The organism is Leucobacter faecis, from assembly GCF_054456635.2.
Genome location: NZ_JBTJEP020000003.1, coordinates 1 through 115,343, shown reverse-complemented (window position 1 = coordinate 115,343; position 115,343 = coordinate 1). Strand labels below are relative to the sequence as shown.

Below are 115,343 nucleotides of genomic sequence, written 5' to 3'. Positions count from 1 at the left end.
GCACGCAGGTGACCTGATCAACACCTCGAGCAACGAGACCGAGTGGACGAACTGGTTCGCTGGCATGGCAAACTCTGCAACGTCATCGAACGTGATGGCGGCCCCGGGTAACCACGAGTACACCGGTGACAAGCTGCTCTCCGCCTGGAAGGCGAACTTCGAGTACCCGCACAACAACCCCCGCCCGGGCACCGTGGGGGAGCTCGCAAACCTCGCACAGGGTGACACGGCCGAGGCGCAGCAGTACGCCGCCTACTTTGAGCACTGGAGTGAGTTTGCGGCCGAGACCGTCTACTACACCGACTACCAGGGCGTGCGATTCATCACGCTCAACGCGACGCGCGACACGACGTTCCTCACCCCCGACAACCTGCCCGGCTGCACCGGCGCCGAGTGCCCGCAGACCAAGGTGGCGAAGCTCTGGACCGAGTACCAGGCTGCTTGGCTTGACCACATTCTCGCCGAGAGCCCGTCGAAGTGGAACGTCGTCACGTTCCACCAGCCGGTCTACTCGACCTCGTCGGGCCGTGACGAGCCGGTGCTGCGCGACGCGTGGGTTCCCGTGTTTGAGAAGCACAACATCGACCTCGTGCTCATGGGCCACGACCACACCTACGCGCGCGGATTCAAGGATTCAAACGCGACAGACACTCCGGGCATCACGACGGGCCCCGTCTATGCCGTCTCGAACTCGGGGGCGAAGCACTACGACCTTGCATCCGAGAGTGACAACGTGTGGACCAAGAACGGCGCCACCCAGGTGCTGCGCGGCGAGGGCGTTACGACCTATCAGGTCGTCGATGTAACCGCCGATCAGCTCGTGTACCGCTCGTACCTTGCGGCGAAGACGAACGACGCTACCACCGACAAGGCAGTGGGCGACCTGTACGACGAGGTCACCGTCACCAAGTACGCGACGGGCGCGAAGTGGGTCACCGAGGCCGGAATCGAAGCACCCGCGGGCCCCGCGCTCTCGGTAGCGGCGGGCGAGATCACCGCTGGTGCAACCGTGCAGCTCACCGGCACGGGCTTCATCGCTGACTCGCAGGTCGAACTTGAACTGCGCTCGGCTCCGGTCAGCCTCGGCAGCCTGGCGGTCGACGCGAACGGAAGCTTCGATACCCAGGTCACGATCCCGGCCGCGACCCCCGCCGGCGAGCACACGATCGTCGCCATGCTTGAGGGCGGTGCTGAGGTCAGCCTCCCCGTGACGGTGACCGCCGCAGGTGGTGCTGGTGCAGAAGGTGGTGCTGGTACCGCAGGCGGTGCTGGTACCGCAGGCGGCGCCGGTACCGCAGGTGGTGCCGGTACCGCAGGTGGTGCTGGTACCGCAGGTGGTGCTGGTACCGCAGGTGGTGCTGGTACCGCAGGTGGTGCTGGTGGCGATGCCGACGCGGGCGCAAAGCCCGAAACACCGGGCACCGGCGGCACCGGCGGCGCGAAGGGCGGCGCACTCGCCGCAACCGGCGCTGACTCCGTCGTGCCGCTCGCGGCAAGTGGCCTGGCGCTGCTGTTCGCGGGAGTGCTGCTCGTAGCGATGCGCCGCAAGCAGCGGGCCCGCGCGTAGCGCACAGATATATGTCACGGAGCTGACCCGGGTCACAACCCGAGAGTCAGTATCGAAATGACGAGTCGGCATGATAAAAACGCATTTATCATGCCGACTCGTCGTTTCGATGCCGTCTGTAAGCGCCGGCCGTAAGCGCCGGCCGTAAGCGCCGGCCGTAACCGCTGACCAGGACCAGCGATTGCGAAGCCCGGGGTCGGCTGCGCCATACTGGTACTTTGCCGTTTGCTAGGTCGCGCGGTCGGCCACAGCCGCCCACGCCACCATGAGGGTTGGGATATCAGTGGGAATTCGTAGCAGCCAGGCCCCCCGCACAGTGGCTCTCGTGTTGGTGGCGCTCGTGCTCGTTGCGCTCAACCTGCGCATCGCCGTCACTACGGCCGCTGCGCTGCTGGTACCTCTCACCGACGCGGGGGCGCTCTCTCCGGCCGCCGCGGTGATCGTCCCCTCGATCCCCACCGCTATCTTCGCGATCGCGGGCGTCGTGACACCGCGCCTCGCCTCGAAGTTGGGCATCGAACACACGATCAAGTGGGGCATGCTCACCCTCACGGTGGGCCTGGCGCTGCGCGTGATCGCAGAGCCGGTCGCGATCGTCGCGGGTACGATCATCGCGACCGGCGGGCTCGCGGTCGTCAACATTCTGTTGCCCGCCGTGGTGCGCTCGCGCTTCCCCGGTCACATCGGCCCCGTCACGACCACGTATTCGATGGCCATGTCGCTGGGCTCGGCAGCAGGGGCCGCGGTGGCGGTGCCTGTGGCCGAGTGGCTGGGATCACCCACGCTGGGGCTCGCGGCGTGGGCGATTCCCGCGGCGCTCGGTTTCGTGGCGTGGACGTTCGTCAGGCCCGTCAAAGCGCACACGCAGGCGACGCCCGGCACCGATCCGGAACCCCCGCTCGCTGCAGCTGCGCCGAAGCCGCCGCTGCCCGCAGGTACCTGGCTGCTCGCGGCCTACTTCGCGCTGCAGTCGCTCGTGAGCTACATCGTGATGGGGTACGTGCCGGCGATCGCGATCGACGCGGGCATCGCGGCGGCACGCGCAGGCCTGCTGCTCGGCATTGCGATGGCGGTGGGTATTCCTGGCACGTTTATCGTCGTGAGCTTCGTGCGCAGCGCGGCCTGGCTCAGGTTTGGGTTCGTGCTGGTGGCCGCCGCGAGCGCCGCGGGCATGCTCGGTCTGCTCGTCGCGCCCGCCCTCGCCCCCGAAGTGTGGGCGGCGCTTCTGGGGCTTGGGATGTGCGTGTTTCCGCTCGTGCTCGCGCTGATCGCGGGCATGGGCGCGAACGCCCGCGAGACCTCCAGGGTCTCGGGCCTCGCCCAGTCGCTCGGCTACACCGTCGCGACGCTCGGCCCGCTGGGGGCCGGGGCGCTGCGGCAGGTATCCGGATCATGGACCGCGGTGCTCATCGGCGTCACCGTGCTGATTGCCGTGCAGTGCGTAGTGGGGCTTGCGCTTACGCAGGTGCTGGCCCGCACAAAGTATGCGGCGCGCTAAGCGCCCTTCACGGTAAACACAAACGACTGAGCCCCAGATCGAGATCTGGGGCCCAGCCGTTTGTTGCAGTGGTGCCTTACTTGGCGACGCCCGGGTGGGTCATCGACAGCAGGTCGAGTGCCTTGTCAAGGTCGGCCTCGGTGACCTCGCCGCGCTCGACATAGCCGAGGTCGATCACGGCGTCGCGCACCGTGATGCCCTTGGCAACCGAGTGCTTCGCGATCTTCGCGGCGGCCTCGTAACCGATGAGACGGTTGAGCGGCGTCACAGTCGACGGACTCATGCCGGCGAGCTCGGCAGCGCGCTCGATGTTTGCCTCGAGACCCTTGATGGTCTTGTCGGCGAGCACGACCGACGCGTTCGACAGCAGGCGAATCGACTCGAGCAGCGCGGTGCCCATGACGGGAATCTGCACGTTCAGCTCGAGCGCACCCGATGCGCCAGCGAAGGCGATCGTCGCATCGTTACCGATGATGCGCGAGCACACCATCAGCACGGCCTCGGGCACCACGGGGTTCACCTTGCCGGGCATGATCGACGAACCGGGCTGCAGATCGGGGATGTGCAGCTCGCCGAGGCCAGTGTTGGGGCCCGAGCTCATCCAGCGCAGGTCGTTGTTGATCTTCGTGAGCGACACGGCGATGGTGCGCAGCGCGCCCGATGCCTCGACGAGACCGTCGCGGTTTGCCTGCGCCTCGAAGTGGTCACGCGCCTCGGTGATGGGCAGACCGGTCGACTGCGCGATCTCGGCAATGACCTTCTCGGGGAACCCAAGGGGCGTGTTGATGCCGGTGCCCACCGCGGTGCCACCCTGCGGCACCTCGGCAACGCGGGGAAGAGCGGCCTGCACGCGCTCAATGCCGTACCGGATCTGTGCGGCGTAGCCGCCGAAGACCTGACCGAAGGTGACGGGGGTCGCGTCCATCAGGTGGGTGCGGCCTGGCTTCACTGCGGTTTTCCACAGCTCAGCCTTTTCTTCGAGCGCCTCTGCGAGGTGCGCGAGTGAGGGGATGAGCTGCTCGATGAGCGCACCGGTTACGGCGATGTGCACCGAGGTGGGAAACACGTCGTTCGACGACTGCGAAGCGTTGACGTGGTCGTTCGGGTGCACGGGCGCGCCCAGGTGCTTCGTCGCGAGGGTTGCGAGCACCTCGTTCGTGTTCATGTTCGACGAGGTGCCAGAGCCTGTCTGGTACGTGTCGATGGGGAACTGATCGTGGTGATCGCCGCCGATGACCTCGTTGGCCGCTTCGACGATTGCGTCGGCGATAGCGCCGTCAAGAATTCCAAGATCCTTGTTAGCAAGGGCAGCCGCGCGCTTAATGCGAGCCAGTGCCACGATCTGGGCGGGCTCGAGGCCCTGCCCCGAGATCGGGAAGTTCTCAACGGCACGCTGCGTCTGCGCAGCGTACAGGGCGTTCTTGGGAACGCGCACCTCGCCCATAGTGTCGTGCTCAATGCGGTACTCGATGTCGCTCATGTCTTCCTTTGTTTGAGGGGATAAAGCTCGGGTTGAGTGAATGTAAGGCGGTAAAGACTAGTGGTTACGCGAACTCGGCCAACGCAATATCAAGATTGCCGAGGGCGGTGACGGGGGCCACCCGACCGTTGTCGAGCTGGTACTGGCAGCCGACGATGCCAAGCTTGCCCGCGGCCACGGCCTCGCTCAGTACGCGCGACGAGCGGATCAGCTGATTGATCGTCGTAACGAGGTGACGACGGCCGACCGCGTTGGCGTCGATCTGTGACGGGTCAACGTACGGCGTTGCGCGGTGCTCCTTAAACCAGACCTGCTGCACGGCGGGCTGAATGAGGGCGAGCTCATCGCGAATCGCTTCGGTGACCTCGGTGGGGTGCGCGCTCGTCTGATCGATGGCGGCGGCCACCGCACCGCACGAGTCGTGCGCCAGGACGACGATCACAGCAGAACCGAGAACCGCGACGGCGTACTCGAGCGTAGCCACCATGTTCATGTTGGCTACCTGGCCAATGTTGCGGGCAACGAATAGGTCGCCCAGGCCGCAGTCGAAGAGCATCTCAGCGGCAACTCGCGAGTCAGCACAACCGAGAAACGCGGCGTTGGGCGCCTGACCAGTCGCCAGCTCGTGGCGCCTGTCGGTGTCTTGGTTGTTGTGACGCAGGGTGTCGTTCATAAACCGCTCGTTACCGGCGGCCAGTGCGTCCCATGCTTCTTGCGGAGTTACGCGAGGTGCGTTCATCTGCTGCTCCCTTGTGTGTTGTGTGAATTGGGTCTGTGTGGGCTCCTGTTACTGGAGCGAGCGTGCCACCTCTGCCGCGAGCACGCGTATGTTGCCGGGAGTGTCGGTGCCGTAGACGAGCACCGTGTCGCCGTTAATCTCGCCCTCGAGCCCAAAGAGCATATTGCTCGAGTCGGGGTCGCGCTTCGGATAGTCATAGACCGTCCAGTTCACCCCGCCGAGTTCTTCTGCGCCCGTGGGTGGCTGGTTCTCGAGCTGTTCAAACGCCCACTCCTCGTCAACGGGGGAGCCGTCGGCGGTGAACCCCTGGGCTACGGCGGCGTACGCCTCGTCAGCGGTTGTGTAGTTGATCTGCCACCAGGTGACGTCGCCGCTGTGGCGCAGCTGCGCCAGCTTTGCGAGCCAGCCCTCGGGTACTACGGGGGCCGCGAACGCGCGCCCCGTGCCGGGGGCCGCCTGCTCGGCAAGCTGTGTGACGTCGACCGAGTAGTCCTTGTACGTGTCGGTGCCGCGCGGCACCCCCAGGTACATGATTGCGACGACGCCGAGTGACACGATAAGTGAGAACACAAGGTTATTGACCGTCTTGCGTTTCTTATACAGGTACGAGTCGGTCGCCTTACGGTGGGCCGTCTCTGCGGGCGTTTCGGGGCGCCCGAGCTCTGCTACGACGACGGGCGCCTTGTTCTTCTTCGCCATTCTTACGCGCCGGCCTCGCCGGTGTGCCCGGTAGCACCCTGCTCGCTCTGCGCGCCGCGGCGCGCGGCTTCGAGGCGCTGGCGTGCGCCGAGCAGCCACTCTTCGCAGCGTGCGGCGAGGGCTTCGCCCCGCTCCCACAGCGCGAGCGACTCTTCGAGCGAGATGCCGCCCTGCTCAAGTCGACCAACGACCTGAATAAGCTCGTCGCGTGCCGCTTCGTAGCTCAGGGACGCCTGATCCGGTGCCACAGTCTCTGCCATGACTACAAGCTTACCGCGCACCCCTGACAGCGGCGTGACGCCCCGGGCGCAGCCGCCCGGGCGCTGCGCTTACGGTGTTGCGGTCACGGCGTCACGGTCGCGCGCAGCTGGCCGCCCGCGACCGTGAGCCGCATCACGGTCGCGGCGGGGGCATCTGCGGGTGAGCGTACGACAGCCCCCGGCTCGCCGCCCGCCATGATGGTTTGTGCAATCGCGTAACCGCGCTCGAGCGTTGCCTGGGGTGAGAGCGCCGTGAGACGCGCCCGTGTCTGCTCGAGGGACTGCGCGCGGTCAGCCACGGCGCGGTCGGCGAGTTCGGCGCCGCGCGCGGCCCAGCGCACGAGTTCGTCTGCGCGCTCATCGATGCTGCGCTCGGGCTGCGCGAGCACGGGGCGTGCACGCAATTGCGAGATGCGGTCTGACTCGTGCGCGATGAGCTGGCTGAGCCGCGCGCTCATGCGGGCGCGGGCCTGATCGAGGCCCGCGAGCTCCTCGCCCACGTCGGGTACCACGCGCTTGGCTGCGTCGGTGGGGGTTGAGGCACGCAGATCGGCCACCTCGTCGAGCAACGGCCGGTCGGCCTCGTGTCCGATCGCGCTGACAATGGGGGTCGTGGCGGCGGCGGCGGCGCGCACGACCCGCTCGTCGCTAAACGGCAACAGGTTTTGAAAGTCGCCGCCGCCGCGCGCGACGATGATCACGTCGACGGCGGGGTCACGGTCGAGCGCTTCAATACCCGCCGAGACCTCTGTCGCGGCACGATCGCCCTGCACCGCGGCGTAGTGAATCTTGAATTGCACGCCGGGCCAGCGCAGGGTGGCGTTGCGCACGACATCTTTTTCGGCGTCTGAGTCGCGACCGGTGACGAGCCCGATGAGACCGGGAAGAAAGGGCAGCGCGCGTTTGCGCTCGGGTGCAAACAGCCCCTCGGACAGCAACTGGCGACGCAGTCGCTCGAGTCGCTCGAGGAGTTCGCCAAGCCCCACATGCGACAGGTCAAACACCTGCACGGTGAGGGAGCCGCCCTTGACCCAAAAGTTGGGTTTGACGAGGGCGATGACGCGGTCGCCCTGTGAGAACTCGCTCGTGAGTCGGCTCGCGACCGAGCGCCACACGGTGAAGCTGACGGTCGCGTCTTGGCTGAGGTCTTTGAGCTTGCCGTAGACGTGGCCCCCGCGTACCTGCCACTGGGTTACCTCGCCCTCGATCCATACCTGCCCGAGCCGGTCGACCCAAGCGGCGATCTTCTCGCTCATCAGCGCGACGGGCCACGGGGTGTCGCGGGTCGCGGGGGAGTTTGCTGCCTCAGCCATGCCCGTAAGCCTAGCTTCAGCCACCGACAGCCACCGACAGCCACCGCCAGCCACCACTGGCCAGCGTGCCCCCGGCGCAGAGCGCGTGCTCAGACCCAAAGCGTAGACTTACAGCCATGACCGTGACTGCCATGACCCCGAACCCGCGCACCCTGGGTGCGCCCGTTGTGAGCCTGGCGATGCCTCGCGTGCGTCGCCAGGAGGGCCGGCTCAAAAACAACCCCGTAGACGGCGCCAAGAAGATTCTGCTCGCGGCCCCCCGCGGCTACTGCGCTGGCGTAGACCGCGCGGTGGTGGCCGTCGAGAAAGCGCTCGAGCGCTACGGCGCTCCCGTGTACGTGCGCAAGCAAATCGTGCACAACGTGCACGTGGTGCGCACGCTCGAAGAAATGGGCGCGATCTTTGTTGAAGAGGTCGATGAAGTGCCCGAGGGCGCGAACGTCGTGTTCTCGGCGCACGGCGTGTCACCGGCGGTCGTGAACGAGGCTGAAGATCGCGGCCTGCACGCCATCGACGCGACATGCCCGCTGGTGACTAAGGTGCACCGCGAGGCCGTGCGATTTGCGCGCCAAGACATGGAGATCTTGCTTATCGGTCACGAGGGGCACGAAGAGGTCGAGGGCACGGCGGGCGAGGCGCCCGAGCACGTGACCATCGTCAATTCGCCCGAAGACGTCGACACCCTCGAGGTCAAGGACCCAGATAACCTGGTGTGGCTCTCGCAGACCACGCTCTCGGTGGACGAGACGATGGAGACCGTGCGCAGGTTGCGCGCCAAGTTTCCTAACCTGCAAGACCCGCCGAGCGAAGACATCTGCTACGCGACGCAGAACCGACAGGGCGTTATTAAAGAGATCGCGCCGCAGTCTGATCTGGTGCTCGTAATCGGTTCACGCAACTCGTCAAACTCGGTGCGTCTCGTCGAGGTTGCGCTCGAGTACGGCGCTAAGTCGGCGTACCTCGTTGATTACGCGAGCGAGGTGAAGCAGGAGTGGCTCGATGGCGTCAAGACGATCGGTGTATCGAGCGGCGCTTCGGCCCCCGAGGTGCTCGTGCAAGAGCTGATCGACGACCTCATCGACGCCGGGTATGCAGATATTCAGGCGGTCATGACGGCAGAAGAGGACCTCGTGTTCTCGCTGCCCAAGGAGCTGCGTCAAGACGCCTCGGGCAACACCGACGCGCGGGCCCTCGGCGGCCGCGTGCGCTAGCGGCCCGACACCTGCACGACTACGGCTCGCTCACGCGCGCGAGCAGCTCGGTGAGCAGCGCCTCGGCGACCGGCGCCGGGAGCTCCTCGACGAGCGCCATCAACGGCGCCATTTTGCGCGGCAGCTTCGTACCACCGGCACCAGCTGCGCGCAGGATCGCCCACGCCGCCGCGGGGCCCGGCACACGCTGGGTCCCGGCGCGCGCGGGCCGACCATACCCGAGCAGCCGCAAAGCCGCGAGCGCGAGCGCGGGGTTCGGGCGGGGCTTGCCTCGGACGGCGTCGGCTGCCGTGCGTACGGCAGCGATGAGGTCTGCAAGCGTGTGCTCGGTCACCGGGGTGACGGTGAGGTGCACACTGTGCGGCAGGCGCACACCGTTCGCCTGGGTGAAGCCGGGCTGGTGCTGAAGCCGGTAACCTAGCCGCGCCATCTCGTCAGCCAAGTGGTGCGGGTCGACCTGCGCGTGAGCCGGGAGCGAGGCATCTGCCACGAACGCGACCGCTGGGCCCGTAGGCGTGCCCCACACGCTCAGCCCAGGCACGCCATTCACCGCACGAATGATCGCTTCGACTGACCGCGCACACGACGCGGTGAGGTCTGCAAACCCGGTCTCACCGAGTCTGCGCGTGATCGCCCACGCTGCCGCGAGTGGCGAAGCAGAGCGCGAGCCCATCAGTGTCGGGTTCACCACCGGGTAGCCGGGCCAGCTGGTGGTGGCGAAGAACTGCGCGCGGTGGCGGGCTCGCCCGCGGTGCAGTAGCACCGAGACGCCCTTGGGGGCGTAGCCAAACTTGTGCAGGTCAGCAGATATGCTCGTGACGCCCCGCACGCGAAAGTCCCACGCCGGCATCTCGGGCCACCACGGCAGCACGAGGCCACCGAAGCAGGCGTCCACGTGGCACGAAACGCCAAGCCGGTCTGCGGCTGCCGCCACCTCGGCCACCGGATCGAGCGCGCCGCTCGGGTATGCGGGGGCCGAGACGACAACGAGCGCGACGTCTGCGCCTAGCCGCGCGATCACATCCTCCGCCACCACTGACCCGTCGGGTGCGCAGGGCACCCCATCGAACTCGAGATCGAAGGCGAGGGCCGCCTTACGAAATGCCGCGTGTGCCGTCTCTGGGGCGACAATGCGCGGACGCCGCACGCCCGCGTCGGCCGGCTGCGGGTGACGCCTGCGCCACAGGTCGCGCGCGGTCTTCACCGCGAGCAGGCAGCTCTCTGTGCCGCCGCTCGTGACACTGCCGACGACGCGGCCGCCGTCGAAGGGGCTGCGCCGCTCGCCGCCCAGCGCCTGTCGCATAAACCGTACGAGGTCGCGCTCCATCACTGCGATCGACGGAAATGTGGTGGGGTCTAGGCCGTTGAGCGGCCGGGCGATCTCTGCAGCGGCACCCGCGAGCGCATCGAGCGCGGCCTGGCCCGAGTCGTACACGTACGACAGTAGCCGGCCGCCGTGCGTCGGCGCGTCTTTGGCGCGCAGCGCTCGCAGCTCGGCGAGGATCGCCAGCCCCTCGTCGTCGGTACCGCCCTGAGCACAGGCGCCCTGAGCCCGGCTTTCGTCACCGCCGTTGTGCGGGCGTGCGCTCATGCGCGCGCACCCGTGTTCTGTGCGATGTCGGCTTCGCGTAGCCGGTACCGCGACAGCGTCGCGAGGCTCGCAAGCATCAAGAGCGCGGGCACCACGCTAAACGAGAGCGCGATACTGACGACAGCGGCGCCCGGTTGTGCGACCGCGGGGTCTCCCGCCACCGATTCAATGTATCCAGAGGTCGCGAGCATGATGGTGAGTATGGTCGCGCCCAGTGCCATGCCCGCGGTCTCGCCCGCCGTCCACACCCCACCAAACACCCCCGCGCGGGTGTCGCCGTCGTAGCTGATCACGTCGGGCAGCATCGCCATCGGCAGCGACTGCATGCCGGCGTAGGCGGCGCCAGCGACCGCGACGGGCGCGAGGATCCACCACCCGGGCACCCAGATCATCGGGGTCAGCGCGAGAGCCGCGACAAGAAATAGTGTGCTCGCGAGACGAAACGCACGCTCCTTGCCGGTGCGGTCGGCGAGTCTGCCCCACAGCGGTGCGACAAATAGTGCGGGGGCAATGAGGGCCAGAAATAGCGGGGTCACGGCGCCCTCGTTGCCCAGGATCCAGCGGGCGACAAACTGGGCGCTCGCGAGCATCATGCCCGTCGCGAGACCCTGCAGCACGAACGTCGCGAGCAGCGCACGAAACGGCTGGCTTTGCCGCAGCGCGGTGAATCCGTCACGATAGTGCGCAAGCGAAAAGACCCGCGATGCCCCGTGCGCACCGGCCACGAAACCGAATGAACCGCTCGCGGCCCGCGGCACGACGGTAGACGCCACGAAGAGCCCCGTTCCCAACACGACGGCCGCCACGACTCCCATCGTGAGGTAGCCAGCGTAGGGGCTTTCCGGAAACAGGCCGCGCAGCTCGGGCCCGCCCGCACCGAACAGCAAGATCGCAAACGTGAGCACGACCACCCGCCAAGTGAGTAGCCGAGTGCGCTCGTGATACCCGTCGGTGAGCTCGGCGGGCAGCGCAATGTAGGGCACCTGAAACAGGCTGAAGCAGGTGGCGGCAGCCACAAACGCGACGAGCACCCAGAGAGCCGAAAGCGGCGGCGCGAGGCCAGCTGGCACGGCGAAGGTGAGCGCAAACGCGATGGGCAGGCCCACGACGCCCACCAGCATGGGGCCGCGCCGTGATCCGGAGCTGCGCAGCGCGCGGTCGCTCAGTGCGCCGATCACCGGGTCGATGAGCACGTCCCAGATCTTGGCGACGGTGATGATCGCGCCAGCGGCCAGCGCCGTGATACCGAGCGAGTCCGTCATGTAGTAGACGAGCACGAGCCCGGGCAAGGTGGCGAAACCGCCGGTGCCGAGCGAGCCCGCGGCATAGCGAGAGATCACTCCGCGAGACAGCCTGGGCGCCGGGGAGTTCGTCGTTGAATCCATGCGCCCAGGCTACTCCGCGTAGGGGTGCAGCGTGGCAGCGGCGCGCGCTACATCTGCATGTCCTTGATGTACGCGAACATCTTGTCGAGCGATCCGTTGGGGTCGGCGTCAAGCTGCTGCATAATCTCGGGTGCGCCCGCAAACATGGCGACCGTGGGCACGATCAACACGATGAGCACCGCAATTGCGCCCGCCGTGAGCGGCACCCAGAACGCGAGCCTGCGCGCGCGCATGCGCTGAATCGAGTAAATCAGCGTCACCGCGAACAAAGCGAGCACCGCGATGCCCGTGCCGGTGCCGAGAGGCTTCACCCACTCGGCGAGCGTCGCGTGCTCGAGACCAATCATGGCCCCCACGAGGCGCAGCTGCGACTCGAGCGCAAACATCGAGCTCGCGATGCTCAGGGTGCTGTACGCGGCAAGCACGAGCAGACCGATCGTGATGACGCGGTCGGCGATGCGCGGCTTTGGCGCGCTGGGCTTCGCTGCCGCGCCCGGCACGCTGCCCTGCTGGGGAGCGACGCCAGAGGCCCCGGCCCCCGGCGCGCGGTATGGCGCCCCGGGGGTGCTGGGACCCTGCGCTTCGGGTGCCTGAGCTCCGGATCCCTGGGGGCCGGTGCTTTGCGCCCCGGGCCCGGCGGCGGGTGTACCGCTGGGGCCGGATCCGGCGCTAGCCCCGCCTTCGGCACGACCACCCGAGGCCGATTTGGCCCCGCGCTTAGGTAGCCCCGCGCCGAGGTTATGCGGCACACCGGGGAGCGACTGGGCCGCGCCACCGGGAGCGGCGGCGGGATGCGTCGCGCCGGAGTGAGTGGCGCTAGCGTCGTTGGTGTCGTCGCTCGCGCCCTCGGGCTTCCACTCCCAGCCCTCGGGGGCAAGCTCGCCATAGGCAGGCTTGGGCCTTGAGACCGGCGGGGGCGTGGGCTCCTCGGGAGCAGCCGAGTCTTGCGGGGTCGCGGGGCCGTCTGTCACTACGCGCTCACCGACTTGCCTGCCGAGCCGAGCTGCTCAGCAGCCAGCGCGATACGCGCCGCCATACCGGTCTCTGCTACCTTGCCGTAGGCGCGGGGGTCGTACTGCTTCTTGTTGCCGACCTCACCGTCAATCTTGAGCATGCCGTCGTAGTTCTTGAGGACATAATCAACGAGCGGGCGCGAGAATGCGTACTGCGTGTCGGTGTCGATGTTCATCTTGATGACGCCGTTGCGCACAGCCTCGGCGATCTCCTCAGCAGAGGAGCCCGAGCCGCCGTGGAACACGAGGTCGAGGGGCTTAGCCGCGGTGCCGTACTTCTCGGCAAGACCCGCCTGGATGTCAGCGAGCAGCTCGGGGCGCAGCTTCACACCGCCGGGCTTGTAGACGCCGTGCACGTTGCCGAAGGTGAGGGCCGTGAGGTAACGGCCCTGCTCGCCGAGGCCGAGCGCCTCGACCGTGGCGATGCCGTCTTCGAGCGTCGTGTAGAGGCTGTCGTTGATCTCGTGGGTGATGCCGTCTTCTTCGCCGCCCACGACGCCGATCTCGACCTCAAGAATGATGCCGGCAGCCGCCATGCGGGGCAGCAGACCCTTCGCGATCTCGAGGTTCTCGCCGAGGGGAACGGCCGAGCCGTCCCACATGTGCGACTGGAAGTAGGGCAGACCGTCGCCGTTCTTGACGCGCTCTTCGCTCGCGGCGAGCAGCGGCAGCACGAAGCTGTCGAGGTGCTGCTTGGGGCAGTGATCGGTGTGCAGGGCAACGGTGATGTCGTAGGCCTTGGCGACTTCTTCGGCGTACTTAGCAAACGCGAGTGCGCCGCCAGCACGGTTCTTGACGGTGTGACCCGCGAAGTAATCGGCGCCGCCAAAGCTGACCTGAAGAATACCGTCTGACCCGGCCTCTGCGAAGCCCTGCAGGGCAGCGTTCAGAGTCTGCGAGCTTGATACGTTGACCGCGGGGAACGCGAACGCTCCAGCCTTTGCGGTGTCGATCATTGCTGCGTATTGTTCCGGGGTTGCAACGGCCATGAGGGCTCCTTGAGGGGTGAGAGAGTGAGTTACTACTACGCCACTTGTTCCATACCACGCGGTTCGGCGCTGGACCGCGTTCGTACTCCAGTCTAGGCGGTAGACTTGAGGCCATGACTGAACCACGATCTCTCGGCGATTGGCAGCCTGACCGTAACCTCGCAATGGAACTGGTGCGCGCGACTGAAGCGGCGGCCATGCGGGCGACTCCCTGGATCGGGCGCGGCGACAAGAACGCAGCTGATGGTGCGGCGGTCGATGCGATGCGACGCTTCCTCTCCACCGTCAACATGAACGGCACCGTTGTGATCGGTGAAGGCGAGAAAGACGATGCGCCGTGGCTGTACAACGGCGAGCAGGTGGGCAACGGTGAGGGCGCCGAGTGTGACGTCGCGGTTGATCCGATCGATGGCACGCGCCTGGCCGCAGAGGGTCGCCCCGGTGCGCTCTCGGTGATCGCGGTGGCCGATCGCGGCAGCATGTACGACCCCTCGGCCGTGTTCTACATGGACAAGCTCGTGTGCGGCCCCGAGGGCGTGGGCGTGGTTGACATCAACCGTCCCATTGGCGAAAACATTCGCGCACTCGCTCGCGCTAAGAAGGTCGACGTGTCTGACATTCGTGTCGCCGTGCTCGACCGCCCCCGCCACGATCAGCTCATCACTGACATTCGCGAGGCGGGTGCTGGCACGCGGCTCATCATGGACGGCGACGTCGCGGGCGGAGTCAACGCGGCACGCTGGGACTCGCGCATTGACATGTGCGTAGGCATTGGTGGCACCCCCGAGGGCATCATCACCGCGTGCGCAGTGAAGGCGCTCGGCGGCGTGATTCAGGGTCGCCTGTGGCCGAAGGATGACGAAGAGCGCGAGCGCGCCCTGGGCGCCGGCCACGATCTCGACCGCGTGCTCGAGGCAAACGATCTCGTTGCGAGCGACAACTGCTACTTCGTGGCGACCGGCATCACGTCGGCCGACTTCGTTGACGGCGTGCAGCGCCACGGCCCGTTCGTGCGCGCAGAGAGCATCGTGATGCGTGCGCACTCGGGCACCATTCGCCACGTCATCAGCGACATGGACCCCACGCGCTGGAACTAGCGCACACGCCACAGGCTATTGACCTGCGGTAGAACTTCGCCCCCGATGCTCACTGAGCGCCGGGGGCGAAGTGTTTCAGCCGTCAGCTAGAGGGCCTCCACTTCTTCGAGCATGCTGGCGTCGTAGGTTTCGACGTCGCGCAGGCTCCGCTCGACCGCGCGGGTGCGCACGCCGACCTGCTGCACCGTGTTTTGGGCGGTCGCGAGCTGCTTCTCGAGTTTGTCCCACACCTGGCCGTACTTCTGAAACTCGGCCTTCGCGGCTCCCAGTACCTTCCATACCTCAGAGCTGCGCTGTTCGATCGCGAGGGTGCGAAACCCGAGCTGCAGGCTATTGAGTAGCGACATCAGCACGGTGGGACCTGCGACGGTCACGCGGTACTCGCGCTGAATCTTGCTCGCGAGCCCCGGCCGCCGAATAGCTTCAGCAAACAGCCCCTCGGTGGGCAGGTACATGATGGCGAAGTCGGTTGAGAACGGCGGGTGCACGTACTTGTCGTGAATCAGCTTCGCCTGCGTGAGGATCACCTTTTCGATGGTGCGGCCAGCGAGCTGCACCGCCTCGGTGTCTCCCGACTCTTGCGCCTCGAGCAGACGCTCGTAGTCTTCTTGCGGAAACTTCGAGTCGATCGGCAGCCACACGGGCACGTTACTGTCGTCGCGTCCGGGCAGCTTAATGGCAAACTCGACGCGCTCTGCCGTATCGGGGCGCACGGCCACGTTCTCTTGATACTGCTCGGGGGTGAGCATGTCTTCGAGCTGGCGGGCCAGCTGGACCTCGCCCCAGCTACCGCGGCTCTTCACGTTGGTGAGCACGCGCTTAAGCCCGCCCACGTCTGAGGCGAGCGTCTGCATTTCACCGAGGCCCTTTTGTACCTGCTCCAGGCGCTCGCTCACGAGACTAAACGATTCGCCGAGTCGCTTCTCGAGCGTGCCCTGCAACTTCTCGTCGACGGTCTCACGCATCTTTTCAAGCTTCGCTTCATTGCCCTGGCGCATTTTTTCGAGCTCGATACCGAGGCTGCGCCGCAGATCTTCGAACCGGCCCTCGACCGACTGCTGAAACTCAATCTGCGACTGCACGTGCGCCTGTGACGTCGTATGCATGCGGTCGTTCAAACCCACGAGTGATCGTTCGAGTAGGTCGCGCTGTTCGAGGGCTGCGCCCTGACGCGACTCTCGATCGCGCGCGAGCTCACTGGCCTGGGTTTGGCTCACCGCGAGCAGCCTGGCGTCGAGCTGCTGCTGCCCGGCCGCGATCGCCTGGTTGATTTCGCCGCGCAACAGCGCAAACTCTTGCCGTAGCTCAGGCCCCAGTGAGGCCGACCCGCCTCCGGGTGCTTGCCCCGGTTTGTAGCGCAGCAGCACCACGGCGAGCACCGCGATGAGCAGCAGTAGGTTCGCCGCGAGCAGCGTGATGACAAGGGCATCCATAGCGTCCCAGCCTTTCGAAATCGGTGTTGTGCCAACGCTACTGGCCACCACCGACACGGGCGCTTCGAGACACCGGCTGCGGGGAGCACAGGGCATGATCCGGAGCAAACAAGCCGCGCACGGCGGGCGCCCGAGGCTACAGCTTGAGCGGAATTGCCTTGAGCGTGTGCAGCTTCACGCCCGTGGCCTTCACGAGCTCGGCGATGCTGGCAGCGCCGTGGCGCCGAGCAGCGTCGATGACGATCGCGGCGCAGGCTTCGGCGTCGGCACTCGCGTTGTGGTGCGCGAAGTCGCCGTATCCTGCGGCCGCAGCCGCGAGTGGTAGCCGATGCGACGAGAGCTCGTAGGTCTTGCGTGAGACCTGCACACTACAGAGATAGCGCAGCCCCGGCACCGGGGTGACGGTCTCGGCGCAGGCCGTGCGAATCACGCTCATATCGAAGCTGGCGTTGTGCGCCACGGCCACGTCGTCGCCCAGAAAATCACGCAGGTCGCCGAGCTGCGCCGCCCAGTCTGGGGCGTGCGCGACCATCGCGGGGGTGATGCCGTGAATCTTGATGTTGAAGGGCTGAAATTCGGCGTGTGAGGCCGGTGGTTTGATGAGCCAATCGGCGCGCTCGACGACGAGCCCGTCGCGCACGCGCGCGAGCCCGACCGAGCACGCCGAAGAAGCGTGGCCATTTGCGGTCTCAAAATCGATGGCGGTGAAGTCTACGGGCACACGTAAAGCGTGCCACACACCTCTGACAGTTCTTACAGCGCTCGCGCCGGGTAGAATGGTCGATCGTGGCTCTAACTATCGGAATTGTCGGACTCCCTAACGTAGGCAAGTCGACCCTGTTCAACGCTCTTACGCACAACGACGCGCTCGCGGCGAATTACCCGTTCGCCACGATCGAGCCGAACGTTGGCGTCGTCAACCTGCCCGACCCCAGGCTGAACAAGCTCGCCGAAATCTTCGGCTCTGAGCGTCTGTTGCCCGCGCCCGTCAGCTTTGTTGATATCGCGGGCATCGTACGCGGCGCGAGCGAGGGTGAGGGGCTCGGCAACCAGTTCCTCGCCAACATTCGTGAGGCAGACGCCATTGCGCAGGTCGTGCGCGGGTTTCAGGACCCTGACGTCGTGCACGTTGACGGCGATGTGAACCCCGCCAGTGACATGGAGACGATCAACACCGAGCTGATCATCGCCGATATGCAGACCCTCGATAAGGCCCTCCTGCGCTTTGAGAAGGAGCTCAAGAACCGCAAGATCGAGGCCTCGGTCGTCGCGACGGCGAAGACCGCTCGCGCGGCGCTCGATGAGGGCAAGCTGCTTTCGCAGACCGACATCGACCTCGAAGACATTAGCGAGCTCGGGCTGCTCACCGCGAAGCCGTTCCTCTACGTCTTTAACGTCGACGAAGAGGTGCTGCAGGACTCGGCGCGTCTCGAAGAGCTCGCGGCGCTCGTGGCGCCCGCGAAGGCGATCTTCCTCGACGCCAAGATCGAGAGCGAGCTCATCGAGCTCGACGACGAAGACGCCGCCGAGATGCTCGCGTCGATCGGCCAAGAGGAGAGCGGCATTAGCCAGCTCGCGCGCGTCGGCTTCGACACCCTCGGCCTGCAGACCTACCTCACCGCGGGCCCCAAGGAGGCGCGTGCGTGGACGATCCGCAAGGGCGCGACCGCGCCGCAGGCAGCCGGCGTGATTCACGGCGACTTCGAAAAGGGCTTCATTAAGGGCGAAATTATCTCGTTCGAGGATCTCGTCGAAGCCGGATCGGTGGCCGAGGCACGCGCCAAGGGCAAGGCCCGCATGGAGGGCAAGGAATACGTGATGCAAGACGGCGACGTCTGCGAGTGGCGTTTTAACGTCTAGTCGCGTTCCGCTTTAACGTCTTGTGCAAGCGCCGGATCCCGCTGCGGGGTTTGGCGCTTTTCCTTTGGACTGGACCTTTCGTCGCTGGTTGGATCAAAAACCATTTGATTGTTAATACGTTCTTGCGTACTGTCATCTTTGTGGATGACAAAACGTTCCTGGATGAACTCAGGCAAGAGATTCAAGATCTCGCGACGAGGGTGGCTTCGTTGGAGAAAGCGGCCGCGGATGAGCGGCCTGAGCAGGCCAGTAAGGAATCGCCTGCGCTCAAGCCGGGAGATGAGTTCTGGGCACTGTCGGGGTTGAAGACCAGACTGGGGGAGCACCCATCAACGGAACAGGGCGCGGTGGCTCTGGTAGGTGCGGTGACGCTTCCGACCGGTGCGCCAGTTGCGTGGCAGCAGACAGCGGGAACCGCAGGACTCTTCGAGGTGGAGTGGGACGGGCACGCGGCAGCATTCGCCGCGTTAGGGCACCCGGTGCGTCTGGAACTCTTGCGTCATATTCTTTCTGGCGTTCATGCCACTGCAGAGCTCGCGTCGATTGAATCGCTAGGCACGACGGGGCAGCTGCATCATCACCTGCGGCAACTGCTGTCGAGCGGCTGGCTGAAGCAGAGTGGCAGAGGCAGTTATGAAGTTCCACCCGCCCGCATGGTGCCTTTGTTGGTCTGCCTTGTCGCTGCGGAGGGCTGATGCGTCTTCTCCTGCGGATTTATCGTGTGCGTGGAGTGATTCTTCTTATCGCAGTAGCGCTGTGCTTGCTGGGGGCGCTTCGTCGGTTCCTGCCAGAAGGCGAGGTGATTGAAGCGACCTTTCTAGTGCTGTCGTGGCTGGGAATTGCTGGCCTGCTGATTGCCGTGCTTGTGGCCATGCCTGCAGCGAGGTTACTACCAGAGTACGGATCAATCAGCGTCGTTTCCCCTGTGGCTGGTCGCTGGCTAGGTATGAATAGTCCGGTCGATAACGTCCCCAGCCACGGAGTCCGTACTTATGGCCAGGCTTACGCAATTGACTTGGTTTATGAGCCCGTAGGCAAGAAGCGCCCAGCGTTTGGGGCGGGCCCAGCTATGCGGTCTCCCGAAGAGTACCCCGCATTCGGCCAGCCCGTTCGTGCGATGGTTGACGGTGAAGTTGTAGCTGTGCTGGACACGCTGCGTGATCACCGCGCACGTTCACGTATGAGAGGCATCATGTACATGATGATCGAGGGTGCGATTCGTGAGCTAGCTGGACCGAAGTTCATCATTGGCAACCACGTGACGATCCGCAGCGATGATGGAGTTTTTGCAGTATTGGCGCATATCAAGAATGGGTCGGCGCTCGTGAACGTAGGAGATCGAGTCCGTGCTGGCCAAGAGGTTGCCGAATGTGGAAATTCGGGGCACAGCAGCGAACCACATGTGCACGCGCAGCTGATGGATCGGCGCTCAGCATGGACTGGGCAAGGTGTCCCATTTTCCTTCATAGATGTGCGGATCGGGGACACTGAGCAGCTGCAAAATGCCCTCCCCGGCAATCTCCAGCATGTGACTATTGATATGCCCACGTCTGTTCCGGCGCGACCGGCCAAAACCTCAAAGGAATAAGCAGTGGATCCTGTATCACTCATTTTCGGTGCGTCTATCGCGTCTGCTGTCTGGATATCCCTTCTGCCGCGAACTCGACGAAAATGTCCACAGTGTGAGTCGGCCGGCCTCGACTAAATGGACGTGAAAGTGATTGACTTGACTTAGCGCCCCATGCTTAACCTGGGTGGTTCCACTGCAAAGGTTGCTATCTGTGGGCACTGCTGCGAGTGGCGTTTTAACGTTTAGTCGCGTTTGGCTTTAACTTTTGGCGGAGGGAGCAGTGTTGCCGGCTGGCTTGCGCGGTGCCGTACAGCAGCCTCCATGCTACGGTTATTGACATCATGATCAGCTCGTTGCCGCAAGGCGCGGGCTGATTTTCTTGTCGCAGAGGGCGTGAACGTGGAGTACACGAAGGCGTGGCTGCCGCTCGATGAACAGCTCGAACGGCTCATTGCGCGTGGATTCTATGTCGAAGACCGCGCTCGTGCGGTCAGGGTACTTGAGGCGATTGGGTACTACCGTCTGACTGGCTACCTAATACCCCTATTTGGAGACGGAGCAGTACTCCGATGACGAAGGCCGCGTGGGTACGCGAGTGCTGAGCAAGTACCGGCCAGGTACGACGCTGCAACATGCTGAGGCAATCATCGACTTTGACCGGCAGCTGAGACTTCTAGTCTTGGAAGGAGTCGAACGCATTGAAATTGCTGTCCGTATGAGGACTGGCTACTTCCTCGGGCGCACCTCTGCATTCGCGCACGAGGACGCAGCTTGCTTCGACGACTTATTACTTGCTCAAACACTGACAGTCGCGAGCCTCAGGCGAGTAAGCATGTTCAGTGGCTGGAACGCGTTAAATCGCGCCGAGATAGTTCTGATGAGCAATTCGTTGCCCACTTTCGCGACAAGTATGACGACCGCATGCCGGTCTGGGCGCTCACCGAGCTCTTGGAACTGGGCCACCTCTCACCGCTCTACCGAGACATGCTGCAGAAGGATGCTGAGGAACTCGCGGCGGCGTTCGGCGTGCCGAGGACGAAGATAATGACCAGCTGGCTTGCCAGCATGAACTATGTGCGGAACGTCGCGGCTCACCACGCTCGGCTCTTCAACAGGAAACTCCAGCACGCACCCTCACATCCCAGAATGGGGACGCTACAGGCGCTCGATCATCTCAGCGCTCCTGGAACACCCAAAGCTGACTTCGGCACGTGTAACGCGCTCGCGATCATCGCATACCTCCTCCAAACAATCGACCTGGAATCGAGCTGGGCCCGAAATCTAGCGGGCCTCTTTCGCTCCCTCCCGACGTCGCACGCGTTGACGCTTCAATCGATGGGCGTACCCGAGGGCTGGGAGAGGCTGGAGCTTTGGCGAGCCTGAGCTGATCCAGGATGAGTGTGCTGCTCTAGCTCCTGGAGTTGGCTCACCAACGAGGTGCGGCTCGCACCATCCCCGACCTTCCGGCGTTTTCGTCAGGGTACATCACGAGACATTGGGGGTTCAGACCCGTCTCTTTTGGCTGAACGACCTGCTATGCGCCGTCGGGGTGGTTCCCAGTCGAACGAAGAAATGCTTGCGCAGCAAATCATCGGATGCGTATCCAACAGCGTGACTGACAGCAGACACGGACAGGTGCCCCTGCTCGAGGAGGCGTTGAGCTTCTCTGACGCGTAAATCATTGAGCCAAGCGTTGGGAGTGGTTCGCAGGTGCTCAGAGAACCAGCGGTAGAAGGTTCTCGAGGACATCGAGCAGATCTCGGCAAAATCCTTAGTCTGCCAGTGGCGGCCAAGATCGGCGGTCACTGCGCGGTGTAGTTGTTCAACGGTAGGTGATGAGCTGAGTGGTGTGCGCAATTTGGCGAACTGTGCTTGCGTACCTGGCCTGAACGCGGGAGTCACCATCGAGCGGGCTACCATTTCGGCCGCTGTTGCGCCCCATTGCTGGCGAAGGAGGTGAAGGAGTAGATCGATACCGGCAGTAACACCCGCAGAGGTCCAGATCTTGCCGTCTCCGTAGTACAGATCACGCGGGCGCACGTCAATCTCGGGGAACTGTGCAGCGAGTTCTTCTGCGAAGCGCCAGTGGGTAGTCGCTGTGCGACCTGCGAGCACGCCAGTGTGGGCCAACGTGAATGCGCCAGTGCATAGTGCCGCCACGATAACGCCTGACTGTTCGGCGTTCGCAACCGCTGTTACTTCCTGTGGCGAAGGTCTAGCAAGCGGCTCTTCGCTTCCCGGGACGACCAGGAGGTCTAGCTCCGTGACTGTGGTCAACGAATGTGTGCGACGAATTGAAGTGAAACGGTTGAGATCAGTAACTTCGCTGTCTGCAAGGAGCCGAAGCTCCGCACTGGGCACGCCACGATCTGATCGGTCATCGAACACCTCGCGCGCTACTTCGATGTCGAAAGCCCGGCGACCCGGCCCCAAAAGGATTCCCACGACAGTCATGGCGAAATTTTATCGAAGTATGACATTCGCGCCACTGTTCAGGTCAGTGTCGTTCTGCTGGACTGAACTCATGGCAGAAATTGAACAGGCGGCCCTGGTAGTCGTCGACATGCAGCAAGGATTCCTCGATGGTTCATGGGGCCAGACCGCTAACTACCCCCAGTGTGAACACAACGTCGAACGACTGATACAAACTTGGACAGAACTGAATCTGCCAGTGGTCATCGTGCGGCACGACAGCGTGAACCCTGCCTCATCTTTGTACGTCGACGGCCCCGGCAATGCGCTCATGCCTTTGGTCGCCCACGTTCGTCCGGATCTTGTGGTGTCGAAGACCGTAAATTCGTCTTTTTACGGAACCCCCGATCTTGAAGCGTGGCTGAGGTCTGCCGGCATCGCAAAAATTGTTGTGTGCGGAATCCAGACCAACCTGTGTGTGGAGACAACCGCGCGAATGGGCGGAAACCTCGGGTTTGAGGTCGTGGTACCGCTCGATGCCACTCGAACTTTTGACCTTGCAGGTCCAGATGGAACTGTCATCGATGCTGTCACCCTGGCGCGCGTTACTGCGACTAACCTGCATGGAGATGGATTTGCTCGCGTGGTCTCCACGGGTGACCTGCTCGCCGAAATGAACACGAGTGAGTCCTAGAGCTACTCGCGAAAATGCAGTGAACAATTGTGGTTGGCTCTCGCTATTCTCTTCGACAGGTTGGTATCTGTGGGCACTTTTGCGACTGGCGGTTCAACGTGTGATCGATTCTCGCCGTTGGACAAGCGCAGTGAGGCGAAATAACGCCTTGTAGGCTGGGCTGCATGAGAGGCGCTTCTCCAATTCGACGAAAGATTCGGCTTTTCCCCGACTATGGTCGTGACTGGCCACTCTGGGAGAACTCTACGCCTACGTGGGATGTGGGATACACGACTACCCCTGATCTGTATGGACTTTCAGACGAATTGACCCAAGATTTGGCTCAGTGGAACGCGTTATGGTCCGCAAATTTCGACCCGTTTGATGGCTGGAAGAGCGACGAGGCGCGGGAACAGTGGCGCAATGACGGTGTGGGTATTGTTAGGCGTCTCCGCGAGGAGGTCGCTGATTTTGCTGACGTGAAATACGAACCGTGGCCGCTCGGCAGTTGAGATGAGTAATAGCAAGGAAATATCGTCCACTCGTAGTGTCGTTGTTATTGAGCTGAGCTGACAGATATGAGACGGCAGTTTTTGTTTACGGGTGTAGCAATGAGCTTACTCTCCTGCATGGTATTGCCCTCGGAGTCATAGCACTGGGCGAGGACCCCCTAATTAGTTAGTCCATCGATCTAATCGGTATTTGGGGAGCTGGAGGTGTCCACGAACCGAGCCAGATTAGGTCTCGCTGTTGAGCAAGCCTCGCGTAAACCAATACCCCTGTGTCAAACCAGTTGTGTCAAGCAAAATTCAATTCGTCCAATAACGTTGATAACACGCGATTCTTGATGATGAAACATGCGCAAAACACCGAGTGGTGATTTAACGCCTGGCGTTATTAACGCATCACGGTATATACTGATTGTGTGATCAGATCCTTCGCCGACCGTGACACTGAGCGCGTGTGGCGTCGCGAACCAGCGAAGAGATTTGATCCGCGAATTCACAAGACCGGGAACCGGAAGTTGCATCTTCTAGATGCCGCTCCTTCGGTTGACGCATTGCGTGTTCCTCCGGGAAACCATTTGGAGGCTCTCAAGGGGGACAGGCTCGGGCAACACAGCATCCGGATCAATAATCAATGGCGGATTTGTTTCCGCTGGACCGACGCGGGACCCGAAGACGTCGAGATTGTGGATTACCACTGAGGAGGGATCATGTCAGAGAAGCTGTATCCGCCGATTCATCCAGGCGAGATCCTGATGGAGGATTTCATCAACGGATTCGGCATCACACAGAACAAGCTCGCTGTATCGATCGGAGTGCCGCCGCGTCGCATCAATGAGATCGTGCACGGCAAGCGATCGATCACGGCAGATACCGCGCTTCGATTGGGACGGTACTTCGGCGTGTCCGCCCAGTTCTGGCTCAACCTGCAGACGCGGTTTGAACTGGAGCTCGCTGAGGATCGAATGTCGGAGCAGGTCGCCGCAATCACGCCGCTGAAGGTCGCGTGACGAGAACCGGAGATGAAGCCCAGGCGGTGCACGAGGCATATGAGTCTCGCGCGACCGAGTACATCGAAGTCCTCGGATCTATCGAAGCCATGTCTCCGGTGGATCAAGTTGCGATTGAAGAGTGGTTCCGCGGTATCGACGGCCGCATTGTCGATGCTGGCTGCGGGCCGGGCCACTGGACCGCGCATCTGCGCGGACTCGGCGCTGACATCGAAGGCATCGACATGGTTCCAGCGTTCATCGACAGCGCTCGGAGACGATTCCCGGACGCAACGTTCCAACTCGGCGATCTGGAGACTCTCCCGGTCGAGTCGGCCAGCCTGGGTGGAATTCTTGCCTGGTATTCCGTGATCCATACGTCTCCAGAACGGCTTACTGGAATTCTCCGAGAATTCGCCCGATGTCTTGCGCCGAGTGGAAAGTTACTCCTCGGATTCTTCGAAGGGCAACAAGTCGAGCCGTTCGACCACGCGGTCACCACCGCCTATTTCTGGCCGGTGGGTGAGATGATGCGGATCTTCGCGGACGCTGGTTTTGAAGTCTTGGACGTGCAGACACGGACCGACCCCGGCAGTCGCCCGCACGCAGCAATGAGTGCTCGGCTTTCAGGCTGACCAGTTTCTTCGAAAGGTTGATTCGTGCGGGCACTCGTGCGAGTGGCGGTTTAACGTCTAGGTTTGTTGGACTTGCCGCGCACCCCTTCACAGTGAGTGGAGGGGTGCTCTGCATCTAGTGGGTAAGATGCTCGGTGCTTGGGCGTTCAGGAGCCGCTCCTAAAATTTATTTGTTAGAAGTTGTGGTTTACGGGCTGAAAAACCACAAGAAGCGACAAATAGATTATTGAGCCCCCTGGCGAAACGTCCTCACAGGCCCCAAAACAGGATCGAGAGAGTTATGACAGACAGCGTCGAAGAGGTGCTTCCGCCGTGCCCCGAGTGCGAGGCAGAGTACACCTACGAATCAGGTGCGCTGTTCAGCTGCCCCATGTGTGGGCACGAGTGGGCGCCTGCGTCAGCGAGCGCGCAGGCGAACGCGCAGCAAGCGCAAGAAGAAAACGTTGTACGCGACGCGGTAGGTAACCCGCTCGCTGACGGCGACGACGTCACCGTTGTGAAAACGGTAAAGATTGCGGGCGGGGGAGGCGGGGCGGTGAAAGCCGGCACCAAAGTGCGGGGCATTCGCCTCGTAACTGACCGCGGCGATGGCCACGACATCGACGCCAAGATCGCGGGCGTCGGCAAGATTCAACTCAAGTCGAGCATCGTCAAGAAGCTTTAGGTAATAGGCAGTCTCGCGCCAAGGCCATAACGGGCTCGAGTACCAAACCGGCAAGCCTCATCGAAAGTTTGAATATTACTTCTTGATTTCGCTACAAATGTTGCACTAGCTTGATCGTGTGCAAAAGAAATCAGTAGGTATTGCTCTCGCGCTCTCTGGGCTCCTGCTCGCCGGTTGCGCATCGCAGGCGCCCGCAAAGGCACCCGCAACGGAGCCCGAAGCGAACCCCAGCGCGAGCGCTGAAACCGACGCGAAGGCCGCAGCATCTGCGCCGAGCGAAGGCCAATTCTCAATCGAACACATCACCTCGTGCGACCAAATCGAGGCGGCGGTCGCTCCCTATATTCAAGGCCTCGTGCCGCTTGCCGACAACGTCGTCGATGAGTGGGGTGTGAGCTGCGGTTGGGACATGGCCGAGGACGAAACAAACGTCGCGAACGGTCGCAGCGTCTCGGTAGGAATGGCCACGGTTGAACAGGGCACGCCCAAACCCGACCCGAGCATGGTGCTCGAAATGGAGGGTGCTTCACTCGTCGAGGATCCCTGGCTGGCAGATAACGGCGGCATCGGTTACTCCCTGCAAACAGCAGTCGCTATCGCAGGGGCAAGCACCACGACCATCTGGGTGCCTGGCGTCGAAACGAGCATCACCGCATCGGCGGTGGGTGATATGCCCACGGTCGATGGCCCGGCGGGGCTGAAGATCGTGCAAGCGCTCCTCGCCAAGTGAAGCAACTGAAACCGCCAAGGCCGCCCCACCAACCACACATCTGACTGTCGACGAAATTCGATACTGTAGAAACCACCATTGACCCTGACCCACGAGAGAGACACCCGTGAGCCATCACAGCACCCACCCTGACCAGGAGGGTCGATCTTCGCGCCCCCTTATGATTCAAGGGGGTGACAAGAAATGGTAGAGGCTTGGCTCACACTGCTCGTGGGCGTTCTCATTACGCTCGCGATCATCGTGGCGTGCGGGTTCTTCGTGGCCCAAGAGTTTGCGTACATGTCGGTCGACCGCTCGCGCGTCTCGGCCCAGGCGGCGAAGGGCGACGCCAAAGCGCGGCAGGTGCTCGGTATCACTAAGCGCACGTCGTTTATGCTTTCGGGCGCGCAGCTCGGCATCACCGTCACCGGGCTGCTGATCGGTTACGTCGCTGAGCCGCTGATCGGCAAATCGATCGGCACGCTGCTGGGCGGCGCGGGGCTCGATCCCGTCACCTCGGTGCTCATCGGCACAGCGGGCGCGCTGATTCTCGCGACGCTCGTCACCATGATCTTCGGCGAGCTCTACCCCAAGAACCTCGCCATCGCGAGCCCCGAACCGCTGGCCCGGGCACTCGCGACGCCCACGCGCATCTACCTCGCGGTCTTTGGCTGGCTCATCAAGATCTTCGATATGGCATCTAACGCCCTACTGCGTTTGCTCCGGATCGAGCCGCTTGAAGACGTTGACGAGAGTGCCACGGCCCGTGATCTCGAGGCCATCGTAGACGCATCACGCGAGAGCGGCGACCTGCCGCAAGACCTTTCGGTCATCATTGATCGCATTCTTGACTTCCCAGAGCGCGACGTTGAACACGCGATGGTGCCACGCTCGCGCGTTGACGTGGTCACCCCGCAGACCACAGTCGGTGAAGCACGAACACTCATGGCGACCGGGCACACCCGTTACCCTGTTATCAGCGACGAGGATTCGCCCGTGGGTGTTGTCGAACTGATCGACCTGCTGCGCGGCAGCTACCCCGACGCGACGCTCGTCGCAGACGTGATGCGCGAAGCAGTTGTGCTGCCCACCACGATGCTTCTGCCCGTGGCGTTTGCGCGCATGCGCGAAACCCGCAACGAACTCGCATGTGTCGTTGATGAGTACGGCAGCTTCGACGGTATCTTGACCATCGAAGACCTGACCGAAGAGGTCATCGGCGAACTCGCCGACGAACACGACACCGATGTGGCCGACGCGACCAGCATTGGCGAGAACAGCTGGCGTATTCCGGGCGACGTGCACCTCGACGAGGTTGAACGCATCATCGGGTTTGACCTGCCAGAAGAAGACATCGAGACGATCGCCGGCCTCATGATCGATCGCTACGGCGACCTCGTGCCTGTGGGAGCGAAGGTGCGTGTAGACCTGCCCGAGCGTTCGGCGGAAACACTCCAGGGGATCCGGATCTCGCGCTGGCTCGAGATCGAAGCGACCGAGGTCGCACGCCACGTGCCGTCGCAGATTCTGGCGCGCCTGCACGAAGCCGATATGACGAACGACACTGAGGAGGCAGCGCGATGAGCTGGTGGCTAGTCACAATCATCACGATCGCACTGATCGTTGCGAGCGCCTTCTTCGTGATCGTCGAGTTTGCGCTCCTCGCGGCGCGCAGGCACCGGCTCGAAGAACAGGCCGACCACAGCGCGTCCGCCCGTGCGGCGCTGCGCAGTATGAACGAGCTGACCGTGATGCTCGCGTTCGCGCAGCTCGGTATCACCGTGTGCACGTTCTTGCTCGGTGCGATCACCAAGCCGGCGATCGACTACGCGCTGTCGCCGGTGTTTGAGGCGTGGGGCCTGCCCTACGTGCTCGCCGACATCATTGCGTTTATGCTCGCGCTGATCGTGGTCACGTTCTTGCACCTGGTGATCGGCGAGATGGCGCCTAAGTCGTGGGCGATCGCACACCCCGAAACGGCCGCCAAGTCGACCGCGTTTACTGCGCGGCTGCTCACGTGGCCGCTGCGGCCGCTACTCCTGTGGATCAACCGCATCGCCAACAAGCTCGTCAAGGCATCGGGCGTGGAGCCGGTCGAGAAGGCCGCCGCGGGCGGTCAAGACGTCGACACGATCAGGCAGCTCGTGGCGCACTCGCGCGCGGTAGGCACGCTCGAAGAGGAATACTCAGAGTCGATCTCGCAGGTGATCGAGCTCAGTTCGATGACGGTCGGCTCGATCGTGCGCACCGACAAGGCACCCTCATCGGTGCCGGTGCACGCGACCGCCGCCGATGTGCGAGCCGTCGCAGCAGAGTCGGGGCATCTGCGCCTGCTCGTCGGGTCAGACGCCGACTGCCGTGTCGCGCACGTGCGCGACACTCTCGCGGTCGCTGATGAGACGCCCGCGGCCGAGATTTCGCGCCCCGCGATGAGCCTCGCACCCGGCGACTCGGCATACGATGCGCTCGCGCGCATGCGCCGCGGGCGGGTGCAGCTCGCGATCGTGGTCGAAGCCGGCAGGCTGCTGGGCGTGATCACGCTCGACGATCTGCTGCGCGAGATCGTACCCGCGTAGCGAGCGCCGCCGCGAGACAGCATCGAAACGACGAGACGGCATCGAAACGACGAGTCGGTGCGATAATGACGTACTTATCGCACCGACTCGTCGTTTTGATACCTGCTCGTGCCGGCTCGCCACCACGGCTGCCGTCGTAGCCACGGCAGCCGTCGAAGCAGCGACCGCGCGGCGGTTAGGCTTAAGACCATGACTGCAACGCTCGTGGCCGAGGGAATTTCGGGCGGATACGCCCACCGCACCCTCTTTGACAACGTCAACCTCACCGTCGCCCCCGGCGACGTGATCGGGGTCGTCGGCGTGAACGGCGCGGGCAAGTCAACCCTCCTGCGCATTCTCGCGGGCGACCTCGCACCACAGACCGGCAAGATCCACCGCGCCCCCACCGACGCGTTCGTCGGCTGGCTGCCCCAGGAGCACGAGCGGGTCGCGGGCGAGACCGTCGCCGCGTACATCGCCCGCCGCACCGGCTGCGCAAAGGCCACGACCGTGATGGACGCGGCCGCGATCGCCCTGGGCGATCCGGGGGCGGTGCGGCCGGGGGATCCGGATCCAGCTGATGTGTACGCGGCCGCGCTCGATCGCTGGCTCGCGAGCGGGGCGGCCGACCTCGAGGAGCGGCTGCCCGCGGTGCTCGACGAGCTGGGGCTCGCGCAGATCGGCGCCGAGTCGCTCATGACCGGGCTGTCGGGCGGGCAGGCCGCGCGCGTGGGACTTGCGGCGTTGAAGCTGTCGCGGTTCGACATTGTGCTGCTCGATGAGCCGACGAACGACCTCGATTTTGCGGGCCTCGAACAACTCGAGAACTTCGTACAGGGGCTGCGCGGCGGCGTCGTGCTCGTGAGCCACGACCGAGAGTTTTTGGCGCGCTGTGTGACGAGCGTGTTCGAACTCGACCTCGCGCAGGGCCGCAGCACGCTGTTTGGGGGCGGCTACGACGCTTACCTGCAAGAGCGCGAGGTGGCGAGGCAGCACCGCCGCGACGAGTACGAGCAGTTCGCTGCGACGAAGGCCGACCTCGTCGCGCGCGCCCGCACGCAGCGGGAGTGGTCGAGCCAGGGCGTGCGCAACGCGATGAAGAAGAACCCCGACAATGACAAGATCAGGCGCCGCGCATCGACCGAATCGAGCGAAAAGCAGGCGCAAAAGGTGCGGCAGATGGAGAGCCGCATTAAGCGCCTCGACGAGGTCGAAGAGCCACGTAAGGAGTGGCAGCTCGAGTTCACGATTGGGGCGGCCCCGCGCTCGTCGAGCGTCGTGGCCACCCTCAACGAGGCCGTCATCGAACAGGGCGACTTCACGTTTGGCCCCGTGTCGCTGCAGCTCAACGCGGGGGAGCGGGTAGGCATCACGGGCCCGAACGGCGCGGGCAAGTCGACGCTCTTGCGGGCACTCCTGGGGCGGCAAGAGCTGATACGGGGCGCGGCATCGCTGGGCGCCTCGGTTGCGATCGGCGAGATCGACCAGGCGCGCGCCCAGTTTGCGGGCGAAGCTACGCTCGCCGACGTATTCGAAAACCTCGTGCCCGAGTATGCGAGTGGTGAAGTGCGCACGCTGCTCGCCAAATTCGGGTTGAAGGCCGATCACGTGAACCGTGCCGCTGGTGAGCTGTCGCCGGGTGAGCGCACGCGGGCCGGGCTCGCGCTCCTGCAGGCCCGCGGCGTCAACGTACTCGTGCTCGATGAGCCCACGAACCACCTCGACCTGCCCGCGATCGTGCAGCTCGAGCAGGCGCTCGAAAGCTTCGAGGGGGCGCTCTTGCTCGTCACGCACGACAGGCGCATGCTCGAATCGGTGAACCTCACCCGCCGCTGGCACGTGGAGGCCGGTCGTGTCCAAGAACGCTAACGTACACGCGGCGGTCGCGCGGCTGTCGCCCGGCTATTTTGCGCTCGTGATGGCGACGGGCATCGTCTCAATCGGGCTGCACGATGTCGGTGCACAGGCCCTGTCGCTCGCGCTCCTGTGGATCGCGGCGGTCGCCTACGCGGCCCTGTGGGTGCTGTTCATTTGGCGGGCGATCGCGTTTCCGCACCACGTCCGCCGCGACCTGCGCAACCCCGAGATCGCGTTCGCGTACTTCACCGTCGTCGCGGGCACTGACGTGCTCGGGGTGCGGCTCGCACAAGCGGGCGCGGTGACCGCCGCGACGACGCTGCTCTTCGTCGGGGCGGGCCTCTGGTTCGTCTTCGGGTACCTGCTGCCCTGGCAGGTGCTCATGACCCGCGACGGCCACCGTATCCTCGCGCGCACCAACGGCACCTGGTTCATTTGGGCGGTCGCGAGCCAATCGCTCGCCGTCGGCATGAGCCAGATCCAGGCGCACGCGGCACCCCAGGCACAAACCTGGATCGGTATGCTTGCGGTGCTGTCGTGGTCGGTGGGCGTCGCGCTCTACGCTGGCATCGCGCTCATCGTGCTGCTGCGCATCATTCACTACGGCATCACGCCCGGCGAGTTCGAACCGCCCTACTGGGTCGCGATGGGGGCGCTCGCGATCGCGGTCGTCGCGGGCTCGGGCATCGTCGACATGCAATCGACGCCCATGGTCGACGCGACGCGCGAGCTCATCTCGGGCACCGTCGTCGTGTTCTGGAGCTTCTGCGTCTGGCTGATTCCGATGCTGCTGGGTGCGGGCGTGTGGCGCCACCTCGTGCACCGAGTGCCGCTGCGTTACGTGCCGACACTGTGGTCGATGGTGTTTCCCATGGGCATGTTTGCGGTTGCCTCGGTCTCTTTGGGACGGGCAGACGCGCTGCCCGCGGTCGAAACAATCGGCCATATCGCGCTCGTGATCGCGGCCCTCGTTTGGTGCGCCGTGTTTCTGGCGATGCTGCTCCGGATCGCCCACGCGCTGTGGGCGCAGGCGCGGGGCGGGCGAGCTACATTGGAGGGGTGAGCGCCAAACTAACCCGTCCCATTCACTCTGTTTCGTCGGGTGACCCCGCAGCTCCACACCGGGTCGTGTTCTTACACGGCCTGTTTGGCCGCGGCAAGAACTTCACGCGTGTGGCAGCGGGGCTCGAGCCCGAAGCCGTCAGCCTGCTCGTCGACCTGCCCAACCACGGTCAGTCGGGGTGGACCGAGCACATCTCGTACGAGGAGCTCGCCGACCTCGTGGCAGAGCACCTTCGTGCGGGATTTGCGGCGGGCGGCCCGGTAGGCGTGATCGGGCACTCCATGGGCGGCAAAGTAGCGATGGTGCTGGCGCTTCGGCACCCCGATCTCGTGCGTAAGCTTGTGGTGCTCGACAACTCACCTACAACATCGGTGAGTGGGCGAGGGGAGTTTCAACACCTACTGGCGGCGCTCGCGAGCCTCGACACGTCGAAGCTCACCCGTCGTGCCCACGCCGCCGCGCTGCTTCGGGCAGAGATTCCCAGCGACGCGGTACGCGGGTTCTTGCTGCAAAATCTGCGCCGCGATACTGATGGTTTCTCGTGGGAGCCAAACCTTGCGCTGCTGCGCGCAGAACTCGAAACGATCATGGCGTTTCCAGAGGTTGCGCCGCTCACGTTTGATGGGCAGGTGCTGTGGGTGGGAGGCGAAGAATCGGGGTATGTTACCGACGAAGACGAACCCGCCATGCGCACCCTGTTTCCGAGAACCCGACGCCTGACGATGAAGGGTGCGGGGCACTGGGTGCACTCAGAGAAGCCAGCAGAGACGATCGCGGTGCTGCGCGCGTTCCTCTTGCAGTGATCTTCGAGAGAGCGGGCGTCTAGAGTCACAGGCAGACCTGACCGATGAGGGATACGCTCGAGACATGAGCACCACGGAAACAACAGTGCCAGCCCCCATCATTGCAGCTGAGGTGGGCGACGAAATTACGATCTCGGCGCGGGCACTGAAAGCACTCGGTGAACGCATGCAGCGCTTCTTGCTCGAATATCGCTTTGGTATGCAAGAGGTCGAAACCAAGCTGTCGATTTTGCGCGAGGAGTTTGTGCACACGCACGAATACAACCCGATCGAACACGTTTCGAGTCGCGTGAAGTCGGTGGAGAGCCTCGTCGGCAAGCTTGAACGGCGCGGTATTGGGGCCGACTTCGAAGAGATTCGCGCCAACATTCACGACATCGCGGGGGTGCGCGTCACATGCTCGTTTAGGCGTGACGTGTATCGACTCTTCGATCTCCTCACACAGCAAGATGACATCACCGTGCTCGAAGTCGAAGACTTCATTGCTGAACCCAAACCCAACGGGTACCAGAGCCTGCACACGATCATCTCGGTGCCCGTGTTTCTCTCGAAGGGACGCGTGGACGTGCCCGTCGAAGTGCAGTTTCGAACCATCGCGATGGATTTTTGGGCGAGCCTCGAACACAAGATTTACTACAAGTACGAGCGGCAAGTACCCGACTCGCTCATCAGCGATCTGAAGGATGCCGCCGACCTCGCAGCAGAACTCGACGCACACATGGAACGCCTGCACGTTGAAGTCCACGGGCTACCGAGCGACCCCACCCCGCCCGGCCCGCGCGTGTTCCCTGCGTAACAGCGTGCCCGAATCCTCTACAGTCGAAGAGTGGAAAGCGAACATTTAGCGGGTGGCTCGGGCGGCGTGTGGCGTATACGCGCAAACGGCGTCACCCGTGTACACCGGCCCACGGGGCCGTGGACGCCAGCAGTGCACGCGCTACTCGAGCACCTACACGAGCGCGGCCTCCCCGGGATCCCACGTGTGCACGGCATTGATGCTGAGGGGCGCGAGGTGCTCGACTACCTACCCGGTGACACGCTCGACCCCGAAACTACGCAGCCGGGTGACGCGGCGCTCGCCGCTGCGGCCGCGTGGCTGCGCAAGTATCACGATGCCGTGCGTGACTTTCGGCCGGGGGCGCTCGCATGGCGGCAGGGGGTGCAAGCCCTCGAAGCCGATGAGATTATCTGCCACAACGATCCGGGGCTGTATAACTGGGTCGTTCAGGAGGGCGAGTTTGCGGGCATGATCGACTGGGATCGCGCGGGCCCGGGTCGCCCGCTTGACGATCTCGCGTTTCTCGTATGGTCGGGGGTGCCGCTCTTGCGACCGGCCCCGGTTGCAGACGTCGTGCGCAGGCTGCAGCTTGTAGCGGTGGCGTACGGTGGCGTCACCGCGACAGCCGTGCTCGACGCCGTTGATGCACGCATGGCTCTGATCGCGGCAAGATGGCAGGCCGGTATCGAACGCGGGGACCCCGGCACGCTTGCACTGCGTGATTCGGGAGCGATGGAGCGCCACCTTTTGCGCGTACGCGAGTTTGGGCAGCGGGAGGTCGCGATCCGGCACGAACTGGCCGCCTCCAGAGAAAACCCGGGGAAAGAGCAGTTAGGGTGGTCAGGTGAGTAGAGACCCCTTTGAGGAGCTGTTTGGCCCGCTGAATGACGACGCGAACGAAGCGTCGGGCACAGACGCGGGTCGCAGCGAGACCCCTACAGCGCCGCTGCCGACTTCTCGCCCAGCTGCACGTCAGCCCGTACTCCCTCAGCCCGTGGCCCCTCAGCCCGCTGCCGCTCAGAGCGCCGAACCGGTGCCGGGCGTGCGTCGTGGGCAGCAGCCCGCAGCGGAGCCGGTGACAGCAGCCGCTCCCATGCCAGCGCGGCAGCGGCTGGCGCATGAACAGGCTGAGCGTGTGCACACGAATCAGGGACCTACGGCGAAGAAGAAGGCTCCCATGCCGTGGATCATCGTGGGCGCGGTGGCCGTGGTCGCGATCATCCTGTCGATCGTGGTGGTGAACGTCGTGCGCGGCGCAGAGTCTGCGCCACAGGCGACCCCGCCCAGCTCGAACACCACGGAGACGACACCGCAGACGCCTGAGGCGACGCCCGACACTGAGCAACCCGAGACCCCAGTAAAGCCTGAACCCGAGCCCGAGAAGAAGGACGAGGCGCCCCAGGTTGATGTGGGCGAAGTGACCCCTATGCCGATCGGCCCGTGGAACTCGGCGTCACAGATTTCGACCCGCTTTGGCATGGTGTACTACGCGATTCCAGACAACGTAAACCTTGAGCTCACGTCTGAACTGCTGAGTTCATTCCCCGAGGAGTGCGCGGCCATGCGCACCGCGTGGGGTGCGACGCGGCTGGACGACGGCACGATTCAGATTCGCAAGCCTGCCGAAAGCTGCGCCGCCGCACCAGAGCTCTACAACGAGGTGTGGGGGCTCGTCGCCGCCTGGATCGGTACGATTCAGCCGCAGTAAGCTCGTGCTCGTGCTCGTGCTCGTGCTCGTGCTACGCTCCGGGCGCCGCAAACAGGGTGGGCCACAGGGCGAGCGCGAGCGGGTACCCCGCGAAGCTCACGATGTCTAGGATCCAGTGGGCGATGACCAGCGGCAGTGCGCGGCCGTAGCGCTGGTAGCACCAGCCAAATACGAGCCCCATCACCACGTTGCCTAAGAAACCGCCGAAGCCCTGGTAGAGGTGGTAGCTGCCACGCAGCAGTGCGCTCGTCACAACAGTGGTGACCGGGCCCGCGCCGAGTTTGCGCAGACGATCGAAGAAGTAAGCGACGACGATCAGTTCTTCACCGAGCGCGGCCTTGAGCGCTTGCAGAATCAGAATCGGAACCGTCCACCAGTACGCATCGAGCACGGTCGGCACGACGGTGACATTGATGCCGATGGCTTTCGTGACCAGGTAGAACCCGATGCCGGGGACGCCGATGAGGGCAGCGAGCCCCACCCCGTACCAAATTTCGCGCGGCCACCAGCGGCGCCTGGGGTTGCGATACCCGCCGAGCGGTGTGCCTAAACCGAGTGCGCCGAGCCTCGGTGGTGTGCTGCGCCACACCAGAAAGATGACAAGCGCCACGGGGGCGAGACCAAACGTAAAGCTCAGCAACTGGTAGACGAGGTCGAGCACGGCCTGCTCAGACAGCGGCCGGTTGATCGTGGCGGTCTGCTGTGACAGCGGCTGCTCGCGCGTGAGACGCTCGATGATGGCCACAATCGCGTACACCCCTGACGCACCAAACGAGAGGGCGAGCACGATGCCGAGCTCCCACGCGGTGCGGGTGCGCGGGGAGTGAGGAAGGGTCACGTCGGTGGTATTCACTGTTCGAGGGTACCGATGAGCGTCACAATCACTGTGAAATGAGACAGCCAGCAACGCGTGTCGCAGTGGATTTCTCGTTGGGAGCCACAGTAGGCGGTTACAAAGTAGTTACGACGATGCATTTTTGAGGTTCAAGCACGGCCAAGTCGATATGGTGACTCTGTTAGAAATCTAGGCTCAACGAACTCCTCTCAACAGGTGAGAGGAGTTCGTCAGGGCGAAGTTCAAGGAGGAAACTAGTGAAGCGTTCTCGGATCGGGTTTGGGTTCATCGCCCTGGCCGCCGCAGCTGCCCTCACACTGACGAGCTGCTCGTCGGGTGGCGGTACTGAGGCCGGCGGCGATAAGTCAGGCTCAAGTATCATCACGATCAACAGCACAGAACCGCAGAAGGGCTTGATCCCCGCAGACACCACCGAGGTAGGTGGCGGCAAGGTCGTCGACGTGCTCTGGGAAGGCCTGGTCTATTACGATGCCGACGGCGTAACCCAGATGGGCGTTGCCGAGTCGATCGAGTCTGACAACGGCACGCTGTGGACCGTGAAGCTGCGTGATGATGCGGTCTTTTCAGACGGCACGCCAGTGACGGCACAGAGTTTTGTTGACACGTGGAACTACAACGCGAACATCGACAACGCGATGGGCAACCAGTATTTCTTCAGCTCAATCAAGGGCTTCAACGAAACTGAACCCGTCGAAGCGCTCGAAGGTCTGAAAGTAATCGACGATCAGACGTTTACTGTAGATGCATCGCCCGACTTCCCTGACCGCCTCGGCTACTCGGCGTTCTACCCACTGCCCGAGGTTGCATTCGAGGATATGGAGGCGTTTGGCCAGAACCCGATTGGCAACGGCCTCTACAAGCTGGACGGCGACGGGGCTTGGAAGCACAACGAATCAATCAAGGTCGTCAAGAACGATACCTACGTCGGCCCCCGCGAAGCCAAGAACGACGGCATCGACTTCAAGGTGTACGCCTCGCTCGACGCAGCGTACGTTGACCTGCTCGCAAACAACCTCGACGTGCTCGACCAGATCCCCGACACCTCGTTTGCAGTGTTCGAGGAGGAGCTTGGCGACCGCGCGATCAACCAGGCCGGGGCGCTCACCACGACGGTGACGATCTCTGAGAACCTTGATCATTTTGCGGGTGAAGAGGGCAAGCTGCGCCGCGCGGCGTTGTCGATGGCGCTCGATCGTGAAGAGATTATCGATGTGATCTTTGAAGGCACCAATATCCCGGCTGAAGACTTCACATCGCCCGTCGTTGATGGTTACGCTGAGGGGCTGAAGGGCTCTGAAAAGCTTGACTTCAACCTCGATGAAGCGAAGAAACTCTGGGCTGAGGCCGACGCCATAAGCCCATTCGAAGGCACGCTTGAGGTTGCCACGAACTCTGATGGTCCGCACCAGGTGTGGATCGAAGCGGTCGCGAACCAGTGGGCAGCGAACCTCGGCATCACGGCAGCACCGAAGCTCTACCCGACCTTTGCGGCATTCCTCGACGATCGTGAAAACGATGTCGTGGGCGGTCCGTTCCGTTCAGGTTGGCAGGGCGACTACCCGGGTGCTTACAACTACCTGCAGCCGCTGTACTACACGGGCGCAAGCTCGAACCACGGTTTCTACGCAAACCCGAAGTTCGATGCGCTGCTTGATGAAGCAGTCGCCCAAAGCGACCGTGAGGAACGCAATAAGAAGCTCGACCAGGCCCAGGAAATCCTGCTTGAAGACCTGCCGTCAATTCCGCTGTGGTACCAGGGCACCACGGGTGGCTTCGGTGAAAACGTCGACAATGTAGCCTTCGGCTGGAACTCAGTCCCGATCTTGAACGAGATCACGAAGAACTAGTTCTTCTGCGGGGTCCCGGACACATCCGGGGCCCCGCCACATTTCTGCACCAAAGCAGCAGAAATGATACTTAATCTTCGCGCCGTCAGACACCGCAGTCGGGCGGCGAGAATTCGCGCCACACATGCGAAAGTAGTCAACGTGCAACAACCAAATACTGGGGGGAGAGCTGCAACATGCTGAGATATATTCTCTTGCGCCTCCTACAGGTAATTCCGGTGCTCCTTGGCACCACCTTCTTAATCTATTTCATGGTGTTTGCCATGCCAGGCGACCCCGTAGCCGCAATGTTCGGCGACAAAGTCCCAAGCGAGGCCGTGCTCGAACGCGTGCGCGCACAGTACAACCTCGATCAGCCCTTCTTCATTCAATACCTGCTGTATCTCAAGGGCATTTTGGTGGGAGACTTTGGGGTGAGCTTTTCGGGCGAACCCGTAAGCCAGATCCTGGCGCGCACTTTCCCCGTCACGATCAAGCTGGCTGCGATGGCGATCGCCATTGAGCTCGTGCTCGCCATTGTGATTGGGCTTTTCTCGGGTCTGCGCAAGGGGAAGATCTTCGACAACGTCAACCTGATTATCGGCCTTCTATTTATGAGTGTGCCGATCTTCGTCGTTGCCTTCATCGCGCAGTTCGGTCTGGGGTTGAAACTCGGGTGGTTTAGCCCCACCGTCGGGTCAGGTGCCCCAATCCAAGACTTGATCTTGCCTGCACTGGTCTTGGGAGTAAGCCTGTACGCGACGAGCATGCGACTCACGCGCAGTTCGGTCATCGACACCCTTAACCAAGACTTCGTGCGAACGGCGTACGCCAAGGGCCTGAGCCGGGGCCGTGTCGTACCGGTGCACGTGCTGCGCAATTCGCTCATCCCAACCATTACCAACACCGCTACCGATTTCGGAATCCTCATGGTCGGCGCGACAGTGACAGAGGGCATCTTTAACGTGCCCGGTGTGGGTAACGTGCTGTTTCAGGCCATCTTGAAGGGCGAGAATGCGACCGTCGTCTCGTTCGTCACAGTGATGGTACTCATCTACCTCGGCGTCAACCTGGTCGTTGACCTGCTCTACGCCGTGCTCGACCCGAGGATTCGATATGCCTGAGCAAAATCTCAACACAGCGCGGAGCCAACGCCCGCCAATGGTTCACTTCGTCGCGGCCACGGAAGAAACCCCCGTCGCTGCTATCGACGCGGTGCAGATCAAAGCAAAGAAGTCGAACCTCTGGCTTGATGCTTGGCGTGACATGCGCACCCGGCCCATGTTTTGGATCGCTGCGATCATCATCTTGTTCGTAGCGCTAGTGTCACTGTTTCCGACGCTATTTACTCAGGTGAATCCGCGCGATTGCATTCTCGCGAACTCGAACGGAGCGCCAACCGCGCAAAATCCCCTTGGGTTCAATAAACAAGGGTGCGATGTGTATTCGCGCATGATCTATGGTGCCCCAACCTCGGTCACTGTGGGGCTCATCGTGATTGCGATCACTTTTGTATTTGGCACCCTCATGGGCGCCATCTCGGGATTCTTCGGCGGATCGATCGACACAGTTCTGTCACGTATTGGCGATATTTTCTTCTCCATTCCGTACATCCTCGCTGCCGTCGTGGTGATGAGCGTGCTGAGCGCGCACCGAAACCCGTTCGTTATCGCGCTCGCCATTGGTGGCTTCTCGTGGCCAATTACGGCTCGCATTGTGCGCAGCGAAATTCTTAGGGTAAAAAACGCTGACTTCGTTATGGCCGCTGAGTCGTTGGGGCTTTCGCGCACGATGACGCTTGTACGACACGTGCTGCCCAATGCGCTCGCACCCGCGATTGTTGTCACGACGCTGTCGCTGTCGTCGGCGATTGTCGCCGAAGCGACGCTGTCATTTCTTGGTGTCGGGTTGCCACCTGGCAACTTCATTAGTTGGGGCAACGACATCAGCTCTGCGCAGTTGTCGCTTCGCACAGACCCCATGCCACTGATCTACCCGTCGCTTGCGCTCACGGTCACTGTACTTGGGTTCATCTTGCTCGGTGAAGTCGTGCGTGACGCACTTGACCCGAAGGCGAGGGCTCGTCGATGAGTACACCAACACATACAGAATTACCAGTCATGGCGCCGCTGTTGAGCGTGAAAGACCTGCGAGTTGCGTTTGGGTCAAAGAAACAGCCGAACGAAGTCGTGCACGGGGTCTCTTTTGACGTATACCCGGGTGAAACTGTCGCGATCGTGGGTGAGTCAGGCTCAGGCAAATCCACGACGATGCACGCGGTCATTAATCTGCTACCAGGCACCGGTCAGATCACCGGTGGCTCGGTGCAATGGAATGGGCGAGAGCTCGTGGGTATGCACCGGCGTGATATGGAGCGTCTGCGTGGGCGCGAAATTGGCTTGGTGCCTCAAGATCCAATGTCGAACCTCAACCCGGTGTGGTCTGTGGGATTTCAAGTCGAAGAAGCGGTGCGTGCAAACGGCGTAGCCAAGGGCCGCAAGGCCGTGCGTGAGCGCGCCATCGAGGTGCTCGAACAAGCCGGCCTGCAGAACGCTGAACAACGCATGAAGCAGTACCCGCACCAGTTCTCTGGGGGCATGAAACAGCGAGCGCTGATCGGCATCGGCCTGGCAGCTGAACCACAGCTGCTCATTGCAGACGAGCCTACGAGCGCGCTTGACGTGACCGTGCAGCGGGTCGTGCTCGATCACCTCGAGGGGCTCGCGAGCGAGCTCGGCACGGCCGTCGTGTTCATCACCCACGATCTTGGTCTCGCCGCAGAGCGCGCAGAGAAACTGATCGTGATGTACAAGGGCAACATTGTCGAGTCGGGCCCGAGCCGCGAGATTTTGCAGCGACCGCAGCACCCGTACACGAAGCGACTTGTCGCGGCAGCTCCGAGCCTCGCGTCACGGCGCATCGGCCCAGACCCGGCAATTCCGACCGCCCCCACCTCAACCTTTGATGTGGCGGCGCTCGCAGATCAGCCTTACAAGGCGATCGCACACGGTGAACCGATGATTGAAGTGGAGGGGCTCGGCAAGACCTACAAACTGCGCAAGGGAAGCTTCGGCAGCGAAGATTTCCACGCGGTCCAGGGTGCCACGTTCACCGTGAACAAGGGCGAAACAATGGCGCTCGTGGGTGAGTCTGGCTCGGGTAAATCCACGATCGCCAAGATGATCCTGCAGCTCGAGAAACCCAGTTCGGGCACGATCCGGGTAGCGGGTGAAGACCTGAGCGGCATTTCGGGCCGCAGGCTTTTTGACCTGCGCCGCACACTGCAGCCCGTGTTTCAAGACCCGTACGGTTCGCTCGACCCGCTGCACAACATTGGCAATACGATCATGGAGCCGCTCAAGATTCATGGCGTGGGCGACGCGGCGTCGAGGCGCGCGCGCATGCTCGAGCTGCTTGACCAGGTGGCGTTGCCGCGTGAGCTCGCCACCAGATACCCGAACGAGCTTTCGGGCGGGCAGCGCCAGCGCGTTGCAGTTGCACGCGGGCTCGCGCTGAAACCCGACATTTTGGTGCTTGACGAGGCGGTTTCGGCGCTCGACGTGCTGGTGCAGGCGCAGATTCTTGACCTGCTCGCCGAGCTGCAGCGTGAGCTGGGGCTCACCTACCTCTTCATCACCCACGATCTCGCCGTCGTGCGCTTGATCGCAGATCGCGTGTGCGTGATGCAGCAGGGCCGCATCGTGGAACAGGCGACCACCGAGGAGGTGTTTGAACAGCCGCGCGAGGAGTACACACGCAAACTGCTCGAAGCGATTCCCGGGGCCCGCATCGAGCTGGGGGTCGAATAGTCAGCTCATTCGTATAGCCCTCTTAAGGGATGCAGTGAAGTTCTGCTTACTCTTTGCTGAAACATTCTAAGAATGGTGCCTTCCCGCCGAATTTTTTGACGGGAAGGCACCGTTATTTGTCACAAGAGTGTCACAGCGCGGCGAAACGCCCGAGGTGCGCGCCGCGCGTGAGTAGGCTCTTGAATGTTCTAGTTATCTCTCTGCGTGAGGCGAAGCGGCCCGCGCGTTTCAATGGAGGAAGAGATTGAAGAAGACACTCATGACAACGGCGGTCATCGCCGCGGGCGCCCTGCTCTTCACCGGCTGCGCAACGAGCAGCACGGGCGGCGGAGGCGACAATGGCGGCGACGCAGGGTCGAACCTCGTTGTCGGTACGACCGATAAAGTCACCGCGCTCGACCCGGCAGGCTCGTACGACAACGGCTCGTTTGTCGTAATGAACCAGGTATACCCGTTCCTGATGAACAGCGCATACGGCACTGCCGATGTGACCCCCGACATCGCAGAGTCGGCCGAGTTCACCTCGCCCACCGAATACACGGTGAAGCTTAAGAAGGGGCTCACGTTCGCCAACGGCAATGAACTCACCTCGAGTGACGTGAAGTTCTCGTTTGACCGCATGGTCGCAATCAACGACCCCAACGGCCCGGCCTCGCTGCTGAGCAACCTCGACAGCGTTGAAGCGCCCGACGAGCTCACCGTCGTCTTCAAACTGAAGAACGGCGATGATCAGATTTGGCCACAGATTCTGTCGAGCCCCGCTGGCCCCATCATCGATGAAGAGGTCTTCGCTGCCGACGCGATTACGAGCGACGACGACATCGTGAAGGGTAAGGCGTTCGCTGGCCAGTACTCGATCGACACCTACAAGCTCAACGAGCTCATCTCGTACACGCCGTTCGACGGCTACCAGGGCAACCTCGGCGCGGCAGAAAACTCGGGTATCAGCGCGAAGTACTACGCAGACGCTTCAAACCTCAAGCTTGCGATCGGCAACGGCGACATCGACGTGGCGTTCCGTAGCCTTTCTGCGACCGACACCGAAGACCTCGCGAAGAACGACAAGGTCAAGATCGTTGACGGCCCCGGCGGCGAGATTCGCTACATCGTCTTCAACTTCGACACTATGCCCTATGGTGCGACGACGACAGAAGCAGACGCCGCGAAGGCGCTCGCGGTGCGCCAGGCTGCGGCCGACCTGATCGATCGCGACGCGCTCGCGAAAGACGTGTACAAGGACACCTTCTCGCCGCTGTTCTCGCCCGTCGCTGACGGTATGACCGGCGCGATCTCGCCGTTCAAGGAGCTGTACGGCAACGGTGAGGGTGGCCCCGACTCAGCAAAGGCAGCCGATCGTCTGGCTGCGGCGGGCGTTGAGACTCCCGTTGACCTGAAGCTGCAGTACAACGGTGACCACTACGGCCCCTCGTCGGGCGACGAATACGCGATGATCAAGTCGCAGCTCGAGAAGGACGGCCTGTTCAAGGTTGACCTGCAGCAGACCGAGTGGGTGCAGTACAACAAGGACCGTACGGCAGACGTGTACCCGGCATACCAGCTCGGCTGGTTCCCTGACTACTCAGACGCCGACAACTACCTGTCGCCCTTCTTCTTGAAGGACAACTTCTTGCTCAACCACTACGACAACGCAGAGGTCAACCAGCTCATCGTCGACGAGCAGACTGAGACCGACTCGGCGAAGCGCACCGAGATCATCGAGAAGATTCAGCAGATCGAATCTGAAGACATCTCGACGCTGCCGCTCCTGCAGGGCAAGCAGGTCGCTTACGTGGGGGCAGATGTTGAGGGCACCACGCTCGACGCCTCGTTTAAGTTCCGTTACGCGCCGCTCACCAAGTAAGCGCGAGCTGGCATCGGGCCGGGGCACACCAGCCCCGGCCCGATGCCGTATCGATAGAGGTATTTCTCCATGGTCGTAGATACACCAACACCCGTCGCGACAGCGCGACCCAAGTCGGGCGGGGGTGGGTTGTGGCGGTATATTCTGATACGCCTCGTACTCATCATTCCGACCGTGTTCATTCTCGTCACCGTCGTGTTCTTCTTGATGCGGCTCACCGGCGACCCCATCACCGCCGCGCTCGGCGGTAGGCTTCCCCCAGATCAACTCGCTGAGCGCGTGCACGAGGCGGGCTTCGATCGCCCGATCCTCATTCAGTACTTCGACTATCTCGGTGGCATCTTGACCGGGGATTTTGGTACGACGATCACTGATCGCCGCCCGGTGACCGAGATTTTGCTGCAGTACGGTTCGGCCACGCTTGAGCTGGCCTTCTACGCCCTCATCGTGGCGTTCGTCGTGAGTATTCCGCTCGGCCTCATCGCAGCCTACAAGCGCGACAAATGGCAAGACGCGGTGCTGCGCATCATGGCGATCCTCGCCTACGCGACACCCATCTTCTTCGTCGGGCTGCTGCTCAAACTCGTGTTCTCGGTGTGGCTCGGCTGGCTCCCCGTGTCGGGGCGCGCGAGCACCCGCACGGAGCTCACCATGAGCGGCATCGACACCCCCACCGGCCTGTATCTGCTCGACGCGATCAGGCTTGGTGACAGCGCAGCGATCAGCGACGTGCTGTGGCACGCGATCCTGCCGGCTGTAGCACTCGGCATGCTCACCGCGGGCGTATTCTTGCGGCTCATTCGCACGAACGTGATCGGCACGCTCGGCCAGCAGTACGTCACGAGCGGCCGCTCCCGCGGCGTGAGCGAATACCGGCTCATCACGAAACACGCGTTTCGGCCCGCGCTCATTCCCATCATCACGGTGATGGGCATGCAGATCGCGCTGCTCTTGGCTGGCGCGGTGCTCACCGAGACCACGTTTGAGTGGAAGGGCCTCGGATTTATGCTCGCCGAATATCTCAAGGCCCGCGACTTTGTGGCGGTGCAGGGCATCGTCGTGATCATCGCCGTGATCGTAGCGGTCACCAACTTCATCGTCGACCTTGTTGCCGCGGCCATCGACCCGAGAGTGAGGTACTGATCATGGATCAGCAAGACCTCCCCACACCGTCCACGCAAACCCTTGCGCTCGAAGTACCGCGCAAGAAGAACTGGCGCGACACGGTGCCCGTCATCTCACATCTGCGCCAGAGCGTCGGGCTGCAGCGTGGCATGTTGATCGCGGGCCTCGTGATCACGGGTGGCTTCGTGCTGCTCGCGATCCTCGCCCCCTGGATCGCGCCCTACAGCTGGGCCCAGCAGGCCGTTGACGGTGTCAGCTTCGGCGCGCAGCAGCCACCCAATGCCACGAACCTGCTCGGCACGACCGTCTCGGGCTTCGACGTGTTCTCGCGCGTCATTTGGGGCGCGCAGACCGCGCTGTTTGTCATCGTCGCCGCGATCTTGTTCTCGATCTTTCTGGGCATTGCGCTCGGGCTCATCTCGGGCTATTTCGGTGGCATGCTCGACCGCGTACTCGTCGTGTTGTGCGACGCGATCTACGCGTTCCCGTCGCTGCTGCTCGCGATCGTGATGTCGATCGTGATCAGCCGCGGCCAGTCGACCCTTTTGGGTGGCATCCTCGCGACCTCCCTGTCAATTACGGTCGTGTTTGTGCCGCAGTACTTCAGGGTGATCCGGTCAGAGGTCGTGCGCGTGCGCGCAGAACCGTTTGTTGAAGCGGCCCGCGTGATCGGCGTGCCGACGCCGCGCATTCTGCTGAAGCACGTGCTGCGCAATTCGACCCGCTCGCTGCCCGTGATCGTCACGCTCAACGCCTCTGAAGCGCTACTCACGCTCGCGGGCCTCGGCTTCTTGGGTTTCGGCATCGAAGCGACGGCCGCCGCAGAGTGGGGCTACGACCTCAACCGCTCGGTCGCCGATGTCACGAGCGGCATCTGGTGGACGAGCGTGTTCCCCGGTGTCGCGATCGTGCTCGTGGTGCTGGGCGTCACCCTCGTGGGTGAGAGCCTCAACGACCTCGCTGACCCGCGCCTGCGCACGCGCAAGCGCCTGAAGGGCAAGAAATGACTCACGTCGCTAACATTCAAGATCTCAAGGTCACGTTCGCCACCGACGCCGCCCCGGTCGAGGCCGTGAAGGGCATCTCGATCGAGGTCGCTGCGGGCGAGGTGCTCGCGATCGTCGGTGAATCCGGATCAGGCAAGTCCGTGACCGCCAATGCGCTGCTTGGCCTGCTCCCCGAAACGGCCGCCATGTCGGGCGCCATTGTGATCCGGTCGCGTGCCGGTGACGAGACCGACGTCGTGCACGCCACTGGTGCGCAGCTGCGCGCGATGCGCGGGCGCGACGCGGCGATGGTGTTTCAGGAGCCGTCGACCGCGCTCAACCCGGTGTACACGGTGGGCTGGCAGATCATCGAGGGACTCAAAGCTCACGGCAAAATCGACAAAAAAGAGGCGCGCGCGCAGGCGATCGACATGATGCGCAAGGTCGGTATTCCCGAGCCCGAGACGCGCATCGACGATTTTCCGCACCAGTTCTCGGGCGGCCAGAAACAGCGCATCGTCATCGCGATGGCGCTCGTTATGAACGCCGGGCTGATCATCGCCGACGAGCCGACGACCGCGCTCGATGTGACCGTACAGGCCGAGATTCTTGACCTGCTGCGCGTGTGCCGCGATGAGTTTGGCGCGACGATTGTGCTGATCACCCACAACATGGGTGTCGTGGCCGACCTCGCCGACCGGGTTGTGGTGATGTACCGCGGCGACATCGTCGAGCAGGCGCCCGTGCGTGAGCTGTTCGCGAACCCATCGAAGCAGTACACGCGCGATTTGCTCGCCGCTGTGCCGCACGTGGGGCGCGGCAAATCGCGCATGCAGGCGCGTGAACGCGACGAGGCTTTGGCGCAGGGCCAGGCGCTGGCAGAGACTGCTCGCGATGCTGCGCGCGACACGACTGGCCACCTGATCATCGCCGAGAACGCCCAGATCGGGTATCCGGGCCGATTCGGTAAGGGCGCGACCGTGGTCGTGCACGGCGTCGACCTGTCGGTCGCCCCGGGCGAGGTCGTGGGCCTCGTGGGTGAGTCGGGGTCTGGCAAAACAACCATCGGCCGCGCCGTTGTGGGCCTCACGAAGGTCGTCGAAGGCTCGTTGAAGGTGCTCGGGCACGAAATGCGCGGCGTCAAGAACCGCGAGCTCGCGCCGCTGCGCCCCGAGATCGGGTTCGTGTTTCAAGACCCCGCGACGAGCTTCAACCCGCTCCTGTCGATCGCCGAGTGCATCGCCGAGCCGCTCATTGTGCACGGCAAGGCGGCGTCGCCGCAGGCGGCGCGCGCACGGGTCAACGAACTGCTCGACGCGGTGCGGCTGCCCACCAACTTCGGTGACAGGTTTCCGCACGAGCTGTCGGGCGGGCAGCGGCAGCGCGCGTCGCTTGCGCGCGCGCTTGCGCTCGACCCGAAGCTGCTGATCGCCGACGAGCCGACGAGTGCGCTCGATGTGTCTGTGCAGGCGACGGTGCTCGAGCTGTTTGTGCAGCTGCAGGCTGAGCTCGGTTTCGCGTCGCTGTTCATCAGCCACGACCTGGCCGTGATTGACGCGGTCTCTGACCGCATCATCGTGCTGCAGCAGGGCCGCATCCAAGAGCAGGGCACCACGGCTCAGGTCTTGGGGGCGCCCTCGAACGCGTACACGCGCGAGTTGCTCGCGGCTCTTCCCGTTCCGGATCCGGTCGAGCAGGCGGAGCGCCGCGCGCTCTGGCAGCGGGTGCGCCGCGGGGCGTAGGCTCGGCGTAATGCACTCTGAAGGAGGACGACCATGTTGAGCCAGACAGATGCGGTGATCGTAGCGGCGAAGCGCACGCCGCTCGGAGTGGGCAAACCGGGCCGCGGGGCGCTCGAAGGAGTGCACCCCGTCGACCTGTCGGCGCAGCTGCTCACCGCGGTCGTGGCGGCCGCGGGCATCGCGCCCGACACGATCGATGACGTGATGTGGGGCTGCGTCACCCAGGTGGGGGAGCAATCAAGCAACATCGGTCGTAACGCCGTGCTTGCGGCCGGGCTGCCAGAGCAGATCCCCGCCATGACCATCGACCGGCAGTGCGGCTCTTCACAGCAAGCAATCCACTCGGCCGCCGCCGCGATCATCTCGGGGCAGGCCGACGTGGTGATCGCGGGCGGCGTCGAAGTCATGAGCCGTGTGCCCATGTTCTCAAATGCGGCGGGAGGTGAAGGACCCTACGGGCCCGCCATGCGCGCCCGGTACCCGCACCTGGTGCCGCAGGGCGAGAGCGCCGAGCTGATCGCAGACAGGTGGCAGCTCAGCCGCTCACACCTCGACGAGCTCGCGGTGCGGTCGCACGAACGGGCCGCCGCTGCGGCCGCTGCCGGACTCTTCGACGATGAGCTCGTGGCGGTCACAACACCTGCGGGTGAGGTGAGTGCCGACCAGGGCGTCAGGCCGGGCACAAGCCTCGAAGTGCTGGCCGGTCTGAAAACGCCGTTTCGTGAGGGCGGGGTCGTGACCGCGGGTAACGCCTCACAAATTTCTGACGGCGCGGCGGCCCTCGTGATGATGTCGGGGGAGAAGGCAGGGCAGCTGGGGCTCACGCCGCTCGCCCGAGTACACACGGCGACCGTCGTGGGCTCTGACCCGATCTTGATGCTCACGGGGCCGATCGCCGCGACCGCGCGGGTCCTCGACCGGGCAGGGCTCACCCTCGATGACATCGATGCGTTCGAAGTGAACGAGGCTTTCGCCTCGGTGCTGGGAGCATGGCTACACGACACCGGGGCAAACCCGCAGCTCGTCAACCCGCGCGGCGGCGCAATCGCGCTCGGGCACCCGCTCGGCGCCTCGGGCGCGCGCCTCGCCACCACGCTCGTGCACCACCTGCGCCAGACGGGCGCTCGCTACGGCCTGCAAACAATGTGCGAGGGCGGCGGCATGGCGAACGCCACGATCTTCGAACGGCTCTAGCTGCTTCGTGCGCGGCGACGCAGGATCACGGCGCCGGCGACCGCGCAGGCACCCGAAGCGACCGATCCGGCGATGATCATGAGCGCCATCGGCAGTGCGGTCTGGTCACCCCAGGCACCCACGATGGGTGGGGCGATTGCCCCGCCCATGAACTGGATGGCACCGAGAAGGGCGGATCCGGAGCCGCGGGCAAAGTCAGCGAGGCCCAGCGCGAGCGCCGTGCCGTTCGAGCTGGTGAGCGCAACGCCGCCGCTCAGCACGAACGCGCACGCAATGTAGCCGGGAATCGACAGCGAGCCCGTGAGCGAGAGCACCGCGAACGCGGTGCCCGCGAGCACGACCGCGCCGCTGCCGATCGACAGCATCAGCGTAGCGGGCACGCGGCCAGCCAGCCGCGAGTTGAGGTAGTTGGTGAGCACCATCGCGAGCGCTCCGGTCGCGAAAGCGAACGAGAACTGCGACGGCGTCATGCCGAGCATCACCTGTCCGACGAACGGCGCGCCCGCGATGTACGACAGCAGCGCCGCGAAATTGCAGGCGACCACGAGCGTGAAGAGCACGAATGCACGGTCGCGGCCGAGCCTGGCGAAGTTGCCAAACGCGCGGCGGGCGCCCCCAATTTGGCGCTGCGAGACCGGCAGCGTCTCGGGCACGAGCAGCAGCGCGAGTACGAACATGAGCGCCGTGACACTCGCGAGCGTCGCGAGCACGCCGCGCCAGCCGAAGTGCTCGGTGAGAAACCCACCCGCGAGCGGAGCCACGAGCGGTGCGACCGCCACGATCATCGCCATCAGGCTAAACGCCCTGATCGCGGCCGTGCCCTTCGCGAGATCGGCGATGATCGCGCGCGCGAGCACCACGCCCGAAGCGCCCGCGAGGCCCTGCAGTAGTCGCAGCGCCGTGAATATTTCGACCGTGGGTGAGAACACCATCGCGATGCTCGCGGCCGTAAACGCGCCGAGCGCGACGAGCAGCACGCTGCGGCGGCCGAGCCGGTCAGACAGCGGGCCGAGATACAGCTGGCCAAGACCCAGACCGAGCATAAACGCGGTGAGTGTGAACTGCACCCCCGAGGGGGTCGTGCCCAGCTCGTCAGCGATGTCGGTGAACGCTGGCAGGTACAGATCGACGGCGAACGGCCCCACCGCAGAGAGGAATCCGAGGGTGACAAGCAGACCTCTGGTGAGGCGCTGCGAAGGTGATTTCATGCGGTGTACTGCTCACTTCCAGCCGGGCACGCCCGACATCCGTTAGAATAGCTCGTCGGCATCTTCTCGTGCCTGCGCGGGGTCGCTTTGGTGTGGCTCGCGCGACGCACTCGGCATCCCGCCGTGTCGACGTTCCGTTCGTCTCGTTAGGACACTACCTCTATGGCTCTCGCCACTCGCGAAGACCTCCGCAATGTCGCTATTGTCGCACACGTTGATCACGGCAAGACCACGCTCGTCAACGCGATGCTGACTCAGACCAACTCGTTCGATGCGCACGAAGAAGTTGGCGATCGAGTCATGGACTCGAACGACCTTGAGCGCGAAAAAGGCATCACGATTCTCGCCAAGAACACCGCTATCACCTACGAAGGTGAGCACGCGAAGAACGGCCCGATCACGATTAACGTGATCGACACGCCGGGTCACGCGGACTTCGGTGGCGAGGTCGAACGTGCACTGTCAATGGTCGACGGCGTCGTGCTGCTCGTTGACTCGTCTGAGGGCCCCATGCCCCAGACCCGCTTCGTGCTGCGTAAGGCGCTCGAGGCCAAGCACCCCGTGATTCTCGCGGTCAACAAGACCGACCGCCCCGATGCACGCATCGAAGAGGTTGAGAGCGACGCGCAGGATCTGCTGCTCGGTCTCGCGTCTGACCTCGCAGAAGACGTGCCCGATCTCGACGTCGACGCCGTGCTGAACGTGCCCGTCGTATACCTCTCGGGCCGTGACGGCGCAGCATCGCACAACCGCCCCGCCGACGGTGAGCTGCCCGACAACATGACCCTCGAGCCGCTGTTCGAGACGATTCTCGAGCGCGTGCCCGCCCCCACCTTCGACGATGCGCGTGCCCTGCAGGCTCACGTGACGAACCTTGACTCGTCGCCGTTCCTGGGCCGTATCGCCCTGCTGCGTATTCACAACGGCTGGATCAACAAGGGCGAGACCGTCGCCTGGGTGAAGTCAGACGGCACCGTGGCGAACGTGCGTATCTCTGAGCTGATGCTCACGAAGGCGCTCACGCGCTACCCCGCAGAGAAGGCTGGCCCCGGCGACATCGTGGCGATCGCCGGTATCGAAGACATCACCATTGGTGAGACCATCTGTGATGCGAACGACGTGCAGCCGCTGCCGATGATTCACATCGACGACCCCGCGATCTCGATGACGATCGGCGCGAACACGTCGCCGCTCGTGGGCAAGGTGAAGGGCCACAAGCTCACCGCGCGCATGATCAAGGAGCGCCTCGACCGCGAGCTGATCGGTAACGTGTCACTCAAGGTGGTCGACACTGGCCGCCCCGACGCGTGGGAGGTGCAGGGCCGCGGCGAGCTCGCGCTCGCAATTCTCGTGGAGAACATGCGCCGTGAGGGCTTCGAGCTGACCGTGGGCAAGCCCCAGGTTGTGGTGAAGGTCGTCGACGGAAAGAAGCAGGAGCCGTTCGAGCACCTCACAATTGATACCCCCGAAGAGCACCTCGGTGCGATCACCCAGCTGCTCGCTGCTCGTAAGGGCCGCATGGAGAACATGGTGAACAACGGCACCGGTTGGGTGCGCATGGAATTCATTATTCCGTCGCGTGGCCTCATCGGCTTCCGCTCGGAGTTCATGACCGAAACACGTGGCACCGGTATCGCGAACGCGATCGCTCAGGGCTACGGCGAGTGGGCCGGCGTCATCAACACGCGTAACAACGGCTCGATCGTCGCCGACCGTTCGGGCGTGGCTACACCGTTCTCGATCATCAACCTGCAGGAGCGCATGTCGTTCTTCGTGCAGCCCACCGAGGAGGTGTACGAGGGCATGGTCATCGGTGAGAACTCACGTTCAGAGGACATGGATGTGAACATCACCAAGGAGAAGAAGCTCACGAACATGCGCTCGGCCAACGCCGACAACTTCGAGTCGATGACGCCCCCGCGCAAGCTCACGCTCGAGGAATGCCTCGAGTTTGCTCGCGAGGACGAGTGTGTCGAGGTGACGCCCGAGATCGTGCGTATTCGCAAGGTTGAGCTCGACGCGAACTCGCGTGCGCGCGCTGCTTCGCGCATCAAGAACGCCAACAAGTAGGCTCTTGCGCACGGTCGGAGTCGTCCTGCGCCTTCGATCGTGTCGCCTTGCGGCTTCGATCGTGTCGCCTTGCGGCCTCGATCGTGTCATCCTGCGCGAGCGTAGCGAGTCGCAGGATCCATGCTCACCCCCGCCCGGCCTATGCCGGGCGGGGGTTTCGCGTTCACGCCCGGCTTTGTAGGATCAGGTCATGTCGATCATCTACGAGACAACGCTGTCACCGTCAAAGTACGAGCTGCTCGCAGCCTGGCTGCCCACACAACCCTGGTTTGCGGGCGATACGGGGCAGCTGGCGCCGGTGGGGGCCTATAGGCTCGTCGACCCCGAGGGAGAAGTGGGCTTCGAAGGGCACCTGTTCACCGCGGGCGACAGCGTGATCTACCACGCCCCACTGAGCTACCGCGGTGCACCGCTCGATGAGGGCGATGAATTCTTGGTGGGCACGATCGAACACGGCGTGCTCGGTAAGCGCTGGGTGAGCGACGCGATCGGCGACCCGGTGTTTCGCGCGGTGCTTGCGGCTGCTATCGCACAGGGCTCGGTCGGCAGCCAGGAGTATGTGGTCGGCGGTGCACCCGACGGCGGTACTTTGGAGCGCGCCACGAGCGTGCGGGTCGCTGGCACCGGATCGCCCGGCGCCTCCGTGCCTGAGCTGTGGGCGGCGCTCGTTGAGCAGCGCAGCGGCGCCACGGTGGCGCACACCGAGTTTGCCGCGCTCGAAGTGCGTCGGGTGCTGCGCGAGAGTGATCCACCCGTGGAGCCCCGCGAGCTGACGCTGCGCGCGTCGTGGGACGACGCGCACATCGGGGTGCTGCTCGCCGCACTGCAGGCGTGAGCTCGGCTGCGCGGCTATTCTTCGCTCGCTTCCTTCCCTGTCCTTCTGTGCTCGCTCCCTTCCTCGTCATTCTGCGTGACTTTGCCGCTCGGTCATTCTGCGCTCGTTCCCTCCCTCGTCATTCTGCGCTCGTTCCCTCCCTCGTCATTCTGCGCGAGCTTGCGAGTCGCTGAATCCAGGCCCCGAACAACGCATAACCCGGCGCTGACACGCGCGCGATTCGTTGATTTCAACTATTGACCTGTTGTTCGCTAGAGTAGTGCTTGCGTGAAAACGCAATCGGGATGTGGCGCAGTTTGGTAGCGTACGTCGTTCGGGACGACGGGGTCGCAGGTTCAAATCCTGTCATCCCGACGAAGTGCCCCGGTCAGAACAAGTTTCTGGCCGGGGCAATTTTCGTTTAGGGGCCGCGGACACGTTTCGGACACGATGACATTCTGTGTGGCGGCGTGAGGCTCCCGGCCACCCTGCGCGAGCTCGCACTATGGTCACCCTGCGCGCGCTCGCACTATGGTCACCCTGCGCGAGCGCAGCGAGTCGCAGGGGCCAGGCTTTCGAGAATGTCGTAGGTGTGCGAGACAATGTGCAGTGTGACTGGGGTGACGACAGACGGGAGCATCGGTGCGAACGGGATTGCGTGCCGTTGGCGGTCTGTCGATCTGTAGAATCTCAACGGGGTGACCATGGACCGGCTGCTGCAAGACGTCGATCTCATTGCTGAGGTGGAACAGATCGAAGACTTCCGCACTATCTGCGAAGAAGCGGAGAAGATCTCACCGCATCAAAAAAGCTCTCCGCAGTGAAGCGCACCGGTGGTGGGGCGAAAGAGTAACGTCCACACAAAAAGCGATCGCTGACAAGCGAAAGGATCTCCGGAAGAAACTTAAGAAGGTTTCCGCGAAGGTGCTGATCTTCATGTACCTCACCTACTTCCGCGAAGAACGCCTGGCGCACGTGATCGAGTCACTCGACACCGAGCAGTTCTTGCGCTCCACCGACCTCTCGCTCGGCTCCTACGGTAAGCTGACCGAGACTGGCGTGATCGACGTGGGTAACATGACCGACGCGATCCAGGAGGTCCGCTACTTCGAGAAGAAGAGCATCGAAGGGTTGGTGGAGGGGTAACCGTGAACGATCATCCCGTTGCGCTGACTGACCCGCCTGAGGGGTACGGTGAGTGGCTCACCGATCTCAAACAGCGCATCTACGCCGCGCAGCAGCGCGCTGTCCTGGCAGTCAACACCGAAATGGTCGCTCTGTACTGGCGAATTGGTCAGGACATCATGGAGCGCCAGTCTCGGCAGGGTTGGGGCGCAAAAGTGATCGATCGACTTGCGCATGACCTGCGGGTGGCGTTCCCTGAAATGCGTGGCATGTCGGCGAGGAATCTTCGATATATGCGGGATTTCGCGAAGGCGTGGCCAGACATCGAGATTTGGCAGCAGGCTGCTGCCAAATTGCCGTGGGGTCACAATATGGTCCTCATCGACCGGGTCAAAGACCCCGAGCGGCGACTGCTGTACGCTGCTGCCGCTGTCCAACACGGCTGGTCTCGGAATGCGCTCGACATGCACATCGATATGCAATCCGTGGAACGCGCGGGAAAAGCGATCACAAACTTCGATCGAACGCTACCGCCGTCAACCTCTGACCTTGCCCGTCAGTCACTCAAGGACCCCTACAAACTTGACTTTCTCGGCCTCGGGGAAAATGCCGCAGAGCGAGCGATTGAGCAGGCCATTGTTGATCACCTCACCGATTTTCTCATCGAACTCGGTGTCGGCTTCGCCTACGTTGGGCGCCAAGTCCACCTCGAAATTGGTGACGATGATTTCTATATCGACTTGCTGTTTTACCACCTGCAGCTGCGTTGCTATGTCGTCATCGAAATCAAGGGTGGGAAACTTAAACCTGAGCACCTCGGCCAACTGGGTTTTTACATGACAGCGGTGGATGAGACGCTTCGACATGAGAGCGATGGCCCAACCATCGGCCTATTGCTCTGCCGCTCGAAGAACGAAATAGTGGCAGAGTATGCCTTGAAGGACAGCAAGCACGCCCTCGGGATCGCGGAGTATGAACTCCTGAAGGCGCTGCCCGAGCCACTACACACTTCGTTGCCGACCATCGAGCAGATCGAACGTGAACTCGGCGAAACGAGCGAATGACACACAATCACCGAATACCCACCTCAATCAACCAAAATCGACCGTGACGAACCGTCAATGAGCCGGTAGATTAGCCACAGAAGAATCGCCCGATTCGTCAATTGACCAGGGAAAACAAGAGTTTCTCGCAGGTTTCAGATGGTAGCAATAACCCGAGACGGGGTCGCAGGTTCAAATCCTGTCATCCCGACGAATTGCCCCGGTCAGAACAAGTTTCTGGCCGGGGCGATTTTCGTTCTAAGGGCCGCTATTTGTGCGGCCTCGTTTCGGTCGCAGCCACTAGTTCTCGTGGAGACGCATGTGCCGCATTCATGATGGCAGCCATGCTTGCGCCCAGCACCGAGTCGGCTCGACCGGCTGACCAGCCAGTGCGGTCGTTGTTACGGTACTCAATCACGGTAAGGGCTTCGCTGTCGTTGCCGTGCCCGGTGCTGGTTTGGTGAAGTTCTAATACCTCGACGTGGATGCCTTGCGTAGCAAGTGCCGTGGTCAACGCTTCTACCGGTCCGACGCCGTCATGGCTGGTAGCAAATTCTTGGTCTCGGGTTCGAAGAACGATCCGGGTACTGTTTCCTCCAGATGACTCAGAGGCCTCATATCGCGCTAGCACGATGGCTGCACCGGTTGGCTCGCTGTGCAGATATGACTGCTGAAAGATATCCCAAATCTCTGCGGCGGTAATTTCACGGCCCGAGCAATCAGTATGCCGCTGCACTTGCTGCGCGAAATCAATCTGTAATCGCCGTGGCAGTTCGATGCCGTAGGCGCTCTCAAGCAGGTAAGCGATGCCGCCCTTTCCTGACTGTGAATTCACGCGAATGACCGCGTCGTAACTTCGGCCAATATCTGCCGGATCAATTGGCAGGTACGGTACTTGCCAGCAGGCTTCACTCTCCGTGAGTCCTGACGCTTCGGCTCGCGCGCGATGTTCAGCGAAACCCTTCTTGATAGCGTCTTGGTGGGTTCCGCTAAATGCAGTGTGCACGAGGTCGCCAACATACGGGTGCCTGGGGTGCACTTCGATCCGATTGCAGTACTCGACCGTGCGGCGAATCTCGTCAATATCGCTGAAATCGATCATCGGGTCGATACCCTGTGCATGCAAATTCAGAGCAAGTGTTGCGATGTCCACATTTCCGGTGCGCTCACCGTTGCCGAAGAGGCAGCCTTCGACTCGTTGGGCTCCAGCGAGCACTGCCAGTTCGGCGCAGGCGATCCCAGTGCCGCGGTCATTATGCGGATGCACGGAGAGGATCACGCTATCGCGCCGAGCGAGGTTTTTATGCATGTATTCGATCTGGTCCGCGTATACGTTTGGGGTTGCAATTTCCACAGTTGCAGGCAAGTTCAGGATCACCGGGCGTTCTGGCGTCGCCTGCCAGAGCTGGGTCATCGAATCGCAAACATCGAGCACGTAGTCGGGCTCTGTCAGGTTGAACACTTCCGGGCTGAATTGAAACCGAACATTTGGCAGGTCTCCAGCGAATTCAAGTACATCGCGGCCACCGGCCAGAATGAGTTCTTTCAGAGCAGTGCGGTCATGTCCAAGGACCATACTTCGCCACGTCGGTGCTGTTGCGGTGTACATGTGGATCACGACTTCATTGCGGATGCCACGGATGGAGTCGACAGTCCGCTTGATCAGATCGCGTCTTGCCGGGGTGAAAACGACGATCGTCACATCTTCGGGGGCAATCTTTGTATCGGAAATGAGGCGCACGAAATCGTAGTCAGTCTGTGAAGCAGAAGGATACCCAACCTCGATCTCCTTGTACCCCATGGCGACCATCAATTCAAAGAAACGTCGTTTGCGTTCGGGATCCATCGGCTCGGCGAGCGCCTGGTTACCGTCGCGCAAGTCAACCGGCACCCAGAGCGGGGCTTCAGTTAGTTCGTGGGTGGGCCATGTGCGTTCGGTGATAGGGATACCAACACGTGAGTACACGTCAGTGTAGCGATGGAACGGCATTTGGGAGTGACGCTGCCTGTTCCAGGGCGCGGATTGCAGCGGTACCGGGCCAACGGGAGTCGAGATGTGGGGGAAAGGGGTTGCGGTCATTGCGGAAGTCCTTTTGTTTCGTATTGAGAGACCGGCACATCAAAGGACTCCACGTCGGGAGAGCCGGTCTTGGCTAAACCCCGCCGTGGCGGCGAAGGAGAAGTTTGCAAATGAACACGTCAACACAGTAACACAACTCCTCAGACAAGTAGAGGAGCTATGCTTGATCCATGGCACAGGTAAAACGAACTCCGCTCGCGGAGCAGGCTGCCGAACTACTGATGGAGCGCATCAAGGGTGGCGAGTGGGGTCTTGGTGCGAAGCTGCCCGGCGAAACCACACTCGCCCCACAGCTTGGTGTGGGGCGTTCAACTGTGAGGGAAGCCATACGGCAACTCGCGGGGCTCGGTGTCCTCGCAACGAGGCAGGGGGCAGGTGTGTTCGTCACTGCACTTGACGTGCCGGAGGACTGGGGAACCATGCTCAGACGCGCTGACATCGTTGCCGTGCTCGAAGCCCGTATCGCCATTGAAAGTGAGGCTGCAGCGCTAGCTGCGGAGCGACGAACCACTCAAGATTTGCGTACTATGCGAAGCGCACTAGCGCAGCGAGACGTGAACAGAACAGAACCTAACGAACTGGTGGACGCGGATACAGCATTTCATCGCGCGATTGTTGCTGCGGCGCACAGCCCGATACTCCTGGAACTCTTCGACAGCTTTGTTCCCCGATTGCGGCAGGCAATGGTTGACTTGCTCAGTATCCAGCAGGATCACGCGACGGACACCGACCAGGATGCCCATGCCAACCTTTTACAAGCAATCAACGACCAGGACTCAATAAGGGCGCTGACTCAAAGTCGTGCGCATCTGCAGGCTCTCAAAATCACCCTTGGATAGACCTACTGATGAGGCATATAAAACTTTGGAACAGCTTGTTAGTAATGCTTTCCAACACAACGGGCTTCAGTAGACCCCGCAGGGCGCGTATTGAGTATGAACGCACTGAGGTGGTGTAGACCTGAGCCCAATAGCTCCTTAGGCAAGGCATACTGCCCGGTACGCTTAGGCCCCTCCTGACCGTAATAGAAGAATGCGAGGATGTGTTAGGTGGCTGCTCAACTGGATGACCTGACGGTGCTCGCGCGCTTCGTGACTCGTGCGCGCCGCATAGAAGCTCATTCTCTCGTGCAAAACGAAGGAACCTTAATAGCCTATGCAAAAGGTACCTTTAAGGTCACGCTTGGTTTTGATGGGGTGGCGACTATCAGGCGACCCCTCCCGGAGAACGAAGAAGAGTTTGAATCCCTAGTTGCGAGGATCAGGCCATTGACGTTGAAATCTGAGCCAATATATTACGCGAAAGTGCTAGGAGCGCTAGAGCGAGCATTGGAGCAGATCACCCCAGATGCGGAAGTTGCATTTGAATTCCAGGCATTGAAAGTTTCTTGGGAGTCCGCCGAACTTCAGGGGACTCAGGTGCAGGGCTATTCCGTGCAACGCTCGCGTATTGATGGTTCGGAATCAACTAAAAATGTCTCCGATACTCAGCTAGCTGCCGCGTGGGTATATGCGGACCTTGTTCATGCTGATGCTCAGGGCCCTAAAGCTGAGGCGCTTGCTTTCGACCTTGAAGAACGGTATGCAGCCGCAGTGCTTGTGTTCTGTGGGGCAGCCGTGCGGGTGGTGAGGACGCTTCGCCTGATCGAGCATCTGAAAGCCGCGGAGATACTCGACCTTGCTGATGAACTCTGGTCTCAAAAGGTCACAGTCGACACCACCGAGATCGTCGAGGAAGCGGAGGTGTTCATGGCGCCTGTAGGCGCACCGATGCCAAATCTCATGACCTCGGTCGAAATGGGAGAAGACTGGAAATCAGTCTCGGTGACTGAGATGCTCAGGCTTGAGATAGCAAACCGGGTGACAGTGCTCCTGCGAGACGGCGATCGCATTGTGGATACCAGCGACGCGGCGGTTATGAGGCGAGAGAATGACGAAGACTCGATGACTTGGGAAGCCCTCATCGCCGGGAGCGCCCTCTGTCGTTTGGTTTTTGACGCTGAATCAGGCAGAATTCGGTCGATTCGGTCGATTCGGTCGATGGAACTTCAATTCCTGGATCACACTCATGCGCTCAAGCTCTCCTCCTATGAATTCAAGCTGAAGATGTTCCAAGCCCAGAAGTTGACGCTTCAGGTCGGGGGCCAAAACTGGGTGTCTCTGCAAATCCCTGCAGCCTCAGAGGAAGAGCTGCTCCAGCAGCAAATTCTCTTGGAAACGACAAGGGACATTGTTTTGATTGAGCAAATCGCTAAAAGAAAGCTCAAAATAGGCCGCGAGCCCTTCACGAACGACGATCGCATGGCGTTGAGAGTTGCACGGCTGACCTGGGAAGGCAAGATCACCTATTGGAGTCAAGGACCGATACAGGTCACTACCGAAAATGGGCTACCTCCCTCTCAGATTCAGTTACCTGCCCAGACTCTTTCAATCGGCGGTGTGGAGATCCCTACCCCTGAAATACGGTTGCGCCACCCAGGCATGGTTGTCACCGAACTGAAGCCTGAGCCGCCACTTGAACCAGGAGTGAAACTGTATGAGCTCCGGCCTCCTGGTCAAGCATTCTTCCGGGTTTGGGCACCAGAGCAGGTGCAGGTTTCGAGTGACGCTGATCTCGCTTCGCTTGTTCCCTGGGGCCTGTCGGGGATACAGGAGGCCGAACCTCTGAAGACGGATACCGCGTTGATTAAGTTTGACCAGCAGGAACCATGAACTGCGCGCAAAGCGAGGTTGCCCAGTTCTTTGGTTCTAGGAGAGCTACCGAGTTAGAGTTGCGTTGAATCCGCTTGGTTTCGTGGAATCTCGCTCTGGCGAGTATCGTCAGGCTGGTCGGACGCGACACGTGGACCTTGGTTGCGTTCCAGATGCAAAGCATGAACACGAGATACAGCCATTCGGGAGCACCCATCTCTATCAGGGCGAGAGCGCCGGGTGCGATCAACAAGTAGGGGATAGAGAGCAGCATCGCCGGTACGCCGTAGCGAAGATTCTCGCGGCGGCGCAGGAATCAGATCGGCCGGTTCTTCGAAGCGTACCGCTGCAACAGATCGCTCGCGGAGCTACTGAGAATCCAGATGAGGGTGAGCATGACCGAGTCCAGGTTGTCACGCATTGCGACTCCTGAGTCCATGAATCCGGTACGCACTCTGTCCGTCGAGAACCAGTATTTTGTGCCGACAGGGGCAAGTCGTTGTCGCCTCGGTATTCTAGTGTCATGTTGATGATTGGTGCCTTCGTTAATGTGGCCGGGTATTCGGTCGGAGGTGACTCACGCGCTATCTTTGACGACCAGAGTTCGGGTGTCGGTATTGTGGCCATGCGAGAAACTACCCAATCGTGCACCTCCGGCTCTTCTGGGATGTTGCGTCACCAGGCGGAGAAGTGACGATGCTCCAGAGCTTCACCAGTGATGTGGCCTTTCGTGGCCTGAGCAAGACCCCATTCGACGGGACTTCACCCTGCAAGCTAGGTAAGCGAACGGTGATCTACGGCCGAAACGGCACGGGAAAGACGAGCCTGTCAGAAGCGCTCAGGCTCGCTGAGGGTTCCGGACGCGCAGACAGTGCCACTCTTCAAGCGCGAATCATTACGAATGGTTCTTCTTCGGGAATCCGCCTAGAGCCCGGTAGTTTCCCGTTTCGGCTGTTTGTCTATAATCGCTTTTACGTTCAAGAGTCTTTGCGACTCTTCCTTAGTGGCGATGGTCACGCATCACCGATTGTGCAGCTCGGCATTGACAACATTAAGGCCGAAGTCGAACTGGAAAGCCATCAGGCATATTTAGCAGTGCTTGAAGCACGAGAGGCCTCGATTCGTGAAGCAATGAAGCGTATCGAACTTGATCGCGAGACGCTTGAGAAAGAAACCAAAGCTGAGATCATTTCAGTTCTCGCGCCAGCGGACGCAGCGTACTACAATCCGACCAGGTTCCAAGTCACTCAGGTGAGGAAACTGCTCGATGATCAGAACGCAACTGCACTCTCGGATGAGGAATTCGCTGCAGAATTGAACGCGGCTACAGCCGCTCTGTTGGGTCAGGTAGACCTACCCCTTGCGCCCGAAAAAATGGCTGCGAATCTGCATCTAACGGTCAACGATGAACTTCTCAGTGCGTCCGTGGACTCGGTGCCCCTATCCCGGCTGACCGAGAATGCTGATCTCTCGGCTTGGGTTGAAAATGGATTGACATTTCATAGCGAAGGTGATCTTTGCACGTTTTGCCAAGTCGGCATTGTCACCTCCGACGTTCTCGCGGCATACCGGCGGCATTTCAGTTCGGCTCTCGACTCCCTACGAGAACGGCTTGGAAAAGCAATCGCATATTTTGAGCGTCAGCGTGATGCTTTGGATTCTTGGCTTCAAAGTATGCCCAGTGAGAGCGAGTTTCTGCCGGACTTCCAGGGGTGCGCCAAGAATGTGATGTCTGATGTGAGGAAGGATGTCGAGGCTCTCCAGATTGAAATTGGTAAAGCGATTGCCGCCATTCAGAGAAGGCAAGCAGATCCTCTTCGCGCAAGGCCTGACGCAGATCTCCTCACAGAGCCATTCGCTGTTGTGGATGTTGCTGGGTTCAATCAAGTGCTGTCTGAGAATAATGCCGCCTGTGGGTCGCAAACCGCACGCATTAAACGGGCGCGAGCATCCGTTGAGCTGCATTTCGGCGCTCAGAACGGTGCCGAATACCGATTTGCTGCGCGGCGTCTGGAGCTGGCCCAAAGGGCGCTGTCGACACTTCGGCAGCGAACTGTTGAAGTGGATACAAAACGGCTTGCGGCTCAACAAGAACTGCAAGACGTCGGGCAGATGGCGAACCTTATCGACGTGGATCTTCGAGAACATTTCGGTCATGCACACCTGAGGGTCTCGGTCACGCCGGACGGAACTGGCTATGTAGTGACGCGCTCCGGGGCCATTGCTACTCATCTGAGTGAAGGGGAGCGAAATGCTATCGCCTTTACGTACTTCTTGCGCTCGCTTGAGGAAGAAGGCGTCGATCCCGAGCAGACCATCGTGGTGATTGACGACCCAGTAACGAGCCTCGACAAAGAGTCGCTATTTGCTACATTCGCATTCGCCCGCGAGCGTACAGAACAGTTTGCTCAAGCTATATTTCTTACTCATGACTACGAATACTTCAGGTTGAACCTCATCGACTTAAAGAACCGTTGGGGGAGCTCTCAAAAACGCATTCGCATGAACGACGCCGCTGAGAAGCAGATGCCTGAGGTCTCATTCCTGGAGGTTCGCGCAGTCTCGCAGGCTGCGAATTCGCGACATGGAGAGGTGCGAGAACTTCCTCGAAGCCTGGTGCAGCACCCAAGCGAATACCACTTCTTATTTTTTCACGTGGCAGAAACATCTGTGGGAACTTCGCAAGAGTATCTACCGTTGGTCGGAAACGCAGCTCGGCGACTTCTTGAGGGCTTCCTCTCGTTTCGAGCCCCGGACAAAATCAATTTCCAAGAGAAGGTAAACGCAGTCGCAGCGAACGCGTTTATTGATGGAGCGTTGAAGGAGCGGGTCGTGAAGTTCCTCCATAGTCAATCCCATCGAGAAGAACCTCGACCTTCGTCAGCGCTAGACTTTCCTTCGATTGAGACGGAACTAGCAGCTACGTTGAGGTTCATTCATGCAGCAGATGGCCCACATTTCGAAGCGATGTGTAGGTCAGTGGATCTCGACCCGGTCGTGATCCTTCAGAATCTAGCCATGCAGCAGATTGTGTAGTTGCGGAGAAACGTGCCTCGGTTCAGGAGATGCGGGTCACGGTAAACCCATGCCAATTAACCGTGACCAGGCCGAGCTGACCGACTACACTCGGGGTAGGCGTTACGCCTTATCCCTAACCAACACCAGGGAACCGTAGCTAATCACGTGGCATAGAAACCATTCGTGATCAGGGGTTTTGACTGACGGGGTCGCAGGTTCAAATCCTGTCATCCCGACCAGAAAGCCGCGGAAACTCAATGGTTTCCGCGGCTTTTAAGGTTGAGAGATTTGACTATCCCGACGAAAACCCGACGAAAACTCCTTCCTGCGAGGGCTTTCCGCTTATCATCGACCGGTCGTTTTGGGTCGCATCCGGTTGATGCTGGGCCTGGTGCACCTGTTCACTATGAACACGCAGCACACACCCTCACAGCATCCGGCACAGCTCGAACCGCTCCTCGACATCGAGGAACTGGCGAACTATCTCGGCATCCCCGTCGCAACGATCTACGATTGGCGCGTACGCGGACACGGCCCGCGAGCGCATCGCTTGGGCAAGCATCTGAAATTCGCGCTCTCCGACATTCAAACCTGGATGGCCGAGCAACGAGAACCTGGTCCAGTGTCCCAGGCTTCAGACGCGAGCCCGGAGCGGAAGTGACATCATGAGCAGGCCACGCCTCACTATTGGCACCCACGGTGAGATCGGGTACCTGCCAGCAGCGTCTGGCCGGATCACCGCCTATGCACGCTATCGAGACTGGGATGGTGTGACCCGTGTGGTGCAGGCGACCGCGCCCTCGCAAAAGCTGCTGAACGGGCATTGAAAGCGAAGCTCGCTGAACGCACGGTCAGTGCTATAGCCCTTTCAGATGATGCATGCAGGTCTCAAATCTCGACTACCCACGTTGTTCGAGAACTGCGACGATATGGTCGGCGGCAACTTCTGCACCGTTCGGTGCGGCGCGGAGCCGTCTACCGACCGCCATAGCACGGGTGCGAAGCGCATCGTCGTCCAGGATTGTGTGGATCTCTGCGCGGATTCTTGATGAGCTCGCGGATTTCGGCAGCTGCCTACCTGCTCCGATCGACTCGACCGTCCAACCGACGATTCGCTGGTCGGAGGTTGGGTTGATCGGCATGATTAGCAGCGGGATGCCGTGAGCGAGGGTCTTCATCGTGGTGGAGTGCCCACCGTGGCCGACGACGAGGTCGACGGTGGGGAGCACTTCGGCGTGGTCTACCCAGGCGCGCACGTCCACATTCGTGGTGCCGACGAGTCGCCCGGTGAGGTTGACGTCGCCTGTGGTGACTACGGCGTCTACCTCGAGCCCCGATATCGCGTTGATGATGCGCTGATACACAGCAAGCATACCCGGCCAGTCGGAAGAACTGAGCGCCACCAGGATTCGGGGGCGACCGGCTCGGCCGAGCGGTTCCACACCCGCTTCGGTCGTCCCGGTCCAGTCGTAGCAGGTGAGGGCTGGGTCATCACGCCCTGGGTCGAGGTCGTGGTCGGTGAGGAGCAGTCGTGCTGCGGTGCGTTTCCACAACTTGTCTGGGCGGAGTCCGAGGATTCCGAAGACCTTCCCGATTGGTCCTCGGTCGAACGACCGTACCCAAAAGCTCCCGAAGGTATGGAATAGCGAAATGACTGGCACGCTGCTGTTGAGCGCCCCGCGCAAGGGTGCGGGAAGCATGCAATCGACTACCACTGCATCAGCTCGACGCTCGACGATCAGTGCGAGCACCGCTTTGGAGGTGCTCTTGCCTGTTGTGAGTTGCAGGAGCGCACCGAACTCGCGAACCCCCTGCTTGTGCCCTTCTGGTTTTATTGCCAGTGCGGGCGCAAACGGTATATGTGTGAGAGAAGTGTGATCTGCGGGCAGGCCCGCGATCTCAACGTTAACCCCACGGCGAGACAGTGCCTTTGCCACAGCAACTGTCGGTGGCACGTTGCCGCCAAGGTTGGCAGTTAGAAAGAGCACTCGCATGATGTTCCCCGTTTCAATCTCGTCACATCCCATTGCTGACGGTTCCCGAGCGCTTGATTCATGTGGTTGCTGCTTGACGTCACAGATATCCACGCAGCAGCTTTCGCGCCCATGGCACTCCAGTTCTTAACCATTCCGATCGGCCCCCGACAATATCGACGCATCCGCAGGATCAGCGCTCTCTGCTCAACTGGGTGTGACGGTCGGCGGCTGACTCTAGGTAGACGAGGATCGCCTGCACCCGCCGGTTTCCGTCGGGTGATTCTGGCAGGTCGAGTTTCGCGAAGATCGAGCCGATGTGGGTCTCCACGGTCCGCTCAGAGAGGAAGAGGCGTGCCCCGATGGCGTGATTCGACCACCCCTCAGCCATGAGCATGAGGACTTCGCGTTCCCGAGGGGTGACGGTGTCCACCCGCGACGGAGAGTGTGCGGCACCCAGCAGCCGCAACACCACGTCGGGATCGAGCGCCGTGCCGCCGGCCGCAACGCGGTCCAGCGCTGTGAGGAACTCATCGACGTCGAGCACCCGGTCTTTCAATAGGTAACCGATCGCGCCCTCAGCGACGAGCTCGACTGTGCGGCGGGTCTCGATGTGCTGCGAGAGCAGCATGATCGGTGTAGGCGGGTCCCAGTTGCGGATCTCGATCGCTGCGGTGATGCCTTCGTCATCTGCTGGCATACGTATGTCGAGCACGACCACATCTGGGGTGTGCGCCCGCGTCTGTGCGACGGCGTCAGCCGCCGTCGCAGCGCGGCCGACGATCTCATGCCCAGCGCTGGCAAGCAGCGCCGCGAGGCCTTCGCGAAACAGCGCTGAGTCTTCACCGATCACAATCCGCACGGCAGCACCGCCTCGATCGTTGTGCCGCCACCTACAGGTGAGACCATCCGCCAGGTTCCCCCCAACGCCGCGACCCGGTCGCCGAGGTTGGTCAGACCGCCCACACCACGTACGGTCGCGCCACCACAGCCGTCGTCAGCCACGCGCACCCGCAGGGTACCTTGCCTGTCGTGCACCGCGACCCGCACCTGGGAAGCCTCAGCATGTCGCAGCGCGTTCGCAACCGACTCGCTAACGACGTAATAGGCGGTCGTGGCTACCGCGTCGGGCAGATGGTCGGCGCGCACATCCAGTTCGACGGTCGTCCCCTCGGTGCGTGTGAGATGCGCGAGAGCCGCAGCCAGTCCGTCATCCAAGTCGCTGGGCCGCAGCCCGTGCGCGATCTGGCGCAACTCAGCCACCGCCGTCGACAGCTCCGCGACGGCGGCATCCAGCGCTGCGGTCAGTTCGGGATCGTGGCCGGACGTGCGCTGCAGCACCCGCAGGTGCATTCCGACGGCCACCAGCCGCTGCTGCGTACCATCGTGCAGGTCGCGCTCGATACGGCGGCGAACCTCGTACCCTGCACGGACGAGGCGTTCACGGGATGCCGCGATCTCGGCGTTCGCGCGCGCCAGATGCACTCGCGAACGAGCCGCGTACACGAGCGGTGCCGCAGCGCGCGCTACGGCCGCTGCGGGCCGTTTGATGCGGGTGGCCGACGGTACGATCGAACCGATCTCGTCGCCATGTGCGCGCACCGGCATCGCCGTCTCGCCCGGGGTCACCGCAGCACCGTCCAGCCCCGCCAGAGCCCCGTCACCGCCGCGGCGGAAGACCACCACCAGGCCAGGGTCACGCAGTGCTTCGCGCAGCACTCCCTCCACCTCTTCGGGTACTGCAGTTCCCGCCTCGACCTGTGCCGCGAGCCGGTGTAAACGCGCGACCGCACGTGCCCGCTCGGGGTAGAGCATCCGGTCGAAACCGCGTCGCGCAAAGGGAAAGGTGATCACGACAGTGATCGTCGCCGAGGCAGTCGCAGCTGCTATCCCAACTGGCGGCCAGGCATCCATCGGGCGGCCCGTGATGGAGCTGACAACCGTCAGCGCCGCAAGGGCAGCAGCGATGAGCACGAGCACGGTCACGGCTGCAACGATCGCACGGTCAATGTCGAACAGTTCGGGCCGAGTCACAGCGATAGTCGCGCCAACGGGGATCGCGATCATCATCACAGCCAGACCGAACACCACCAGGTCCGGGGAACCCAAGGCGATATAACTGGCCCAACACAACAGAAGTGTCAGTGGCAGTGAGAGCCCCGCCACAAGCACCCAGCGCAGTCGAAGACGATCCCGCTCATCCGCATATCGATAGCGCGCGAACGGGGCCACTGCGCAGGCCACCAGCACGACAAGAAATGCGAGTAGCAGAATAAGTGCCGCGATATTCTGGATCGCTGCGGGCAGGGGGACCAGCGCCGCAATGGCGACTCCCCCGATGAACACGGCCACAATCGCGCACAGCGCCCACGCGACCGCACGCCAGCGCGACGATGCAGGGTGACCCGACGGGGTGACGACCAGCACCAGGGCGAGCGGCAGATACAGGAGCATCCAGGTGCCGCCCAATACTCCGGCAGGGTCGATCTCGGCACTGTTGGTCACGGTCACCGCGAGCCCCTGCGCGGCCAGCAGCGGAGCGGTGATGTCACCCGGCGCGTATCGCGTGACGATCGCACACAGCACGAGCATGATCGCACTAATCCCGAACGCCGCCGCAACCTGTGCGGGCGGATTCAGCACGTTGCGACCCAGCGTCAGCAACAGGATGCTGCTGAGCACCGTTGTCGCGGCCAGCAGTGCCGCCACCACCGCCACTCCGGTACGTGTGCGCCTAAGCACAGGCATCACCCTTACTGCCTCCATAACAGCATTTTAGAACCGGCTCGCTTGTGGCGACACCCGTGCTAGCACTGACGCGGTTCGGGTGCCACCTCTGATGCTGTCGGGGACAGCGTGAGGGAAAGCTAGATGCAGTCGGGCGCATGAGATGCCCGGTATGCATCCGAGGAGGAGTTATGGCCACTGTCGAGAAGAATGACGACGCACGGCAACGGCAACAGCGGGGTGAGTCCGTGCTGGCCGACCCGACAGTGCCGTTCCGACGTCGCGCCGCTGCGGTCGCGCTACCTCTGGCCTTCGCCTGCCAGCTGGTGTGCAACAGCATCTACGCCTGGGTGTCTACCACGAGCGGAATGAGCGACACGGGAGGTGCCGCCGAGATGCTGGACCTGTACGCGACGTTCCCCACAGAGCTCATGGTGGCGACACTGTTCGCGTTGATCGGCTCCCTGCTGGCGGTGCTAGGTCTACCTGCCGCGCTGCGGGTGTTGCGGCCTGCCAAGCCCCGGCTAGCACTCTGGGCCGTCGGCCTGATGGTCATCGGTTACATTTGTTACTTTGGCATCGTGTTTGGCAACTTTGACCTGTCGGGCATCGCGATCTCACGCGTGGATGCTGCCGACGCATTGGACACCTCACCAGGCCAGGTCTGGGGCATGGCGTTCTTCCTGCTGTTCGTGATCGGCAACTTGGGTGGCAACCTGTTGCTCGGCCTCACAGTAATCTTGGGGGGCCGACGGGTGGGAGTGCCTTGGTGGGCAGGCCTGCTCGTACTGGGTTGGACGATCGGGCACATCGTCAACATCGCCGGCGGCGGCGAGTGGTTCGCCGTCGTCGGGGGCGTGTTCCAGATCGCTGGGTTCGTGATCCTCGCGGCGGCCACGCTGCGCCTGGCTGACACGGAATGGGTTGCACGGGGCTGAACGGTCCGGCAGGGATGGCTATCGCGCTACACCCGGATGGGCAGGAAGCTCGACACGGTCGACTGGGACTACGTAGGGGGTGCCAACTCGACCAACGTTACAAGATCTACGAGACGGGGAAGCCCACGGTGCTCGCGGTCGTCATCGCCGCACAGTATTGGTCCATAAGAGTACTTGCGCCAGGTGATTGCGTCGAGCGCGAAGCGGATAGATCTTCGGAGACTCGCGTACAAATCAATACAAATCAATACGAGGTGTACCACCTCTAGCATCTGATCGGAGAAACTCATGAACATATTGATGACCCCTGTTCTCGTGATCCTCATCGGCTTCTTCGTCCGGTCACGACTGATCGCGACGCTGCTCTATCTCGTCATCGAAGGGATCCTCTTCACCTTCCAGACACTCGCAGTCCTTATGGCCTGGATGGCGGGCGAGGGTGGGTTCGGTGGTGCCACCGATCAGGGAGCTTTCGGACCATCGCCCACAGGTTTTCCGCTGCAGTACGATGAGGGCGAAATCTGGGCTTACGGGCTCGTTAACCTGGGTATCATGGCCGTCGGTGTGATTCTTACCGTATTGATCGTCATTTTCCGCAACCGCGGCCGTGCGAAGAAGAGCGACGGCGCTGGGTAATCGCCCAGCACTCCGTGACCTGTGTCGGTCCGCTGGGCGTGCAAGAGGACGTGCCCAGCGAGCTGATGCAGGCCGTCGGAATCACGCACCGTACGTCGCGGGCGGGTGATCCGCACCGATACATTCCCATGCAAATCGGCACCCGCGTATTCGCAGAAGGAAAGTGGCAGGGTCTAATCACTGCCGCGCTGTTCAAGCAGCAGGGTGCGATCCGCGCCCTCGGCACTGCCGTGTTCGTCGCCAGCCCCGAGCTGGCCGAGGTGCTGGATCGGCACGACGTGGTGTGTCTAATTCGATGCTGAGAAGAGAAGAAGTCATGTCAAACGAACCGCCGCGGCGCGGGCGCGGGCGCCCGTCTGCTCCGCTCCTGTCGCGGGAGAAAATCGTCGAAGCCGCGTTTGTGGTGCTGGCGCAGCAGGGAGCCGCAGGCTTTAGCCTGGCGCGTGTGGCAGCTCACCTTGGGACGCAGCGCCCCGCGCTCTACAACCACATCGCCGACAAAGATGACCTCGTGGCGCTGATGCGCGATAGTGCGACAGCCGATATCGACTGGTCTGGCTTTGGCGTGCTGCCGTGGGACGAGGCGTTTGAGTCGATGGCGTGGTCGTACCGAGAGGTGTTCTCACGGGAGCCCGAGCTGACGACACTACTCGCCGTTACCCCGATTCGCGCGTCGGCTCGCTCGATTCAGAACCGCGAGCGGTGTACGAGCGCGCTCATTGACGAGGGCTGGCCCGACTACATGGTGACGTCGGTAATCGTGGCGGTCGAGTCATTCATTATCGGCTCAGGGCTAGACGCGCTGGCGGGGCCAGCAACTGATGCGCCCGTCGAGTCACCCGCGACCCTCGCTCGGTCCTTGAAAGCGGCCGAGGCGCACCGCGCGGGGAGCGACATGAGTGCCGCTGACTACGCATTCGGCTTGGGGCTCGACGCGATTCTCGCGGGCCTACGAGAGACGCTGGCGCGTCAGACTCTCTCGGGGTAGCCCTGCGCGAGCGACGACCGTAGCGTTCGCGTAGTCTGGCAACCACACAGCGGCAACAAAGGGGTGGTGTGGTGGGCGCGCAAAACACTGAACAGCAGCTCGCTGAGCTGCGAGCCGAGAACGCTCGGCTCGCGAGCGAGCTCGAGGCGGCACAAGCGGCACAGGCGGCGCAATCTGCGCAGCCTGCGCACGATCCGGCGCAGCAGCACCCGAAGCCGGATCAGCTCCCCGCGGCCTCAGCCCGCCGCCGCTTCGGGCGCGGGCTACTCTCGACCGTGCTCATCATTGTGGGTGCGCTGCTTTCGCCCGTCGCTGTCGTGTCGACCTGGGCGCACCACCAGCTCACCGACACGGCCTACTTCGTCGAGACGTTTGCGCCTCTCGCTGAGGACAGGGCGGTGCAAAACTTCGTCGCAGCAGAGGCTGTCGCCGCGATCGAAGCGCATGTCGACATCGACCAGATTGCAGACCAGCTCTTCGACGGGTTAGACGACCTGGGGCTCGAACCGCGCGCCCAGGCCGCGCTCACGCTGCTCAAAGCTCCCGCCGTGTCGGGGGTGAAGGGGCTCCTCGACAGCACCGTGCACGACTTCGTCGCCTCAGACGCGTTCGCGACGATCTGGCGCGAGGCGCTGCAGATCACGCACACCCAACTCGTCAATACCGCGACGGGCAGAGAGGGCGCCGCGATCACGGTCGCGCGCGGCCAGCAGCTGCAGCTCGAACTCAAACCCGTCATCGAGGCCGTAAAGACGCAGCTCGTGGCGCAAGGGTTTCCGCTCGCAGACAGCATTCCCGCCGTTTCGGGCTCGATCGTCATCGCCGAAGACGCATCGATCGGTGTGTACCTCGCGATCTACCAGACCGTCGTCGCGGTAGGAATCTGGCTGCCCTGGGTAACACTGATCGTGCTCGCCGTGGGGGTGCTCGTAGCGCGCAGGCGCGCCTTCGCACTCGCGGGCGCATCGGGCGCGGTGCTGCTGTCGATGGTGCTCGTGGGCAGCGGCATCAACATCGGGACGAACGTATTTGCGCTCGTCACCGCATCGACGATTCCGCACGACGCGGCGATTGCGCTCTACGGCGGGGCACTCAAATTCGTGACGAGCATGATCGTGTCGCTCGGCACGCTCGCGGCCGCCCTGCTCGTGGTCACGCTACTCGCGGGGCCCTGGTCGTGGGCACGCACGCTGCGCAGGCAAGCGCAGAAGCCCATTGCGGCAGTGCAGTCGATTGCCGAGCAGCACGGCATGACAACGGGCAAGTTCGGCGACTGGTTGTATCGCTGGCGCAGGCCCGCCCGGTATGCGGTCGGCATCGTGTGCGCCGCCCTGATCCTGCTCTTGCGGCCCCTCACCCCCGGCACGATCGTATGGATCGCGGTGCTCGGCGGCGCGCTCTTCGTCGCGATAGAAGCGCTCGCACGGCGACAGGCGTAAGCTCGAAGCGAGACCGGTGCTGGCACGGCACCCGCCACGATCAGGGAGGATGCAGTGGCCGACATTTCACCGCACACTGAAGACCCGCAGGGCCCGCTCGCGAGCGCGCTGCTGCGCGAGCACCACGAGATCGACGCTGGCATCGAAGCCTTCGCGGCGAGTGCTGCGAGTACTACTGCCCCGCCCGTCACACCCGAAGCGATGGCGGAATGGGCGCGGCCGCTCACCGACGCGATGACCGCTCTGCGCCGGCACATCTACCTCGAAGAGGTGATCGTGTTTCCCAAAATTCGGCAGGGTGCGCTCATGATGGCGGTGATGGTAATGATCCGCGAGCACGGCGAGCTGTGGCGCGCGATGGACGCGCTCGAGACACAACTTGCGAGCGTGTCTGCTGCCTCGGGCACATCTGGCGCGGTAAATTCAGTGCCGGATCCCGATGCGCTGGTGGCTGACTGCCGCGGCATGCTCGAACTGCTCGAACGCCACAATATGAAGGAGGAGCCGGTGATCTACCCGCACCTCGACACCGATCTAGACGGCCCCACCGAACGCCTGCTGAGTGCGTTTTTGGTGGAGGGCGAAATGCCTGAGGGGTGGGTGTGTGAAGCAGCCCGGTAACGAAAATATTCTGCAGCGTGCGGTGGCGGCGGCGCTCAGACACCGCATCGTGCGCTCGTTCTTGCTGTACAGCGAGAAGCGCGGCTCTGAGCTTGCCGACAGCATCACCTATCGGGCGCTGTTTAGCGTATTTGCTGGCGTGCTGCTCACGTTTTCGCTGGCCGCGCTGTGGCTCGGTAGCGACCACGATGCGCTCAAAGCGGTCGAACGTGCGCTCAACACCGTGATCCCGGGGCTCGCAGACATCGTCGACATGGAGCAGGCGACGGCTCCGATCGAGTTCACGATCGTGGGTATTATCTCGCTGCTCGGTCTCGTGGGCGCCGGTATCAGCGCAATTGCAAGCCTGCGCACCGCGCTCGGAGTGCTCGACGACCGCATCCATGACGAGGGCAACTTTGTGTGGGTGCTGCTGCGTAACCTGTTCGTGGGCATCGGGTTTGCGGGTCTTGTGGGCGCTGCCGCCGTGCTCAGCATCGGTGCCGACGAGATCGTGGCGTGGCTGCTGCCCGCAATGCAGATCGATGAGGGCTCGTTCATGGCACGGGCGATTACGCGCGTGGCCAGCGTGATCGTCGTACTCGTGATTGACGCGGTTGCGGTCGCGCTCGTGTTTCGAGTGCTGTCGGGTATTCGCCCGCGCCAGCGCGATCTGTGGAAGGGGGCGGTGCTGGGAGCGGTGGGACTGACGGTGCTGCAGCAACTGTCGAGCCTGTTTGTGAGCGGGGCCACTTCTAACCCGTTGCTTGCCTCGTTTGCGGCGTTAATCGCGCTGCTGCTGTGGCTCAACCTGTCGGCGCAGGTGATCTTGATCGCCAGCTGTTACATCTTTACCGCGACGACCGAGGCACACGACAAGACCGGCCTCGAGCAGGGCGCGCACACGCTCGCGCAGCGGCGCCTTAAACGCGCAGAAGACATGATGCGCGTGTCCATTGAAGAGCTCGAAGCTGCGCAGAAGGCCGAAGCCGACGAAGCTTCGCGTGCCGAGAAGAAAGCCGAACGAGCGGCTCAAAAGGCGGCCCGATAGACTGCCCCCAGAGCCCCTGGAGGTAAAGTGACCGCGAAGACGCTGCCTGTAGCCGAACATACCGAGCGCGAGCTCGTGATGGTTTCAAACCGACTGCCCGTCGACCGAGTAACGCTCGAAGACGGCACGACGAGCTGGCGTGCCTCGCCCGGCGGGCTTGTCACCGCCGTCGAACCCATCGTTGAGCAGCTCGGCTGCGTGTGGGTGGGTTGGGCGGGTGATGCGGGTGAGCAGATCGAGCCGTTTGATGTCGGGCGCATGCGGCTCGCCCCGGTGATGCTCAGCGAAGACGAGGTCGCCGAATACTATGAGGGGTTCTCGAACGGTACCCTCTGGCCGCTGTACCACGATGTAATCGCGAAACCCGAGTACCACCGCGAGTGGTGGGACCGGTACAGGATCGTCAACCAGAAATTTGCTGACCGGGTGGCACAAGAAGCAAGCCAGGGCGCGATTGTGTGGGTACACGACTACCAATTGCAGCTCGTGCCCGACATGCTGCGCGCCGCCCGCCCCGACCTGACGATCGCATTCTTTCTACACATCCCGTTTCCACCGCGGCGTATCTTCGCGCAGCTGCCCTGGCGCCGGCAGATCGTCGAGGGGCTCTTGGGCGCCGACGTGATCGGGTTTCAGCGCGTCGCCGACGCGATCAGTTTTCGCGCCGTCGCCGAACGGTACGCGAAGGCGCCCGCGATCGGCAACACCGTGGTGGCGCCCGCCCACAATGGCCACCCGAGTCACACCGCGCTGGCACAAGAATTTCCCATCTCGATCGATGCCGCGGCGTTCGCCGAGATCGCCTCACGCCCCGAGATTCAGGCGCGCGCACAAGAGATTCGCCACGACCTCGGTAACCCCAAGACGATCATGCTGGGGGTCGACCGGCTCGATTACACCAAGGGCATTCGGCACCGTCTTAAGGCGTTCGACGAGCTCATGGCTGATGGCGAACTTGACCCCACAGACGCCGTGCTCGTGCAGGTGGCGAGCCCCAGTCGTGAGCGCGTGGACGCGTACAGGCTGCTGCGCGACGAGGTCGAAGTGACCGTCGGGCGCATCAACGGCGAGCGCGGCACGATCGGCCGCTCGCCCGTCATCTACCTGCACCGCAGTTTCACGAAGGACGAGATGGTGGCGCTGTACCTGGCCGCCGATGTGCTGCTCGTGACACCGCTGCGCGACGGCATGAACCTCGTCGCAAAAGAGTACGTGGCCTGCCGCGATGACGAGCGCGGTGCGCTCGTGCTGAGTGAGTTCGCGGGCGCGGCCGATGAACTCAAAGACGCGCTACTCGTAAACCCGCACGACATCGAGGGGCTCAAGGCTGCGATCTTGCGCGCCGCGCACATGCCCGAGCGTGAGCAAGCCCGGCGCATGCGCGGTATGCGCCGGGCAGTGCACGACAACGACGTTGCGCACTGGGCGCAGAACTACCTGGGCGCGGTGCACGCGGCGGCCGACGCCCGCGCTGTTGCACGCCGAGGCGGCCGCACTGAACCCATTCAGGTGTCGGCGGCGTACGTGCCAAGGCCTGTGGACGACCGCATCAGGCGCCTCGCGGCATCGCCGACGCTCACCGTCGCGATTGACTTCGACGGCACGGTGTCTCCGATCGTGGCGCGGCCGCAAGACGCGCGCATTTTGCCGCGAGCGCAGCAGGCGCTCGACGTGTTGCACACCGCCCCGGGGGTACGGGTCGTACTGTTGACGGGGCGCTCTCTCGAGGGGCTCGCTGAGACACGGGTTTCGAGTGACGGCTGGTTGATCTCGGGCTCGCACGGCGCCGAACTTGAGGGGCTGCCAGAGCTGGCCGCCGAGCTGGGGCAGCCGCTCACCGATGCCGAGCGGGCGCAGCTGCACAAAGCGAAGCGGCGCGTGCAGCGTGCACTCGGGCAGGTGCCCGGTGTGCGGCTCGAAGATAAACCGTTTGGGTTCGCGGTGCACACGCGCGAGGTGGCTGATCCGGTCGAGGCTGACGAGCTGCTCACGGCGGCCGTCGAAATCGGTGAGGCGGCGGGCATGCACACACGGTCGGGCAAGTGCGTGCGCGAGATCGCGGTGCGCGAGAGCGACAAGGGGGCGGTGCTCGGCCGTATCCGCGCGCACCTGCCCGCGGCGCCCGTACTGTTCTTGGGCGACGATGTCACCGACGAAGACGTGTTCACGGTGCTCGGTCCCGACGATCTCGGCATCAAGGTGGGCGACGGCGAGACCGCCGCGAGTGAGCGCATCGCCGACCCCGAGAGCGCGGCCGCGGTGCTCGCGATGCTCGCCCAGCTGCGCACCGGCACCGTCATCGGCTCCTAATCAGCGCCGGATCAGGGCCGGGCAGGCTGACCGGGTAGGGTCGCCAGCGCCCAAGCGCCCAAGCGCCGACGAGACTGCATCGAAACGACGAGCCGGTATCGAAAATGCGTATTTATCGGGCCGGCTCGTTATTTCGATGCCGACTCGTGGTCGCGGCGCTCCGGACTCGTCGCAGCGAGGCTCGCGATGATGTCTTCGGTGTCTCCCTGCTCGACGATGCGGCCGTCACTCATGACGGCGGTACGGTCGGCCACGAGGCGCACCGCCGCAAGATCGTGCGAGATAAACACGATGGACAGGTTGCATCGCTCTTGGAGGTCAGCCAGCAACGACAGCACCCCCCGTTGGGTCGTGACGTCGAGGGCCGAGACGGCCTCGTCGCACACGAGCACATCTGGTCTGGCGGCGAGGGCGCGCGCGATCGCGACGCGCTGGCGCTGCCCGCCCGACAGCTGCGCGGGGTGGGCATCAAGCACGCTGGCGTCGAGTCCCACGAGTGCGAGTAGTTGGGCGGGGGATTCGGCGTCATTGCTTGTGGCGGGCGCGGCACTCGTCGCGACTGTCGCAGCCGTCGCGCCCGCCGCAGCCGTCGCGCCCGCCGCAGCCGTCGCGCCCGGCGCCGCAGCGCGCTGCGCACGGTGTAGCGAAGCTTCGAGGATCCGCTGCACGCGCCACCGGGGGTCAAAGCTTGCGAGCGGGTCCTGTGGAATCAGTCGCACGCGAGTGCCTGGAGCGAGGGTGCGGGTGCCACGCTCGGGGCTCTGGGCGCCAATGATGACGCGACCGAGTGTGGTCTTGCCTGCGCCCGATGCTCCGACAACGCCGAGCGTCTCGCCCCTGCGCAGGGTGAGATCGACGTCAAACATGCCGGCGCGGGTGCCCCCGGGCGCCACGAAACTGCGGCTGGCGCCCTGCAGCTGCAGCACGGGTTCAGCAGAAGGAGTGTGCTGGCGCGCGGGCTTGGGGCCCGTGGGTATCGCGGCGACAAGCGCGCGCGTGGCCGCGTGCTGCGGTGCTGAGAGTACCTGCGCGGTGCCACCCGTTTCGACGATGCGGCCGCGCTCAAGCACGGCGATGCGGTCGGCCACGTGCGCGACGCTGGGCAGATCGTGGCTGATAAGTAGCACGCCCCGGCCGCCCTGCACGATCTCACGCAGCTGCTGCTGCACACGCACCGAGGTGGCCGGATCGAGCGCGGTCGTCGGCTCGTCGGCGATGAGCACGGCGGGGGAGCCGATGAGTGCTGCGGCGATGAGGGCGCGCTGGCGCATACCGCCTGAAAGTTCGTGGGGCCGCTGCCTCAGGCGAGCACGACCGTCCGGTAAGCCTGCACGCTCGAGCGCCGAGACAACACTGGCCCGCAGTGCTGCACCGCGCATTCCGCGTATGGCGAGTGTTTCACCCACCTCCGCTTCGATGGTGCGCAGCGGGTCGAGCGACTGCAGCGCGTCTTGCATGACGAGGGCGATGCCGGTGCCGCGCACCCGACGCCACGCCCTCGGTGAGGCGTGTGTGAGGTCAACGTGTGCGAACTCATTGCTCGAAAGGCTGAGTGCGCTCGCCGACACCCGCCACGAGGGGTCACCCTGGGTGAGGCCGAGCAGCGTACGCGCGAGCACCGACTTGCCCGCGCCAGACTCACCCACGATCGCGAGGCACTCGCCCGGCGCGACCGTCAGTGCGACGTCTTCGAGCACCGGCACACCGTTCGACGTAGTGACGTGCAGCCCCGACACGTGTAACCCCGACACCTGCAGCCCCGGCACCTGCAGCCCCGGCACCTGCAGCCCCGGCACTTGCAGCCCTGCTGCTCCGGGCAGTGTCTGAGCGTACGCGGCAGCGGGCCGCGATCCGGTGCTGGCCAGACCCCGTGAGCGGGCCCTGCCCTGTGAGCGGGGTGCGCCAGCGGCGCGGCCCAGCACGGTGAGTGCGCTCGCGACGGCGACGATCGCGAGGCCGGGAAACAGGGTCATCCACCAGGCCGAGGTGAGGTAGACGCGGCCCGCGTTGAGCATCGCGCCCCATTCGGGGGCGGGCGGGGCGGTGCCGAGGCCGAGAAATCCGAGTGATGACACCCAGATGATCGACTGGCCGACGCCGAGCGTTGCGGCGGCGGCGAGCGGCCACAGTGAGTTTGGGGCGATGTGGCGGGCGAAGACGCTCGCACGCCCCGCCCCGTCGAGCCGCGCCCACTCGACGTAGGCACTGCTGCGCACGCCGCGCACGCGGGCGCGCAGCATGCGGGCGTACCCGGGAATGGTGGCGATGCCGATCGCGAGCACCGAGGAGGCAGTGCCGCCGCCCATCACCGAGATGAACAACAGCGCAAGCACGAGCGTGGGCAGCGCGAACAGCACCTCGAAAAGCCTTGCAAGGGCGCGGTCGGCAAGCCGCGGGCCGAGGCCGGCCGCGAACCCTCCCATAGCGCCGATGCCCGCGCCGATGAGTGTCGCCGCGACGCCAATACCAACCGACGCGCGGGCGCCGTGCACCACGCGGGTGAGCACGTCGCGCCCTGACTCGTCGGTGCCGAAGGGGTGCGCGAGCGAGGGCTGCGCGAACGCCTCTGCTGGGTTGATCGCGAGCGGGTCACCAGGCGCGATGAGCGCGGGCGCGGCCACGGCCGCGAGCGTCACGGCGACGACCGTGATGCTCGCGGCGACGGGCCACGTGATGCGCCGGGCCGTGAATCGTGTGGTCATGCGACGACCTCCTGGGGGCGAGCGGGGCGAGCGGGGCGAGCGGGGCGAGCACGGCGAGCACGGCGTGCACGGCGTGCGCGTCGGTCGGGGTGTGATCCGGAGAGCAGCCGCGGGTCTACCGCGACTTCGATCGCGTCAGTAACGAGCATGATCACCACGTACGACAGCGCGATGATTGCGACGCCGCCCACCACGACCGGCACGTCGCGGCCGGTCGCGGCCTCGAGCAGCAGCCGGCCGAGACCCGGCCGGGCAAAGAGTGCTTCAACGACGACGGCGCCGCTCAAGAGCGAGCCGTAGGCCCAGCCAGACAGCGCCAACGCCGGCAGGGCCGCGTGTCGGATAGTGTGGCGCAGCGCCACGCGCGCCTCAGACGCTCCGCGGGCGCGGGCCGAGAGCGCGAAGGGCGCGCTATCTGCCTCGGCGAGCGATGCGTGCATGACGTGCGCGAGGTACCCTGCTACGGGCACCGCGAGCGTGATGACGGGCAGCACGAGGCCAGATGCGCCCGTGCCGGTGACGGGCAGCAGCCCGAGTCCGCTCGCGAATACGAGAATGAGCAGCGCGCCGAGAAAGAACTGCGGCATCACCGAGGCGATCGTTTCGATGCTGTGCAGCGCCCCGCGCACGAGCCGTGCGGCCCGGCCACGAGTGGTTTGCGCGATCAGCACGCCCGCGAGAGCGAGTGCCCAGGCGAGGATCAGTGAGAGGGTGGCGAGCAGCATGGTCGGTGGAAAGCTCGCGGCGAGCAGCTCTACGACGGGTTGCTTGCGGGCGTACGAGTCGCCCAGCTGCAGTGTGGCGACCTGCCAGAGCTGGCGCAGGTACTGCAGTGCGAGTGGCTGGTCGAAGCCGTAGGCCTCGGCCGCCGCGGCCTGGGCCTCAGGGCTCGCCTGAGACCCGGGGCCGCCCATGACCGCCTCGAGGGGGTCACCCGTCGCGCGCAAAGCGACGAACACGATGGTGGCCGTCGCCCACACGACGAGCGCCGCCGAGCCGAGGCGCGCGAGAATGGCGCGGGCGCAGGTCACGTCTTCGCTTAGCCCTGGGTGAGCTGAGCGTTGATGAACGTGGGCGTGCCTACGGTGCCGAGCGTGGTGACTCCCCGAACGTTGTGTGTGAGAAAGTGGTTCTGCTGGTCGTAGAGCGGCAGCAGCGCGTATCCTGCGAGGATGCGCTCTTGTGCCCGGGCATAGATCGCGTCGCGCTCGGCGCCGGGGTTGGTGGCGGCAGCTTCGGTGAGCAGCGCGTCGACCTGATCGTCGCGCAGCTGCGCGAGATTCGCGAAGTAGCCCGACGGCGCGGGCTCGATGCTGTCGGAGTGGTAGATGATGCGCAGCACGTCGGGGCCCACCTTGGTGTACGGTGCGCTTACCGCCTCGTATTCGTGGGTCGCGAGCCGTTCGTACCAGGTCGACAGGTCGACGGGCTCGAGCTGCACGTCGAAGCCGACGGCGCGGGTGTTCGCCTGAATCTGCTCGAACAGCGACTGCTCTGCCGCCGTCGACTGGTTCGTGCTTACAGGAAAGCGCACCGTGAGGCGCTTGCCATCTTTCTCGCGCACGCCGTCTGCCGCGGGCTTCCATCCCGCTTCGTCGAGCAGCTTCTTTGCTGCTGCCGGATCGGTGGCGAACAGCGCTTCGTCGCCCACGGCGGTGGGCTCGGTGCTGGCGAGCGGCGAGAACGTTTGCGTCGCGGTGCCGTTAAACAGGGTGTCAATGCCGGGGCCGGGATCGGCCGACTTCACGAACGCTTCGCGCACGCGCTGGTCGTCAAAGGGAGCCTGGCTGCTGTTGAACTCGATGCGGGCGGCCGCTCCTGGCCGCGGCGCATTGATGTGCTCGATGCCGGCCTGCTGGGACTGCTGGGCCTGCTGTGCTTGCTCGGCCGCCGCGATATCGGTGGGAAGCGGGTTATCGATGACGTGCACCTCGCCCGAAGCGAGGGCGGCCTGGCGCGTGGCGGCATCGGGGATGAACCGCCACTCAATGCGCTCGATATGCGCCGGGCCCTCGTGGTCAGCCTCGGGGCCGCTCGTCGCGTAGTCATCGTTGCGTGTGAGGGTGACGCGCTGCTGCGGCTCCCATGTGTCAACGACGAAGGGGCCGGTGCCGATGGGTGCCTTGCAGTTGGCGTCCATGCCCCGCTCGATGCCCGCGGGCGACTGCATGGCCGTCCAGGGCTGGCTGAGCGACTCGAGCAGCGCCGAGTCAGGCGCTGAGAGCGTGAACCGCACGTGCGTCGGGTCTACGACCTCGATGCCCGCAATCTTGGCGGTGGCCAGGTACCCCGTTGAAGACTGCGTGTCGGGGTCCTGTAGGTGCTCGATGTTGGCCTTCACCGCGGCCGCATCGAAGGGGGTGCCATCGGTGAACGTGACGTCGCTTGCGAGCGTAAGGTCCCAGGTGAGGCCGTCGTCACTTACCTGCCACGCCTCGGCCAACCAGGGCTGAATGCTGCCGTTTGCGTCACGACCCACGAGTGGCTCGAGGTATTGCGTCGAAAGGAGCGCCTGCGGGTAGTTGCCGCCCACGTGCGGGTCGAGGCAGGTGGGCTCTGCGTCACCGGTCGCGTACACGAGGGTGCCGCCGTGCCCGGGCTCAGCCTGTGCGCCGTCTGCTTGGGGTGCGCATGAGGTGAGCGCGAGGGTGGCGATCACGCAGGCCGAGGTGATGGCGGCCGTGAGTGTCGAGGTGGGGCGAGACTGCATGTGTGTGGCTCTCTTCTGCGAAAACTTGCCAAATACGGCTTTGTTAGCTCGGGTATAACAAATGCGAGTGTAGCGGATGCGCCGATACAGTGGTGGCATGAGCACTCCCTCACGCGGCCGTCCGCCCGCCTCATCCCGCGAGGTGCTCGCCGACGCCGCGCTCGAACTCTTTCTTGAGTGCGGTTATGAGGCCACCTCGATTACCGAGATCACCCGCCGTGTTGGGGTGAGCCGCGCAAGCTTCTTCAACTACTTCACGAGCAAGCCAGAGACCCTGTGGTTTGTGCTCGATGAGCGCCTTGATGCGCTTGAGGTGGCCCTCGACGCACGGGACCTCACGTTCGAGGCTGCGCTCGCCGCCGCGGCGTCGGGTAATAGGCCCGATACACTCGCACTCGCGATCGTCGACGCACGCACGATGGGAGCAGAGGTAGAGCTTGCTAGGGGCCGCGCCGACCGTCAACTGCGCGTGGCGCACGCGATCGCCGCGCGGCTTGAACGAAGCGGTGTGGGCAGCCTTGACGCTCAGATTGCGGGCGGCGGGTACGCGGCGGCGTTATTTGCGGCGGTGTGGTCGTGGGCCGTGCGCGGTGCGGGCCGCCACAGTCTCAACGACGAGATCGCGGCGGCATTCGCCGGGGCGCACCGCCTTATGCCGGGCGGCGATCTTGAAACGCGGTCTTCGGCACTATGAACAACAGTGCGGCCGCCGCCACGAGCGCAGACAACCCACACACGAGCCACACGGTGACATAGCCTGCGAATGATCCGGCGGTCGCGTCTGTTCCGGCCGCAGCACCGGTCGCACCGTGCATGAGCGCGATCCCAAAGATCGCCGAAGCAACCGCGCCGCCCACGGTCTTCGTCGAGTTCGTGAGCCCGGTCGCGACGGCCGTCTGCGAATCGGGCGCGCCAGCAGCGGCCGCGGCGGGCAGCGCCGCGACGAGCGCGCCCGAGCCAATACCGGCGATAAACATGTTCGTGACGACCTGGCTAAACGAGCCGTGAAACGGCACAAACATCAGGTAGCCCACCCCCACGAGCACCGCCGCGAAGGTGAGCGCGAGCCGCGGTGTCACAGCGCGCGCGATACGCGGAAACAGCAGCGCGCCTGTGATCATGCCGATCAGGTACACCCCGATCGCGAGCGACGTGGTGAAGCCGCCCGCGCCGATCCCGTACCCGTAAACCGCAGGGTCGGTGCGCATGAACGTAGACAGCGGCGCCTGGGCCCCGAGCACGCTCATGCCAAACAGGCCGGCCGTGAGGAATACCGGAGCAAGCGCCGGCGAGCGAAACATGCGCACATCGATGACCGGGTCTTTGTGGCGCAGCTCCCACATCGTAAACGGCCACACAAGCACGAGCCCGAGCACGGTGACAATCCAGGCGAGGGGGCTCTCGACCCCGTTGAGGCGCATGAGGCTGAGCCCACCGGTGAACGCGAGAATCGCGAGCGACACGAGCACAATGCCTACCGTGTCGAGTGTGCCGCCGGTCTGATGCTCAGACTCTTGCACGCCAAACAAGATCACGCCAAAGCACACCACCACGAGCAGCCCCGGAATCAGCAGCACGGGTAACAGCGGCAGCGTGTCAATGAGCTGCCCGCCGATGAGCGCCCCGCTGATCGCGCCCGCTTCGAGCGCCGCGACGAGAATTCCGGCCGCCTTTGCCGTAAGCGCGCCGCGCCCTTCGCGGCCGCGACTGCGCGACCAAACCAGAGCGATCTCAAGCGGCAACCACACGACGTAGAAACCTTGAATCGTCCAGCACGCGAGAAACACGGCGAAGTTGGGTGCAAAGGGCAGCGCGAGCGAGGCGAGCCCCGTGATCGCGGTCGACCACAGCAGAATGCGCCGGTGACCCACCATGTCGCCGAGCTTTGCGAGCGCTGGCACGACGAGCGCTGACAGCATCAGCTGCGACCCCTCGAGCCAGTTCACGTCGGCATCGGGCACCCCCAGGTGGCGGGCGATGTCGGTGAGCATTGGCGTGTAATACCCCTGCAGAAACCCGCTCGTGTATTCGACGAACGCGAGAAATCCCACGACGCTCGCCAGCACGCCGAGGCGCGCCTTGCCGCCGGTTTTGCCTGCTGCTCCGGATCGGTGCCCTGCGGTCACTGGGCACCCCCTGGAATCGATTGGATAAGTGCGCGATGAAAAACCTCGCCGCGCACGAGTTCAGATATTTCGACGCGCTCGTCCACGCCGTGAATGGTGGCGCGCAGCTCGCCGGGCATCGCGAGCGGGGCGAACCGGTAGCAGGCCGGAGCAAAAGCGTGAAAGTAGCGGGAATCGGTGGCCGCCATCATCACGTACGGCACCGGCATCGCCTGCGGGTGCGACTCCGCCACGGCGGCAGACAGTAGGGCGAACTGCGCGTTCTCGGCGCTCGACTCGGGGGACGGCTCGCCCGCTTCGAGCACTTCGACCCGCACGTGCCGGTCACCGATGCGGCGGCGTAGCCGCCGCGCGGTGCCCGCGACGCTCTCGCCCAGGGCGATGCGCAGGTTGATGGTCGCAGACGCCTGCGCCGGCAGCACATTCTGGGCTGACCCGCCCGCGAGCATGGTGGGGGCGACGGTGGTGCGCACGAGGGCGGCGGGCTCGCTTCCGAGCCGCGTGAATAGCTTCGCGGTGAGCCACGGTGACGCTGCGAGGGCTCGGTAGAACCACCGGGCCGGGCCACGCGTGCGGGTCGCAAACTTTGTGAGCATCGTTGACACTGCCAGCGGCGTGCGCGCCGCGAACATGCCGGGTGTGAGCCGTGACACGGCCCGTGCGACGCGCCCCACCGCGGTGATGCTGGGCGGCGCCGAGGCGTGGCCGCCCGCACCGCTGGCCGACAAACGTACGGTGGTGGCGCCCTTTTCGCCGACCCCGATCATCGCGGCCTCGCCGCGCACAAAGGGGAGGGGAGCCGCTACGACCGCCCCGCCTTCGTCGAGCACGAGCCAAGGTGTGAGCCCGCGGTCTTGAAACGTTTGTGCAATCGCTCGTGCGGCGTCGCCGTAGGATTCCTCGTTACCTCCGAGCGAGATGTACACGTCGCGCTCGGGCGTAAATCCCGCCGCGAGTAGGTTCTCGACGGCCTCGAGCATGACGAGCAGAGGGCCTTTGTCATCGAGGGCGCCGCGCCCGTGTACGAAACCGTCCTGGATGACGCCGGCAAATGGCGGTACACGCCAGCCGTCTGCCTCTGCCGCGGGCACGACGTCGAAGTGCGCCATTAGCACGACCGGGTCCGCGCTCGTGTCGCGGCCCTGCCACCGGTACAGCGCCCCGAGGTCGGTGATGCGCTCGCGCTCCAGCCGCTCGTGAACGAGCGGATACTCAGCCTCGAGTAGCGCCAGAAACTGGGTGAACGGCGCGAACCCTGCGTCGCCGGGTCCTGAATCACCAAGCTCGGCCGAGACCGTGCGCAGTTGGATCATGCGCGAGAGCCGTTCGGCCGCGCCGGTTCGTGGGACGACAGTGTCTACCATGGCCCTAGGTTATAGCGTCGCGCCGAGTCTGGTGCCCTGCGCGATCGCGTGTTTTGCGTCGAGCTCGCCCGCCCGGTCGGCGCCGCCAATCAAGTGGGCCGAGACGCCGTCGGCCGCGAGCGCCGCGTGCAGCGTGCGATCCGAGTCCTGCCCAGTGCAGATCACGATCGTGTCGACCTCGAACGTGCGCAGTTTGCCGCCCACTCGTGCGGTGAGCCCGGCATCATCGATCGCTACATACTCGGCGCCGGGAATCATGAGCACATCACGGCGTGCGAGCTCGGCCCGGTGGATCCAACCGGTCGTCTTGCCAAGTCCTGCGCCCAGCTTGGTGTCTTTGCGCTGCAGCATGATCACTGAGCGGCGGGGCAGGCCGCGGGCAAGGCCGCCTGCGCCTTGCTGCTCGGCGAAGCCATCTGGCGACGCCGGATCAACGCCCCAGTGCGCGAGAAACGCGTCGATGTCGCGGGGGTCTGCGGGGTGCTCGTCGGTGAGAAACTCGGCGACGTCGAACCCGATGCCGCCCGCGCCCAAGATAGCGACGCGCTCGCCCACGGCGGCGCCGTGGCGCAGCACATCGATGTAGCTCACAACGCTCGCGTGATCGAGCCCGGGCACCGCGGGGAGGCGCGGTGTGACGCCTGTCGCGACAACGATCTCGTCGAAGCCTTGCAGATCTCCTGGGGTTGCGCGGTGGCCGAGTCGCACGGTGACGGCGCCCTCTGCCAGCTGCCCCGTAAAGTAGCGCAGTGTCTCGCGAAACTCGCTCTTGCCGGGCACCTTCAGGGCCATGTTCAGCTGTCCGCCCAGTTCGGTGGCAGCCTCGAACAGTGTGACGCGGTGCCCGCGGGCGGCGGCGGTGGCGGCACAGGCGAGCCCTGCGGGCCCCGCGCCCACAACCGCGATCGTTCTCGGGTGCGTGACCGGCTCGATCGTGAACTCGGTCTCGTGGCCAGCGCGCGGGTTGACGAGGCACGAGGCAGGTTTGCCCACGAACGCGTGATCGAGGCACGCCTGGTTGCAGGCAATGCAGGTGTTGATGCGCCAGGGGGTGCCCGCCCGTGCCTTCGCGACGAAATCGGGGTCGGCGAGAAACGGCCGTGCGAGTGATACCGCGTCGGCCGCGCCCTGTGCGAGCAAACTTTCTGCTTCGGCGGGCATATTAATGCGGTTTGCCGCGATGAGCGGCACACTCACCTCGCCCATGAGTCGCTTGGTCACCCACGCGAACGCACCGCGTGGCACAGGGCTCGCGATGGTCGGAACGCGGGCCTCATGCCAACCGATGCCAGTGTTGATGATGCTGGCGCCCGCGGCTTCAACGCGCTGAGCAAGCTCGATCACCTCGGGAAGTGTTGACCCGCCGGTTACCAGGTCGAGCATTGAAATGCGGGCCACGATAATGAAGGCGTCACCGCATGCCGCGCGCACGCGGCGCACGATTTCGGTGGGAAAACGTAACCGGTTCTCGAGGCTGCCGCCCCACCTGTCGGTGCGGTGGTTGGTGACCGGGGCGGTGAACTGATTGATCAGATACCCCTCGGAGCCCATGATCTCGACCCCGTCGTAGCCTGCGGCCTGCGCGCGAAGCGCGGCGCTCACATAGTCGTCGACGGTGCGGTCCACCTCGGCGTCGCTGAGTGCGCGCGGAACGAGGGGTGAAATGGGGGCCTGAATGGCACTGGGCGCGACGAGGTTTTCATGCGCCGCGTAGCGACCAGCGTGCAATAGTTGCAGGGCGATGCGGCCGCCCACCTCGTGCACCGCGCTGGTGACGAGACGGTGGCCCGCGATGCCTGCATCTGAGTCGAGTGCGCGTTCGCGCGGGCTGAGCCTGCCAGCAGCGTTGGGGGAGACACCGCCTGTGATGATCAAGGCGGGGCCCTGTGCGGCGCGCTCTCGATAGAACGCGGCGAGCTTTGCGTGCCCGCCCTCGGCGTCTTCAAAACCCAGGTGCATCGACCCCATGATGATGCGGTTGGGGAGCTTTGTGAACCCGAGATCGAGGGGTTCAAAGAGGCGGGGAAACTGCGGCCGCGGGGTGGGCGCGGCGAGAGGTGTCTTCGTTGACATAGGGTGTGCACCGTTCGTTCGGAATCTACTCGAACGTAGCGTGTGATGGGTGCCGGCGTCGAACACGATGTAGCGAGTGTACAAAACCTAAGGGGGGTGGGGCCGAAGCCCCACCCCCCTTAGGTGTCAATCACTCACGCTGCGGTGAGCGGAAAGAACTTAGATGGCGCGGATGTTGCTCGCCTGCAGACCCTTGGGGCCCTGCTCGATGTCGAACTCGACGCGCTGCTCTTCGAAGAGATCGCGACGGCCGTTGCCCTGGATGGCGCTGAAGTGTGCGAACACGTCAGACGAGCCCTCGTCGGGGGTGATGAAGCCGAAGCCCTTTTCAGAGTTGAACCATTTCACGGTGCCGGTGGCCATACTGTATTTCCTTTGTTATTGCTGGGCTTTGGAGCCCGTGGTGCCACGGCGACGGTGCCGACGTGGAGACTGGTGAAGCATTGCCACGCGAACGCGGCTTAAAACGTGCTGGAAGTTCCCTACGTTCGGCATTACTGGTCTTGCAGGTGAGCTTATCCTACGGTTCGTGTGCGGCGACAGTATCGTGACCCGTTTGTGTCTTTTCTTTTCACTTGTTGTGTGAATCCCGCGGTTTAGGGGCGGTATTTCGGCGTGTCGTGCGGTGGGCCGTGCGGGGTGTGGCAGGCGGCATTGCCGGGTGAAAGATTTTGACATCGCGAGATGCGGGCGTATTGTTGTTCACGTGACGAGCTTATGGTCAAGGTGACTTTAAGTGTGAGCGAGTGGAGGCCACGGTGGACTACGCGGCACTGAGTGCGAGTGAACGGCGGTTTTTGCCGCCCGCCGTTGCGGTCTCAACGATCGCGTTTGCACTCGCGCCGCCCGGGCACGCAGAGCCCCGGGGCGACGAACTCGGCTTGTGGCTGCCGCTCGTGCGGCGCACTCGCGCCCCATTTCTTGATCGGTGGGCGCTTCCTGGTGGCGCGACCCAGTGGGATGAGACCCTCTCGGACACCGCCCGACGAACGTTGACAGACGCTGTGGGCGGTGCCCCCGGATATTTGGAGCAGCTGTACTCGTTTGGGAGTGTCGAACGCTCGGCTGACGCACAGCGATTGGTGACGATTGCGTACTGGGCGCTCTACAACGGACCCGCGTTGGCACAGGCCGAGCGCCATGCCGCTGGGCGCAACGTGGCGTCGCCGAGTACGGCGCAGCGCTCAGCTCAGGAGAACCGTGCACGGCGGTGGGACGATCCGGAGCCGCTGGAAAGCGAGTCGCCGGGGCAGCGCGACACAGCGCCTGAGCCCGCAATAGATACGCTGCAGCTGAGCTCGCTGCCCGATGAAGCCGCGAGCAACGTGGCCTGGTTTTCGACGAACAGACTGCCCCAGCTGGCGTTTGATCACGCAGAGATTGTGGCTCACGCGCTCGAACGTCTGCGCAGCAAGACAGAGTACGCGCAGGTCGCGCACCGGTTCTTGGGCGAGTCGTTTACGCTCGCGCAGCTGCGACGCGTGCACGAGGCGGTTCAGGGCCGCACGGTGGATCCGGCGAACTTTCGAAGGCAGGCCCTCGCGCAGGGCACGCTCGAGGAGACGGGGGGCGTCGAATCGGGTACGAGGCATCGCCCAGCTAAGCTCTACCGCTTTGCGGGCGGGCCGCCGGGTTCTCCGTAAGCCCACGGCCTCACCCCAAACTTCACCCCAGACCTCACAACAGATTTTCGCATCAAGACTTCACATCAAGACTTCACATCAAGACTTCAACGAAGGAGTATGCAATGACGAGCGTGCACGACCTGATCCAAGGCGCGGTTCACCGTGAGAACCAGCGCGAGGGGCAGCGCGAGAGCGCGACCCGCCCTCCGGGGCGGCCGCAGGCCCCTGCGCATCGCAAGCCCATCAAACTGGCGTCGACGGGCGCATCGACCTGCGGCACCGAGCTTGCCGACGACCCCTGGAGCATCGATCAGGCGCCGGGCTACGGGCCGGGCGCTTCGGTGGGCGACGGGATCCCGGCTGACGCCCCCCGTCAGGGCCCGCTGCCGGGGCGCTACACCGATGCGAGCGACGCTGAACTGCACGAGTGGATCGTCGCGGCGAAAGAAACCCTGGGCGACCGGGTGAACATTCTCGGCCATTTCTACCAGCGCGACGAAGTCGTGCAGTACGCCGACTTTGTGGGCGACTCGTTTATGCTCGCGCAGGCCGCCAAGGGCAGCCCCGCCGCCGAAGCGTTTGTGTTCTGCGGCGTGCACTTCATGGCCGAAACCGCCGATATCCTCTCGCGCGACGACCAAGCCGTCATCTTGCCGAACCTGGCAGCGGGGTGCTCGATGGCCGACATGGCGACGATCGACCAGGTCGAAGACTGCTGGCGCGAGCTCGCGGCGGCCCTCGAGTTCGACCCAGGCGCCGAGTACGCCGCAGGCGAGTTGCAGCCCGTGATTCCCGTCACCTACATGAACTCCTCGGCCGCGATTAAGGCGTTCTGCGGCCGCAACGGCGGCATTGTGTGCACCTCGTCAAATGCGCACACGGTGCTCGAGTGGGCGTTTGCCCGCGGCCAGCGCGTCGTATTCTTCCCCGACCAGCACCTGGGCCGCAACACGGCCAAGGCCATGGGCGTTACCGAAGAGCAGATGCCGCTGTGGCGACCGCACCTCGCGCGCGGTGGCAACACCGTCGAGCAGCTGCAAGACGCCAGGGTGATCTTGTGGAACGGCTTCTGCTCGGTGCACAAGCGTTTCACCGTCGACCAGATCAATAAGGCTCGCGCCGACTACCCGGGTGTCCAGGTGATCGTGCACCCCGAGTGCCCCGCCCCGGTCGTCGATGCGGCCGACGGCGCAGGGTCGACCGAATACATTCGCAAGGCGGTCGAAGCGGCAAAGCCTGGTGAGGTGCTCGCGATCGGCACCGAGATCAACCTGGTGAACCGGTTGGCCGAGCAGCGCCCCGATCTCACGATCTTCTGCCTCGACCCGGTGATCTGCCCCTGCTCGACGATGTACCGCATTCACCCCGCCTACCTCGCGTGGACGCTCGAATCGCTCGTCGCGGGCGAGACGCCCAACCGCATCACCGTCGCAGACGATGTCTCGCGTGACGCGAGCGTTGCGCTTGAACGCATGCTCGCGGCCCGCCCGTGATTCTCGTCATCGGCGCGGGCGTCGCGGGTCTCACCGCGGCCCGGGCGGCACACGCCGCGGGCGCCGAGGTGACGCTCGTCACCGCGGGCACGCTCGCGCTCGGTGACGCCTGCAGCACGGCGATGGCGCAGGGCGGTGTCGCGGCGGCACTCGGCACGGGCGATAGTCCGGCAGATCACCTCGCCGACACCGTTGCGGCTGGCGCGGGGCTCGTCGACGCTGAAGCGGCGCGGGCGCTAGTTACCGACGGCGCGAGCGCGGTGCAGCGCATGATCGCGCGCGGTTTTGCGCCGGATCGTGCCCCCTCGGGCGATATCTCGCTCGGGCTCGAGGGTGCGCACGGTGCGCACAGGATCGTGCACGCGGGCGGTGACCGCACCGGCGCCGCCATGCAGGAACACCTCGTGGGGCAGCTGCCCAGCGACGTGCGTGTCGTCGAGCGTGCCGAGCTTGAGGGGCTGCTGGTCGCGTCGGGGGCCGTTGTGGGTGCCACCGTGCGATGCGAAGACGGCCGCGTTGAACATCTGGCTGCCTGCGCGGTCGTGCTCGCGACGGGCGGTTATGCCGCGCTGTACGATCGGACGTCGAACCACGCGGGCGCGCGCGGCACAGGGATCGCCGCGGCGGCCGTAGCAGGGGCGCTTGTCGCCGACCTCGAGTTTGTGCAGTTTCACCCCACCGTGCTCTCGGGCACCGGGCAGCTCATCTCTGAGGCCGTGCGCGGCGCGGGCGCGGTGCTGCTCGACGAATCAGGTGATCGCTTTATGGTCGGAAAACATCCCGCCGCAGAACTCGCGTCACGTGACGTCGTCTCGCGTGAGATTCACCGGGTGCAGCGCGACACAGGTGTAGACGGCGTATTTCTTGATGCACGCCCTATCGAGGCCCGACACGGCAGGGGCAGCCTTGGTCGGCTATTTCCGGGCATCGACCGGGCCATGCAGCAGCACGGCTATGACTGGGCCGTGCAGCCTGTTCCCGTCACCCCCGCCGCCCACTACACGATGGGCGGTGTCGCGACCGACCTCGATGGCCGCTCGAGCGTGCCCGGCTTGTTCGTGGCCGGAGAAGCCTCATCTACGGGCGTGCACGGGGCGAACCGGCTCGCCTCTAACTCGCTGCTGGAAGGTCTCGTGTTTGGGCAGCGGGCGGGCGCGGCAGCCGCAGCTTTCACCGCCGATCACGCGTGGCGATATGCCGGCGGTGCGATGCCGAAGCTCGTTCGCGGCGCCGAGGCCGCCCAACTCGGCGCGCAGGTGACGGTGCCTGCGGGGCACGCGCCCGTCGCGGGCACACGTGCGCGTGTCGGGCGACTGCTGAGCACGGAGCTCGGAATCGAGCGCTCAGGTGCGGGGATCACGGTGGCCCACCGCGAGCTCGCCAGCCTGCCTGGACCCGCGGCACTGGTTGCCACGCTAATCGCACATGCCGCCCTGGCCCGCACCGAGTCGCGCGGTGGGCACCAGCGCACAGACCACCCCAGCCAAGACCTCGCACAGGCCCAGCGCCGAGCGTTTCGGGTCGCCACGACACCAGCCATTCACCCAGAAGATTTTGCTCGAAGGAGCCTTGCACCTTGCTAACTCGCACCATCATCGAACAGGTTGTCACCCACGCGCTCGCCGAGGACGCCCCGTGGGGCGACCTCACCGTTGAACTGACGATCCCCGAATCCCTCACGATGACCACCAGGCTGCAAGCGCGTGAACCCGGAGTGTTTGCCGGCGGCGATCTGGTGCGAGAGGCGTTTCGGCAGACGGATGCGCGCATCGAGGTGCAGGGGCTAGTGCCCGACGGCACCCCGTTTGTGGCGGGCGATACGCTCGGCGTGATCAGCGGCCCGGCCCGCGGCATTCTGACGGGGGAGCGCATCGCGCTGAACCTGAGCCAGCGCATGAGCGGCATAGCGACGCTCACCGCGAGCTTTGTGGCGGAGGTGGCGCACACCCGCGCGCGCATCGCCGACACACGCAAAACGACCCCGGGCCTGCGCGCGCTTGAAAAGCACGCCGTGCGGGTGGGCGGCGGCTCGAGCCACCGCTTTGGGCTGTCTGACGCAATCATGGTGAAAGATAACCACCTCGCCGCGCTCGGCGCCGTCGACGACGCCAGCACGACGAAAGCACTGCAGGGGCTGCGAGACCGCGCGGGCCACACCACCTCGATCATCGTCGAGGTCGACCGGCTCGACCAGGTGCCCGCCGTGCTCGACGCGCGCGTCACCGGTGTTTTGCTCGACAACTTCTCGAACGAAGATCTCGTGCGCGCGGTTGAGGTTATCGACGGCCGTGCGATCGCCGAGGCGAGCGGTGGGGTATCGCTTGCAACCGTGCGTGGTATCGCCGAGACGGGCGTCGATGTGATCTCGGTGGGACTCTTGACGCACGGGGCCAGGTCCCTCGACATTGGGCTCGATGCGGCGTGAACGATCGGTACCTAGACGCTGCCGCCACGGCGCCGCTTCGGCCCGAGGCGCGCGCCGCCATGAACGCCGTGTTTGACACCCCCGCCGCGAATGCGTCGAGCGTGCACGCGGCGGGGCACGCGGCGGGCCTTACGGTCGCACAGGCGCGCGGCGACATCGCGGCGCACTTTGGGGCGCGACCCTCAGACGTCATTTTTACCTCGGGCGGCACCGAGGCCAATAACCTCGCCATCATCGGGCTGGCGCTCGCGTACCCGCGCGGCAGACACATCGTGACCACTGGTATCGAACATCCCTCGGTGCTCGAAACCTGCCGCTACCTGGAACGAGTGTTTGGCTACGAACTCACGACTGTGCCGGTTGACGAGCGCGGCCGTGTGAGCGCCGCGAACGTTGAGCGCGCGCTGCGACCCGAGACCACCCTCGTTACGATTGGGCTCGCAAATGCTGAGGTGGGCACGGTGCAGCCGCTGCCAGCTATCGCGGTCGCCGCGAAGGCGGCGGGTGCGCTCGTGCACACTGACGCGGTGCAGGCCGCGGCGGCACTGCCCGTGCACCTGGGGGAGGGGGGATGGCCGGGCGCACTCGTCGACGCCATCTCGGTCGCCTCGCACAAGTTCGGTGGACCGCAGGGTGTGGGCGCGCTCGTGGTGCGCGGCGGGCTCAAGCTCGAGCCCTTGTTGCACGGCGGTGGCCAAGAGCACGGGCGACGCTCGGGCACCTCGAACGTCGCTGGGGCAGCGGGTTTTGCCGCGGCGGTCACCGCGACCTCCGCCAGCCTCGGCACGCAGACCCTCGCAGTTATGGCGAGTCGTGACGAGCTGGTGCGGCGCGTGCTCACCGAGATACCGGGAGCGCGACTCACCGGCCACGACACCGAGCGGCTACCGGGGCACGCCTCATTCGTGTTTGCCGGCGTCAGCGGTGAGTCATTGCTCGTCGCACTCGATGCCGCCGGCTTTGCGGTGTCGTCGGGGTCTGCGTGTGCGGCGGGGCACGACGAACCCTCACCCGCGCTAATCGCCATGGGCTTCGACCCCGAGGTCGCGCACACGGCGCTGCGCTTCACCCTCGCACAGCCACTTAAACCCGCCCACGCCCAGCGCATCGTCACGACACTGCAGCGCGAGACTGGCCGGGCGTAACCATTTGCCGCGCCAACACGGGCACGGCGACGAGTCTGCGCACCATGCGCGCCACGTCGTGCCCCGGCGCGAGTTCAAGAGCAGCATCGACCTGGTTGTTTGCGGTCGTCTGATTGCCGCACAGCCACCACACCAGCGCGCTGAGCGCAAACACTCCGGGCCGGGCGACCGCCGGCAGATCTGCGAGGGCACGCGCCAACCTGGGGCGCAGCGGGGCGAGCCGGTCACGCTCGGTGAACTCGGGTCCCACCGACGCAAACAGACTGAGCATCGAGCAGTTCGGCGCAACGAGTACCCCCTCGCTGCGTGCGGTCGGTGGGTCGTCAATGGGTAGCCTCCCGTCGGTGAGTAGCCCAAATTCGTGCTCCAACTGCGCGGGAAATTCTGGCCGCGTAATGACACCCATTGACACGTGCCACCAGCTACCGGGCTCGGCCAGCACGTGGGCGAGCACACCCGTGTCTTCGGGAGAAAGCGGCGTGCTGGGGCTGCGCAGCGCACGGGTCGCGTCGGGTGCGAGGCTCACACGGGCGCGCTGCGCTGCGAGCGCACCGAGGGCCCGGCCGCGAGCCTCGGCCTCGTGATCCAGGCGAGCGAGCGTCGCGGCGGCGCGCTGCATACGATCCGGATCAGGGGGTGGAAGCGCGCCGAGCTCAGCGAGCGAGGGCACCCGTGCGTGCTCGGGGCAGGTCGCCGCAGCGACCGGGCTGCCAGTGATCTCTGTGAGGCTGCGCCCGCTGCGAGGCGCCGCGGGATCGAGGAAGCTGACCCAGCCGTCGGGCGCCTGCACACACAGCTCGCGCGGGTAGATGCGGTCGCGTTTGAGCCGGCGCTCGATGCGGCGGGCGAGGCGTTGCCAGGGCGGGCCGCTGCACTCGGCGAAGGTTTGGTCAGACATGATGGCGATGGCGGGCGCCGATGCGTGGCCGCTCGCAGTACCGAACGAGCGAATCGCGTAGCTCAAGAATTCGAGCAGGTCAGCGGTCTCGTGCGGGTCGTCGCCCGCCGGTAGATCGACCCGCATGGCCTCGCGGGTGCGAGCGCCGTCAAAGAACAGCACGAAGATGCTGTGGGAGGCGGTGAACCCAGCGAGCTGGGGGAGTGCCGCGAGAAAATCGGCGGTGCCCGAACATTTGAGTACCTGGGGCGAGGTAGCAGTGTGATTGGTCATACCCCGATCCTGCGCTCAAAAATGCGCCTGTGCGGGTTATGCACAGGCAATCGCAGAACTCACCAAAATTCGTGAAATTTGGTGCCTGTGGACGAAGCTAATCCAACAGTAAAGCCGCGCCGCCCAACAGTATGGGGGCGCGGCTTTCTGACGTATTGGGGCGCGGGCTAGCTCGCCTGCGCCTCGACCTGCGTGATGTCGGCCTCGAGTGCCACCCAGCCGAGCATGGCGCACTTGACGCGCATCACGTACTTTGCGACTCCCTGCAACGCAACAGCGTCGCCGAGCACCTCTTCGTCGGGCTCTTGTTCACCGCGCGTCTGAATCATCTCGCGAAACGCGGCGATCTTCTCGCGCGCAGCGTCCATCGTCAGTTCTTCGTCACGCACCAGCTGCGACAGGATCGACGCCGACGCCATCGAGATCGAACAGCCCTGGCCCTGCCAAGCGAGCTGCGAGATGCGCCCGGTGGCCGGGTCGACCGCGATGGACAGATCGATTTCGTCACCGCAGCTCGGATTGAACTCGTGGTGCGACGCCGTGCGAGCGCCGGGATGCTCAGCGAGCTCGCCCTTGCCGATGGGGCGCTTTGAATGGTCGAGAATAAGTTCTTGGTACAGACCGTCGAGCGCGCTCACGCCGACACCTCCACTCCGAAGTACCGCTGGGCGCCGCGGAGCGCGTCGAGGAACCGATCGACCTCGTCTTCTGTGGTGGTCAAGTGCACACTCGCACGGGTGCTCGAGGCGATGCCAAAGGTGCGGTGCAGCGGCTGCGCGCAGTGGTGCCCCACGCGCACCAGCACGCCCTGCTCGTCAAGATACTGTCCCACGTCGTGCGCGTGCAGGTTATCGACCGACACCGCGGCCAAAGCGACACGATCAGTGGTGCCCTGCGGGCCGAGCAGCCGCAGCCCGGGCGTCTCAAGGATGCCGGCCACGAGCCGTTCGACGAGCTCGTGCTCCCGCGCGGCCGCCCGCTCCATCCCAACGTCAGAGAGAAACGAGACTGCGGCGCCGAGACCCACGACCTGCGACACCGGCTGCGTGCCCGGCTCAAACCGCAACGGCGCGGGCATGAACTCTGCGCTCTCCATGGTGACGCGCGTGATCGCTGACCCACCCGTGCGGGCGGGCGGCAGCGCCGCCAGCATCTCGGGGCGGCCATAGAGCACACCAATACCGTTGGGCCCGAGCATCTTGTGCCCTGAGAACGCGGCAAAGTCGACACCGAGTGCCGCAAAATCGACGGGAATGTGCGGCACCGACTGGCACGCATCGAGCACGGTGACGGCGCCCACCGAGCGCGCGAGTTCGACGACGCCTGCGATGGGTGCCACAAAACCGGTCACGTTCGAAACGTGCGCGAACGCCACGATGCGGGTGCGCTCGTTGATAGCGGCGCGAGCGTCATCCAGGCTCCACGTGCCGTGCTCGTTCACGGCAATGTGGCGCAGCGTCGCACCCGTTTTCACAGCGAGTCGCTGCCACGGAATCAGGTTGGCATGGTGCTCAGCTTCGGTAACAAGAATCTCGTCACCGGCACCCAACGCATACCGCTCAGAACCCGCCACCCCGAGCCCGGCGTTCGCCTCACCGATTCCGAGCGCGACGATGTTGAGTGCGTCGGTGGCGTTCTCAGCCCACACGATCTGCTCGGGCGTCTCGGCCCCCACAAAACGTGCGACCGCCGCGCGCGCCCCCTCAAATGCGAGGGTCGCCTCGCCCACCGCTCCGCTCGTGCCGCGGTGTACTGCCGCGTTGTGGTGCTCCAAAAACTCGCGCTCGGCATCAAGCACCGCGGTGGGGCGCTGCGAGGTCGCTGCCGAGTCGAGGTATGCGGGGGTGAGCGCGCCCGAAGCGGGCTCAGAAGCGAAGTACGGGAATGCGGCGCGAAGGTCTACGACCTCAGCGGCGGTAAGGGCTGACATGTGTTCCATTCTTCCACTGACGGCTGACTCCTACTGTAACGAGGAGCAACATCAGACTATTCCGCCCGCTACAATCAACGTCGTGTTGGGCGTGATTGTGTATGAAGCACTGCAGCTAGTCGGAATCAGCGCGTTCGCAATCTCGGGCGCGCTCGTGGGCGTGCGCCGCGGGCTCGATCTGCTCGGCATTCTCGTCGTCGGTTCGGCCACTGGCATTGGCGGGGGCATCATCCGCGATCTGCTGCTCGGCGTGCACCCGCCCGTCTCGCTCACGCACTGGCCCTACCTCGCGACAGCGCTTGCTGCTTCACTCGCGGTGTTCTTCATTCACCCGGGCCTCGCTCGCATTCGCCGGTTTGAGATCGTGTTTGACGCGTTCGGGCTCGGGTTGTTCTCGGCTGGCAGCACGGTCGGTGCACTCACGACGGGCAGCGACCCGATCGTCGCCATCATGGTCGGCACGATCACCGCCGTGGGCGGCGGAGTCGTGCGCGATGTGCTTGTCAACACGGTGCCGGGCGTGCTCACCCGCGAACTCTACGCGGTATCGGCGATTCTGGGCGCCGCGATCGCCGCGGGCGCGCTGTCGCTCGGCGCCACCGCGAGCATCGCGACGATCGCAGGCGGCGCCTGCGCGATCGCGCTCCGACTGATCTCGGTCGCCCGCGGCTGGCACCTCCCCAAACCGAAGATGCGCGGTGAGCAGACGGGATGATCCGGCGCAACATCTTGCTGAGCAAGATCGGCGGCGAGAATACAGTGCCGGATCGGGGCCTGGCGCCCTAACCCGCGAGCGCGGGCTCGGGGCCCGCGGGCGTCAGAAACCAGTTGATGATACCCGCGCCGCAGGCGACGGCGGCCGAAACGAGTGGGAGTATCAGCGAGGCTTGCGTGCTGACCTGTTCGGCGACGACGCCGGTCGCGGCGGCCGAGAATGATTGGCCGACCATGATCCCGGTGCCGAGCATTGCCATCACGGTAGCGCCGCGGCCCGCCGGGGTACGGTGCGCGCCAAAGCTGTAGAGCGTCACGAGCAGCGGACCGATGCCAATGCCCATGACAGCGAGGGCTGCGATCATGCGGGGCAGATCGTGTGCGGTCTGCAAGAAGACAGCACCCCCAAGGATGAGCAGTGCGAATACGAGCCAGCGTGCACGCAGCGTGAATTTGGGCGACAGCCAAGCCACACCGATCGCAAAGATCGCAGATCCTATGCCCATGACACCATAGATCAGGCCGGCTTGCTCAGCGTCGCCCTGATCCTGCATAAACGACGTGAGCGAGGTGAGCATTGAGCCAAAAAACATGCCCACCCCAAAGATGCCGACGACGGTGACGAGCAGCGCAGGCCGCCACAGCTCGCTTACGGGCGAGACCTCTGGGGGTGCCGAGCCTGGCACCGGTTGAGCCTTGGCGCCGGTGGGGTGTAATGCGAACGCGGTCACGAAGATGAGGGTGAGCACACCCGCTCCAACGACGGGCGCCCACGCGCCGAGCGTCGTGGCGAGGAGTCCCACCGTCACAGGACCAAACACGAAGATGACCTCGTCGGCTGCCGACTCGTAGGCGAAGGTCGAAGTGAGGGTGCGTGACCGGTGCGCGACTGGAATGTCCTTCTGGATCACGCTCACGAGCCTGGCCCGCGACATTGGTGAGATCTGCGGCACAGTGGCGCCCACCAAGAACGACGACACAAACATGACCCATACGGGTAGGTCACTGAGCGCGACCCATGCGAGCAGCCCGAGCAGCAGCGAGTTCACCGCGGCTGTCGCGAGCAGCGTGGGCCGCTGCCCGAACCGGTCAGCAGCTGCCCCGATGAGCGGCCCGCAGCAGGCGACACCGAGGCCCACCACAGCCGAGTTGAAACCGCCGAGCTCGACAGAGTCGCGCGCCGACACGATCAGGGTGAGTACCCCAATAACCACCATCGCGAATGGCAGCCGCGCGACAAGCGCGATCGGAAAGTAGGCGAACCCCGTGCGCGAGATGACGGTGACGTTGGGCTGCGCGTTCGAATTCTCCATAGCCGAGCGAGTCTAACAGGCCGAGCCTACCCACAGGGCCTACGCGCTACCCGAGCGGCACTCCCTGCTGCTCGAGGAACTGAGTGAAGGCGCCGGGATCAGAGATGTCGCCGGTAAACGCGACCCCGTCCGCGAGCACGAGTGGTGTGCCCGCCACTCGCAGGTCGCTCGTCTCAGACCGCGGCACGGGGTTGGTGCTGATCCAATTGCTGAGGGCCTGCGCAAAGATGACGTGCTGTTCTTCAGTGATGCAGCGTCTGGCAGCACCGTTCAGCGCGCCGGCCGCGCCCTCGATACGGTCGATGACCGCGGCGTTATCGGGGCCTTCCGTGCCGCCCTCGGGTTGGAACTCGGGGCTCAATAGTGCGACGTGCGCGCTCCAGGCGGCCGTGGGCTGGTGCTCGGCGACGCACGCCATCGCGCCCGAGACGCGTGACGAATAGTAGGTGCCAGCCGATGCGCTGTCGAGGAAGGTCAGGGGTTGTAGTTCGACGACCGCGCCAGCCCTGGCAGCCCGCTCCAGGGTGTCACCGTTGGCCGACTCAAAGGTGAGGCAGGCTGGGCAGCGGTAGTCAAGGTAGACCTGAATGCGGTTGGGCGCTACGCCGTCGGGCCCGGCCGGCAGCTCAGACACGTCGGGGAATGAGTTATCGGGCAGCGGCTCGCTTTCGATGACGCGCATCTCGCCATCCTTGCCGCCGGTGAACATGATGCCGCCGGTCGCAAAGTTAGCGGGCCACTCGACATTGGCGCTGGCTGGGTCGTCGGTATTGGCGTCAGTCTTACCTCCCATGTTGCCCATGTTGCCCATGCTCGCCTGTGAGGCCAAGCCCATGAGCGCGTGAAGCCCGAGGGTGCCGGCACCAAAAGCCACTGTGCTCACCGCAAGTGCGAGGGCCAAGGCTCCCGCCGTAAGCCCCGTGATGCCCGGCGCCCGCGGGCCGCGCTTCGCGATCGCGATGCCGCCAAATACGACCGCGGCGATAGCGAGGCCAGCCCCAACGATGAGCATGAGCGGCAGATAGAACACCGCCACGAGCACGGTGACAAGGGCCGCGAGTCCCAGCGCCATCGCTGTGATAGCCGCGCCGCGCCCCGCAGCCGGTTTGAGGTGGGGGTGAATATCAGTTCCAACGGGGTCGCTCATGCTCTCAATTGTGGCAGGCGGGCGCTGCGCAAACGCTCACCGGGCAGCGCCTACGATGGAACCATGATCTTGCTCGCGGCCACCCCCATCGGCAACCTCGGCGACGCCTCTACGCGGCTGCGCGAAACCTTCGAGGCTGCGACGGTGATCGCGGCCGAAGACACCCGACATACGATTTCGCTGTTGCGCCTGCTCGGCATCGAGAACCGTCCAGAACTCGTGGCTCTCCACGACCACAACGAGCACGAACGCGCGGCAACGCTCGTCGAGCGCGCCCGCGACGAAGACATCGTGCTCGTGAGCGACGCGGGCATGCCCACCGTGTCAGACCCCGGCTTTCGAGTCGTGCAGCTCGCGGCAGAGGCGGGCGTCGACGTCACCTGCATTCCCGGCCCCAGCGCTGTCGTCACCGCGCTCGCCGTCTCGGGGCTGCCCACCGACCGCTTCGCGTTCGAGGGCTTCGTGCCGCGCAAAGCGGGGGAGCGCGCCCGGCTGCTCTCAGGCCTTAAGCACGAGCGCCGCACGCTCGTGTTCTTTGAATCACCCTCAAGGCTCGCCGCGACGCTCGCTGACTTTGCGACGCATCTGGGGCCGGATCGCCCCGCCGCCGTCTGCCGCGAGCTCACCAAGCTGCACGAAGAGGTCAAACGAGGTGGGCTCGAAGAGCTTGCAGGCTGGGCGGCAGCTGGTGTGAAGGGTGAGATTGTGATCGTCGTCGCTCCAGGGGAGGAGAAGGCCACCTCGCCCGAAGACGCCCTCGCCAGCGTGCAACAGCTCGTCGCTGCGGGAACTCGCCTAAAGGACGCTACCCGCGAAGTCGCCGAGGCCACGGGGCTCTCGGCACGCGACCTGTACGCCGCCGCGCTCGCCGCCAAGTAATTGCCGGCGTCGCAGAATCCACACCACCCCGAACTAACAGGAGCATTCATGCAAAAGAAGGCCGTAACCATCGAACTGTGGCGTCTTGTGCTGCCCGTTTTGTGGTTTGGCATGGTCGCCGCGATCTCGTTCATTGAAGCGCCGCTCAAGTTTCAAGCACCGGGCATCACCATTCCGCTGGGACTCGGAATTGGCAGACTCGTTTTCGCCGCGCTGAACGTGGCCGAGGGACTTGTGCTGTTTGCATTCACGGTGCTCTCATTCTGGCCCGCGGCCTACCGCATTGACGGCCGCAGACTCGCAGTGTGGGCTGGGCTTGCCGCAGTCTTTGTGGCAAAAGTCGTGTTTGTGCGCCCGCCGTTGAACGCTCGCACAGACCTCGTGCTCGCGGGAGCGAACCCAGGCGAATCGATGTGGCACTACGTATACATCGCGTGTGATGTGGCATCTCTCACGCTGCTCGTGGTCGCCGCCGTAATGGGCGCGCGTGCGCTGCTTGCTCAGATGACCAAACGCTGACCCTGCAGTGTTCGCTAAGCCGCCTCTCAGCATCAAGATAGGCGCGTGCGGAATACTCGAAACCACTGCGCCGGCGCGGCCGGCTCCCCTTCCATGAGTTAGGAATCCACTCACGTGAACATTACCCGCGCACTTCTGCCTGCGGCCCTCGCGGGCGCGCTGCTTGTCACCGGCTGCTCGGCGGGGGGTGGCACCGGAGGCGACGTTACGAAGGACGCTGCGGGCAAGGAATGCCTCGCCGCGGGCGATGCGAGCAAGGCGATCAAGATCTCGGGCGAAGTGGGCACCGATGCCAAGATCACGTCGAAGACACCGATCAAGGTGAAGGACATGCAGCGCACCGTGTTGAAGTCGGGCGAGGGTAAGGTCATCGAGAGTGGCCAGACGACTTCGGTGGCAATGTCGGTGCTGAACGGACGCGACGGGTCTGAGGTCGAGAAGGCTCCTGCCACCGATGCGGCGTACCAGACCGGGGCCTATTCGGGGTGGCTTGAAGAAGCCATGCGCTGCGCGGTCTCGGGCCAGCAGGTTGCCGTCGTTGCACCGTACGCCGAGGTGTTTGGGGAGACGAAGCCCGCAGATCTGCCCGTCAAGGGCGTGAAAGACTCTGACTCCTTCGTATTTTTGCTTCAGTTCGGTGAAATCTCTGACACCCCAGCGGCGACAAACGAACCCGGCACCCTCGAGATGGAAGACCTGCTGAAGAAGGCCGAGGGCAAAGCGAAGGCCGCCCCCGAGGGATTCCCGACCGTGAAACTGGCGAAGAACGGTGAACCTACGATCACCATCCCCGAGGGTGTGAATGCTCCCGAGAAGCTCGAGATCGCAACGATTATCGAAGGCGACGGCGAAACCGTCGAGCCCGGCGACCGCGTCTACGTCAACTACCGCGGTGTGATCTGGAGCACCGGCGAAGAGTTTGACTCAAGCTGGAGCCGTGGCGAGCCCGTGCCGTTTACTACGAACGGTGTGATCGGCGGGTTCCAGAAGGCACTTGAAGGCCAGAAGGTCGGCTCACAGATCATCTCGGTTGTGCCCGCAGAAGACGGTGGTTACGGTGCGGCCCAGCTCGAGAGCATGGGGCACAAGCCCGACGATGTGATGGTGTTTGTGCTCGATATCCTGGGCACCGTGCACGCAGAATAGCGCGCTTATCTTGTTACCGCCTCGCCCCTGGCTTCACTGCTGGGAGCGGGGCGGTTTTGCGTGGCCTAAGTGCGAGGCGGCCCGATCCGGCACAATAGGGGCATGAAGCGCGTCATTATTTTGGGGTCAACGGGTTCGATCGGTGAGCAGGCGCTCGACGTTATACGAGCGAATCCCGAGAAGTTTCAGATTGCGGGGCTCGTGGCGGGCACGAATGCTGCCCGCGTCGCCGAGCAGGCCGAAGAGTTCAATGTCGAGCACACGGGTCTCGGGGCGCGCGAGGCCGTGCAGCTGATCGAAGACGTCGACGCCGACCTGGTGCTCAATGGCATCACCGGCTCCGTGGGGCTGGCACCGACCATCGCCGCGCTCAAGGCCGGGCGCACCCTTGCGCTGGCAAACAAAGAGTCGCTCATCGTGGGCGGCGACCTCGTGAAAGACTTCGCGGCGCCCGGGCAGATCGTGCCCGTCGACTCAGAACACTCCGCCATCGCGCAGGCCCTGCGCTCTGGCACGGCGGGCGAAGTGCGCAGGCTCGTGCTCACCGCTTCGGGCGGTCCGTTTCGTGGCCGCACGCGGGCCGAACTCGAACAGGTAACCCCGGCACAGGCACTGGCGCACCCCACCTGGGACATGGGCCGCGTGGTTACGACCAATTCGGCCACGCTCGTCAACAAGGGGCTCGAAGTGATCGAGGCTCACCTGCTGTTTGACGTGTCGTACGGGGACATTGACGTCGTAGTGCACCCGCAGTCAATTGTGCACTCGATGGTCGAGTTCATCGACGGTTCAACGATCGCGCAGGCATCACCGCCCGACATGCGGCTGCCCATTGCCCTGGGGCTCACCTGGCCCGACCGCCTGGGCGGTGTCGGCACGCCCCTGGACTGGACGACCGCGCAGACCTGGGAGTTTGAGCCGCTCGACGAGGCCGCGTTCCCCGCGGTCAACGTAGCCAAAGAGGTCGGCCGCGCCCGCAAGACGTTCCCCGCCGTGTTCAACGCTGCAAACGAGGAGGCCGTCGACGCGTTTCACGAGGGGCGCATTCCGTTCACCGGCATCGTTGACACGGTGCGTGAGGTGCTCGAAGCGCACGAGGCACCCGCCACACTCACGCTCGACACGCTCGCCGAGGCGGAGCGCTGGGCGCGCGAGCGGGCCGAGAAAGTGATTGCGGGCCACGCGGCGTAGGGTCTCGCCTCTCAGCGGGCTCACTGTCGCGCCACAGCACGGGCCAGTACGCTAAACGCGTGATTGACGTGCTGCTGTATGTGCTGGGGATCCTGATCATCCTCGTGGGTCTTGCCGTATCCATCGGGCTGCACGAGATCGGGCATCTGGTGCCTGCCAAGCTGTTTGGCGTGAAAGTGACGCAGTACATGGTCGGCTTCGGCAAGACCCTGTGGTCGCGCAAGAAGGGCGAAACCGAGTACGGAGTCAAAGCGATTCCGCTGGGCGGGTACGTGGCGATGACCGGCATGTACCCGCCACAAAAGCCGGGGGAGAAGCCCCGCGCTTCAACGACGGGGTTCTTGAACTCGGTGGTTGAAGAGGGTGCGCCCGAGCGTCGCGGGCTCGCGGGCCTCGTGGACGACGCGCGGCTCGCGAGTGCTGAGACAATCGGCGAGGGCGAAGACCACCGCACGTTCTATCGGCTGCCGGTGTGGAAAAAGATCACCATCATGCTCGGTGGGCCGTTCATGAACCTTGTGCTCGCGTTTGTCTTCTTTGGCATCGTGCTCGTGGGATTTGGAGTGCCGCAGTACACGACGACGCTGGGGCATGTCAGTGAATGCCTGACCCCCGCTTCGAGCGATGCTACGACCTGTAGCTCGGCCGACCCCGCAGCGCCGGGCGCCGCGGCGGGTCTGCGCCCGGGCGACAAGATCCTCGAAGTTGACGGCACGCACATCGATAGCTGGGAACAGTTTCGGGCCATGGTCGGCAATGCCCCGGGTACTCCGCTCGCCGTCGTCATCGAGCGAGATGGCACTCAGGAGGCCGTGAGGCTCACGCCCCAGCCCAACGAGCGCGCGGTCGTCGATGCGAACGGGCAGGCGGTCACCGACGCGAGCGGCGCCTACGTCACCGAACAGGTCGGCATGATCGGAGCCACGCCCGCTACTGAGCAGGTGCGGCAGCCGATCACGGCGCTGCCGCAGTTCGTCGGGCAAAACGTCGAGCAGGTGGTGGGCATCGTCGTGCGGCTGCCACAGCGCATGGTCGACGTGTGGAACGCCGCCTTTGGCGCCGAAGAGCGCGACCCCAACGGCCCCATCAGCGTAGTGGGTGTGGGGCGTATTGCAGGCGAGGTCGCGAGCGCCAGCGAGATCGATGTGGCGGCGCGCGCGCAGACGCTCATCGGTCTGCTCGGATCGCTCAACGTCGCGCTCTTCGTCTTTAACCTCGTGCCGCTCATGCCGCTCGACGGCGGGCACGTTGCGGGTGCCCTCTACGAGGGTGCCAAGCGTCGCATTGCGAAGTGGCGCGGTAAGCCAGACCCCGGCCCGGTAGACACCGCCAAAATGGTGCCCGTCACCTTTGCCGTGGTGGTAGTGCTCGGCGCGATGAGCGTGCTCTTGATCTACGCCGATCTCGTGAAACCTGTGTCGCTGTTCGGGTAACACACCCCGGCCCGATCCGGCGCGTGAGCGATCAGAGCCAGCCAGCCTCGCGCGCCACTGGGCGCGTACGCAGGTGGCGACGCTAGAATCTCTTCTCGTGGCTGCAATTAATCTCGGAATGCCGAAGGTACCTGAAGTTCTCGCCCCCCGGCGCAAGACCCGCAAGATCAAGGTGGGCTCTGTCATGGTCGGCGGTGACGCACCCGTATCGGTACAGTCGATGACCACGACGCCGACCACCAACATCAACGCAACGCTGCAGCAGATTGCCGAGCTGACGGCTGCCGGCTGCGACATTGTGCGCGTCGCCTGCCCGAGCCGCGATGACGCCGAGGCATTGCCGATCATCGCGATGAAGAGCCAGATTCCGGTGATCGCCGACATTCACTTTCAGCCGAACTACGTGTACGCCGCGATCGACGCAGGCTGCGCCGCCGTACGCGTGAACCCTGGCAACATTCGTAAGTTCGACGACCAGGTCGGCGAGATCGCGCGCCGCGCGAAGGCGGCAGGTGTTTCGCTGCGCATCGGTGTCAACGCGGGGTCACTCGACCCGCGCCTGCTGCAAAAGTACGGCAAGGCCACCCCCGAGGCGCTCGTTGAGAGTGCTGTGTGGGAGGCGTCGCTGTTCGAAGAGCACGACTTTCACGACTTCAAGATTTCGGTGAAGCACAACGACCCGATCGTGATGGTAAAGGCGTACCGCATGCTCGCGGAGCGTGGCGACTGGCCGCTGCACCTCGGCGTGACCGAGGCGGGCCCCGCGTTCCAGGGCACCATTAAGAGCGCGACGGCGTTTGGTATTTTGCTGTCTGAGGGCATCGGCGACACGATTCGCGTCTCGCTCTCGGCTCCCCCCGTCGAAGAGGTCAAGGTGGGCCTGCAGATTCTGCAGTCGCTCAACCTGCGCGAGCGCAAGCTCGAGATCGTGTCGTGCCCGTCCTGTGGTCGCGCACAGGTCGACGTGTACACCCTTGCCGACGAGGTAACCAAGGGGCTCGAGGGCATGAGCGTGCCGCTGCGCGTGGCCGTGATGGGCTGCGTCGTGAACGGACCGGGCGAAGCGCGCGAGGCCGACCTTGGGGTTGCCTCGGGGAACGGTAAGGGGCAGATCTTTGTGAAGGGCGAGGTCATCAAGACCGTACCTGAGTCAGAGATCGTGGCGACGCTTATCGAAGAGGCGAACCGTATCGCCGACGAGATGGGTCATAACGCGCCGACGGGCACCCCCGAGGTTGTCACGGGCTAACGCCTAGACTGGGGGCGTGACACTGCCTCTAGAATCTCAGACCACCGCGACGACGCTGCGTGAAGAGCTCGACGCGATCATCACCGAGCACGGGGTCACGCACCAGCGTGCCCTCGTGCGCCGCATCCTCGAGTCGGGCGTCGGCCTGGGGCTCGACGAGACGAGCCGGCTCAACCTCAAGATCACGGCGGCCGCGGTCGAGGAGATGCGGGCCGCATTCAAACTGTTCGCCCCGTTTAACGGTGCCCCCAAGGTCACCGTGTTTGGGTCGGCGCGCACGCAGCCGCTCGATCCGCTGTGGCGGCTCACGGAGGACGTCGCCGAGCAGCTCGCCGCGCAGGGTTGGATGGTCGTGACCGGAGCGGGCCCCGGCATCATGGAGGCCGCGGCGACCGGCGCTGGCACGAAGAACTCGCTGGGCGTCTCGATTCGACTGCCGTTTGAAGAGGAGCTTGAGCTCGGCGCCGACTCAGTCGATGAGCAGCGCGTCGTGATGAAGTACTTCTTCACTCGTAAGCTGATGCTGGTCAAGGAGTCGCGCGGGTTCGTGTGCCTGCCCGGGGGCTTTGGCACCATGGACGAGGCGTTCGAACTGCTCACACTGCAGCAAACCGGCAAGATGGACCCGGTACCGATCGTGCTGCTCGACCGCCCCGGCGGGACGTACTGGACACGCTTTGCGAGCTTCATCACTGACGAGCTGGCCGGCGGGGGGTACATTGCCGAGGGGGACCTCGATCGCGTACTCGTCACCGACTCGGCCGAGGCTGCAACGAACGAGGTCACGGGCTTCTGGCACAACTACGACTCGCTGCGCTGGGTTGATCACCAGCTCGTGCTGCGGCTCAAGGCCACGCCCACCGACGACGAGATCGACGCGCTCAATGCTCAATTCTCTGGCCTGCTCGAAGAGGGCCGGATCAATGCAACCGGGCCACTCGCTCCCGAAGTGGCAGACAAAGACAAGCTCGATTTGCCGCGCATAGTGTTCACACCCAGGCGACGGGCGGTAGGTGATCTGCACCACCTGATCAGGGCGCTGAACGCCCTCGCGAGCGCTACGGCGTAACGTACGCCCGCAAATGCTGGCCGGTGAGCGTCTTGGCGCTGGCGACAATTGCTGCAGGGGTGCCCTCGAACACGATAGTGCCGCCTTCGTGACCGGCGCCGGGACCGAGGTCGATGATCCAGTCGGCGTGCGCCATCACCGCCTGGTGATGCTCGATCACAATGACGCTCTTGCCGGCATCGACGAGCCGGTCGAGCAGCGCGAGCAGCTGTTCGACATCGGCGAGGTGCAGCCCGGTCGTCGGCTCGTCGAGCACGTACACGTCGGCGTCCTCGAGCATGTGGATCGCAAGCTTCAAACGCTGCCGCTCGCCACCCGACAGCGTCGATAGCGGCTGGCCCAACTTGATGTAGCCAATCCCCACGTCCACCAGTTTGGCAAGAATCTTCGCAGCCTTGGGCACTTTTGACTCGGCCCGGGCGAAGAACTCGTGCGCGTCGCTCATGGATAGGTCGAGCACCTCGGCGATGCTTTTACCGCCGAGCGTGTATTCGAGCACGGCGGCATCGAAGCGCTGACCGTCGCACACGGGGCACACGCTCTCCATCGTCGCCATCATGCCGAGGTCGGTGTAGATGATGCCCGCTCCCTTGCACTCGGGGCAGGCGCCCTCGGAGTTCGCGCTGAACAGCGCCGGCTTCACCCCGTTGGCTTTTGCGAAGGCGGTACGAACGGGGTCGAGCAGGCCCGTATAGGTGGCCGGGTTCGACCGGCGCGAGCCCTTAATCGCGCCCTGGTCGACCGTCACCACCCCTTCACGGCCCGACACCGAGCTGCGAATCAGCGAGCTTTTGCCCGATCCGGCGACGCCCGTGAACACGCACAGCACGCCAAGCGGAACATCAACGTCGACGTTCTTGAGGTTGTTTTCGGTCGCCCCGCGCACCGCGATCGTGCCGGTCGCTGCTCGTACGGACTCCTTCACGCGGGCGCGGTCGTCGAGGTGCACACCGGTGAGCGTGCTCGAGGTGCGCAGCTGCTCGACGGTGCCCTCGAAGCAGATCTCGCCGCCGTGGCTGCCGGCCTGCGGCCCGAGATCGACGACGTGGTCGGCAATCTCGATCATCTCGGGTTTGTGCTCCACCACGAGCACCGTGTTGCCCTTGTCGCGCAGCTTGAGCAGCAGCTGATTCATGCGCTGAATGTCGTGCGGGTGGAGCCCAATCGACGGCTCATCGAATACGTAGGTTGCGTCGGTGAGGGCCGAGCCCAGGTGCCGAATCATCTTGGTGCGCTGCGACTCGCCCCCCGAGAGCGTGCCGGTGGGGCGGTCGAGACTCAGGTACCCGAGCCCAATCTGCACGAAAGAGTCGAGGGTCTCGATGAGCTTCTGTGTCAGCGGCGCAAGCCCCGGATCATCGATCTTGCGTACCCACTCGGTCAGGTCACTGATCTGCATCGCGCAGACATCGGCGATCGAGTGGCCTGCGATGAGCGAGGAGCGGGCCGAGTCGTTGAGGCGCGTGCCGCCACAGGCGGGGCACGCGTGAAACACGATGGCGCGGTCCACGAATGCACGAATGTGGGGCTGCATCGCGTCACGATCTTTCGACAGCATCGACTTTTGAATGCGCGGTATGAGGCCCTCATAGGTGACGTTGACGCCATCGGCTTTCACCTTGAGTGGCTCCTTATAGAGCAGATCGTGCAGTTGCTCTTCGGTGAAGTCCTTGATGGGGGTGTCCATCGGCAACATCGCGCCGAACACGCGGCCGTACCAGCCGTCCATGCTGAAGCCGGGCACGGTGAGCGCGCCATCGTTCAGCGACTTCGATGAGTCGTACAGCTCTTCAAGGGCGAAGTCACTTACACTGCCGCGACCCTCACACTTGGCGCACATGCCCCCGAGCACTTCAAAGCTGCGGCGCTCCTTCACCTGTTTGCCACCCTTCTCGAGGGTGACGGCACCCGCGCCGCTAATCGACGCAACGCTAAAGGAGAACGCCTGCGGGCCGCCAATGTGCGGCGCCCCGAGGCGCGAATACATGATCCGGAGCATCGCATTCACATCGGTCGCCGTGCCGACTGTCGAGCGTGGGTTCGCTCCCATGCGCTCTTGATCGACGATGATCGCGGTCGTGAGGCCCTCGAGCACGTCGACATCGGGGCGCGCCTGTTGCGGCATGAAGCCCTGCACAAAGGTGCTGTAGGTCTCGTTGATGAGCCGCTGCGACTCTGCCGCAATCGTGCTGAACACGAGCGAGCTCTTGCCCGATCCCGAGACCCCTGTAAACACGGTGAGACGGCGCTTGGGCAGGTCGATATTGACGCTTTTGAGGTTGTGCTCGCGGGCGCCGCGCACGCGAATGATGGTGTGGTCGTCGGCGGGGTGAACGTGCTGTGCGGGGTTCATATCGAAAGCGTAACGCGTGCCACCGACGTTGAGCAGGCTTCCCGGTCAACGAATGTCTAGCGGCGTGTCAGACGACAACCGTATGCTGGGCGGGTGGTCACCGCACCCCCGATTAAGCTCACCGTGAAACCCTGGCCGGCCATCGCCGCGCTGCTCACGGTGCTGGCCGCGCCCGCCTTCTTCGTGTTCGAGGACGTTTTCGCGGGGGTGCTGCTGCTCGTGATGGGGCTCGCGGCGGCGGGCTACTCGGACCGCGGCGGCTGCGGGGCGGCCTGCTCGCTGCCGCTCACGCGCGACGAACGAAAGCTGTGGGCCGGCCGTGACACCGCGCCGCGACCGCCCTCGCTCCTGCGCGATCTATCGTTGATCGCGCTGGGCCTGGGTATCGTCAGGCTCATTCCGCTTGCCGCACAGCTCGACAACTGGGCAATGATACGTTTCACGCTCGCCCTCGGTGGCGCGGTACTCGTGCCCTACCTCGTCTCGCGCTTTATCTACCGCGACCGCGCGACCGGGTTTCCGTGGCGCGGCGGTGGCCGCTGGGGCAGGCTGCACTGGACCTGGCTCGTCGCGGTCATCGGGCTCGCCTGGCTGCTACTGCCTGTCTACTTCATGGGATCCGGGGTCTACCAGAACTGGCCCGCCGTCGATTCCCCCGCACAGATTGCGCGGCTCTTCGTTGGCGTCGGTGCCGTCGGTATTTGGGACGAACTGTTCTTCGTCTGCACCGTGTTCGCGGCGCTGCTGCGCCACTTTCCGATGTGGGCCGCCAACATTTTGCAGGCCATCGTATTCGTGTCGTTCCTCTGGGAGCTCGGCTACCGTTCGTGGGGGCCGCTGCTCACGATCCCGTTTGCGCTCGTGCAGGGGTACATCTTCGTGCGCACGCGCTCACTCGCATACGTCGTCACGGTGCACTTGATCTTTGACGCGATTGTGTTTGCGGTGCTCGTGCACGCGCACAATCCGAGCCTCTTTGACTGGTTTCCGCTCGTCGCGTAGCTCGCGGGCCGAGATCGGCCGCGGCAGGGTACTGATCCGGATCCGAAAGCAGCCGTCGTGCTCGCCGCCTTGCCGCGCGTCAGCCCGCGAGCAGCGTGGCGACGCGGCGCACCGCGAACTCGTAGCCCTGCACGCCGCAGCCCACGATTACGCACTCGGCAATGTCTGACACGTAGGAGTGGTGTCTGAAGGTCTCGCGCGCGTGCACGTTCGAGATGTGCACCTCGGCGACCGGCAGCGCGACGCCGGTGAGCGCGTCGCGGATCGCGACCGAGGTGTGCGTGAAGGCACCAGGGTTGATGATGATTGCGGCGCAGTCCTCGCGGGCGGCGTGGATCGCGTCGATGAGCTCGCCCTCGTGGTTGCTCTGCACGCTGCGCGTCTCGAGGCTGTACTCGTGGGCGACGCGCGCTACGAGCGCCTCGACGTCTGCGAGCGTCTCGGCTCCGTAGATCTCGGGTTCACGGGTGCCCAGCAGATTTAGGTTGGGGCCGTTTACCAGCAAAATGCGTCTCGTCATGGCGCCCTCTCATAATTGGTCTTGCCCCATCGTATCGGCGCAGGGCTTCGTGCAGCGACCGTAAGGTACCTTTGTGTGGTGACTGAACAGCAGCCTCAGACCCGCAAGCAGTACGACCCGTCGACCTTTCGCGATAAGCCCGTTTCGTTCGTGCGCCGCGGTGGCCGCATGACCGAGTCCCAGGATCGTGCCTGGAGCGACGACGACGGCCAGTACCTATTGCCGATTGAGCACGGCCCGGCGACGGCGAGCCTCGGTGAGGGGCAGACCGGTGACCCCGTCGAGCTGTATGGCCGCGATGCTCCGCTCACGGTCGAGGTCGGATCAGGGCAGGGTCACGCGATTCTGCACGCCTGCCAGCAGCACCCCGACCGCAACTTTCTCGCTGTCGAGGTGTTTCAGGGCGGTCTCGCCCGCACGATTCTGGGGGCTGTTGAAGCGGGAGTGACCAACCTCAAGCTCGCTGAGGTGAATGCCCCTGAGCTGCTCGAGAAGTACCTGCCGGCGGGTTCGGTCGATGAGGTCTGGGTGTTCTTTCCGGATCCCTGGCACAAGGCCAAGCACAACAAGCGCCGCCTCATCAACCCTGATTTCGTGGCGATCGCGCACCGTGCGCTGCACGAGGGGGGCACTCTGCGCCTCGCGACCGATTGGCAGGAGTACGCCGACCAGATGCGCGAGGTGCTCGACGCGGCGCCCGAGTTTGTGCGCGCGTTCGAGGGGGAGTGGGCCGAGCGTTACGAGGGCCGTGTGATGACCGCCTTCGAGCGTAAGGGGCTCGACAAGGGACGCGACATTCGTGATCTGACGTACACGCGGGTGTAGGCCCCCGGTTGGCTGGGGCTGCACCGGGGTTTAGCAGTCCCCGGATGCTGAAACCCCAATGGTCGTGCCTTGCTGCTCGTCGCGAGCAAACCAGAAAGATTCGTGCGTGGCGGTCGCCCGCGCACGGATAACTCTCGCTCGAAATCGTTAAACGTGCGGTTCACCGAAGACGAACGGGCGCGGATTCTCGAGCACACTGCGCAGGCAGGTCGGCCGCGGGAGCGGGCGCGCGAACCGCTGCTGCAAGGGCCGGCAATTGCTACACTTCGGTACACAACGAAACCAAAGCTAAGGGCATGAGATGACAAGCGCACACTGGGCAGGACTGATCCGGAATTCTTCGATGCAGGTGGATGTGTTGATGGTTCTTACGCAAGACCCTGACGTCGGGGTGCGTGAAGAGATGGCCAGGAATTCTTCGATTCCGGTGGATGTGTTGAGGGTTTTGGCGCAAGACCCTGACGACAGGGTTCGTAGCGGTGTGGCCTGGAATTCTTCGGCGCCGGTGGATGTGTTGAGGGTTTTGGCGCAAGACCCCCACTACAAGGTCCGTGGAGGTGTGGTCGGGAATTCTTCGATTCCGGTGGATGTGTTGAGGGTTTTGGCGCAAGACCCCGAAGTCGGGGTGCGTCAAAAGGTGGCCTGGGAGTCTTCGGCGCCGGTGGATGTGTTGAGGGTTTTGGCGCAAGACCCCGACCTTAGGGCTAGTAGCGGGGTGGCCGGGAATTCTTCGGCGCCGGTGGATGTGTTGAGGGTTTTGGCGCAAAGCCCCTACGCTGGGGTTCGTAGCGGGGTGGCCGGGAATTCTTTGGCGCCGGTGGATGTGTTGAGGGTTTTGGTGCAAGACTCTGACGTCTTGGTTCGTACAGGGGTGGCCGGGAATTCTTCGGCGCCGGTGGAAGTCTTGAGGGTTTTGGCGCAAGACCCCGAAGTTGGGGTGCGTGAAAGGGTGGCCCGGAATTCTTTGGCGCCGGTGGATGTGTTGAGGGTTTTGGCGCAAGACCCCGACGACAGGGTTCGTACAGGGGTGGCCGAGAATTCTTTGGCACCGGTGGATGTGTTGAGGGTTTTGGTGCAAGACCCTGACGTCGGGGTTCGTATCGTGGTGGCCGGGAATTCTTCGGTGCCAGTGGATGTGTTGAGGGTTTTGGTGCAAAACCCCGACGTCTTGGTTCGTACAGGGTTGGCCAGGAATCCTTCGATTCCGGTGGATGTGTTTAAGGTTTTGGCGCAAGACTCTGACGTCTTGGTTCGTACAGGGGTGGCCGGGAATTCTTCGGTGCCGGTGGATGCGTTGAGGGTTCTTGCAGAAGACCCCGAAGTTGGGGTGCGTGAGAGGGTGGCCGGGAATTCTTCGATTCCGGTGGATGTGTTTAGGGTTTTGGCGCAAGACTCTGACGTCTTGGTTCGTACAGGGGTGGCGGGGAATTCTTCGGTGCCGGATCCAGCAAACGTGAAAGGCAGCTTTTAGTAAGCCAATTCAAAAAACGCACAGGCATCTGCTGATTGGTTGAGCGACTGGGGCTTCTCTGCACCGAGATAGCGACACTTGTTGCGTGGTGTCGGCAGTGGTAAGCATTCGTCACACTTCTGAGCTTCAGGGAAGAGGCAGGAGTACGGTGGAAGCATGAGCGACGAAGCTGTAGACCGGGACACGGAGGGCAAGAGCAGTGGGTTGAACGAACGGTCCGATGACCCTCTGTCGAATGAATTCCCACCGCACCGCGTCATCGAACCGAGCGTGCTCTACGTCGGTACCCCCGCTTACCTTGTCGCGACGCAGAACCCCGACGGCACCGCCAACCTCGCACCCGCCTCGAGCCACTTCGCGCTCGGCCGCATCATCGTGCTCGGGCTTGAGGAGGGCGGGCAGTCGCTCGACAATGCGCGGCGGCACGGCGAGCTCACCGTGAACTTTCCGTCCGCCGACCAGTGGCAGCACGTCGAACGACTTGCGGGGGTCACAGGCAAAGACCCCGTCCCGGCAGAGAAGCCCGGGTATGAGTTCGAACCGCACAAGTTCGAGCGTGCCGGGCTCACGCCCACACCATCAGACCTGGTCGACGTGCCGCGGGTGGCAGAGGCTCCGATTCAGCTCGAAGCCCGGGTGCTGCGCATCACCGATGGTGCGCACTCCGACGGAGCCGCTCACATCTACGGCATCGTCGAGGCCGAGGTAGTGCGTGTGCACGCGGCCGAAAGCATCACGGTTCCCGGTACTGACCACCTCGACCCCGAGGCCTGGCACCCGCTGATCTACGCCTACCGCCACTTCTTCGACCGCGGCCCCGAGGTGGGGTGGACCCGCAAGAGCCCAGTCGCCCAGGTCCCAGCGGCCGTCGACCGGTGGGAACTCAACGGCGGCACCTGGCGTGTGCACAGCGTCACTGACGACCAAGCAATCGTCGAGCTGCGCCGCTGCGACGGCGGCGAGATCGCTGAGCTTGCCACGCTCACCGATCCGCACGAACTGCGCTGGGCCCGCGTGCAGCTCGCGGCGTCGGCAAACCCAACTGCGCTCAAACTTTCGTAGTTCAGAGGAAAACACATGACTTACCAGGACACCCCGGTCACCGCGCCCGTTGCCAACACCTCGTGGGCCGAAGCACTCGGGCTCGCGGCGCCCATCGTCTGCGCGCCCATGGGCGGGGCGGCCGGAGGACAACTCGCGGCCGCGGTGTCCCGCGCGGGCGGCCTCGGCATGATCGGCATGGGAAGCGCCGGATCAGCTGCTGCGCTCGAACGCGAGCTCGCGGCGCTTGAACCTGCCGCCCGGCTACCCTTCGGTATCGGCATGGTCCACTGGGGGATAGCGAAGCACCCCGACATGTTCGATCGGGCGCTCGCCGCAATGCCAGCCCTCATCTCGGTCAGCTTTGGTGATTGGCAGCCCGGAGGCCTAGCCCCCGCGTGGATCGACCAGGCGCGAGCGGCTGGCGCGCACACGATCACGCAGGTTGCGACCGTTGAAGAAGCAAAGGCCGCTGCTGACGCAGGTATCGACGCTATCGTCGCACGAGGGCTTGAGGGCGGCGGTCACGGCGACCACGCCGAACCGCTCGCCAGCCTGCTCGACGACGTGCTCGCCGCGGTCGAGATTCCGGTGCTCGCCGCCGGAGCCGTGAGTACCTCGGCAGACGTGCGACGTGTACTCAACGCTGGGGCGGCCGCGGCCTGGGTCGGCACGGCGTTCGCGGCGTGCGAGGAATCACTCACTCCACCCGCAGCGCGGGCCGCGATGATCGCGGCGCGCGGATCCGGCACTCTTGTGAGCCGCGTCTACGACGTCGCGCTTGAGCGGCCGTGGCCAGCACGATTCCCCGAGCGACTGATTCCGACTCCGTTCATCATCGAGTGGCAGGGGCGCGAGGACGAACTCGCTGCGAATGAGGCGGCCAAGCGAGAGTTTCGGGCTGCGTGCGAGGCAGGGGATTTCACGGTCGTGCCGGTCGACGCGGGGCAGGGGGTTGACCTCGTGACGCGGGTACGGCCGGCCCGAGAGGTGCTGCGGGAGCTTGCGGGCTGCAAGCGTTAGGCCGGATTGAGGGAGACCAAGCTAAAACGAAGGCCGCCCTCAATCAGGTCTTGAACCGCTACTTCAGTTCTTCGACGGTAACCGTGTAGGAAGCGTTGGCCGCACTGATCCGAAGGAAGTACTCCCCAGCCTTCTTGCGCAGCAAGGTCTCGCCCGGTCCCGCATCGGACACCATGACCTCGGGGATTCCGCCATCAGTCATTAGGTCGGTGCCTTCGGGAAGCACGTAAATTGCGCCAACGATCATCCCAGCCCCTGACGTATCGACGAAATCATAGGTCAGGCGCACCTTGCTGCCGCTCAAGACAAGCGTGTCTGATTGCTGATCAGCGGCACCGCTAATCGTCGCAACGGTGGTCCACTCTTCTGCAGGAGCAGCCTCAGAATTCTTGGGCTCCGCGGGTTCCTTTGCCGCGGGTGCCTCGACTGTGGGCTCTTCAGTGAGTATTCGGACTTCTGAGCACCGCCAGTATTCCGGTTGAGCACCGCCCGCTGAAGCGCAGTTATTGTCTGGTGAG

The 115,343-nt window shown here is 63.9% G+C and carries 102 protein-coding genes, 1 tRNA gene and 1 pseudogene (1 of these 104 running past the window's edge); 71 read left to right on the top strand and 33 right to left on the bottom strand.

What is annotated here, in order from left to right; all coding sequences use genetic code 11:
• Positions 1-1,567: the 3' portion of a purple acid phosphatase family protein gene (locus ACXR2T_RS03545; protein WP_458813690.1), read on the top strand. It extends 1,178 nt beyond the left edge of the window; the window shows 1,567 of its 2,745 coding nt (coding positions 1,179-2,745); its start codon lies off the left edge, out of view; it ends in the stop codon at positions 1,565-1,567.
• 283 nt (positions 1,568-1,850) lie between these two features.
• A complete protein-coding gene (locus ACXR2T_RS03540) occupies positions 1,851-3,065 on the top strand; it encodes an MFS transporter (RefSeq protein WP_458837931.1) in 1,215 nt (404 codons plus the stop codon).
• A gap of 76 nt (positions 3,066-3,141) precedes the next feature.
• On the opposite strand, the gene ACXR2T_RS03535 is transcribed toward ACXR2T_RS03540, so the two are convergent.
• From ACXR2T_RS03535 to xseA, 5 genes are all read right to left on the bottom strand, one after another.
• Positions 3,142-4,545, bottom strand: coding sequence for a class II fumarate hydratase (locus tag ACXR2T_RS03535; protein ID WP_458813686.1), 1,404 nt, complete (start codon positions 4,543-4,545; stop codon positions 3,142-3,144).
• 64 nt (positions 4,546-4,609) lie between these two features.
• On the bottom strand, positions 4,610-5,284 hold the full coding sequence (locus ACXR2T_RS03530) for a carbonic anhydrase (RefSeq protein ID WP_458813684.1): 675 nt from the start codon (positions 5,282-5,284) through the stop codon (positions 4,610-4,612).
• 48 nt (positions 5,285-5,332) lie between these two features.
• Entirely contained in the window at positions 5,333-5,983 is a 651-nt protein-coding gene (locus ACXR2T_RS03525) for a DUF4245 family protein (protein ID WP_458813682.1), read from the bottom strand.
• Between the two features lie 2 nt (positions 5,984-5,985).
• Positions 5,986-6,243: an exodeoxyribonuclease VII small subunit gene (locus ACXR2T_RS03520; RefSeq protein ID WP_458813680.1), complete on the bottom strand. Its 258-nt coding sequence runs from the start codon at positions 6,241-6,243 to the stop codon at positions 5,986-5,988.
• Positions 6,244-6,326: 83 nt separating this feature from the next.
• The gene (gene xseA / locus ACXR2T_RS03515) at positions 6,327-7,580 is read right to left on the bottom strand and encodes an exodeoxyribonuclease VII large subunit (RefSeq protein ID WP_458837930.1); all 1,254 of its coding nucleotides are present in this window, start codon (positions 7,578-7,580) and stop codon (positions 6,327-6,329) included.
• A 92-nt stretch (positions 7,581-7,672) separates the two neighbouring features.
• On the opposite strand from xseA, the gene ACXR2T_RS03510 reads away from it, so the two are divergent.
• Entirely contained in the window at positions 7,673-8,767 is a 1,095-nt protein-coding gene (locus tag ACXR2T_RS03510) for a 4-hydroxy-3-methylbut-2-enyl diphosphate reductase (protein WP_458813678.1), read from the top strand.
• 19 nt (positions 8,768-8,786) lie between these two features.
• Here the strand turns inward: ACXR2T_RS03510 and ACXR2T_RS03505 are convergent, their stop codons facing one another.
• The 4 genes from ACXR2T_RS03505 to fbaA are packed head-to-tail and all read right to left on the bottom strand — an operon-like array spanning position 8,787 to position 13,745.
• A complete protein-coding gene (locus ACXR2T_RS03505) occupies positions 8,787-10,358 on the bottom strand; it encodes a pyridoxal phosphate-dependent decarboxylase family protein (RefSeq protein ID WP_458837929.1) in 1,572 nt (523 codons plus the stop codon).
• Positions 10,355-11,743 (bottom strand): MFS transporter, encoded by a 1,389-nt coding sequence (locus ACXR2T_RS03500; protein ID WP_458837928.1) that lies wholly within the window; start codon positions 11,741-11,743, stop codon positions 10,355-10,357. The genes ACXR2T_RS03505 and ACXR2T_RS03500 overlap by 4 nt, the downstream gene beginning before the upstream one ends.
• Before the next feature lie 47 nt (positions 11,744-11,790).
• Positions 11,791-12,714 carry a DUF6264 family protein gene (locus tag ACXR2T_RS03495; RefSeq protein ID WP_458837927.1) on the bottom strand — a complete coding sequence of 308 codons (924 nt, stop codon included), beginning with the start codon at positions 12,712-12,714 and terminating at the stop codon, positions 11,791-11,793.
• Entirely contained in the window at positions 12,714-13,745 is a 1,032-nt protein-coding gene (fbaA, locus tag ACXR2T_RS03490) for a class II fructose-bisphosphate aldolase (protein WP_458837926.1), read from the bottom strand. Before fbaA ends, ACXR2T_RS03495 begins: the two co-directional genes overlap by 1 nt.
• A 113-nt stretch (positions 13,746-13,858) precedes the next feature.
• Between fbaA and glpX the strand changes: the two genes are divergently transcribed.
• A complete protein-coding gene (gene glpX / locus ACXR2T_RS03485) occupies positions 13,859-14,842 on the top strand; it encodes a class II fructose-bisphosphatase (protein WP_458837925.1) in 984 nt (327 codons plus the stop codon).
• 86 nt (positions 14,843-14,928) lie between these two features.
• Here the strand turns inward: glpX and ACXR2T_RS03480 are convergent, their stop codons facing one another.
• Together ACXR2T_RS03480 and ACXR2T_RS03475 are read right to left on the bottom strand one after the other, a co-directional pair.
• On the bottom strand, positions 14,929-16,275 hold the full coding sequence (locus ACXR2T_RS03480; protein ID WP_458837924.1) for a DNA recombination protein RmuC: 1,347 nt from the start codon (positions 16,273-16,275) through the stop codon (positions 14,929-14,931).
• 136 nt (positions 16,276-16,411) lie between these two features.
• Positions 16,412-16,996 (bottom strand): exonuclease domain-containing protein, encoded by a 585-nt coding sequence (locus ACXR2T_RS03475; RefSeq protein ID WP_458837923.1) that lies wholly within the window; start codon positions 16,994-16,996, stop codon positions 16,412-16,414.
• Between the two features lie 65 nt (positions 16,997-17,061).
• Here ACXR2T_RS03475 and ychF point away from each other — a divergent pair, with 65 nt between their 5' ends.
• The 5 genes and pseudogenes from ychF to ACXR2T_RS03450 all read left to right on the top strand — a co-directional run bounded on the left by ychF (position 17,062) and on the right by ACXR2T_RS03450 (position 21,088).
• Complete coding sequence (gene ychF / locus ACXR2T_RS03470; protein ID WP_458837922.1) at positions 17,062-18,135, top strand: redox-regulated ATPase YchF; 1,074 nt, start codon at positions 17,062-17,064, stop codon at positions 18,133-18,135.
• A gap of 104 nt (positions 18,136-18,239) precedes the next feature.
• Positions 18,240-18,830, top strand: a complete 591-nt coding sequence (locus ACXR2T_RS03465; protein WP_458837921.1) for an ArsR/SmtB family transcription factor — start codon at positions 18,240-18,242, stop codon at positions 18,828-18,830.
• Positions 18,831-18,865: 35 nt separating this feature from the next.
• Positions 18,866-19,723 carry a M23 family metallopeptidase gene (locus tag ACXR2T_RS03460; RefSeq protein ID WP_489945485.1) on the top strand — a complete coding sequence of 286 codons (858 nt, stop codon included), beginning with the start codon at positions 18,866-18,868 and terminating at the stop codon, positions 19,721-19,723.
• A gap of 565 nt (positions 19,724-20,288) precedes the next feature.
• Positions 20,289-20,429, top strand: a pseudogene (locus ACXR2T_RS03455) (Abi family protein); the annotation flags it as partial.
• 47 nt (positions 20,430-20,476) lie between these two features.
• On the top strand, positions 20,477-21,088 hold the full coding sequence (locus ACXR2T_RS03450) for an Abi family protein (protein WP_458837918.1): 612 nt from the start codon (positions 20,477-20,479) through the stop codon (positions 21,086-21,088).
• A 120-nt stretch (positions 21,089-21,208) separates the two neighbouring features.
• On the opposite strand, the gene ACXR2T_RS03445 is transcribed toward ACXR2T_RS03450, so the two are convergent.
• Positions 21,209-22,159, bottom strand: coding sequence for a GlxA family transcriptional regulator (locus ACXR2T_RS03445; RefSeq protein WP_458837917.1), 951 nt, complete (start codon positions 22,157-22,159; stop codon positions 21,209-21,211).
• Positions 22,160-22,229: 70 nt separating this feature from the next.
• On the opposite strand from ACXR2T_RS03445, the gene ACXR2T_RS03440 reads away from it, so the two are divergent.
• The 15 genes from ACXR2T_RS03440 to ACXR2T_RS03370 all read left to right on the top strand — a co-directional run bounded on the left by ACXR2T_RS03440 (position 22,230) and on the right by ACXR2T_RS03370 (position 35,057).
• Complete coding sequence (locus tag ACXR2T_RS03440) at positions 22,230-22,811, top strand: cysteine hydrolase family protein (protein WP_458837916.1); 582 nt, start codon at positions 22,230-22,232, stop codon at positions 22,809-22,811.
• 164 nt (positions 22,812-22,975) lie between these two features.
• Positions 22,976-23,302: a hypothetical protein gene (locus ACXR2T_RS03435; protein WP_489945484.1), complete on the top strand. Its 327-nt coding sequence runs from the start codon at positions 22,976-22,978 to the stop codon at positions 23,300-23,302.
• A gap of 413 nt (positions 23,303-23,715) precedes the next feature.
• Positions 23,716-23,997 (top strand): type II toxin-antitoxin system RelE/ParE family toxin, encoded by a 282-nt coding sequence (locus tag ACXR2T_RS03430; protein ID WP_458837915.1) that lies wholly within the window; start codon positions 23,716-23,718, stop codon positions 23,995-23,997.
• Positions 23,998-24,006: 9 nt separating this feature from the next.
• Positions 24,007-24,306: a HigA family addiction module antitoxin gene (locus tag ACXR2T_RS03425; RefSeq protein ID WP_458837914.1), complete on the top strand. Its 300-nt coding sequence runs from the start codon at positions 24,007-24,009 to the stop codon at positions 24,304-24,306.
• On the top strand, positions 24,303-24,920 hold the full coding sequence (locus ACXR2T_RS03420; protein WP_458837913.1) for a class I SAM-dependent methyltransferase: 618 nt from the start codon (positions 24,303-24,305) through the stop codon (positions 24,918-24,920). The genes ACXR2T_RS03425 and ACXR2T_RS03420 overlap by 4 nt, the downstream gene beginning before the upstream one ends.
• Positions 24,921-25,200: 280 nt before the next feature.
• Positions 25,201-25,584: a zinc ribbon domain-containing protein YjdM gene (locus ACXR2T_RS03415; RefSeq protein WP_458837912.1), complete on the top strand. Its 384-nt coding sequence runs from the start codon at positions 25,201-25,203 to the stop codon at positions 25,582-25,584.
• Between the two features lie 118 nt (positions 25,585-25,702).
• Positions 25,703-26,314 carry a hypothetical protein gene (locus tag ACXR2T_RS03410; RefSeq protein WP_458837911.1) on the top strand — a complete coding sequence of 204 codons (612 nt, stop codon included), beginning with the start codon at positions 25,703-25,705 and terminating at the stop codon, positions 26,312-26,314.
• Between the two features lie 183 nt (positions 26,315-26,497).
• Positions 26,498-27,877 (top strand): hemolysin family protein, encoded by a 1,380-nt coding sequence (locus ACXR2T_RS03405; protein WP_458813654.1) that lies wholly within the window; start codon positions 26,498-26,500, stop codon positions 27,875-27,877.
• The gene (locus ACXR2T_RS03400) at positions 27,874-28,869 is read left to right on the top strand and encodes a hemolysin family protein (protein WP_458837910.1); all 996 of its coding nucleotides are present in this window, start codon (positions 27,874-27,876) and stop codon (positions 28,867-28,869) included. Before ACXR2T_RS03405 ends, ACXR2T_RS03400 begins: the two co-directional genes overlap by 4 nt.
• A 189-nt stretch (positions 28,870-29,058) precedes the next feature.
• The gene (gene abc-f, locus ACXR2T_RS03395) at positions 29,059-30,717 is read left to right on the top strand and encodes a ribosomal protection-like ABC-F family protein (RefSeq protein WP_458837909.1); all 1,659 of its coding nucleotides are present in this window, start codon (positions 29,059-29,061) and stop codon (positions 30,715-30,717) included.
• Positions 30,701-31,768: a tellurite resistance/C4-dicarboxylate transporter family protein gene (locus ACXR2T_RS03390; RefSeq protein ID WP_458837908.1), complete on the top strand. Its 1,068-nt coding sequence runs from the start codon at positions 30,701-30,703 to the stop codon at positions 31,766-31,768. The genes abc-f and ACXR2T_RS03390 overlap by 17 nt, the downstream gene beginning before the upstream one ends.
• Complete coding sequence (locus ACXR2T_RS03385; RefSeq protein WP_458837907.1) at positions 31,765-32,571, top strand: alpha/beta fold hydrolase; 807 nt, start codon at positions 31,765-31,767, stop codon at positions 32,569-32,571. Before ACXR2T_RS03390 ends, ACXR2T_RS03385 begins: the two co-directional genes overlap by 4 nt.
• A gap of 64 nt (positions 32,572-32,635) precedes the next feature.
• On the top strand, positions 32,636-33,367 hold the full coding sequence (locus tag ACXR2T_RS03380) for a GTP pyrophosphokinase (protein ID WP_458837906.1): 732 nt from the start codon (positions 32,636-32,638) through the stop codon (positions 33,365-33,367).
• 30 nt (positions 33,368-33,397) lie between these two features.
• Entirely contained in the window at positions 33,398-34,201 is an 804-nt protein-coding gene (locus ACXR2T_RS03375; RefSeq protein WP_458837905.1) for a phosphotransferase, read from the top strand.
• Positions 34,194-35,057 carry a hypothetical protein gene (locus ACXR2T_RS03370; protein ID WP_458837904.1) on the top strand — a complete coding sequence of 288 codons (864 nt, stop codon included), beginning with the start codon at positions 34,194-34,196 and terminating at the stop codon, positions 35,055-35,057. Before ACXR2T_RS03375 ends, ACXR2T_RS03370 begins: the two co-directional genes overlap by 8 nt.
• Before the next feature lie 31 nt (positions 35,058-35,088).
• Here ACXR2T_RS03370 and ACXR2T_RS03365 read toward each other — a convergent pair whose 3' ends face one another.
• Positions 35,089-35,910, bottom strand: coding sequence for a CPBP family intramembrane glutamic endopeptidase (locus ACXR2T_RS03365; RefSeq protein WP_458837903.1), 822 nt, complete (start codon positions 35,908-35,910; stop codon positions 35,089-35,091).
• 239 nt (positions 35,911-36,149) lie between these two features.
• On the opposite strand from ACXR2T_RS03365, the gene ACXR2T_RS03360 reads away from it, so the two are divergent.
• The 9 genes from ACXR2T_RS03360 (at position 36,150) to ACXR2T_RS03320 (ending at position 48,456) form a co-directional block, all read left to right on the top strand.
• Complete coding sequence (locus tag ACXR2T_RS03360) at positions 36,150-37,760, top strand: peptide ABC transporter substrate-binding protein (RefSeq protein WP_458837902.1); 1,611 nt, start codon at positions 36,150-36,152, stop codon at positions 37,758-37,760.
• 176 nt (positions 37,761-37,936) lie between these two features.
• Positions 37,937-38,863, top strand: coding sequence for an ABC transporter permease (locus tag ACXR2T_RS03355; RefSeq protein WP_458837901.1), 927 nt, complete (start codon positions 37,937-37,939; stop codon positions 38,861-38,863).
• Positions 38,864-38,900: 37 nt separating this feature from the next.
• The gene (locus ACXR2T_RS03350) at positions 38,901-39,830 is read left to right on the top strand and encodes an ABC transporter permease (protein WP_458837900.1); all 930 of its coding nucleotides are present in this window, start codon (positions 38,901-38,903) and stop codon (positions 39,828-39,830) included.
• Between the two features lie 29 nt (positions 39,831-39,859).
• A complete protein-coding gene (locus tag ACXR2T_RS03345; protein ID WP_458837899.1) occupies positions 39,860-41,548 on the top strand; it encodes a dipeptide ABC transporter ATP-binding protein in 1,689 nt (562 codons plus the stop codon).
• Between the two features lie 259 nt (positions 41,549-41,807).
• Positions 41,808-43,409, top strand: coding sequence for an ABC transporter substrate-binding protein (locus ACXR2T_RS03340; protein WP_458813628.1), 1,602 nt, complete (start codon positions 41,808-41,810; stop codon positions 43,407-43,409).
• A 69-nt stretch (positions 43,410-43,478) separates the two neighbouring features.
• Positions 43,479-44,552: an ABC transporter permease gene (locus tag ACXR2T_RS03335; RefSeq protein ID WP_458813626.1), complete on the top strand. Its 1,074-nt coding sequence runs from the start codon at positions 43,479-43,481 to the stop codon at positions 44,550-44,552.
• A gap of 2 nt (positions 44,553-44,554) precedes the next feature.
• Positions 44,555-45,541: an ABC transporter permease gene (locus ACXR2T_RS03330; protein ID WP_458813624.1), complete on the top strand. Its 987-nt coding sequence runs from the start codon at positions 44,555-44,557 to the stop codon at positions 45,539-45,541.
• Complete coding sequence (locus tag ACXR2T_RS03325; protein WP_458837898.1) at positions 45,538-47,262, top strand: dipeptide ABC transporter ATP-binding protein; 1,725 nt, start codon at positions 45,538-45,540, stop codon at positions 47,260-47,262. Before ACXR2T_RS03330 ends, ACXR2T_RS03325 begins: the two co-directional genes overlap by 4 nt.
• Positions 47,263-47,295: 33 nt before the next feature.
• Entirely contained in the window at positions 47,296-48,456 is a 1,161-nt protein-coding gene (locus ACXR2T_RS03320) for a thiolase family protein (RefSeq protein WP_458837897.1), read from the top strand.
• Here ACXR2T_RS03320 and ACXR2T_RS03315 read toward each other — a convergent pair.
• Complete coding sequence (locus tag ACXR2T_RS03315; protein WP_458837896.1) at positions 48,453-49,664, bottom strand: multidrug effflux MFS transporter; 1,212 nt, start codon at positions 49,662-49,664, stop codon at positions 48,453-48,455. The two genes, ACXR2T_RS03320 and ACXR2T_RS03315, sit on opposite strands and share 4 nt — an antisense overlap.
• 162 nt (positions 49,665-49,826) lie before the next feature.
• Between ACXR2T_RS03315 and typA the strand changes: the two genes are divergently transcribed.
• The 6 genes from typA to ACXR2T_RS03285 all read left to right on the top strand — a co-directional run bounded on the left by typA (position 49,827) and on the right by ACXR2T_RS03285 (position 54,737).
• Positions 49,827-51,734, top strand: coding sequence for a translational GTPase TypA (typA, locus tag ACXR2T_RS03310; protein WP_458837895.1), 1,908 nt, complete (start codon positions 49,827-49,829; stop codon positions 51,732-51,734).
• 190 nt (positions 51,735-51,924) lie between these two features.
• Positions 51,925-52,569 (top strand): maltokinase N-terminal cap-like domain-containing protein, encoded by a 645-nt coding sequence (locus ACXR2T_RS03305; RefSeq protein WP_458837894.1) that lies wholly within the window; start codon positions 51,925-51,927, stop codon positions 52,567-52,569.
• Between the two features lie 280 nt (positions 52,570-52,849).
• Positions 52,850-52,923, top strand: a tRNA-Pro gene (locus tag ACXR2T_RS03300).
• A 323-nt stretch (positions 52,924-53,246) separates the two neighbouring features.
• The gene (locus tag ACXR2T_RS03295) at positions 53,247-53,372 is read left to right on the top strand and encodes a hypothetical protein (protein ID WP_489945483.1); all 126 of its coding nucleotides are present in this window, start codon (positions 53,247-53,249) and stop codon (positions 53,370-53,372) included.
• Between the two features lie 100 nt (positions 53,373-53,472).
• Positions 53,473-53,694, top strand: coding sequence for a hypothetical protein (locus ACXR2T_RS03290; protein ID WP_458813612.1), 222 nt, complete (start codon positions 53,473-53,475; stop codon positions 53,692-53,694).
• A gap of 2 nt (positions 53,695-53,696) precedes the next feature.
• Positions 53,697-54,737: a PDDEXK nuclease domain-containing protein gene (locus tag ACXR2T_RS03285; protein WP_458837893.1), complete on the top strand. Its 1,041-nt coding sequence runs from the start codon at positions 53,697-53,699 to the stop codon at positions 54,735-54,737.
• Between the two features lie 247 nt (positions 54,738-54,984).
• Here ACXR2T_RS03285 and ACXR2T_RS03280 read toward each other — a convergent pair whose 3' ends face one another.
• Positions 54,985-56,796: a 2-isopropylmalate synthase gene (locus ACXR2T_RS03280; protein WP_458837892.1), complete on the bottom strand. Its 1,812-nt coding sequence runs from the start codon at positions 56,794-56,796 to the stop codon at positions 54,985-54,987.
• A 170-nt stretch (positions 56,797-56,966) separates the two neighbouring features.
• Here ACXR2T_RS03280 and ACXR2T_RS03275 point away from each other — a divergent pair, with 170 nt between their 5' ends.
• From ACXR2T_RS03275 to ACXR2T_RS03255, 5 genes are all read left to right on the top strand, one after another.
• Positions 56,967-57,635, top strand: coding sequence for a FadR/GntR family transcriptional regulator (locus ACXR2T_RS03275; RefSeq protein ID WP_458837891.1), 669 nt, complete (start codon positions 56,967-56,969; stop codon positions 57,633-57,635).
• A gap of 210 nt (positions 57,636-57,845) precedes the next feature.
• On the top strand, positions 57,846-59,507 hold the full coding sequence (locus tag ACXR2T_RS03270; RefSeq protein WP_458837890.1) for a hypothetical protein: 1,662 nt from the start codon (positions 57,846-57,848) through the stop codon (positions 59,505-59,507).
• Between the two features lie 675 nt (positions 59,508-60,182).
• Positions 60,183-62,522 carry an AAA family ATPase gene (locus ACXR2T_RS03265; RefSeq protein WP_458837934.1) on the top strand — a complete coding sequence of 780 codons (2,340 nt, stop codon included), beginning with the start codon at positions 60,183-60,185 and terminating at the stop codon, positions 62,520-62,522.
• Positions 62,523-62,883: 361 nt separating this feature from the next.
• A complete protein-coding gene (locus ACXR2T_RS03260; protein ID WP_458837889.1) occupies positions 62,884-63,165 on the top strand; it encodes a helix-turn-helix transcriptional regulator in 282 nt (93 codons plus the stop codon).
• A gap of 4 nt (positions 63,166-63,169) precedes the next feature.
• Positions 63,170-63,331 carry a hypothetical protein gene (locus ACXR2T_RS03255; protein ID WP_458837888.1) on the top strand — a complete coding sequence of 54 codons (162 nt, stop codon included), beginning with the start codon at positions 63,170-63,172 and terminating at the stop codon, positions 63,329-63,331.
• 72 nt (positions 63,332-63,403) lie between these two features.
• Here the strand turns inward: ACXR2T_RS03255 and ACXR2T_RS03250 are convergent, their stop codons facing one another.
• The 3 genes from ACXR2T_RS03250 to ACXR2T_RS03240 all read right to left on the bottom strand — a co-directional run bounded on the left by ACXR2T_RS03250 (position 63,404) and on the right by ACXR2T_RS03240 (position 67,189).
• Entirely contained in the window at positions 63,404-64,057 is a 654-nt protein-coding gene (locus ACXR2T_RS03250; protein ID WP_458837887.1) for a glycosyltransferase, read from the bottom strand.
• Between the two features lie 613 nt (positions 64,058-64,670).
• A complete protein-coding gene (locus tag ACXR2T_RS03245; RefSeq protein ID WP_458837886.1) occupies positions 64,671-65,339 on the bottom strand; it encodes a response regulator in 669 nt (222 codons plus the stop codon).
• Positions 65,327-67,189, bottom strand: coding sequence for a sensor histidine kinase (locus tag ACXR2T_RS03240; RefSeq protein ID WP_458837885.1), 1,863 nt, complete (start codon positions 67,187-67,189; stop codon positions 65,327-65,329). The genes ACXR2T_RS03245 and ACXR2T_RS03240 overlap by 13 nt, the downstream gene beginning before the upstream one ends.
• 206 nt (positions 67,190-67,395) lie before the next feature.
• Here ACXR2T_RS03240 and ACXR2T_RS03235 point away from each other — a divergent pair, with 206 nt between their 5' ends.
• The 8 genes from ACXR2T_RS03235 to ACXR2T_RS03200 all read left to right on the top strand — a co-directional run bounded on the left by ACXR2T_RS03235 (position 67,396) and on the right by ACXR2T_RS03200 (position 75,166).
• Positions 67,396-68,142: a hypothetical protein gene (locus tag ACXR2T_RS03235; RefSeq protein WP_458837884.1), complete on the top strand. Its 747-nt coding sequence runs from the start codon at positions 67,396-67,398 to the stop codon at positions 68,140-68,142.
• 288 nt (positions 68,143-68,430) lie between these two features.
• Positions 68,431-68,778 (top strand): hypothetical protein, encoded by a 348-nt coding sequence (locus ACXR2T_RS03230; RefSeq protein WP_458837883.1) that lies wholly within the window; start codon positions 68,431-68,433, stop codon positions 68,776-68,778.
• A 14-nt stretch (positions 68,779-68,792) separates the two neighbouring features.
• A complete protein-coding gene (locus ACXR2T_RS03225) occupies positions 68,793-69,080 on the top strand; it encodes a relaxase domain-containing protein (protein WP_458837882.1) in 288 nt (95 codons plus the stop codon).
• 14 nt (positions 69,081-69,094) lie between these two features.
• Complete coding sequence (locus ACXR2T_RS03220) at positions 69,095-69,766, top strand: TetR/AcrR family transcriptional regulator (protein ID WP_458837881.1); 672 nt, start codon at positions 69,095-69,097, stop codon at positions 69,764-69,766.
• A gap of 71 nt (positions 69,767-69,837) precedes the next feature.
• Positions 69,838-71,205 (top strand): hypothetical protein, encoded by a 1,368-nt coding sequence (locus ACXR2T_RS03215; protein ID WP_458837880.1) that lies wholly within the window; start codon positions 69,838-69,840, stop codon positions 71,203-71,205.
• A 54-nt stretch (positions 71,206-71,259) separates the two neighbouring features.
• Entirely contained in the window at positions 71,260-71,826 is a 567-nt protein-coding gene (locus tag ACXR2T_RS03210; RefSeq protein WP_458837879.1) for a hemerythrin domain-containing protein, read from the top strand.
• Positions 71,810-72,856, top strand: coding sequence for a YihY/virulence factor BrkB family protein (locus ACXR2T_RS03205; protein ID WP_458837878.1), 1,047 nt, complete (start codon positions 71,810-71,812; stop codon positions 72,854-72,856). The genes ACXR2T_RS03210 and ACXR2T_RS03205 overlap by 17 nt, the downstream gene beginning before the upstream one ends.
• Positions 72,857-72,883: 27 nt before the next feature.
• The gene (locus tag ACXR2T_RS03200) at positions 72,884-75,166 is read left to right on the top strand and encodes a bifunctional alpha,alpha-trehalose-phosphate synthase (UDP-forming)/trehalose-phosphatase (protein ID WP_458837877.1); all 2,283 of its coding nucleotides are present in this window, start codon (positions 72,884-72,886) and stop codon (positions 75,164-75,166) included.
• Positions 75,167-75,294: 128 nt separating this feature from the next.
• Here the strand turns inward: ACXR2T_RS03200 and ACXR2T_RS03195 are convergent, their stop codons facing one another.
• The 3 genes from ACXR2T_RS03195 to ACXR2T_RS03185 are packed head-to-tail and all read right to left on the bottom strand — an operon-like array spanning position 75,295 to position 80,578.
• Complete coding sequence (locus ACXR2T_RS03195) at positions 75,295-77,868, bottom strand: ATP-binding cassette domain-containing protein (protein ID WP_458837876.1); 2,574 nt, start codon at positions 77,866-77,868, stop codon at positions 75,295-75,297.
• A complete protein-coding gene (locus tag ACXR2T_RS03190) occupies positions 77,865-78,899 on the bottom strand; it encodes an ABC transporter permease (protein WP_458837875.1) in 1,035 nt (344 codons plus the stop codon). The genes ACXR2T_RS03195 and ACXR2T_RS03190 overlap by 4 nt, the downstream gene beginning before the upstream one ends.
• Positions 78,900-78,907: 8 nt before the next feature.
• A complete protein-coding gene (locus tag ACXR2T_RS03185; protein WP_458837874.1) occupies positions 78,908-80,578 on the bottom strand; it encodes an ABC transporter substrate-binding protein in 1,671 nt (556 codons plus the stop codon).
• A gap of 97 nt (positions 80,579-80,675) precedes the next feature.
• Between ACXR2T_RS03185 and ACXR2T_RS03180 the strand changes: the two genes are divergently transcribed.
• Positions 80,676-81,272 carry a TetR/AcrR family transcriptional regulator gene (locus ACXR2T_RS03180; RefSeq protein WP_458837873.1) on the top strand — a complete coding sequence of 199 codons (597 nt, stop codon included), beginning with the start codon at positions 80,676-80,678 and terminating at the stop codon, positions 81,270-81,272.
• Here ACXR2T_RS03180 and ACXR2T_RS03175 read toward each other — a convergent pair.
• The 4 genes from ACXR2T_RS03175 to ACXR2T_RS03160 form a co-directional block, all read right to left on the bottom strand.
• On the bottom strand, positions 81,229-82,704 hold the full coding sequence (locus ACXR2T_RS03175; RefSeq protein WP_458837872.1) for an MFS transporter: 1,476 nt from the start codon (positions 82,702-82,704) through the stop codon (positions 81,229-81,231). The two genes, ACXR2T_RS03180 and ACXR2T_RS03175, sit on opposite strands and share 44 nt — an antisense overlap.
• Complete coding sequence (locus ACXR2T_RS03170) at positions 82,701-84,068, bottom strand: M20/M25/M40 family metallo-hydrolase (protein WP_458837871.1); 1,368 nt, start codon at positions 84,066-84,068, stop codon at positions 82,701-82,703. The genes ACXR2T_RS03175 and ACXR2T_RS03170 overlap by 4 nt, the downstream gene beginning before the upstream one ends.
• Positions 84,069-84,077: 9 nt before the next feature.
• A complete protein-coding gene (locus ACXR2T_RS03165) occupies positions 84,078-86,141 on the bottom strand; it encodes an oxidoreductase (protein ID WP_458837870.1) in 2,064 nt (687 codons plus the stop codon).
• A gap of 159 nt (positions 86,142-86,300) precedes the next feature.
• Positions 86,301-86,504, bottom strand: a complete 204-nt coding sequence (locus tag ACXR2T_RS03160) for a cold-shock protein (protein ID WP_458813570.1) — start codon at positions 86,502-86,504, stop codon at positions 86,301-86,303.
• A gap of 383 nt (positions 86,505-86,887) precedes the next feature.
• On the opposite strand from ACXR2T_RS03160, the gene ACXR2T_RS03155 reads away from it, so the two are divergent.
• The 5 genes from ACXR2T_RS03155 (at position 86,888) to ACXR2T_RS03135 (ending at position 92,829) form a co-directional block, all read left to right on the top strand.
• Positions 86,888-87,784: an NUDIX hydrolase gene (locus ACXR2T_RS03155; protein WP_458837869.1), complete on the top strand. Its 897-nt coding sequence runs from the start codon at positions 86,888-86,890 to the stop codon at positions 87,782-87,784.
• A 104-nt stretch (positions 87,785-87,888) separates the two neighbouring features.
• Positions 87,889-89,259 (top strand): quinolinate synthase NadA, encoded by a 1,371-nt coding sequence (gene nadA / locus ACXR2T_RS03150; protein WP_458837868.1) that lies wholly within the window; start codon positions 87,889-87,891, stop codon positions 89,257-89,259.
• Positions 89,256-90,842, top strand: a complete 1,587-nt coding sequence (locus ACXR2T_RS03145) for an L-aspartate oxidase (protein ID WP_458837867.1) — start codon at positions 89,256-89,258, stop codon at positions 90,840-90,842. The genes nadA and ACXR2T_RS03145 overlap by 4 nt, the downstream gene beginning before the upstream one ends.
• Positions 90,836-91,684: a carboxylating nicotinate-nucleotide diphosphorylase gene (gene nadC, locus ACXR2T_RS03140; RefSeq protein WP_458813562.1), complete on the top strand. Its 849-nt coding sequence runs from the start codon at positions 90,836-90,838 to the stop codon at positions 91,682-91,684. Before ACXR2T_RS03145 ends, nadC begins: the two co-directional genes overlap by 7 nt.
• On the top strand, positions 91,681-92,829 hold the full coding sequence (locus ACXR2T_RS03135) for a cysteine desulfurase family protein (RefSeq protein WP_458837866.1): 1,149 nt from the start codon (positions 91,681-91,683) through the stop codon (positions 92,827-92,829). The genes nadC and ACXR2T_RS03135 overlap by 4 nt, the downstream gene beginning before the upstream one ends.
• Here the strand turns inward: ACXR2T_RS03135 and ACXR2T_RS03130 are convergent.
• From ACXR2T_RS03130 to ACXR2T_RS03120, 3 genes are all read right to left on the bottom strand, one after another.
• Positions 92,795-94,000, bottom strand: coding sequence for a DUF4192 family protein (locus ACXR2T_RS03130; RefSeq protein ID WP_458837865.1), 1,206 nt, complete (start codon positions 93,998-94,000; stop codon positions 92,795-92,797). The genes ACXR2T_RS03135 and ACXR2T_RS03130 overlap by 35 nt on opposite strands.
• 167 nt (positions 94,001-94,167) lie before the next feature.
• Positions 94,168-94,638 carry a Fe-S cluster assembly sulfur transfer protein SufU gene (gene sufU, locus ACXR2T_RS03125; RefSeq protein WP_458813556.1) on the bottom strand — a complete coding sequence of 157 codons (471 nt, stop codon included), beginning with the start codon at positions 94,636-94,638 and terminating at the stop codon, positions 94,168-94,170.
• On the bottom strand, positions 94,635-95,930 hold the full coding sequence (locus ACXR2T_RS03120; RefSeq protein WP_458837864.1) for an aminotransferase class V-fold PLP-dependent enzyme: 1,296 nt from the start codon (positions 95,928-95,930) through the stop codon (positions 94,635-94,637). The genes sufU and ACXR2T_RS03120 overlap by 4 nt, the downstream gene beginning before the upstream one ends.
• An 82-nt stretch (positions 95,931-96,012) precedes the next feature.
• Between ACXR2T_RS03120 and ACXR2T_RS03115 the strand changes: the two genes are divergently transcribed.
• Complete coding sequence (locus ACXR2T_RS03115; RefSeq protein ID WP_458813552.1) at positions 96,013-96,645, top strand: trimeric intracellular cation channel family protein; 633 nt, start codon at positions 96,013-96,015, stop codon at positions 96,643-96,645.
• 67 nt (positions 96,646-96,712) lie between these two features.
• Here the strand turns inward: ACXR2T_RS03115 and ACXR2T_RS03110 are convergent, their stop codons facing one another.
• A complete protein-coding gene (locus ACXR2T_RS03110; protein WP_458813550.1) occupies positions 96,713-97,957 on the bottom strand; it encodes an MFS transporter in 1,245 nt (414 codons plus the stop codon).
• 46 nt (positions 97,958-98,003) lie between these two features.
• Positions 98,004-99,104 carry a DsbA family protein gene (locus ACXR2T_RS03105; RefSeq protein WP_458837863.1) on the bottom strand — a complete coding sequence of 367 codons (1,101 nt, stop codon included), beginning with the start codon at positions 99,102-99,104 and terminating at the stop codon, positions 98,004-98,006.
• Positions 99,105-99,167: 63 nt separating this feature from the next.
• Here ACXR2T_RS03105 and rsmI point away from each other — a divergent pair, with 63 nt between their 5' ends.
• The 7 genes from rsmI to ACXR2T_RS03070 all read left to right on the top strand — a co-directional run bounded on the left by rsmI (position 99,168) and on the right by ACXR2T_RS03070 (position 106,590).
• A complete protein-coding gene (gene rsmI / locus ACXR2T_RS03100; protein ID WP_458813546.1) occupies positions 99,168-99,983 on the top strand; it encodes a 16S rRNA (cytidine(1402)-2'-O)-methyltransferase in 816 nt (271 codons plus the stop codon).
• 48 nt (positions 99,984-100,031) lie between these two features.
• Complete coding sequence (locus tag ACXR2T_RS03095; RefSeq protein ID WP_458813544.1) at positions 100,032-100,502, top strand: hypothetical protein; 471 nt, start codon at positions 100,032-100,034, stop codon at positions 100,500-100,502.
• A 114-nt stretch (positions 100,503-100,616) separates the two neighbouring features.
• Positions 100,617-101,648, top strand: a complete 1,032-nt coding sequence (locus ACXR2T_RS03090) for an FKBP-type peptidyl-prolyl cis-trans isomerase (RefSeq protein ID WP_458837862.1) — start codon at positions 100,617-100,619, stop codon at positions 101,646-101,648.
• 102 nt (positions 101,649-101,750) lie between these two features.
• Positions 101,751-102,839, top strand: a complete 1,089-nt coding sequence (gene dxr / locus ACXR2T_RS03085; protein WP_458837861.1) for a 1-deoxy-D-xylulose-5-phosphate reductoisomerase — start codon at positions 101,751-101,753, stop codon at positions 102,837-102,839.
• 59 nt (positions 102,840-102,898) lie between these two features.
• A complete protein-coding gene (locus ACXR2T_RS03080) occupies positions 102,899-104,272 on the top strand; it encodes a M50 family metallopeptidase (protein ID WP_458837860.1) in 1,374 nt (457 codons plus the stop codon).
• Between the two features lie 118 nt (positions 104,273-104,390).
• On the top strand, positions 104,391-105,521 hold the full coding sequence (gene ispG, locus ACXR2T_RS03075; RefSeq protein WP_458813594.1) for a flavodoxin-dependent (E)-4-hydroxy-3-methylbut-2-enyl-diphosphate synthase: 1,131 nt from the start codon (positions 104,391-104,393) through the stop codon (positions 105,519-105,521).
• 16 nt (positions 105,522-105,537) lie between these two features.
• Positions 105,538-106,590: an LOG family protein gene (locus ACXR2T_RS03070; RefSeq protein ID WP_458837859.1), complete on the top strand. Its 1,053-nt coding sequence runs from the start codon at positions 105,538-105,540 to the stop codon at positions 106,588-106,590.
• Here the strand turns inward: ACXR2T_RS03070 and ACXR2T_RS03065 are convergent.
• Positions 106,580-108,943: an ATP-binding cassette domain-containing protein gene (locus tag ACXR2T_RS03065; RefSeq protein WP_458837858.1), complete on the bottom strand. Its 2,364-nt coding sequence runs from the start codon at positions 108,941-108,943 to the stop codon at positions 106,580-106,582. The genes ACXR2T_RS03070 and ACXR2T_RS03065 overlap by 11 nt on opposite strands.
• A gap of 93 nt (positions 108,944-109,036) precedes the next feature.
• Here ACXR2T_RS03065 and ACXR2T_RS03060 point away from each other — a divergent pair, with 93 nt between their 5' ends.
• Positions 109,037-109,945, top strand: a complete 909-nt coding sequence (locus ACXR2T_RS03060; protein WP_458837857.1) for a CPBP family glutamic-type intramembrane protease — start codon at positions 109,037-109,039, stop codon at positions 109,943-109,945.
• A gap of 79 nt (positions 109,946-110,024) precedes the next feature.
• Here the strand turns inward: ACXR2T_RS03060 and aroQ are convergent, their stop codons facing one another.
• Complete coding sequence (gene aroQ / locus ACXR2T_RS03055; protein ID WP_458837856.1) at positions 110,025-110,465, bottom strand: type II 3-dehydroquinate dehydratase; 441 nt, start codon at positions 110,463-110,465, stop codon at positions 110,025-110,027.
• A gap of 78 nt (positions 110,466-110,543) precedes the next feature.
• On the opposite strand from aroQ, the gene trmB reads away from it, so the two are divergent.
• The 4 genes from trmB (at position 110,544) to ACXR2T_RS03035 (ending at position 114,825) form a co-directional block, all read left to right on the top strand.
• On the top strand, positions 110,544-111,290 hold the full coding sequence (gene trmB / locus ACXR2T_RS03050; RefSeq protein WP_458837855.1) for a tRNA (guanosine(46)-N7)-methyltransferase TrmB: 747 nt from the start codon (positions 110,544-110,546) through the stop codon (positions 111,288-111,290).
• 301 nt (positions 111,291-111,591) lie between these two features.
• Positions 111,592-112,761: a HEAT repeat domain-containing protein gene (locus ACXR2T_RS03045; RefSeq protein WP_489945482.1), complete on the top strand. Its 1,170-nt coding sequence runs from the start codon at positions 111,592-111,594 to the stop codon at positions 112,759-112,761.
• 156 nt (positions 112,762-112,917) lie between these two features.
• Positions 112,918-113,823 carry a flavin reductase family protein gene (locus ACXR2T_RS03040; RefSeq protein WP_458837853.1) on the top strand — a complete coding sequence of 302 codons (906 nt, stop codon included), beginning with the start codon at positions 112,918-112,920 and terminating at the stop codon, positions 113,821-113,823.
• A gap of 15 nt (positions 113,824-113,838) precedes the next feature.
• On the top strand, positions 113,839-114,825 hold the full coding sequence (locus ACXR2T_RS03035) for an NAD(P)H-dependent flavin oxidoreductase (RefSeq protein WP_458837852.1): 987 nt from the start codon (positions 113,839-113,841) through the stop codon (positions 114,823-114,825).
• 58 nt (positions 114,826-114,883) lie between these two features.
• On the opposite strand, the gene ACXR2T_RS03030 is transcribed toward ACXR2T_RS03035, so the two are convergent.
• A partial coding sequence (locus ACXR2T_RS03030) for a hypothetical protein (protein ID WP_489945481.1) occupies positions 114,884-115,343 on the bottom strand: 460 nt, incomplete at its 5' end.

What these genes read in the sequence shown, in the direction of transcription:
- ACXR2T_RS03400 (WP_458837910.1), top strand. Translation starts at nt 27,874, where the DNA reads ATGAGCTGGTGGCTAGTCACAATCATCACGATCGCACTGATCGTTGCG.
- ACXR2T_RS03160 (WP_458813570.1), bottom strand. Translation starts at nt 86,504, where the DNA reads ATGGCCACCGGCACCGTGAAATGGTTCAACTCTGAAAAGGGCTTCGGC.
- ACXR2T_RS03345 (WP_458837899.1), top strand. Translation starts at nt 39,860, where the DNA reads ATGGCGCCGCTGTTGAGCGTGAAAGACCTGCGAGTTGCGTTTGGGTCA.
- ACXR2T_RS03330 (WP_458813624.1), top strand. Translation starts at nt 44,555, where the DNA reads ATGGATCAGCAAGACCTCCCCACACCGTCCACGCAAACCCTTGCGCTC.
- ACXR2T_RS03525 (WP_458813682.1), bottom strand. Translation starts at nt 5,983, where the DNA reads ATGGCGAAGAAGAACAAGGCGCCCGTCGTCGTAGCAGAGCTCGGGCGC.
- ACXR2T_RS03505 (WP_458837929.1), bottom strand. Translation starts at nt 10,358, where the DNA reads ATGAGCGCACGCCCGCACAACGGCGGTGACGAAAGCCGGGCTCAGGGC.
- nadA (WP_458837868.1), top strand. Translation starts at nt 87,889, where the DNA reads ATGACGAGCGTGCACGACCTGATCCAAGGCGCGGTTCACCGTGAGAAC.
- ACXR2T_RS03480 (WP_458837924.1), bottom strand. Translation starts at nt 16,275, where the DNA reads ATGGATGCCCTTGTCATCACGCTGCTCGCGGCGAACCTACTGCTGCTC.
- ACXR2T_RS03520 (WP_458813680.1), bottom strand. Translation starts at nt 6,243, where the DNA reads ATGGCAGAGACTGTGGCACCGGATCAGGCGTCCCTGAGCTACGAAGCG.
- ACXR2T_RS03045 (WP_489945482.1), top strand. Translation starts at nt 111,592, where the DNA reads ATGACAAGCGCACACTGGGCAGGACTGATCCGGAATTCTTCGATGCAG.
- ACXR2T_RS03335 (WP_458813626.1), top strand. Translation starts at nt 43,479, where the DNA reads ATGGTCGTAGATACACCAACACCCGTCGCGACAGCGCGACCCAAGTCG.
- ACXR2T_RS03230 (WP_458837883.1), top strand. Translation starts at nt 68,431, where the DNA reads ATGAACATATTGATGACCCCTGTTCTCGTGATCCTCATCGGCTTCTTC.
- ACXR2T_RS03040 (WP_458837853.1), top strand. Translation starts at nt 112,918, where the DNA reads ATGAGCGACGAAGCTGTAGACCGGGACACGGAGGGCAAGAGCAGTGGG.
- ACXR2T_RS03170 (WP_458837871.1), bottom strand. Translation starts at nt 84,068, where the DNA reads ATGGTAGACACTGTCGTCCCACGAACCGGCGCGGCCGAACGGCTCTCG.
- ACXR2T_RS03530 (WP_458813684.1), bottom strand. Translation starts at nt 5,284, where the DNA reads ATGAACGCACCTCGCGTAACTCCGCAAGAAGCATGGGACGCACTGGCC.
- abc-f (WP_458837909.1), top strand. Translation starts at nt 29,059, where the DNA reads ATGACTGCAACGCTCGTGGCCGAGGGAATTTCGGGCGGATACGCCCAC.
- ACXR2T_RS03340 (WP_458813628.1), top strand. Translation starts at nt 41,808, where the DNA reads ATGACAACGGCGGTCATCGCCGCGGGCGCCCTGCTCTTCACCGGCTGC.
- ACXR2T_RS03275 (WP_458837891.1), top strand. Translation starts at nt 56,967, where the DNA reads ATGGCACAGGTAAAACGAACTCCGCTCGCGGAGCAGGCTGCCGAACTA.
- ACXR2T_RS03380 (WP_458837906.1), top strand. Translation starts at nt 32,636, where the DNA reads ATGAGCACCACGGAAACAACAGTGCCAGCCCCCATCATTGCAGCTGAG.
- ACXR2T_RS03095 (WP_458813544.1), top strand. Translation starts at nt 100,032, where the DNA reads ATGCAAAAGAAGGCCGTAACCATCGAACTGTGGCGTCTTGTGCTGCCC.
- ACXR2T_RS03105 (WP_458837863.1), bottom strand. Translation starts at nt 99,104, where the DNA reads ATGAGCGACCCCGTTGGAACTGATATTCACCCCCACCTCAAACCGGCT.
- ACXR2T_RS03305 (WP_458837894.1), top strand. Translation starts at nt 51,925, where the DNA reads ATGTCGATCATCTACGAGACAACGCTGTCACCGTCAAAGTACGAGCTG.
- ACXR2T_RS03165 (WP_458837870.1), bottom strand. Translation starts at nt 86,141, where the DNA reads ATGTCAACGAAGACACCTCTCGCCGCGCCCACCCCGCGGCCGCAGTTT.
- glpX (WP_458837925.1), top strand. Translation starts at nt 13,859, where the DNA reads ATGACTGAACCACGATCTCTCGGCGATTGGCAGCCTGACCGTAACCTC.
- ACXR2T_RS03235 (WP_458837884.1), top strand. Translation starts at nt 67,396, where the DNA reads ATGGCCACTGTCGAGAAGAATGACGACGCACGGCAACGGCAACAGCGG.
- ACXR2T_RS03220 (WP_458837881.1), top strand. Translation starts at nt 69,095, where the DNA reads ATGTCAAACGAACCGCCGCGGCGCGGGCGCGGGCGCCCGTCTGCTCCG.
- aroQ (WP_458837856.1), bottom strand. Translation starts at nt 110,465, where the DNA reads ATGACGAGACGCATTTTGCTGGTAAACGGCCCCAACCTAAATCTGCTG.
- ispG (WP_458813594.1), top strand. Translation starts at nt 104,391, where the DNA reads ATGCCGAAGGTACCTGAAGTTCTCGCCCCCCGGCGCAAGACCCGCAAG.
- ACXR2T_RS03065 (WP_458837858.1), bottom strand. Translation starts at nt 108,943, where the DNA reads ATGAACCCCGCACAGCACGTTCACCCCGCCGACGACCACACCATCATT.
- ACXR2T_RS03320 (WP_458837897.1), top strand. Translation starts at nt 47,296, where the DNA reads ATGTTGAGCCAGACAGATGCGGTGATCGTAGCGGCGAAGCGCACGCCG.
- typA (WP_458837895.1), top strand. Translation starts at nt 49,827, where the DNA reads ATGGCTCTCGCCACTCGCGAAGACCTCCGCAATGTCGCTATTGTCGCA.
- ACXR2T_RS03415 (WP_458837912.1), top strand. Translation starts at nt 25,201, where the DNA reads ATGACAGACAGCGTCGAAGAGGTGCTTCCGCCGTGCCCCGAGTGCGAG.
- ACXR2T_RS03120 (WP_458837864.1), bottom strand. Translation starts at nt 95,930, where the DNA reads ATGTCAGCCCTTACCGCCGCTGAGGTCGTAGACCTTCGCGCCGCATTC.
- ACXR2T_RS03510 (WP_458813678.1), top strand. Translation starts at nt 7,673, where the DNA reads ATGACCGTGACTGCCATGACCCCGAACCCGCGCACCCTGGGTGCGCCC.
- ACXR2T_RS03355 (WP_458837901.1), top strand. Translation starts at nt 37,937, where the DNA reads ATGCTGAGATATATTCTCTTGCGCCTCCTACAGGTAATTCCGGTGCTC.
- ACXR2T_RS03110 (WP_458813550.1), bottom strand. Translation starts at nt 97,957, where the DNA reads ATGGAGAATTCGAACGCGCAGCCCAACGTCACCGTCATCTCGCGCACG.
- ACXR2T_RS03500 (WP_458837928.1), bottom strand. Translation starts at nt 11,743, where the DNA reads ATGGATTCAACGACGAACTCCCCGGCGCCCAGGCTGTCTCGCGGAGTG.
- ACXR2T_RS03280 (WP_458837892.1), bottom strand. Translation starts at nt 56,796, where the DNA reads ATGACCGCAACCCCTTTCCCCCACATCTCGACTCCCGTTGGCCCGGTA.
- ACXR2T_RS03035 (WP_458837852.1), top strand. Translation starts at nt 113,839, where the DNA reads ATGACTTACCAGGACACCCCGGTCACCGCGCCCGTTGCCAACACCTCG.
- ACXR2T_RS03405 (WP_458813654.1), top strand. Translation starts at nt 26,498, where the DNA reads ATGGTAGAGGCTTGGCTCACACTGCTCGTGGGCGTTCTCATTACGCTC.
- ACXR2T_RS03435 (WP_489945484.1), top strand. Translation starts at nt 22,976, where the DNA reads ATGAGAGGCGCTTCTCCAATTCGACGAAAGATTCGGCTTTTCCCCGAC.
- ACXR2T_RS03195 (WP_458837876.1), bottom strand. Translation starts at nt 77,868, where the DNA reads ATGACCACACGATTCACGGCCCGGCGCATCACGTGGCCCGTCGCCGCG.
- ACXR2T_RS03535 (WP_458813686.1), bottom strand. Translation starts at nt 4,545, where the DNA reads ATGAGCGACATCGAGTACCGCATTGAGCACGACACTATGGGCGAGGTG.
- dxr (WP_458837861.1), top strand. Translation starts at nt 101,751, where the DNA reads ATGAAGCGCGTCATTATTTTGGGGTCAACGGGTTCGATCGGTGAGCAG.
- ACXR2T_RS03130 (WP_458837865.1), bottom strand. Translation starts at nt 94,000, where the DNA reads ATGACCAATCACACTGCTACCTCGCCCCAGGTACTCAAATGTTCGGGC.
- fbaA (WP_458837926.1), bottom strand. Translation starts at nt 13,745, where the DNA reads ATGGCCGTTGCAACCCCGGAACAATACGCAGCAATGATCGACACCGCA.
- ACXR2T_RS03425 (WP_458837914.1), top strand. Translation starts at nt 24,007, where the DNA reads ATGTCAGAGAAGCTGTATCCGCCGATTCATCCAGGCGAGATCCTGATG.
- ACXR2T_RS03325 (WP_458837898.1), top strand. Translation starts at nt 45,538, where the DNA reads ATGACTCACGTCGCTAACATTCAAGATCTCAAGGTCACGTTCGCCACC.
- ACXR2T_RS03315 (WP_458837896.1), bottom strand. Translation starts at nt 49,664, where the DNA reads ATGAAATCACCTTCGCAGCGCCTCACCAGAGGTCTGCTTGTCACCCTC.
- ACXR2T_RS03350 (WP_458837900.1), top strand. Translation starts at nt 38,901, where the DNA reads ATGGTTCACTTCGTCGCGGCCACGGAAGAAACCCCCGTCGCTGCTATC.
- ACXR2T_RS03260 (WP_458837889.1), top strand. Translation starts at nt 62,884, where the DNA reads ATGCTGGGCCTGGTGCACCTGTTCACTATGAACACGCAGCACACACCC.
- ACXR2T_RS03255 (WP_458837888.1), top strand. Translation starts at nt 63,170, where the DNA reads ATGAGCAGGCCACGCCTCACTATTGGCACCCACGGTGAGATCGGGTAC.
- ACXR2T_RS03265 (WP_458837934.1), top strand. Translation starts at nt 60,183, where the DNA reads ATGCTCCAGAGCTTCACCAGTGATGTGGCCTTTCGTGGCCTGAGCAAG.
- rsmI (WP_458813546.1), top strand. Translation starts at nt 99,168, where the DNA reads ATGATCTTGCTCGCGGCCACCCCCATCGGCAACCTCGGCGACGCCTCT.
- ACXR2T_RS03440 (WP_458837916.1), top strand. Translation starts at nt 22,230, where the DNA reads ATGGCAGAAATTGAACAGGCGGCCCTGGTAGTCGTCGACATGCAGCAA.
- ACXR2T_RS03185 (WP_458837874.1), bottom strand. Translation starts at nt 80,578, where the DNA reads ATGCAGTCTCGCCCCACCTCGACACTCACGGCCGCCATCACCTCGGCC.
- ACXR2T_RS03180 (WP_458837873.1), top strand. Translation starts at nt 80,676, where the DNA reads ATGAGCACTCCCTCACGCGGCCGTCCGCCCGCCTCATCCCGCGAGGTG.
- ACXR2T_RS03445 (WP_458837917.1), bottom strand. Translation starts at nt 22,159, where the DNA reads ATGACTGTCGTGGGAATCCTTTTGGGGCCGGGTCGCCGGGCTTTCGAC.